This window comes from Gammaproteobacteria bacterium, assembly GCA_013817245.1.
In the GTDB taxonomy this organism is placed as follows: domain Bacteria; phylum Pseudomonadota; class Gammaproteobacteria; order HTCC5015; family HTCC5015; genus JACDDA01.
Genome location: JACDDA010000004.1, coordinates 173014 through 284449 on the forward strand (window position 1 = coordinate 173014; position 111436 = coordinate 284449).

Sequence of the window (111436 nt, forward strand, 5' to 3'; positions counted from 1 at the left end):
GTGAGTTTTTAATTTTTGCCCTAAAACTAATGCATCATCCGGTGTTACACCTAAACGATTCATGCCGGTTGTTACTTTTAACCATACGGCAGTTTTATGACTAGCGTGTGAACATACTAAATCGACTTGCCACGCTTGATACAACACTGGCCATAATGTTTGTTGCTGGCATTGTTGCCAATCACTTGCCGTTTGTATGCCCTGAAAAACACTAATGGGTTTTTGAATGCCCGCATCACGCAAAGCTTGTGCTTCATTTAAATGCGCAACGGCAAAACCATCGGCATCTGTTAATATTTTCGCAACCGCAACTAAACCATGCCCATAGGCATTGGCTTTAATAACCGTCATTATTTTTGCATGTGGCACACGTTGTTTAATCAGCGCTAAATTATGCCGCAGCGCAACACCATTAATTTCAACCCAAGCCATTCGCTGCATTGCTTATGTCACTTATTGGCGATTGTTGTAAGCTTCTGCAACAAAATTTTCGAAGCGTGTGTATTCATTTAAGAATGTTAAGCGCGTGGTACCAATGGGACCATTTCGCTGTTTACGAATTAAAATTTCGGCGGTGCCTTTATCCGGACTGTCGGGGTTATACACATCATCACGATAAATAAATACAATCAAGTCCGCATCTTGTTCGATAGCACCTGATTCTCGTAAATCAGACATCACGGGGCGTTTGTCAGGACGTTGTTCAACGCTACGATTTAACTGCGATAAAGCAATGACAGGTACATTTAATTCTTTTGCTAATGCTTTTAGCGAACGCGAAATTTCTGAAATTTCGGTGGCGCGATTTTCTTTAGTATTTGGCACTGACATTAATTGCAAGTAGTCGACCACGATTAAACTTAAACCGTTTTGTTCACGCATAATACGACGCGCGCGTGCGCGTAATTCAGTAGGTGATAAAGCAGGTGTATCATCAATAAACACCGGCGCTTCGTTTAACATAGAAATGGCAGAAGAAATACGTGGCCAGTCCATGTCATCTAAATTACCAGTGCGTAGTTTTTGTTGATTGACGCGACCTAAAGATGAAATCATCCGCATCGCCAATTGATCGCCTGACATTTCCATACTGAATACGGCAACAGCGCGTTGGGTTTTAATCGCGGCATGTTCCGCAATGTTCATTGCAAAAGCAGTTTTACCCATCGAAGGACGCGCTGCCAAAATAATTAAATCAGATGGCTGCAAACCGGTCGTCATTTTATCAAAATCAGCAAAGCCGGTTTCTAATCCCGTTACAGAGTTTGGATTATTAAATAATTTATCAATTCGGTCGACCGCTTGCTTCAGCAAACGTTTCATTCCTTGAAAACCCTGCTTACCTTTTAAACCTTGTTCAGCAATTGCAAAAATTTCTGATTCAGCTTTATCAAGAATTTGTTTAACACCTGATTCACCGGGATTATAAGCAGTCGTCGCAATGCGTTCACTGACGCCAATCAATTGCCGCAACACGGAACGATCACGCACAATATCGGCATAGGCTTGAATGTTTGCAGCGGTCGGAGTGTCGACGCTTAACGTTACTAAGTACGCAGCACCGCCCGCTTTTTCTAATTCATCTCGTTGTTGTAACCATTCGATTACTGTCACACGATCGCGCGGTTGTTCTTTTTCAACCAACGCCGCAATCGCACGAAAAATTAAACGATGATCATTACGATAAAAATCACCTTCATTAATACGATCCGCGATTTGATCCCACGCGTCTTGGCTAATCATTAAACCGCCCAATACCGCCTGCTCTGCTTCTACAGATTGCGGAGGAACTTTGAGTGATTTGTGGATGCGTTCATCCACTAAATTTGCCAAATCAACCATGAATTATTTCTGACCTTTGCGTAGGTGCCGCGTGAGCATTTCGAGGTGGCTTATTTAAACACATCGCGCTTGCCAGCGGGTTGCGTTAATTGTGCGCTAGCTGTGGATAATCTGTGAATTGTTCAGCCCCATAACAAACCAAGGGTGCCGTAGCACCCTTGATTAACATCATTAATTTCGATCAGTAGTATTTAAGACTACTCTTCGCCTTTAATAATAACTTTCAGTACCGTATCGAGATCGGTGTGCAAATGAATCGTCACATCAAAGGTACCGGTTTCACGCAAATTACCCGTAGGTAAACGTACTTCGCGCTTTTCAATATCCAAACCTGCTGCTTGCGCTGCTTCGCAGATATCCACCGTACCAATCGAACCGAACAATTTGCCTTCGCTAGCGGTTTTAGCAACAACCGTTAAACTACCCACCGCATCAATCTTCTCTTTACGCGTAGCGGCAACAGCTAACGCTTCACTGGCAGCTTTTTCTAACTCTGCACGACGCGCTTCAAACGCTGCCAAATTGGCTGCCGTGGCAGGCTTTGCTTTGCCTTTAGGAAACAAAAAGTTACGTGCATAACCGTTCTTTACACGAACCTTATCGCCCAATGCGCCAAGATTGGCGACTTTCTCAAGTAAAATAATTTCCATAAATAGCCCGTCCGCTTAGCGATGTTGATCGGAATAAGGCAATAAAGCCAAAAAGCGCGCGCGTTTAATCGCGGTAGCTAACTGACGCTGATAACGTGCATTCGTGCCAGTAATACGACTAGGCACGATCTTGCCGGTTTCGGTCACATAATTTTTCAGTGTATCGAGATCTTTATAATCAATCTCTACCACACCATCTGCGGTAAAACGGCAAAATTTACGACGGCGAAAATTGCTACTCATGCATCACCTCGATCGGCTGGTGCTTTATCTGAAGAAAAACGATCCGCTTGGGGTCTATCTGATTGCGGACGATCTGATTGGGGTCTGTCAGAAGAACCTTCTTCACGATCTTTGGTTTTCAACAACGGTGAAGGTTCGGTCGTCGCACTATCACGGCTCAATACCAAATTACGTAATACAGCATCGTTAAAACGGAAAGCATTCTTTAACTCAGTCAACGATGGCGCCGTACATTCAATATTCAGCAGAATATAGTGAGCTTTGACGATTTTATTAATGGGATAGGCCAATTGACGACGGCCCCAGTCTTCCATACGGTGCAGCTTGCCACCATCGGTTTCGATTAATGCGCGGTAACGTTCAACCATTGCCGGCACTTGTTCACTCTGGTCAGGATGGACCAGAAACACCACTTCATAATGACGCATTTTTAATGCTCCTTATGGGTTAAGAGCCTCCCCAAAAGGGTGAGGCAAGGAGTTCTTCGATAAGGTAAAGGCCAAAACCCTGCCCGAACCAAAGAGGGGCGGATTCTACCCAAAGGTGGGCAGGAATGCTAGAAAAGAACTCCTCTACTTTAATCGCCAGCTCCTATATCGCTGTTATCCACTGTAGTTTGTCTGAATCAGGGCAAATTCATCGTTTAGTACCGCCATTTACATGTAGATATACCGCAATAACGCATTGCAACGCTTTTAAAAACTTGACCCGCAAATAAAATCAAATGATAATTATTCGTATTAACAACTAAACTAAAGAGAACAGACAAATGAAAGCCCGGAAATTCATCAGCGGTATAGCTACCGCTAGTTTAATAAGTGTATGTGCACAAGCTGTTGCCCAACCGAGTAATCTAGACGCCCGCATTGAAGCTCTCGAAAAACAAGTTACCGTTCTGGCTGATCAACTCGAAAAGAAAACCGCAACGAATAATTCAACTAACGATAATATTCATCTGGGTGGTTATGGTGAAATTCATTACAATAATTATGACGATGGTATCGATAATAAAATCGATTTTCATAGATTTGTTCTCTTCGTTGGCCATGACTTTAGTGACGACATACGATTTTTTTCAGAAATCGAAATTGAACACGCTCTCGCTGGCGAAGGCAAACCGGGAGAAGTTGAATTAGAACAAGCTTATATTGAATTTGCTGTAAATAAATCTTTAAATATTAAAGGCGGTTTGTTCTTGATACCTATTGGTATTCTTAATGAAACTCATGAACCACCGACATTCTATGGCACAGAACGTAATCCTATAGAAAACAAAATAATTCCTAGTACTTGGTGGGAAGGCGGCATAGGTGCAAACGGCAATATGGGCGCTGGCTTTTCTTATGATATCGCAGTGCATTCTGGTTTAGACGGTGGCACAAACATTAGAGATGGTCGCCAAAAAGTAGCAGAAGCAACCGCTAACCAATTAGCAACTACAATGCGTATTAAATATACAGGTGTCGCTGGCCTCGAAATCGCCACTTCGCTACAAAGACAAAATGACATGACACAAAATGATACCGACATTATTGATGGCGCAACATTATTTAGTGCGCATATCGTATATCAAGGTGATAAATTAGGTGCGCGTGCACTATATGCAGACTGGGAATTTGACGGTAACTCTGCCGGATCAAAAGATGAGCAACAAGGTTTCTACATCGAGGGAAGTTATAAAATCATTAGTCAGCTTGGTGTATTTGCGCGCCAGAACATATGGAATAACAGCAGCGCTAATATATCAACAGTAAAAAATAGCACTCAAACTGATTTTGGCTTCAACTACTGGGCACACGAGAATGTTGTAGTAAAGTTAGATTTCCAACAACAAAATGTTGAAGCTGGCAACAAAGATGGCTACAACATTGGCTTAGGCTATCAATTTTAATCTTTGTCATTTCACACATAAGAGCAGAATCGTCAGTATAAAGTCCTTATACTGACGACTCGCCAACAACAAAATGAACATAGCAAAATCCCTTCTCTTGTTAGCAATATTATTACCAGCACTCGGTTTCCCCGCACATCCAGAAGAAAATAATGCTATTTCGAATTTCATTAGCAATGAGTTTTCAAGCTCTGCCATAGAAAAAGAAATATGGCTCAACAGCGAGCTTAAAAGAGATATTAAAAATATTATGCAGCACGACTATCATCAATTTAGAATTAAATATTGGAAACATCAAACACGAACAGCTTGGGTGCTAGAAGAAATAGGCAAAGAACGATTAATTACCAGTGGATTTATAATCCACAATAAGCAGATTGAAAAAACTAAGGTGCTGCAATATAGGGAAAGTCGTGGCAGCGAAATTCAACGTGATTTTTTTACACAACAGTTTATTGGCTTAACGATTAATCAAAAAAACAAGCTAGACAAACCCATCGATGGCATTAGCGGTGCGACATTGTCGGTTCGAGCGATGAAAAAAATGGCCGCACTTGCTTTATATTTACACGATCATGTCAATCAAACACCACAACATCTGTAAATTTATTTCCGCCCAAGCATTATATGCAAAGGTAAACATACCCCCGCAAGCAACCCAGCCAACCAATGCACTACACTTGCATAATCACGTAACATTTCATGACTTGCGTAATACAGCAAACAAGCTGTCACTGTTAGAATTAATAAATTTGTTAACAATAGGCTTCCAGCAATACGATTACGCCCCAGCGCCCAAGCTTGTCGCATATGTCCATTTAACAAACTACCGAATAAAAAAATAAATAGAAATGCCCATACTCCATGCCATTGCAAAACAACATATTCTAAAGGATGTGGCATCGATCCATATTCATCTTCCAAACGATCAAAATAATGAAACCATAACCACGCAATACCTGTCACCATTAAACCCAGACTTGCCAGGTACAACAAATAACGATGCCATTTTTCTAAACGGATTGTTTCTAATCGTGGCATGGCAATTGTCTTATCCATGTAAAATTCAAAATAAACTCATACATAAGCTGATATACGTACTTGAGATTATAAACAAAAAACCCGCTTCATGACTGAAGCGGGTTAATGATGAAGGGTCGAACAAAATCGTGTTATAGATTTTTAGATTCGGACGCTAAGTAAGCAGCCACACCTTCTGGATTTGCTTTCATACCTTTAGAACCTTTTTGCCAACCGGCTGGGCATACTTCGCCATGTTCTTCATGGAATTGTAATGCATCAACTACGCGTAACAATTCGTCCATATCGCGACCTAAAGGTAAGTCATTAATAACTTGATGACGCACAACGCCCTTGGTGTCGACTAAGAATGAACCACGAAATGCAACTGCGCCATTAGGTGTTTCGACATCATACGATTTTGCAATGTTATGGGTTACGTCAGCAATCATGGTGTATTTCACGGGGCCAATACCGCCTTTATCAACGGGCGTGTTGCGCCATGCGTTGTGGGTGTATTGTGAATCAATCGATACCGAAAATACTTCAACGCCACGTTTTTTGAATTCATCAACGCGATGATCTAAAGCAATTAATTCAGAAGGACACACAAAAGTGAAATCCAAAGGATAAAAAACTAATACGGCATATTTACCTTTTGTTGCTTGACGAAAATTTAATTCACCAACAATTTTGCCATCGCCTAATACCGCTGCAGCGGTAAAATCGGGGGCTTCACGTCCTACTAATACTGACATTGACTATCTCCTGAAGATTTAAAGGGGTTTAGAACAAATCTAAGTTGAAAGATTCTAACGCTAGCGCACGGATTTTACAAAGCTACGTTGACGAACGGCTTCGTATAAACATACGCCGGTGGCTACCGCCACGTTCAAACTCGACACAGTACCTGCCATCGGTAACGACACCATGAAATCACACGCTTCTTGAGTTAAACGGCGTGCACCTTTGCTTTCACCGCCTAAAATAAGGCCAATCGGTCCCGTGAGATCAGTTTCATATAAGTTACGCTCGGCCTTATCGCTAGTACCGACTAGCCATACACCTTTTTGTTTCAACATTTCTAAGGTGCGCGCCATATTACCGACTTGAATAAACGGTGTGCTTTCAGCGGCACCGCTGGCCACTTTGCGCACCGTTGCATTTAAATCAACGGCTTTATCACGCGGCGCAATTACCGCATGCACGCCAGCGCCATTCGCAACGCGTAAACAGGCACCTAAGTTATGCGGATCTTGTACACCATCAACGATCAATAACAAACATTTCTGCCCCGCTGCTTCTACTAAGGGCAACAAATCTTGTTCTTGCCAACTGCGCGCGGCCGTCGTGCACTCTGCAACCACGCCTTGATGACTTTCACCGGGCAATAAATTATCTAAAGTTGCACGATTACAACGTTGTGGTCGTACGCCCGCGGTTAATGCGAGTTTTTCAAGTTGTTGCACACGTGCATCTTTACGATTATCAACTAACCATAATTGCCGAATACTAGCGGGTTCGTATTCCAAAGCTGCGGCAACAGCATGCAAACCAAAAATATATTGTTGTTTCATTTTGTTTAACGTTTCTTACGTGGTTTCTTTTTAGAGGAAGGCGCAGGAGTTGCCGCCTTGTCGTGTTGTTTTGGTTTACCGGAACGGCCGCGCTTTTTTTTGTTTGGTTTATCACCATCAGCGGGCTGCGATTTTTTATTTTTACGCGGCGCGGCGTTTGGATCCAGCATGGCCGAATCGGCCGGTATAAAATCTATTTTGCGATCATCCAAACTCACGCGCACTACTTTTACTTTGATTACATCGCCTAAACGATAAACTTGGCCACTGTGCTCACCGACTAAACGATGACCCACTGGATCAAATTGATAATAGTCACGACTTAATGAGGTGATATGAATTAAACCTTCAATATGAATGTCATTCAGTGAAACGAATAAACCAAATGAAGTGACCGAACTAATTATTCCAACAAATGATTCACCCACTTTATCGAGCATGAATTCACATTTCAACCAATCCGTTGCATCGCGGGTGGCTTCATCTGCACGTCGTTCGGTTTTCGAACACTGTGCAGCCATATCCAGCATATCGTCTTTGCTGTAATGATATTGCGCAACCTTACCGCCACGTAAAATATGGCGAATCGCACGATGCACTAACAAATCAGGATAACGGCGAATGGGTGAAGTAAAATGCGCGTACTCTTCTAATGCTAAGCCAAAATGTCCACAATTTACTGGATTATATTCCGCTTGCGATAATGAGCGCAGCAATACGGTTTGAATTAAATGAAAATCGACACGTTCGCGAATTTTATCTAACAATAAACTATAGTCTTTAGGCTTAATATCTTCGCGCGCCGCAAACTTCAAACCCATCTCACCCAGAAACGTACTGAAGTCTTCGGTTTTCTTTAACGGCGGCGTATCGTGCACGCGGAATAAACCAGGAATTTCATGATGCTCTAAAAAGCGCGCTGCGCAGATATTTGCCGCAATCATGCATTCTTCAATGAGCTTATGTGCATCATTACGTTCAACTGCAATGATGGCGGAGATTTTGCGATTTTCACCAAATAAAATTCTAGTTTCAGTGGTTTCTAAATCAATCGCGCCGCGTTTTTTACGTTGCTTAGCAAAAACATGATAAAGCTCATAGAGCGTTTCTAAAGAATCGATAACGGTTTCAAATTGTTTGCGCACAGGAATTTTACGCAACACCAGCATATCGGCTACTTGGTTATACGTGAGTCGCGCATGTGAACGAAACACGGCTTCGCTAAATTTATAATCAACAATGCGTCCATCAATACTGATATCCATACGACAGACCATCGCCAAACGATCAACGTGGGGATTAAGCGAGCATAAACCATTCGATAAAATTTCAGGCAACATCGGAATAACACGACCGGGAAAATACACCGAGTTACCGCGATTAAAAGCTTCTTTATCTAAACCCGTATCGGGCCGTACATAATGCGCAACATCGGCAATCGCGACATACAAACGCCAACCGGTGCCATACGTTTCGCAATAGACAGCGTCATCAAAATCTTTAGCGTCTTCACCATCAATCGTGACAAATAATTTATCACGTAAATCTTCACGACCTTGTTTATCCGCGTCTGCGACTTGGTCGCTTAGCTGTTGTATTTCACTTAATACTTCAGGCGACCATTCATTCGGCAAGTCATGTGCGTACACCGCGATATCAATTTCCATCCCAGGCGCCATGTGATCGCCTAGAATTTCACGTACGCGACCTACTGGTTGACGTCGAAATGTAGGTTGTTCAGTAATATCTGCTAATACAATTTGTCCGGGCTTAGCATCGCCGACTTGATCAGCAGGAATAAAAATATCTTGTGTGATGCGTTTATTATCTGCGACCACATACGTTAAACCTGCATCCACCAAGATGCGGCCAACGATACGTTTATTAGCACGTTCAAGGACATGCACCAATGCAACTTCTAAGCGTCCGCGTTTGTTAGTGCCGGTGATGCGCACCATCGCGACGTCGCCGTGCAATAAACTTTTCATTTGACCAGGCGGAATAAATAAATCTTCTTTGGCATTGCCTAGCGCAGGATGTAAAAAACCAAACCCATCGGGATGCGCAATGACACGACCACGGATTAAATCTTTATCATCAACCGGCAAAAAACCATCGACTTTATTAGAGATCAACTGACCATCACGCACCATCGCGCGCAAGCGTCGTTCCAATGCTTCCAGCGACACGGGGTCTTCGTACTGCAACAACGTCGCAACTTGCTCAAAAGTGCAAGGCGGTTGATGCGTCTTAATTAATTCGGCTAAATGCTCTCGACTTGCGATGGGCTGGTCATAACGCGTCGCTTCACGATCAAGATGAGGGTCTAGTGCAGTGAGTACTGGGGGTTTCGTTTGTTTTTCCATAGGGGCGGCAGTCTACCCCAAAGCTGCCATCGCCAAAAGCCGAAAGCGGCTTATTCTTATATATAGTGTGGGTCTTATAGCACCTATACCTATATAAAGGCCGATGCCCACCGTCGTGGGCCACGCCTTTAATTGACAAGCCAACAGCTGGCCGGTACATTTCGCGGCCTGCACCCTCGGCCGAGGTGGCGAAATTGGTAGACGCGCTAGTTTCAGGTACTAGTGAGGTAAAACTCTTGGAGGTTCAAGTCCTCTCCTCGGCACCATCTCTGCATTTCATTGTTAACCTTATATTTCACTATCTCATTGTATTTCCTTGCATCGCTAGCGCATGGCAAGATACCGCATTACACATTATTCAAAGGCTGTATTCATGTCTTCTGGCGCCACTCATTTATTGTCCACACGACGTTTTCTGCCGCTATTTTTAACCCAAGCACTGGGCGCCTTTAACGATAATATTTTCAAACAAGCTTTAGTATTAATGCTGAGTTATGGCTTAGCCGAACGCATGGGTTTAAATCCACAAGTGATGGTCACCGCTGCGGCGGGGTTATTTATTTTGCCGTTCTTTTTATTTTCCGCCACCGCCGGACAACTGGCAGAACGTTTTGAAAAATCACAATTAATCCGTTACGTAAAACTTGCCGAGATTGGGTTATGCGTCATTGCCACTATCGGACTTTTTACAGATAACCTGTATGTGCTACTCGCCACTTTATTTTTTCTCGGTGCGCAATCGACTTTTTTTGGGCCTTTAAAATACAGCATTTTGCCAGACCATTTGCAGACCGATGAATTAGTCGCCGGCAATGGTTTAATTGAAATGGGTACATTCTTATCTATTCTTTTAGGCATTATCATTGGCGGTGTTTTTATTACGCTGCCGTATGGTGATTGGATTATTTCCGGCATCTTACTCACGGCTTCTATTTCAGGTTATTGGATTAGCTGCAAAATTCCACGCGCCACCATCGCGGCACCTGGTTTAAAAATTAGTCCGAATTTTATTGCGGCAACGTTTCAAATGCTCGCTTACACACGCAAGCATCGCACCGTATTTCTTTCTGTAATGGGCATTTCTTGGTTTTGGTTTTTAGGTATAACGTATCTTTCGCAATTCCCTAGCTTCAGTAATCATACGCTACACGCGAATGCCGATATTGCTACTTTATTTAATGTCGCTTTTTCAGTAGGCGTAGGACTTGGATCATTATTATGTCATCGCTTATTACAAGGTGATATTTCTGCTCGTTATGTACCTTTAAGTGCATTAGGCATGACCGTGTTTGGCGTAGATTTATACTTTGCGGCAAACAACATCGTGATCCCAACTGATACCGCCTTGCTTACACTCAGTCAATTTTTACAACTATCAGCGGCATGGCGCATTTTATTTGACCTGACTGCACTCTCTATTTGCGGAGGCCTTTATATCGTACCTTTATACGCCATCGTGCAGCATTATAGTGAAGCCAGCCATCGTTCACGCACTATCGCGGGCTTAAACATTATGAACGCTTTGTTCATGGTGGGTTCAGCACTATTTACGCTGATATTATTAAAAATGAATTACAGCGTAAATCATGTTTTCTTGATTATCGCTTTACTAAATACCATAGTTGCTATTTATATTTGTAAATTATTACCTGCTGATGCGCTTGCATCGCTGGCGCGTTTTATTTTACGTTTATTATTTCGAGTTGAAGTACGGGGTATCGAACATTATCGCCGCGTAAAAGATAAAGCCGTTATCGTGTTAAATCATGCCTCTTTTTTAGATGGCTTGCTCATTGCCGTATTTTTACCAGAAATGCCCACGCTAGTCATGAACACACACATCGCTAAACGCTGGTGGGCAAAACCGGCATTATATGTTGCGCGTATTTTAACCGTCGATTCAACCAGTCCGATGGCGGTTAAAACCATGGTGCGATACGTGCAAGCAGGACATAAACTCGTCATTTTCCCGGAAGGCCGCATCACCGTCACGGGCGCATTAATGAAAGTGTACGAAGGCCCTGGCACAGTTGCCTATTTTGCGGACGCGCCTTTATTACCCATTCGAATTGACGGCGCGCAATACACTATTTTTTCACGTGCGCGCAAAGTCCTGCCTACACATTGGTTTCCAAAAATTACTTTAACTATTCAAGAACCTCATTACTTTCATGTCCCTAGCGATATGCGTGGTCGCGTGCGTAGACAATTTATTGGCCGAAAACTTTATGACTTAATGGCTGATATGATTTTCAAAACAAGTCCAATTGATCAACCCTTATTTAAAAGCCTGATTCAAACCAGTAAAATTTTTAGCGCTAATACTTTAGTGCTAGAAGATGCCGCACGCGTGCCGCGCAGTTATCGGCAAGTATTTAAAAGCAGCTTTGCGTTAGGCGCGTATTTAAAAACACGCACTAGTGCTCAAGAAAATGTCGGGGTTTTATTACCCAACGCAGCTGCCACCGCCATTAGTTTTTTTGCGTTGCAAGCGATTGGCCGCACTCCCGCGATGCTTAATTTTTCTACTGGCTTGCAAAACATGCAAGCCGCTTGCGCGATGAGTAATATAAAAACTATTATCACGTCACGCCGATTTATTGAAATGGGAAAATTACAAGACACTCTCAACTCACTTGCAGAGCGACTACAAGTAATCTATTTAGAAGACATGCCCCACGCATTATCGCTACAACACAAACTAATTGGTTTATGCGGTGCGTATGCGCCCGATTTTATTTATCATTTACTGAATGATAAAATTAGCGCGGATGATGCCGCCGTTATTTTATTTACCTCCGGCTCAGAAGGTGTACCTAAAGCGGTAGTTTTGTCGCACAGAAATATTCAAGCGAATCGGTATCAGCTACTCGCACGTATTGATTTTAACCCTTCAGATCTTGTCTTTAATGCTTTGCCCTTATTCCATTCTTTTGGATTAACGGGCGGATTTTTATTGCCGGTTTTGAGCGGAATTCGTACTTTCTTTTATCCCTCGCCCCTGCACTATCGAATAGTGCCGGAGCTTGTGTATGAAACTAATGCGACCATTATGTTTGGCACTGATACTTTTTTAAGTGGTTACGCAAAACGTGCGCATCCTTATGATTTTTATAGTTTACGTTATGTTTTTGCAGGTGCAGAACGTTTAAAACCCGAAACATCACAACACTACACCGAAAAATTTGGCTTACGCATACTCGAAGGTTATGGTGCAACGGAAACAGCACCTGTGTTATGTGCAAATACCGCTATGCAATGCAAATTAGGCACAGTGGGTCGTTTTTTACCGGGCATCAATCACCGTTTAGAATCCGTGCCTGGCATTCACGAAGGCGGACGGTTATTTGTGCAGGGCCCTAATATTATGAAAGGTTATTTAAAACACGATCAACCCGGTGTATTACAAATACCCGAAAGTGGTTGGTATGATACCGGCGATATTGTAACGATAGATGATGAAGGTTATGTGCGCATTGTTGGACGCGCCAAACGTTTTGCGAAAATTGCCGGCGAAATGGTTTCGCTGAGTGCGGTAGAACAATTAATCAGTGGCGCTTGGCCTGACAAGCTACATGCCGTCATTGCTATTCCGGATCAACGTAAAGGTGAACAGCTGGTATTAATCACGAATGCCATTAATCTTGAGCGTCGTGATATAGCAGAAATTTTACGACAACAAGGTGCCGCGGAATTAATGCTGCCTCGTCATATCGTACATGTTAAACAATTGCCTATGTTGGGCACCGGTAAAATAGATTATATGAGCTTGCAAAAAGAAGTGAGCACCACCTTAAAACCGGATTAACAAGGCCTCCATTTATTCTGCGCTAGCACTCGCGGTTTTTTGACGAACAAATGCCACTTTGTCAAATTGCGGCAAACTCGCTTTCAGAAATTCGTCTATCGAAACGGAGCTTGTGGCATAGTACGCAGGCGGTTTTAACACGCGTACATAATCGGGTTCTTCTGAAAAATCCGGTTGATAAACATAAAATGCAAAAGCTAAGAAACTAATAATGCTCGCCGACAATGCCATTGACATAACAGTACGTCGACGTGCGGGAAAATTACTGGCCAAATACAAACCGCCCCATAACAACACAAACAAACCGATAATATAACCGCCAATCGCTAATACACGTTGCAATAATAAATTCGCTGAATTAAATGCGATAACTTCTACCATTTCATCAAAAAAAGTTAACAAAATCATAAAGACTAAGGCAATACTAACATGCGCTAAAAAGCGGCCATCATGGCGCAATACGCGCCCTACAAATGACCACAGCAGTCCCCATAAAGTTGCAATAAAAATAGGTAAAACCGCCGTGATTAATAATTTCTGGATATTCATGGGTTCGTACCACGTACGATATTCACCCCAAATAAAAATGCTAAACGCAAACATCATTAATAACATCACATAGGGCAAACGATTGAGACGTCGAATGTACGGCTCCCAAGAATCTAGCGGCAACGTCTCAGCCACAGGATGGCTTGTTAATAACATACGCAAGCGTACACGACCTAAAATAAATTCATCGCCTGATTGACAAACTTCTTCTTGAATCACGTCATGCTTTTGCCGTGAATAAGTACCATTCAAACTGCTGATATCACGTAAGCGCCAACCCTGTTCTGGATCGTGACTTAAAATAGCATGATGGGGTGAAACATGCGGATCAGACAAAATGATGTCGTTATCATAGGCACGCCCTATACGAATAACGCTTTGATTAAAACGATAGACTTCTAAAGCACGTTGCGAACGATTCACAACTTCAACAATTATTTCCATTGAATATTCTCCATGAATTTTTTACTGAACTTCATGGCCAAATTTTTATCGACACCCGCTAATGTGAAGTGCGCCACCAATCCTTGTTTTTTATGATTAACGGTCGCGCCAATAAATAACACATCATACAAATCATCAAAATCAGCATAGGCGCGAGTGCATAAAGAGACTCGCATTATCATTGGTTTTATTGGAGAAACAACCGCAGCCGTTTTTTTGCTGGTTTTTTTATGGGCTTTAGCTGCTTTTTCTTCTGCAATTTTTTGTGCGTCTTGTTGAGCTTCAATAGCGACATTATTGTCAACAAAAGCTTCATGACAAGAAAAATTGCTGACCTTGCCCTCTTTTACCTTATTTACAGAATTAACACTGCCAATCATACCTTCATAACGCGCATAAAATTGTGAAGAACTTAATTGATCAGTTTCTACTGAGGTAAATTCATATTCCAACCCACCAGTCGTAAAATCACGTCCTAAATAAATATATTCGTTGTGCGTGCACAGACTACGAACAGTACTAACCAACTCTTTATTATTATCAGCACCTGCTTGCGTGGATTCACCCCAGCAACGCGCAAACTTAGCCATTTCACCAATTACTTTAGCGCGCCCAACATCAATAGTCGGCCATTTTGCATCTAACAAAATATCCATGAAACGTTGCTGATTATTTTTAAGCTGTGCATGAATACGTGTTTTTAAACTATCTTGCGTTTGCGGATTGCTGCGATATTGTTTTATTAACGCATGCAGTTTATCCACGGGTACCAAAAAACCAATGCCATTACCCGATGTTGCAACATTGACTCCGAATACTTCGCCATCAGCATCCAAGGTAGGGCCACCGCTCATGCCGGGATTCATTGCGCCTGAAAACAAAATGCGTCGATAAAAACTGCGTTCGACAAATCCGCTATACGTACCGTGCACCACGGTCATACCAAGATCCCGCGGATTGCCTAAAGAATAAGCTTCAGCGCCGCGCTGTGGAATATTAGAACTTAACTCGAGATAGGTTTGTTCGGTGACATCACGTTGCACTAACGCTAAATCATTAATCACGTCGACATCAACAACGCGTAACTCGCCTGCTTTGCCGGTGTTATCAATATATTCCAAACGATATCGTTTTGGATGTTGTACCCAATCGGAAACCACATGGTAATTCGTTGCTAATAAACCATCCGCGGCGATAGCAAAACCAGAACCAACCGATGTTTTAGTACCTGAGCCTGCTTCTAATACGCGAATCTGATAAATGCGATCATTAAAGGTTTCAAATAAATTTTGCGCTTCACTATTCCCAGCGCTAGCGGATAAACAAAATCCAGCGCCTAGTATCAGTAGGCATCCTGCCACAAAACGATTAATCACTTGATGACCTTATGTTTTTGTAAAGTTAATTCAGTATCTTACGGATAGCGCTGATTCGACTCAACCGCTTCACTTAACTCTGAGCAGATTTAGGGCCAATAATCACCGCAGTACGCAATTTAGATTGGCCAAATTGACACATACGTTCAAAATCATCGCGCCGAATGGGAATGTCGAGACAGTCCAAGACGGTTTTGTGCAAATCCACATCAACTTCTGGATCGCTGAGATAAACAAAATCATCATCGGCGGCAGTCATAACCATCCAATGCGGACTTTTGCTGCGTGCTAGCTGATAAGAGCTAATTAAAACTAAGGGAACATAACCCTGGGTCAGCGCTTCCACCAATTCACTGGTGCTTAATGCACGATAATATTGCTGCACATTGGTCAGCGCCAATTCTTCTTCAAAAGCTCGATGCACATCGCGCATCACAGATTTCTTTTCTTCGTGACGCACGCCGTCTAAAAATAAGGGTTCTCTACTATTTATATACAACTGGACTTCGAAACCTCGCCGCCAAGCTGCCAGCGCTAAGCCATGCGGCCCACAACCACCATGTCCGGCGGTCATAAAAATAGTGGTAGCTTCGCGCCATAACTGTAATTCCAGCGTGCGCGTAAATAAAATGCTGGGATCAAATGCACGCATGGCCATCATCAATGCCGCTGGCCCGCAGGTAAACTCGGTGGTTTGTACATAATAAGGAACTTCGACTGAGCGTACACCGCGAAAATGACGAATGCGTTTTTCAAAACGCAAAGCGTCCGCATGATCTTCGTAATAATCTGGGTACACACCAAACTGACGATAACCTTGACGTCGATATAAACGTTGCGCCACATCATTATCAGGATGCACTTCCAAACGCACAGATAAGCAACCTTTGGCTTCGGCGCGCGCTTCCGCACCTTCCAGCAAACGATCCGCCAAACGTTGGCCGCGCATTTCTGGTGCAACGGCTAAAGAATAAATCCGCGCTAAGGAGGTGCCCGCATGTAGTAAAACTAAAATATAAGCCACCAACTCGCCATTATGTTCGGCAATTTGTAAATCAGCTTTGCCCTTAGTCAGCATCCACCGAAAACTGCGGCGACTTAAACGGTCGTAGTCAAAACAACGTTGCTCTAACAAAACTAAATTATCGACATCATCCAAACAGGCAGGTCGAATCACTAACTCAGCCAGCTGAGTGTTATTTTGTGAAACGACATTATTGCCAGCAGACATACTTACTCCTTATGCTTACCATCTTGCGGGTAGCAACCCTATTATGCCAGTTACGGCCTAGGACATATTGCCCCATTTGACACGTTGAGAGGTTTAAAGGAAAGTCACGCATGGCAAAACTTATCGTAGTAGTTGATCAAACTGAAGACTGGGAAGCTTACCATCCCAGCGAACACGTCATGACGGTGCAAGATTATCTGGCACTAGAGGCGCAGCCCTCTAGTCCTACCCTCGTCCTCAACTTATGTCGTCATTATCGCTATCTTAGCAATGGTTATTACTGCTCCTTACTGGCGGAAGCACGCGGTCATCGTGTGTTGCCCTCGGTGCGAACCATTAACGATTTACGCAATAAATCACTTTATAGTTTAGGCATTGCCGATCTTACCGAAGCGTTAAATAAAGAATTGCGACGCTCGCGTGAAACACCGGACCAATTCAGCATTAAAATTTTCTTTGGTTACACCAGTCATGATGCTTTACAAGGTTTAGCGCGCCAAGTGTTTGAAATGTTACCCGCACCGATTTTACGCGTAGAATTTGTTAGAGAAGGCGCATGGCGCATTGATGCAATTAAAGCCGACAGCATTAATGATTTAAATGCGGAAGAAGAAGATGTATTCGCTAATCGTTTAGAATTATTCAATCGCAAAATATGGCGAAAAAAACGCGCCGCACGCAGCTATCGATACGATATGGCAATTTTAACCAATCCCAAAGACACCATGCCACCTAGCTGCAATAAAGCCTTAAAAAACTTTATTCGGGCGGGTCGTAAATTAGGCTTAGATGTCGAACTGATTGAGAAAAAAGATTTTAGTACGCTCGCTGAATACGACGCTTTATTTATTCGAGAAACTACCGCCATCGATCACCATACTTATCGCTTCGCAAAAAAAGCAGAAAACGAAGGCATGATCGTGATTGATGATCCTGAATCTATCTTAAGGTGCACTAATAAAATTTATCTCGCTAACCTATTCGACACCCGTCGCGTCGCCACACCGAAAACCGCGATACTTAGCAAAGATCGTCCTAAAGATTGGGAAATCGATACCGCGCCGTTAAATTATCCAATGATTTTAAAAATTCCTGATGGCGCATTTTCGCTGGGCATGTATAAAGTGACAAATGCCGATGAACTGCGTAAGGGTTTAAAAGAGCTTTTTAAACAATCATCTTTAATTCTCGCGCAAGAATTTTATTACACTGATTACGATTGGCGCATCGGCATTATCAATGGCCAGCCCTTATTCGCTTGTCAATATTTTATGAGCAAAGGTCATTGGCAAATTTACCAACATGCGAATGATGGCAAAACGCAAGTCGGTAAATTTAAAACAATTCCGATAGAAGACGCCCCTGCCATCGTAGTGAAAACCGCTTTAAAAGCAGCTAAATTAATTGGCAATGGTTTATATGGCGTTGATTTAAAACAACGTGACGATCAAGTGGTGGTCATGGAAATTAATGACAATCCAAATATAGATGCCGGCGTGGAAGACCTTATACTAGGCGATATGTTGTACGAAAAAATTATGACTGAATTTGTGCGCCGCTTAGAATTGCGCACCCAGCAACGTCGACAAATTCAGCCGAATCTTTAAGTTCAAACAACACTATCCAACAAACTATGCCGTCAATCTGGACACACTTGCCCTTACCTAACACTTTACCTACCGTCAATCTATAGCGCTCTATCGCGTCCGCATCCGCATCCTAGGTATTGACATGTTCACCATTAAATCAAAATCCGCTGCCAAATCTATAAACGTCATTCCTGAACGGTTATTACAAGCCAGCCTACAAACATTACTCGTCTCTGCTTTTGTGTATGGGGGCGCGTTATTAGTTTTTCCAAAGCCTAATACACGAGGTTTATTATTTGTCATCACTTACATAGCAGAATATTTATTTGTCCTAGCGGGTGCATTCATGGCTTTTGTATTCATGAATAATTATGCAAACAATTACGCTTTAATTATTAGCTTAATGATGGGTGCTGGCAGTATTGTGATTTGGATTTATTTAATTTATTGCAAAAATTTATTATCAAAATATTTATTCGTCATACCCGCCATGCTGTGGTGTCTCGCGGGAGTTTATGCCAGTTATTATGGATTAGCCGGTTACAATGCGGGTATCGGTCGGTAATAAACATTATTCTCTATAGGACACGATGCACATGGATAGACGCCACTTCTTAGCTTTAACAAGAGGTTTTGCAACAGCTTGTTTTTTACCTACGCTGGTCGCATGTAATGACAAAAAATCTCCTTTGGCACAAATAGACGTTTTACAAAAACCAAACAAACTCGGTTTGCGTTTACCCGAAGATTTCACTAGTCGCATTGTAGCGCGTAGCAGCCAAGCACCTTTAAACAACAATAATTTTTTATGGCACGCGGCTCCCGATGGCGCCGGCATCTTTGCTACAGATGATGATGGTTGGATTTATGTTTCTAATAGCGAAATGCCTGACAACACCGGTGGCGTTAGCGCTTTACGTTTTAATCGACATGCAGAAATTATTGCGGCTTATCCTATTTTACAAAACACTAACCGTAATTGTGCAGGTGGCGTTACTCCTTGGGGAACCTGGTTATCGTGCGAAGAAAGTGGTGAAACAGGACGAGTGTTTGAATGCGATCCTTATGGAATACAAAATGCTATCGAACGCTCCGTATTAGGATATTTCAATCATGAAGCCGTCGCTGTTGATCCATTACGTGGCCATCTATATCTTACCGAAGACAGAACCGATGGAGGCTTATATCGATTTCGCGCCACTAATTTTCATCCAAATGGTTACCCCAATTTGAAAAATGGCATTTTAGAAATTGCCGCTAGCAATGATCACGGCGTTGAATGGTTGCTCATTAACGATCCATTAGCCATAAGCTCACCTACTCGTTATCAATATAACAATGCACTGCAATTTAATGGTGGCGAAGGAATTGTATATAACGACGAACGTATTATCTTTAGTACTAAGGGTGATAATCGTTTGTGGCAATATTTTATTCCACAACAACAATTAGGCATTCTCTACAACGCCGCCAATTACAATAACCCGATATTAACGGGTGTTGATAATTTAGCGACCACCCGCTTTAACGATATATTAGTCGCTGAAGACGCTGGCGATATGCAAATTATTGTCATCACGCAGGGTGGCGATATTAAGCCTTTAGTGCAAATCATCGATCAAGATTTATCGGAAATAACAGGATTGGCACTTAGCCCAGATGGTAGTCGTTTATATTTTAGCTCTCAAAGAGGACATACGGGTCAATCAACAGCCGGCATTACTTACGAAATACGCGGACCATTATTACGTTAATAATTAACCCAATCATTTAACGTATAAAAAAATAATCCGGATGGACAGTCAGCTTTTGCATAAGCACTTCCGCTTGCTCTGAACTCATCGCCGGCGAAAAATAAAATCCTTGACCATATTCACAACCTAGGCTTCGTAATTTGCGTAACTGTTCAGCCGTTTCTATACCTTCAGCGACCACATCTAAATTAAGGTTATGCGCCAAAGTAATAATAGTATCGACGATTTGTGACTGTGCGGGCACCGGGCCAGAGTCTAAGCGCATAACAAAAGAACGATCTATTTTTAAAGTGTCTATAGGCAAGCGATGCAAATAACTCAACGATGAATAACCGGTACCAAAATCATCCATACTGAGTTTTATTTTCATCGATTTAAATTGCGCCAAAATAGCATTTATACACTCAGCATTTTCCATAACAACAGATTCAGTAATCTCAAAATTAATAGCGGTAGGATTTATCCCTGTATCAGAAATAATGCGATCAATATGTTCAACTAAGTCAATCTGCGAAAATTGTCTAGGCGACAAATTTATACTGATAGTCCTAATCGGTACTTGTGGATATAAACGCCGCCAGCGTTGCAATTGCAAACACGCTTCTCTCATTACCCAATAACCAATCGGCACTATCATGCCAGTCTCTTCTGCTAAGGGAATAAATTCTGCGGGTGAAATAGAGCCTTTATTACCATGCCAGCGAATCAACGCTTCAAATGAAACCACGTGCCCATTTGCTAATGACACAATAGGTTGGTAATGAACTTCGAATTCGCTTTTTTCAATAGCACGGCGTAAATTGGTTTCCATTTGCAAGGTTGCCGCCGCTTTAGCATGCAATTCAGCGTCAAAAATTTCATAACGTGCGCGCCCTTCCGCTTTGGCTTTATACATTGCAGTATCTGCATCACGCAACATATCTTCAGCGCTGTGGTAATTACCCGTGCTCAATGCAATACCTATACTCGCGGTAGTGAAAACTTCTTTGTTATCTAGTGCTAATGGCGAGGATAATAAATCTTGAATTCTATCCGATATAAACGTCGCATCATCGGCGTAGGCTATTTCTTCTAGTAAAATAGAAAACTCATCTCCACCTAATCGGGCCACCGTATCGCCAGGACGAATAAATTGTTGTAAGCGTTCGCCAATCGCAATTAATAATTTATCACCATACTTATGACCCATTACATCATTGATGTTTTTAAATCGATCAAGATCAATAAACAAAACCGCAAATTGAGATTCTGGACGACGTTGAATACGCAAGATGGCATTATTGAGATGATCAATGAACAAGGTTCTATTGGCTAAACCCGTTAATGGATCGTGTAAAGCATCATGCCGACGCTGATCTTCCATCCGTTTCCAACGTGTAATATCCCGAGCTACTCCAATAAAATGCGTTAAGCGACCATCTTCTTCAAAAAATGGGATTAGCTTATCTTCTAACCAAATATAATCTTTTAAATGTTTAGGTTTAATCCGTGTTTCATGCGTGATGTGGGTAAATTCTGGCAAACGACTTACATCGCGCATTTGATGAGCGAACCACTCAATATCATGTAACCAATCTAAATCATCTGGATGCGTCATGTTTTTCCAGATAACAGAATCACCTAACATTTCCTCTGGCGCATAACCCAAGATGTCATAGACACGCGGGCTGGCATAACGCACTTTTCCAAAAGGTGATTTTTGTGTAGGCAATTCGCGAATGTAAACAAACTCGTCTATATAACCTAAGATACGTTGATAATCGCGGTCGCGTTCTTCTAATTGTTGGCGCACTGATAAATCATGCAAACTGGTCAGAATTTTGCGTTCAAACCAATCATCATCAATATGTAAGTTCAGCAGTAATATAACATTCGGCAGCTGCGCTTCATGCGGCAGTTCTGGTAATTCAGCAATGAAAAAAATAGTTTTTGTCGTGCCGTGCCCATGCAGTTTCTTTATTAATGTAACGCCACTTTCGTTTTTAATAACTTCATTAATAAAATAAAGGTGATGCCCACTCGATAAAATGCGATCCAGCGCTTCTTCGTAATTATCAACATAATCTAACTCAACCTGGCAGCTATGCATGCGGGAAAAACGTTGTTTGAAACGTGCAAACAAACCAATGTCATCACCCACCAACAAGGCTTTAATAATAATAGGATTATCGCCGAACGAATTTTCAGTCGATACCACATTGCTATTGCTAGGACTACTTACAACTAAGCGCATGAGCGCATCCCTGTCGCTATAAATTAACATCTCCACCGATCCACCGATCCCCGATCCACCTGGGGGCCGCAGCCTGGCCATTGCTACTTTGTCGGCCAAAAAATCAATTTATGAAGGTTTAGTCGGCTTTTATAAGCCGATTTTTGAAAAATTTTAGATTTATTTTAGATTTATATAGGCCTCAACGCCGGCCTCAAGAAAACTCGCTGGCGGCCGATAGTCTCAATGGGGATTGATGCAATGCGCAACAACTAAGACATTGAAGTCTTAGTGCTCGTCTGCAAGTACGATTTTTTATCGTACGCCTTCCTCGTGTGGTTTTTTTGTGAGGAATGGATGCAATGGCAAGGTTAATGACCATTTTTAGTATAGCGTTTTGTATGCTGTGCTTATCGGCTTGCCAAGATGACGGTAGTGATAATCCATCCACAACACCTGCTAGTACTCTTCCTGATCAAAGTCGCGCATTAGCGCAAACCGCTATGCAAGCGGTTTATCAAAACCAACGTACACCCAATAATTTTTATCAAGAAACCTCACCTCCGGCTGGCGTATTTATAACTATTCAACATGTACGCATGAGCGATATATCGTCTAGTACCAGTACCCACCGTGTTTGCGCTAACGATATGCCAGAAGCCGCCATTTATGCTAATCAAGCTGCATTAACGCGCAATATAACGGCGCCGGTCATTAGCGCCCAAGAAATGCCTTTTTATTTTGAATTTCTACGCGCACCCAACAGTAGCAATTGGATCTTGCAACGTGTTTTTAAATGCGGGATGTACGATGAATCAGCAGGCGAATACGAACAAACACCTTTCGATAATGCCGCGTACCAACAACTCATTGAATATTTATGGTTTTTTAGTCCAGCCAATAATTATGGTTACGCCGTAATCCAAACTAGCAACAACAGCGATGCGCAATTTTCTACTGTTAGTTTATTGCAAGTCGAGCTTCAAGCTGCCGCAGGTGCAAATGGTTGCGACCGCATAAAAATTACTAAACGCACTTACATTTTAAATTTAGCAACACGACAAATAGGTTTGGAGGTTACGGATGTTCTTTCAGTGGACGCACGATTTAATGGCCAAAGTGCCAGCCTCTGCAATGCGTAATGGCAAGGTGATGTGGAGCGGGTTAACTACGGGCACCGATTGGGGGGTGATGCAAGTTCGCAAAAAGTCTGCGATCGAGCCGGTGTCCGTAGTTTCCGCCTTACCTGGTGACACAGCGCTTATGCATAATCGTCAAAGCGCGGTAATTTCTTCTGCCGAGATTGGCGTTTTTTCTGCGGCGTCGAGTCTGCTGTTGTTTGCGCCGTTTTGTTTTTACGTGGTTTGGAAGTGGTATCTTGTAACGCAGTAGATGGCGTTATTTTATCCAGACGGGTTTTATCAATGCGCGTAGTCATGGTGTCGCTACCGATGGCGCACTACCATTAGGCTTTGCTTGAAACATAATATATTGATGCGGATCTTCCGCTGCCAACACTCGCAATACAATTCGACGATTACGCATTCGCCCTGCTTCATCAGTATTTTCTGCAATAGGTCGATACTCTCCATAACCCACTGCCGCTAAGCGATTGGGATCTATGCCTTTACTAATTAACATGCGCACCACTTGAGATGCGCGTGCGCTAGATAATTCCCAATTGGATGGATAGCGATTATTACTGATCGGCAAATTATCCGTGTAACCTTCAACATGCAATGCATTTGAAAAAGTGATTAACGCATCAGCTAATGATTTTAAAATAGGGGCTGCTTCAGCAGAAGGTTGCGCACTGCCCGTTTCAAATAGGCGATTAGCGTTAATTTCTATTTCTAACCATGCGGGTGTTTGTTTTACTTGAATCAAACCATTATCAATCCAGGGCGCGACACTGGCTTGTACACTATCTGCCATTTTTTTAATTAAAACATCTTCGGGCGGAATCGGCGGAACCACTTCTGGTACTTCAACCGCAGGTTTGCTTTGGGTTTGTTCTTGAATCGCTTTTGCAATAGTGCTTGGAATAGTTCGGTAACTTGCGTCGTTGCTGATGGAAAATCCATACATAACGACAAACAAACCAAACAATAAGGTCATAAAATCGGCATACGACACCATCCAACGATCGCGCTTACCGGATTTAGCATGCAAATGATGACGACGCTCATGCATAATTAAAATACGCCTTTAAGCGCTGTTCTATATAACGAGGATTATCACCGTCGGCAATCGCGGTGATGCTATCGAGTAATACGGTATGAATTTTTTCTTGTTGATAAATTAAATTTCGTAATTTCTGAGCGGCAGGTAAACAAATCAAATTTGCAAAACCTACGCCATATACTGTAGCAACAAACGCAGTTGCAATCCCCGCACCCAACAAATCGGGGTTATCTAAATGCTGCATAACCTGAATCAAACCCAACACCGCGCCTAATATGCCAAGCGTAGGACTGTAACCGCCCATACCCTCAAACACATCAGCAGCTTGTAAATTAGTATCAGCACGTGTTTTTAATTCCATCGTCATAACCCGGCGAATGTTTACCGCATCATGGCCATCAACTAATAACTCTAGTGCATGCTTAGTAAAAGCATCGGGTTCTTTTTGAGCTAATTTTTCTAAACCCAATACACCGTCGCGACGAACTAAATTACTCCAGTTGACTACCCGCCGCGTAACTTGGTCACCATCATATTCAGGTGGCCACAATACCCAAGGTAGTAACGTTAATGCTTGTTTTAATGCGCTTTTCGGCGTTTGCAATAACGTTGCGCCAATCGAGCCGCCTAGTACTACTATCGCGGCCGTGCTATGCCATAAAACACCTTGACCACCTTCTAACTGAAAACCAATAATAATCGCACTAAAGGCGATTAAAATACCGGCTAAACTTATAAGATCAAGTTGTTTCATAAAAATGTCAGCAGTTATTCATCATCACGTTGTAACCAATCACGCATACGGGTGCGCAAGCGAGTTAAAGCCTCGCCATGGATTTGACACACGCGTGATTCACTCACGCTTAAAATGTCACCAATTTCACGTAGATTCATTTCTTGTTCATAATATAAAGACATAACTAATGCTTCACGTTTAGGTAAACGTCGAATTTCATCCGCCAACGATTTTCTAAAACGCGTATCGGTAATTTGTTTTAAAGGATCTGCATCCGGCGAAATCGCATAATTTTGATAATAGTCATCATCATCTTCACCATTGCCGTCTAAACTAAATAATTTAGCGCCACTCGCATCCGCTAAAATACTATGATATTCATTTAATGAAATGCCCATTTCAGCGGCGACTTCATGATCTTTTGCATCACCACCTTTGCGATGCTCGACTTTTCGCATAGCTTCACTTAGCTCACGTTGCTTACGATGAACTGATCGAGGTGTCCAATCGCCGGTACGGACTTCATCTAACATGGAACCGCGAATGCGAATGCCCGCGTAAGTTTCAAAACTCGCGCCTTGAGCAGCATCATAATTTTTTACGGCTTCCATTAAACCGATCATACCGGCTTGGATCAAATCATCTATTTGTATATTTGCAGGTAGACGCCCCATCAAGTGATAGGCTATTTTTTTTACCAAAGGCGCATGCTTCTGCAGAACGTCATCGGCATTATCAACTTCAGTCTTGGCATACATAGCATACCCATTCATAACATTTGCTCCACGCATTTGCATCAATGACGTTTAATATCAGGAATTTGTCACTAAACGCTCAAAGAAAAATTCTAAATTACCTTTCGAATCCACTCTTTCCCATTGCACAACACTCGCAGCAAGTTTCATGAACGCGCTAGCGGATCTACTACGAGGATATGCATTAACCACGGTCCATTGTTTTTGCACCGCTTTACGCAAATACTCATCCTGCGGGATCATGCCGATATACTCTAAATTAATATCTAAAAAACGATTCGCGACTTTAAATAATTTTGTGTATAGCTCACTGCCTTGCGCCGAAGACTGCACCATGTTAGCGAGAATTTTAAAACGACGTACTTTGTGATCGCGATTTAACACTTTTATTAAAGCATAAGCATCGGTTATAGAAGCAGGCTCATCACAGACCACCACGACAATATCCGTAGCAGAGCGACAAAAGCTAATAACACTATTAGCAATGCCTGCCGCTGTATCAATAACTAAGGTGTCAATGCGTCCGGTTAAATCACTAAAAGCACGAATCAAACCTGCATTTTCGGCTGAATTTAATTCCGCCATTTTTTGTACTCCAGAAGATGCAGGCACAACTAAGACGCCGGAAGGACCTTCAACAATAATCTCTTGTAAGGTTTTTTCGCCTGACACTACATGCGACAAGTTATATTCAGGATGCAAACCTAACACCACATCAACATTCGCCAATCCTAAATCGGCATCCATTAACATGACCGTTTGACCACGATTAGCTAAGGCCGTCGCTAAATTAATTGATACATTCGTTTTTCCAACGCCGCCCTTGCCACTGGTAACGGCGATAACACGCACCGGGCCAGGATTATTGTCGGGTAATAAACGTGCAACATGTTCCATATGTTCAGCATTCTCCTAATATTATCGCAACGCTTAAGCGCTTTGGCGTTGCACGCTGTGCTGCATATTAGCTATCGGTTTTGCCATTACGCTGCGTGTTGTTGATGTAGGTTTTTGCTGATTGCGGCGCATAATGTCGCCGTAGCGCATAGCCAACATATTTTCGTCTAACTTCACAACTTTACGACTGGCTAATGCCACTGCTTTGCTGAGTAAGCGCGATACTTTTGCGACTTCTATATCATTCGGTACATTTTGACCGGTAGTTACATAAGAAATTGCTAAACGATGTTTACATACCACGCTAAGCACTTCGCCTAAGCTGGCTGCTTCATCTAATTTACTAATAATGCAGCCACTTAACGGGATTTTGCGATAGGCCTGAGTTAATTGATCCAACGCCGCAGATTGTGTATTAGCTGACATAACCAAATAGTTACGTACGCTAGGAAAGTGTTGAGCTAATGAAATGGTATCTTTAGCTGCGTCTATATCCCGTGGATTAATACCCGCGGTATCTATAATGACTAATTTTTTATGTCGTAAGCCACTTAATAAATCTTTTAATTCATTATCATCAGCAGCGGTTAATACTGAGACGCCAATGGCTCGACCAAAACTCATTAAGCGTTCATGTGCGCCTACGCGATAATGATCGCTACTGATTAAAGCAATATTTTTACGACCATAACGTTTCGCTGCATGCGCCGCTAATTTTGCGGCCGTGGTAGTTTTACCAACACCTGTCGGTCCTATTAACGCCACGATGCCACCTTGTTGAATGATGTCATCACCATTCACACGAATTTCAGATGCCCATAAGCCCAAAGCTTTACGCCAGGCAATGCTTTTATCCGTACACACGCCCAGTTGATTTACAATACGTTTACATTGTTCAGCATCTAGACCAATGCGTGTTAATTGGCGCAATACTGCACTTTGAATAGGACTTTGTTCCGACCACTTGCCCCAACCCATATAATCCAATTGATTAACCATCAAATTACGCAGCTGATCTATTTCTTTTTGCACGGTGCGCAGCATGGGCGCTTGCAGTTTAACGATATCGCCACTGCTAATATTTTGTTTCTGGCTCGCTTGCGCAGTTAAACTCGACAAGGTGGCGGCGTTATTTTTTTGTTGCAACATTAATTTTTTTATAGCTTCTTTAAGAACTTTATTTTCTGCATTTAACTTTTGCGATTGTTGATGTTGCTTCAAGGCAATAACTTTGGCTTTAGCCGCCAACTGTTGAGTAGCTGAGGCCTGCGTAGCCGAGAATTGAATAGCGGAAGCTTGCGTCCGTTGCGCAGTTTCTATTCTATCAACCGTATTATCCAGATTGCTGTTGAGTTTAGGAAACTGTGGTTTATAAGCACCCGTCGCATTCGATAAAATGCGAGCTTGACTTACTGGCGGTTTATTACCTAAATACGCTTCGTGCATAATCCGTTCATTATTATTAGTGGCGATCGCGGCTGAAGAATTAACCTGAGGGCGCGCATCACTTTTAATATTGGCTTGATTCATTGCCCAAGGATCGTCGAGATTAATACCAGCAACAATTTCAATACCGGTCGCGGTGCGACGATTAGCGAGAATAACCGCGTCGGGGCCTAACTCTTCTTTTACTTTACGTAAACCACTGCGAATGTCAGCGGCATGAATGCGTTTAATGTTCATTACTTTTACCTCCGTGTAACCACACGATCCTTGTTTTCAATATTTAGGCCGCTGCAATCCGATTTGCGACTTGGCCTGTTAATTCTCCGCCGATGCTAGACACCACCCGGATTTTTTTATCTTCTACCATTTCCGTATACGACAAAACATTTAATCCTGGTACTGCATGATGGAATAATTTTGCTAACCATAAACGCAATGCCGGCGGTACTAATAAAATTGCAGGTTGTCCAGAAGCTTCTTGCCGTTGCACACACTCACTTAAATTTTGATGTAAGCGCTCAGTTAATCCAGGTTCAATACCAACACCACCTTCAGGACCTTGCGTAATAGCTCTTTGCAACAATCGTTCCAAATCTGGCGCCAAGGTAATGACGGGAATTTCATCACTCATACCGGCGATTTGCTGCATAATCAAACGCCGCAATGCAACACGTACTACTGCCGTTAAGCTATCTGCATCAGAATGATTACGCGCATGTTCGGCCAAGGTTTCGGCAATCGTGCGCATATTTTTAATGGGGATACCTTCTTGCAACAAGTTTTGTAATACACGTAACACTGTCGCCATCGGTAATGCTTTAGGAATTAAATCTTCTACTAATTTAGGCGCAGTCTTCGCTAAATTTTCCATCAAGCGTTCTACTTCTTGATAGCCCATTAACTCATGAGCATGTTCTTGTAATAATTTACTTAAATGTGTAACGATTACTGTGCCCGCATCAACCACGGTATAGCCTAAGGTTTGCGCATGATCTTTTTGACCAGGATCAATCCAAAATGCTGGCATACCAAAAGAAGGATCACGCGTAGAAATACCTTCAATCGTACCAAACACATGTCCAGGATTAATCGCTAATTCTTTATCCGGATAAACATCGCCTTCGCCTTCAGGAATACCCATCAAGGTAATACGATAACGATTAGGTGATAAATCTAAGTTGTCGCGAATGTGCACTGGCTGCACCAAAAAACCTAAGTCTTGCGAAAGTTTACGACGCACGCCTTTGATACGTCCCATCAATTGACCGCCTTGCGTTTGATCGACTAATGGAATAATGCGATAACCGACTTCTAAACCGACGATATCGATGGCTTTCATATCGTCCCAACTTAAATCTACATTTTGTGCGGCGTTACTGTTATCACCTTTTATTTTTTCAGGTTCTATAATGACATCCGGTTCATCGTCTTCTTTAGGCGCCATCGTTTTGGCCATAAACGCTAAACCACCCGCACATAGTAAAAATGCAACATTGGGCATACCAGGAATTAGGCCTAACAAACCAATAATGATAGCGGTAATCCACAAAGCACGTGGATCAGTAAACATTTGTTTTATTATTTGATCACTCATGTCTTGTGAGCTAGAAACCCGCGTGACAATAATGGCAGCAGCAGTAGACAATAACAAAGAAGGTAGTTGTGCTACTAAACCATCCCCGATGGTCAACAAAGTGTAGTTATGCACAGCAACTTTAAATGCTAAATCATGTTGGCCTACACCAATCGCAATGCCACCCACGATATTAATAAATAAAATTAAAATACCGGCGATCGCATCACCACGAACAAATTTGGATGCGCCATCCATAGAGCCATAAAAATCCGCTTCGCGACTGACTTCCTCGCGGCGAATACGCGCTTCGGTTTGATTAATTAGACCGGCATTTAAATCCGCATCAATCGCCATTTGTTTGCCAGGCATTGCATCTAAAGTAAAACGTGCGGACACTTCCGACACGCGCCCGGCACCTTTGGTAACAACTACAAAGTTGATAATAACGAGAATAGCGAACACCACTAAACCGACGGCATAATTACCGCCAATTACAAATTCACCAAAAGATTCGATAACCGCGCCTGCTGATGCTGTGCCGGTGTGGCCTTCCATTAACACTACACGCGTGGACGCGATGTTCAGCGCTAAACGCAACATCGTGGCGACCAATAAAACCGTGGGGAAAGACGAAAAATCTAAAGGTCTTAAACTATAAATGCTTACCAATAACACAATTAACGATAACGCGATGTTAAAAGTAAATGATATGTCTAATAGAAATGTCGGCATCGGCACTATCATCATCGCCAAAATCATGACAACTAATAATGGTGCGCCTAATCCATTGCGCGTAAGTTCTTTGAAAAATGCCATATAACTGACGTCCTTGTTGCGCTTTATCGACTGCTCCAGCAGACGATTCTTTGACGTTGTTCCGTCACTTACACACTATGCAGTTTTGATGCCTGCATTATGCTTTTACCGTACGTTCATAAATAGGTTTAGTTAAATCATCCGGTATATCTTGAATTACAGGCTTATTCGGCCACAAACCACCTTCACGACGCACCCGTTGCAAGCGCAAGATATACGCTAATACCTGTGCTACTGCGACATATAAAGGCTTCGGAATTAATTCACCCGGATCAGTATTGTAATAAATAGCACGCGTTAAACGCGGTTCTTCATAAATGGGGATTTTGTGTTTTTGTGCAATTTCACGAATTTTAAATGCCAACTGATCAGTGCCTTTCGCTAACATAACAGGTGCCACATGTTTATCTTGATCGTATTGCAACGCAACCGCAAAGTGAGTCGGGTTCATTAAAATAACATTTGCTTTCGGGATATCGGCAAGCATGCGACGCTTCGCAATTTCACGTTGCGCTTGACGTATGCGCCCACGAATTTCAGGATTACCTTCGGTTTGCTTCATTTCATCACGCAACTCTTGACGCGTCATGCGTAATTTTCGCAAGTGATCCCATAACTGGTACGGCACATCAATCGCCGCAATCACAATTAACGCCAGTGACAAAAATACCGTGGATGAAATAATAAGTTGCATGCTATCGCCAATGACTTCACTATCATTAGCAGTTCCCATAATCACGGCTTTGTCAAAATTATTATGTAAAACAATCAAGGTAATAATCGAGAGCAAAGCAAACTTTAATAATGACTTGACTAGATCAACAACGCCATTAAGACCAAACATACGTTTAAAGCCTTGCAAAGGACTAAGCCGACTAAACTTTGGCATTAACGCATCCGTACTAAATGACCAGCCGCCTAACATCAATGGTGCGCCAATTGCCAAAACGACCATGGCTAACATAAGAGGTGAAAAAATAATCAAAGTGTTGACTAACATATCGGTAAACGTCAGCAACATGGCATTTTCATTAAAAATAGTTTCTCGCGATATTTTAAAACTGCCTTTTAATAAACTGATAAATTGCGTCGTTAAACTAGGTCCCAATGTCCATAAAATGACTGCGCCGCCGGTTACTACCATCATGGTATTTAATTCTTTGGAGCGCGCAATATTACCTTCATTACGCGCATCATCAAGGCGTTTACTCGTGGGTTCTTCTGTGCGTTCTTGACCGGATTCAGATTCTGACATTTTAGTTAGTCTTTAATAAATATTGATGCAACCAATCATAAGACTGCTCGATCAAATGTTGAAAAGCTGGTGCAAATATCGGTAGCATAAATAACATCATGACAAAACCTAACAACATCGTGAGCGGGAAACCTACTGAAAAAACATTTAATTGCGGCGCCGAACGTGTCATAAGCCCCATGCTGATATTAACGATCAACAAGGCCGTAACTAAAGGCAAGGCTATTAATAAACCGCCCAAAAATAATAATGAACCTGATTGTGCAACGTCTAAAAATAATTCGCGTGACAAACCTTGCGCTGAAATTGGCAAGTATTGAAAGCTTTCAGTTGTTAATAAAATAAGCGCCGTATGCCCATCAAATGATAAAAACAATAATATCGACATGATCACATAGAACTGACTCACCACCGGAACCTGTGCACCATTTTGCGGATCCATCATTTGTGCAAAGCCCAAGCCCATGGTCATCGCCATCAGTTCACCTGCGGCCATCACTGCATTAAATGCAATTTGTAAAATAAATCCAATAATCACGCCAATTAGAATTTGATTAATAGTCGTGATGAATCCTGCGGCAGAAAAAGGCTCAATACTAACGGGCGTTTTCATGGTGGCGACAATTAAAAACGTAATCGACAAAGCGCACATCAGCCGAATCCGCATAGGAATAAGCCTGGAACCTAAAACGGGCGCAATAGAAAAGACTGCCGAAATGCGCGTTAATACCCAAAAAAAAGTACCTAGCCATTCATTAATAAAGCGAACATCTAATGCAATGGTTTGCATTGAATAACTAACCGATTAAACCTGGAATACTTTCAATCAGCGAACGCGTGTAATTGATCAATGTTTGTAACATCCAAGAGCCGGTCAAACACAATGTCGCCATTAACACCAATACTTTGGGAATGAAACTCAAGGTCATTTCATTAATTTGAGTCGCTGCTTGCAACATACCAATCACTAAACCAACAATAAGTGCCGATAGCAATAATGGCGCACCAATTTGCAGCAGCACCCATAAAGCTTCTTTACCTATATGAATAACGACATCCGGCGTCATGTTATTGCTTCCTTTTTCTAAGTATTAATATAAAAACTATTAGCCAGCGTTCCTAAAACCAACGCCCAGCCATCAACTAAAACAAATAACATAATTTTAAAGGGCAACGAAATAATCAAGGGTGACAGCATCATCATTCCCATTGACATCAAGACACTGGCTACGACCAGATCAATAATCAAAAATGGGATAAATAATAAAAATCCAATTTGAAAAGCGGTTTTTAATTCGCTAGTAACAAAAGCCGGCAAAATAACGGAAAACGGAATATCACTCGCTTGCTCAGGACTTTTGTAACCACCGATGTTGATATATAAAGCTAAATCCGATTCACGCGTTTGCGCTAACATAAATTCACGCAATGGTATTGATCCCGCTTTTAAAGCTTCCGTTGTGCCCATCGCGCCATCCATATAAGGTTGTGCGGCGTTGGCGTAAATTTTATCGAATACTGGCGCCATAATAAAAAAAGTTAGGAATAACGCTAAACCAATTAAAATTTGATTCGAAGGTGTTTGAGTAGTACCGATGGCTTGACGCAAAATTGCTAATACAACAATGATTCGCGTGAAAGATGTCATCATTAATAAAAACGTCGGCAACAGGGTCAAGCCTGTCATAAAAATTAATGCTTGCAGCGTCAAGGTATACGTTTGTTCGCCATTACCCTGAGTTTTAACCGTAATGGTTTCTAATCCTGCAGGCGCGGCAAGCGCGCAGACCATGGGTAAAAACACTAAAGCAATACTGAGTAGGATCCGTATAAAATAAAAAACAGAAACAGTGGATTTATTCATGCGTATCCCCTGCCTTGCCTTGCTTAAGGTCTTGATACTTTTTTAGTAAAGAGGCAAAGGGACTCGTGTTTTTTTCAATCTGCGCCGCTAGGCCAAGATTGTCATCGCTCGCTTTGAGCTTGTCTAACAAATGAATGCCTGCAGCACTTACACCTAACAGTAAACGCTGATCATCGGCACGAATAATAAGAATCTTTTCTTTTGGCCCTAAACTGAGCCATTGCTCAATTTTTAAATTAGTTTGCTGCTTAACAAAGCCACCTTGCAGTTTTTTTGCGCTGATGGATAAGGCTAAAATAATAACAATGACCAAACCTAAAGCGCTGATCATTTGCAAGGCGCTGCCAGGGTTTATAGGTTCTGCCGCTACCGGCATTGCTTGCGTTAATAAAACAAGGACAAGCATGAGGTTTTTATAATTCATAATAAGCTGGTTCTATATTTATTTTAGAGGGCGCATACGTTCAGAAGGACTCACCACATCGGTTAAACGAATCCCAAACTTGTCATCAATAACGACCACTTCGCCATGCGCAACTAAGGTACCGTTAACTAATACATCCATGGGTTCGTCAACCATGCGCGCAAGTTCTATGACGGAGCCTTGATTAAGTCGCAACAATTCACGAATAGTAATTTCGGTACGCCCCAACTCCATCGACAAAGTAACTTTAATATCTTGAACCACATCTAGATTTTGAGTCATATTGGCTTTTGCTTCATTGCTGGCCATGATTTGCTTCCTTGCTTAAGTAAATAATTAACGATTTTCTGGCTTGATCCATTCCGTTAAACGCACCGCTGCGGCTTGATTAGAAACACCTATCTTGCCTTTAAACAATGCAATTTCATCGGCATACACCACCGTATCTTCTTCCATCATAAGCGAAATAAAATCGCCGGCTTTTAATGATAATAATTCGCCCAAGGTAATATCTGTTTCGGCAAAAATAGCACTGATGCCGACATGGGTTTCTTGCACGCGATCAGTTAATAAACGCACCCAACTATCATCTGATTCTGGATGTTCTTTACGCACGCCAGACGCTAACAAAGGTCGCAAGGGTTCTAATAATGAAAAAGGCAAAACAATTTGCATTTCACTGACTTCATCACCAATGGTAATTTTGAAACGCGAACGCACCATGATTTCGCTGGTATCGCCCAAGCCTTCTAATTGGCCATGACGCTCTTGATGCATATATTCAAATGTTAATTGCGCAACCGGTCTCCATGCATTTTGCAAATCTTTAAACGCACTGGTTAGCAATTTTTCTATTATGCGTGCTTCTAAGGAGGTGAATTCACGTTCACCGGTGCTAGCACGACTGCGTCCTGGGCCGCCAAAAAAACAATCAACGATCACGTACACCAATGACGCATCTAAGATAATTAAAAACGCGCCATTCAATTCTGGAATTTTTGCACGACTAATGCTGGCGTCTAATGCCACGCTATTAATAAAATCCGTGTACTTAAGCATTTCTATTTCACTGCTGGTAATTTCCGCCATGTGATGCAACAGATTAAATAAACCATTCTGAAACAGCTTGCAAAAGCGTTCATTAATCATATCAAGTGCAGGTAAACGGGCTTTCAATAAATGTGCGGGTTGATGAAAATCATATTGCAATACACGTCCACCTGCTGGCTTTCCATTTTTCTCAATCACAATTTCTTCTTCGTATGCGTTATCGGTTAACGCATCCATTTCGTCTTTGCTGAGTACATCTTTCGAAGCCATGATTATTGGATAACCAAGCGCGTGATATAAACCTCTTCGATTTGCGGTTCGCCGGTTATATTGGTCAACACTTTTTGAGTAGTCGCTAGAACATCTTTACGTAACTGTTCTTTGCCTTCGGTCGTGCGCAGCACTTCAATAACTTGTGATCCCAGTAAAATGACGAGATCGTTACGAATAGCGGGGATATGGGTTTTAAAAGCTTCGAGACTTTCTTGCTTGCTAGCCGCGACTGTAACATCGACTTGCATAAAGCGACTTTTTTTACCGTCTAAAATATTCACTACAAAACCAGGATTGACCTGTTCGTAAATTAAAGCGACAGGTTTAGCTTCGCCTTCCTCACCTTCTGCCGCGTCTTCACCTTCCTCGCCTTCTTCACCTTCGGCCGCACCATCTGCGCCGGCTTCAGTTTCAGTGGCTTCTGCGTCTTTAGCAGCGGCAGCAGCAACGGGTTTTTCATCGTGCGAATTACTGTTCATTACTAACACGGTAGACAACACCGCAATAATGACCGCCAGTAATCCAAAAACCCCCGGTAGAATAAATTTATTCACAGCGCACTCCTTTGCGTCTATTAATTGGCCTTTGATAGGGATAATGCAATCGACGTGCCACACCGGAAACGCCAATAAATAGCAAAATATGGGTCAATATATTAACAGCGCCAAAAATTTGGCTGCGAGGGAAATACGAAGAAACGAATTTAATTAAGCGTAGTAATCAATTTCGCTCATTAAATTTTTAGTAGATGTTTGGATTAGACTATTTAACTCATCCGGCTTATCAACTGCATGCTCGCCTGCACGATTATTGGCCGCCGATTTGTCGTGTTGTTGTTGCGCATGGGCATCCGCACCACCGAATTGATTCGCTTGTTGAAAATAATGTTGTTGCGACGAACTGGTCGCTTGCGCATTAGCAGCAGGCTGTGAATCTAACGGTAAAATTTGGGTATGGACCAATTGAAACCCTTGGCTTTGTAAAGCTTCGCGTAATTGTGGTAGGTATTGTTCTAATGCGGTTTGCGCCAAATTATTGGCCATGATTTGCACATTTACTTCATTATTGCGCGTCTGTATTTGAATATTTAATTGGCCTAATTCAGCAGGATGCAAATTAAATTGTGCACGCTGTTGACCGTCACGTACTAACCACGCAATTTGTTCGGGCGCAGCCGCTGGCGATAAAAGAGTAGCCGTATTCATCTGATTCGCAATATTCGTTGCAGACGTGTTATTACTGACGATATTATTGTTAAGGGGCGTCGTATTTAAAACAATAGCATTGCTAGCAGTATTGTTCGTTATGACAGATTCATCAGTGACTAGCGATGACGCGGCATTGCTAAGTGTTTGTGCATTCAGCTGTAAATCACTGACGCTATCGCTTGCTAAGGAAGACATATTTATTTCTTGCAGCGGCGTATCGATAGTGCCAGCCATATGAATAAGCGGACTTGAAACAGCGCCCGATAAATTCGCAATATTAAGACTGCCTGAAGTAACATTGGTGATACTTGCACTTGCACTTACATTCACCTCGCTAATAGTAGCGTTCCCTTGCAAACCTAAGCCTTGTTGCGATTTATAAGGTACAAGATTCCCACTCGCCACTACCGTTGCAGCATTCCTTTCAATCACGGGTGTCGCGGTTAGAGTTATTCCGGCCGGCGCCGTCATATTTACCACCGGCTGAGCTAATAAAGTCGCAGGATTTACATTAATGGCTGCATTTTGTTCGTTTATAACTTTTGCTGGATCAACATGACTAGCCGTTACATTATGTAGAGTGTCATTATTTAGATGGGTATTAGCAGCTTGCGACAAAATTGCAGTGTCAACTAGGGTGGGTATATTAATGACTGTGGATATTGCTGCGGCAGAAGGAGCTCTAAGCTGCGGTGCAGACAATGTGGATTGCGCACTATTCAGCGGCGTTGACGTTAGCAGCGAATTATTAGCCGCTGGCTTTACTGAAAAGACTATCGCCGATGTGGGTATTGGTGTTACAGGCACAAGATTAATTAATTCTGGCATCGAGGGAATGACGGCATCGGCATTGACGGAAATATCCAATAAGTCAGTCGTTGCTTCAACTGCATCTTTTTTATCTGTTTTAATTTCTTGGTTGCTTAACACTAACGACGGCACCGAATTTAATGTGAGTTCAACAATAGGTTTGATTATTTTAAGATTCACTGCGTCAACTGTTGATGCAGCATTTTTTGTTGGAAACGGCATCGCGACCTTCATCTCGTTCGGCAAATTATTGCCGCTCTGGATCGGCAATAATTCACCCCTACTAGCAGCAATGGTGGACTCAATATCCACGGGCATAAGATTTAATGCAGCACCCGTATTAAGCGCGAGGCTTGGCGCATTATTTATCAAAGATGATGGTGCATTTAAAAGTTGGTTAATATCACCGGTTAATAGCTGATTAAACAGATTAGACGTCAAATTGGAATCAGGATTAGCCGCTAAATTAGGCAATGTAGCGTCGGCGTTAGCACTGCCGCTTATTATTTGCATGATATCCATTGCCACATCCTGTGTTGATCTTACCTAGAATTAATTACATTACGGAAGGTAATTGCAAACTTCAGGCCAATGTCACTGAAATTAAAGGGGATTAAGTGGGCTTATGATATTTGATGTTTTTCTAAGAATTGCTGAATGGCACGATCATCGGATTCATTTTGCACTTGCCTATCTTCGCTTTGTTCTTCTTCTTTTTGCAACAACAACAACATTTTATGCAAGGCTTTTTGATCAATATGCGCTCTTTGCCATTCGCTGACGAGTTGATCTATTTTTTGCATTAACTGGCTAATTTGTTTATTTTGATATTCTATTGCAGCACTGACCCGATTGAGAAAAGCTCGCTGAATTTGCAATTCGGTAATCCCCATACCGCCATTTAATTGAGCCAGTGTATTTTTACGTGCAAATTCTTCGCAATAATTAACCAACTCTTTAAGCTGTGCATCCATCGCTTTCTTTTGAGTTAATAACACCGCTATTTCTTGGGCTTTTTTTTTCTCTACGGCTTCTTTGATATGGCTCGCGGTACTTAGCTGTTTAAATTTTTTCATACTGCGTACAATTAACTACTCAATGTATTTAGATCGGGCTGATCAGCAAAAACTTGCCGCAGACCTTGCAAACTTTGCGGCATGTCAATCGCTTGATGCATGTGCTGACTTAAATAGCCGGTCATATTGTTTCTTAATAAAATCGCTTGATCTAATTCAGGATCGCTGCCTTCTTGATACATGCCGATATTGATCAAATCACGATTAGCTTCATATTTTGAATACAAACGACGAAAACGAATCGCTAGTTTTTGATGTTCGCTATTTGAAATAACATGCATTAAACGACTAACAGAAGCTTCCATATCAATAGCGGGATAACGTCCACCTTCAGCAATACTGCGGGACAATACAATATGTCCATCTAAAATAGCGCGCGCCGCATCTGCGATAGGATCGCTTTTACTATCTTCTTCCGTTAATACGGTGTAAAACGCGGTGATCGAACCTTGTCCTACATCACTATTCCCTGCACGTTCAACTAACTGTGGGATTTTAGCAAATACGGACGGCGGATAACCTTTCGTCGCAGGCGGCTCACCAATCGCTAAAGCGATTTCACGTTGTGCTTGTGCAAAACGCGTTAACGAATCCATCAACAATAAAACTTGTAATCCTTGATCACGAAAATATTCTGCAATTGCGGTTGCTAACAAGGCGCCATGTACACGCAATAAAGGCGAATGATCGGCTGGTACCGCAATTACTACTGAACGCGCTAAACCTTCAGTACCTAATATTTCTTGGACAAATTCTTTTACTTCACGACCGCGTTCGCCAATGAGCCCCACCACAATAACATCAGCGCGCGTGTATTTTGTCATCATGCCGAGCAGCATACTTTTACCAACACCGCTGCCCGCAAACAAACCCATACGTTGGCCACGACCCACCGTTAACAAACCATTGATTGCGCGCACGCCTACATCTAATGCTTCGTTGATCGGTTGTCTTGATAAAGGATTAATCGGAATACCGCTCAAAGGACGATATTCATCGATTTTTAAAGGCCCGCGATTATCTAAAGGTTGCCCCGTGCCATCTAATACTCGACCTAATAATTGTTGCCCGACTGGCACATCATCGTGTTTATCGCTAGTGATCACGCGCGCACCCGGAATTAAACCGTGCATGTCACCAATCGGCATTAAAAAAGTACGGCCTTCCGCAAAGCCCACTACTTCTGCTTCAATGGAACGATTGTGCGCTGCCTCAATAAAACAACGACTACCAATCGCTGCTTGGCAACCTGTCGCTTCTAATGTCAAACCAATAATACGCGTTAGCCGTCCTTCTAAGGTCGGCGTAGGCGTTGCTAATTCATTACGACACTGAATCAGAAAACGTTGCCAATCAATATTTTTAGTCGGTGTTTGCATTTTAAAATTTATACTGACAATTGACCAACAGCGTTATTATCTTCTTCCGCAATATCGAGAAACTTTGCAGCAATTTTTGCAATGCGTACTTCCAGCGTACAATCAACACAGGCGGTATCACCAAACACTTTGCAGCCACCGCGCGTAATCGCAGCATCCGCGACAAAGTCCCAAGCAGTAGTAGCGTTTTTTTGTTGTAAATGTTCTTGGGCTTTTGCAACATCGGCAGGATTAAGATGAATATGTAAACGATTACTACCTGGAGGCACAGCATCAATCGCTTCATTAACAATGGACACAATATCTTCTGGATTTTGTTTAATTTCCGCTTTAATGACTTGTTTCGCAATAGCGATAGCTAATTGCGCTAATTCTTGTTTAACATTTTGATCAAAATCCTGCATCGGTGATTCCAATGCTTTTAAAGTATTGCGTAACCATTCTATAGATTGCTGTATTTCTAACTCAGCCGCTTGCAAACCTTCAGCATGTCCTGCTTGATAACCTTCCGTGTACGCTTGCTGTTGTAGTTTTTCCAAATCACGACTGGTCGGTAATTTTCCGCCTAACGCAGCAAGACCTTCGATGTAATCTTTTACATTTAAATCGCGCTGCGGCGCTTTCGCGGCATCCACGCCGGGCATAGACCAACGCTTCGCATCACCGAGTTTATCTTTGGTGATAACGTTAGACAAAGTCATCACCTCCGCCACCTAACATGATTTTTCCATCATCGGCGAGCTTTCGCGCAGTGGTTAAAATTTCACGCTGCGCCTCTTCGACTTCCGACAATTTGACCGGGCCACGCGATTCTAAATCGTCATGCAACATTTCAGCTGCGCGTTTTGACATATTCTTAAATACTTTATCTTGCATTTCGACACTAGAGCCTTTTAACGCCAACACTAATTTATCAGTTGAAACATCCCGCAATAAAGTTTGCATGCCGCGGTCGTCGATATCTAATAAATTTTCAAAAATAAACATTTGATCTTGAATTTTAGAACTGACTTCAGCATCAATTTCATCGAGTTGACTAACGACACTTTCGCCTAATTTACCTTTTAAACTATTAAGAATTTCCGCCGCGACCCGTGTACCGCCCACATTGGCTACTTTAGTTTCAAAGTCACCACTAAAGCGCGTATTCAGCAATGAATCTAATTCGAGTAACGCTGATGGATGAATACCATCGAGATTAGCAATGCGCATAACCACGTCACCGCGTATGTCTTCTGGCAACAAACCTAATACTGCGCCTGCTTGCTCTTTATCCAGATACACCATCACAATGGCAATAATTTGTGGATGTTCTTTTTTTATCAACTCCGCGATCATGCGCGGATCCATCCATTTTAAAGTGTCTAGTCCTTTGGTATTCGCGCCCATCGAAATGCGCGATAAGATACTGCCGGCTTTTTCTTTACCCAAGGCTCGATTCAATACTTTGCGCAAATAATCATCAGCGCCGATACTCAGCGACGATTGATTACCGACGCTTTGTGCAAACTCATCTAATACCGCGGCAATTTGTGGTTGTGTAACATTATTAAATTCGCGCATCGTCGTGCCGAGCATTTGCACTTCTTTAGGCGACATATGCTTGAGCACTTCAGCGGCTTGGTTTTCACCCAACGCCATTAGTAATAAAGCGGCGCGTTGCGCGCCATTTAGTTTGGGTAGCTCACCATCAGCCATCATCGCCAACCCAATCCTTTACTACTTTAGCAACTCGTTTGGGATCATCGGTGGCCATTGCTCGTGCCATATTTAAAATATCACCATACACATGTAAGGGTGCGGGCAATTGCGATGGATCTTGATTACGTGTTAATGCAGCTTGTGTATTACCCGCAATCGCCAAGGTACCTTTAGCGCCCGCAACATCAGCAGCGCCTGCGGGCGTTTTATTCACATAACTGCGCAATGCCGGTCGCACGATGCCGAATAAAATAAATAACACTACACCTGCACCCGCCACTTGTTTAATCGCACTCCACACCCAGGCTTGTTTCCAAATAGGCTCTTGTACGACTTTTTCAACAATTTCTTCAGATTGAAATGCACTATTAAGAACGACTACGCTATCACCTCGTGCTTCACGAAAACCAATCGCTTCTTTCACTAAATTATTAATTCGTTCAATTTCTTCAGGTGTCAGTGGTGTGCGTTGTTCTTTGCCACCTTTTTTGCTTTTGACGACATGGTCATCTACTACCACAGCCACACTTAAACGCTGTAAAGTTCCTTGAGCTTGACGCGTTCTACGAATCGTTTTATCTAATTCATAATTACGCATAGTACTGCGACTGCTATTGCCGGTAGTTTTAGTTTCATCTTCTGCTGTTTCAGGCGTTAAACTCGCACCTGCTGGCGGCGTATTCGATAACGCGCCGGGTACACCGGCTGCGCCTAAGGCATTGTTACTTTGTGTTTCTTGTACTTTTTCAGAACGAATTTTATCGTTAGCCGGCGTAAATGTTTCTAACATGGCTTCATTCGTAGTGAAATCTATTTCTGCATTAACTTCTGCTTTAACGCGACCATAACCAACAATAGGCGTTAACAATGATTCAATACGTTGCGTGTATTCACTTTCTACTTGTCGACTATAATCAAATTGACTGCGCGTTAAGCCCATATTTTCATCAGAGGTGCGTGAAGATAATAAACGTCCAAATTGATCTACGATCGTTACGCGTGACGCTTCTAAATAAGGTACGCCGGACGCAACTACATTAACAATGGCTAATATTTGCCCGTCTTCTAAGGAACGTCCAGGCTTGGTTTTTAATAAAACTGACGCCGTTGTTTGAGATTGATTACGCACAAACACACTTTGTTTCGGAATAGCTAAATGCACACGTGCTGCTTCGATATTACGCATTGAAGAAATACTGCGACTTAATTCGGTTTCTAAAGCATGTTGATAACGCGCGGTTTCAATAAATTGACTGGTGCCTAAACTACTGTCTTTGCGTAAAATTTCCAAACCTTCAGCAGAACCCTCCGTTATGCCTGCGGAAGATAATTGCATGCGCGCTTGTTGGGCTTGATCAGTTGGCACCAACACCAAACCAGATTTTTCATCAATTTGATATGGGATATTACTCGAACGCAAAGCGTCAACCATTTCAGTTGCATCTCGGCCACTCATACTATTAAACACGGGGGTATACGAAGGTTTTAATGACCACAACGCAATGCCTACACCAATCGCTAATGCCGCAGCTAAACCAAATAAGGTTCCCATATGCTGGAATACGCCAGCCATATTAATGGAGAAACCAGGTGCACGTGCTGTATATCCGCGGCTGTCAGCCATAAAACCTCACCTAAACTTGCATGTTCATGACTTCTTGATACGCTGAAATTAATTTATTTCTTACTTGATTAAGCGCTTCGAACGAAATGCGCGCTTTTTGCATTTCAATCATAACGCTGGAAAGCTCTACATTAGGATCACCACTTTCAAACGCAGTGGCTAACTCACTTGCACTTTTTTGTACGTCATTCACTTCGTTAAGCGATTGCTTCAACAAATCTGTAAAGCCCGCGCGCTCAGTAGCATCACCAATTGGCATGCTATTTTCAAAGCCATCCAAGCCACTTTGTTTGGATAATTGACGAAGTTCTTTTAATACATCACTGACATTAATTTCATTCATGTCGATGCCATCCCTATTACGCTGGAATTAAAATGCCCATTTCGCGCATTCTTGATAATTTATAACGCAAAGTGCGCGGGCTAATGCCTAATCGTTCCGCCGCTAATTTGCGACTGCCGCTGCCTGCTTGCAAAGCTTCTAAAATAACTTCGCTTTCATGTTTTTTATTCAACAAGGATAAAGATGCATCTGCGGGTTCTTGCGCATGAACCATAGCATCAGTTGACTCAACATCGCTGTCCAATTGAAAATCTAACGCTTCAATCATGTCGCCATTACATACGACTAGCGCACGCTGCACTGCATTTTCTAATTCACGAACATTACCGGGCCACGCGTATTGCATTAACTCATGTTTTGCCAAAGGACTTAATAATGGCAAATTAGAATAAGCATATCGGCGAATAAAATATTCGGCTAATGGAATAATGTCGTTTTTACGCGCGCGCAAAGGCACGGTTGTTAAAGGAAATACATTCAGCCGATAATACAAGTCTTCACGAAATGTGCCTTGCGCAACGGCTAATTTTAAATCCCGATTGGTCGTCGCTAAGACGCGCACATTTAGTTTTATTAGTTCGCGTCCGCCTAAACGCTCAACTTCACGTTCTTGCAAGACGCGTAATAATTTTGCTTGTAGATTTAAATCCATTTCTGAAATTTCATCTAACAATAATGTACCGTCTTGTGCTTGTTCAAATTTTCCCGGCGTACGCGCAATAGCGCCCGTAAAAGCCCCTTTTTCATAACCAAACAAAACCGCTTCCAGCATATTTTCAGGAATAGCCGCACAGTTAATGGCCACAAAAGCACCCGCCGCACGGGTAGAAGCGGCGTGAATATGACGTGCCAATACTTCTTTACCGGTACCACTTTCACCAGCAATCATGACGGCAATATCACTGCGCGCGACTTTTTTAGCTAACTCAAAAGTTTTTTGACTAGCCGCATCAACTGCGATTTCATTATTAGCAAAACTAGCAACAACTGTGTTTTCAGTGTATTTCGCCAACACATCTAACAAATCTGCGCTATTAAACGGCTTTACTAAATAATCATTAGCGCCTGCATGCAAGGCATTAACCGCGCGTTCTACTGTTGCATAAGCGGTCATTAATATCACGGGTATTTCTAAACCTTGTTGGCGAATTTTTTTAAGTAACTCATAACCATCCACCGGCTGCATTTGCACATCGCTGAGTATTACCGCGGGTCGGCTCTCGGCAATAGATGCTAATGCCGCGGCGCCGTTGCCTACACAATGCACCGTGTAATGCGGTTCTAAAGTATCCGCTAAGGCTTGACGTAATTCCTCATCATCTTCAACAATGAGCACGTGATTATTGTTCATATTGATTGCCTCACGTTATATTCAATTCAATCGTTTACTAGGTACCCGACGTGTCGGTGCGGGATAACTCGATAGAAAATCTTTATTGCTTTTTATTTGTGGCAAGGTAATAACAAAACATGCACCACCTTCTAAAGCACTAGCGACATTCACGCTACCTTCGTGCAACTCAATAACTGTTTTAACAATAGCCAGACCTAAACCAGTACCATTTGCACGGGTGGTAAAGAATGGTTCGAATATATGTTGTCGATGTTGATCGGCAATGCCAGGCCCGTTATCGCTGATACGTAATTCAAGCAAATTTCCAAGATGACGAGTTTGAATTTTAATATGGGTACCCGCACCACCGGCTTCGATGGCGTTGTTACAAATATTATGCAAAGCGCCCAAAAAAGCCGCAGAATTAATTTCTAAATTAACGTTACCGGCTTGGTTATCAATACTAAGAGTAATATGTTGGCGTTCGGCAATAGGCAAAAAAGTGGCTTTTAATTGCTCGAACAAACTGAGCAGATTAATATTTTGTTTGTCTGTTTGGTGGCCTTTTACAAACAACAACAAATCATTGATCGTAGCTTCCATCGTATATAAACATTGTTGAATTCGACCCGTTACACGTTTGCGTTCATGCAAACCCACATTTTCGCGCTGTAAATTGCCTACATATAAAAAAGCGGAAGCCAGTGGCGTACGCAACTGATGCGCTAATTCTCCCACCATGCGGCCCAAACCCGCTAAACGCTCTTGATGTTGCAAACTACTTTGTAGGCCGCGTGATGCAGTGATATCGCTGAGCAAGACTAAGCGCTCTGCACTACCTTCTAGGTTTTTTAAGGCTAAATTAATTAAATGGCCATTGCGTAACTTAACTTCACCGGTAGGTGATTCATCGGCTGTCATGTGGCGTTGAATAATATTTTGCCAATATTGGCCACGTAAGCGAGGTTCTAATAACTTTTCTGCTGCTACATTACAATCAGTAATAATGCCAGTTTCATCAATGACTAACACACCGCCGGGCAATGCAGAAATGAGCGTTTGTAAGCGCGTCGCTAGTTTTTCTTTAGCGTGTAATTCTTTTAAACGTTCGTCTTGAGCTTTGGATAATTGCAAGGTCAAGGTTTCAACTTTGAGTTGCAGTTCTTGATAATGACTCGTCAGTGTTGCGGATACATGATTAAACGCGTCAAAGACTTGTTCTAATTTTGCTTGTGGCGAGATGCCATCGACCGGCTTGCTCATATCCAATATCCCTATCGTGTTATTGCCTGTTTAATCCTGAGTAAGAAAGCTGGCTCCTTGCCAATATTCCTTATCATTTGCACTACATTTCGCTACATTTCTATCTTTGCAATATATGTGCCTACTGCTATTGTCAAAAAGACGACACCGCCATTTTTATTACGCTGGTTTTAAGCTGGCGCTTATGCCAAACGCTGCATACCGTATTTTCGTAACTTCTCAACCAAAGTAGTTCTACCCAAGCCTAATAACTTAGCGGCTTGCGCTACCACGCCTTCGGATTTATCTAGCGCTTGTTGCAATAAATCTTTTTCCAAATCAGCGAGAAAGTTTTTGAGATCAACGCCGTCAGCCGCTAAACGTACTTTCGCTAATAATTGTTGCGGCGTGCAATGGCTGGAAGTTATTTCATTATTTACATTTGTCGGCATATTAGGCGATATAGGGGTCGCAGTAGCCGCAGCAGTAGCGGCTTGAGGGTTACTGACGCGCCGTGGTGCAGTGAATTCTAATTGCACCGGCGGATGTAGAAAATAACCACTGGCAAAGCCATGAAATTTTTCTGGCAACATATCAGCCGTAACAATTTCACCAGGATATAAAATACATAAACGTTCAATGACATTGGATAATTCACGAATATTTCCCGGCCATTCATACGCCATCAATGCATCTAAAGCATCATCACTGAGCACAATAGCGTCACGCACATGCGATAAATCTAAGATCAAGGCATTAATTAATACCGGCAAATCTTCTTTGCGCGAACGCAAGGGCGGCATTTCGATGGGGAAAACATTTAAACGATAATATAAATCTTCACGGAACTGATTAGCCCGAATCCGTTCTTCTAAGCGACGGTGCGTTGCGGCTAAAATTCTGACGTCGGCGACTTGAGTTTTATTGCTGCCCACACGTTCAAAGGTACGCTCTTGTAACACACGCAATAACTTGACTTGCATATCTAAGCTCATGTCACCTATTTCATCTAAAAATAAGGTGCCGCTTTCTGCCATCTCAAAACGTCCCGGACGAGAATTCAACGCGCCGGTAAATGCACCCTTTTCATGACCAAACAATTCGCTTTCCATCAGCTCGGAAGGAATGGCGCCGCAATTCACTGGCACAAAGGTGTTATTACAGCGTAAGGAGTATCGATGAATTTCGCGCGCGACAATTTCTTTACCCGTGCCGGATTCACCCAGAATTAAAACGCTAGCATTGGTTTTAGCGACCTTAGCGATTAATTGACGCACACGATTAATCGCATCACTTTGGCCATCGAGCGACACTAAAGTGGCGGGAGTTTTACGGAGTTTGCTGCTACCAGCGGTAATAATAGAATTTGTGTGCGGTGGATTCGAGGAATAAACGTTACTGTCTTTTAATAAATTCGCAGATATGCTGGGATTAGTTTGCCATGCGTGAGAAATGGCTTCGTTAGCAACACCAACATAAACGGTATGATCTTCCATGATCGCCTCCAAGGCATATTGAACTTTTTATTTTCAAACCGACAATTCCTTGTCAGTAGCAGTGGAGTTAGTTTACTTAAACGTCAAACTAATGCTATCTAAAATTCAACACACATTATTTGAAATCTAAAATTTGATAGCCTTTGATCGGCTTTTTGGCGCGGTCGTCAATTGCCTGTCAAAAATTTTGTTGAGTGTATGCACCTAACATTTTTTTGGCGCGTTTATTTTGTGCGGTTTCGTTTAATAATTCTTCACGCGCTTGGCGCGCAATTTCCAACACTTGCAAATCAATGTCGGCAAGCGCTTGTAGCAAGCTAACATAATTTAATAACTCGGTAACCGGCACATTTGCAAAAAGTCGTTCGTAACGACCATGCAATTCGCGTATTTGCAAATTTAAGGTTTCCCAATCGGCTTCTTGTGCTAGCGACAACAACCGTTGATTGTCGCTAACCAGACTATCGATTTCTTTTTGTAATGTGAGCGACATATTAAAACTGCTTACGCTGATCCGTAGGTATAGAAACCCATGCTTGTCGAATGGTGTTAATAAGATCCGCTACGCTTTCCATCGCCTTTTCATCGTTATTAAGTTTTGCGTCAATAATCGTGCGTTGAATGTAGTCATATAATTCGTCTAAATTTTTCGCGATTTCTAAGCCATTATCAAAATCTAGCGAACTGCGCAAAGCATCCAAGATCGCAATAGACTTATCAATAGATGAACACTTCATGACCGTATCACGCATGCGCATACCCATGCGCGCTTTCGCCATATGCTCGGAGACGCCATTTAATAACATTTCAATTAAGTGGTGCGGATCCGCGCATTCAACACCTGCGTAGGTATTGCTTTGCCGATAAGCTTTTAGTCCTTGCTGATAAGCGCTAAAACTCATGTTACAACTCCTTGATGTGGTTATTTATTACTTAGCGGTCAGCGCAGTTAATTGTTGAGTTAAATAATTGCTAGTTGTTTGCAATTGTCCCATTAAGCTATCCAGAGCCGTAAATTTTGCATACATACGCTTTTCAGTTTGCTCTAAACGATAACTAGTTTGCTCAATACGCGAGTCTACTTGTTTGGTGCGGCTGTTTAAGGCATTCGTGCGCAAGGAAATCACGCCGTCTGATTTGACATAGCTATTAATAAAAGTATCGAGCTTTTCACCCAAGCTGCCGGCATTACTGGTATCAAAGAAGCTTTGTAAGCTTGCTAAGTTACTGCCAATTGCCGCATCGAATTTGCTGGCGTTAATTGATAATTTACCCGCATCATCAAATTCAAATCCAACTTCAAAGCCATACGTGATACTGCTACTTATATTGGCTTTATTTAAAAATACATCTTTCATGCGTGATTCTAAGGTCAGTAGCATGCCATCATTCGCCAAGGCACCTTTCCTTAAATCGCGTATTACTTTGATTGCATCGTTATAGGCTTTTACTAAGGTATCGACTTTTTTACTGATCGCCCCCGTGTTTTTACTGGTCGTAATAGTAGCAAGGCCTGCATCTTTTAAATTTAAAGTAATGCCGCTAATCACGCCATTAATAGCATTACTAGAACGCGTAATCGTAAAACCATCAACTTCCACTATCGCATTTTTCACGACATTCACTACCGATAAACTATTGGCGCCGGTGGTATAGGACAAAGCCGACAATCCATTTAAATCAAGGTTATTAGTGTCATCATCAACAACAATGGCTTCAATGGCATTATCTAAACCGCTCTGTTTAGCGGTTAAGACTAATCGCGTACCGCCATCTTCGTTAATTAAACTGGCGGTTACTGCATTATTAGCACTGGCATTATTAATAGCATCACGAATACCCGCTAAGGTATTGTTGCTATTATCGATCGTTAAATTTAGTGAAGTCGCGCCCGCATTAATCGTTAAACTGCCGGTGCCAACAACGGTGGCAGAATCTGTGTAGGTTTTTGATGCGAGACGATGCGTAGTCGCTAATTGAGTAACATTGATGGTATGCGTTTCCGCTGCTGCGGTTGCATCCGCGCTGGCGGTGACAATCGCGTTATCGGAACTGCTGGTTAAATAATTATTAAAGGCATTGGTTTCGCCCAGCGTTTGTACCGCAGTTTGAAAAGTTGCCAGACTACTTTTAAGTTTACCGAGCGAACTTACTTGAACTTGAATGTCATTTTTTTTGCTTTGCAGCGCTTGCAAGGGCTTAGCTTCCAGCTTCATGAGCTGGGTTACTAATGAATTCACGTCTATACCAGAACCTATGCCTGGAGAACTAATTCCCGTAGAACCAACCATAATGGCACCCTCAAAACAACGTCGTGCCTAAGCATCAGCAAAATCAGTGCCGTTTTAGCCTTTGGCTTCTAACAACACACCCAAAGGCTCGCCACCGTCTTCGCTTAACGATGCTTTAATAGCGCGCGCAACGGCTACGACTTGTTCGGGTGGAAATTGGCGTATTACTTTATCGGTAGCACTATCAATTACTTTGATAATCGTTTTGCCACTCGCATCATCTAAACTAAATTGCAGCTGATGTTTAGTTGCTTGAATGCTGGCATTAAATGCGTTGGTTAATTCACGCATTTCAGCAATGCCGGGGACAGGATGCTCAATATCCGTTTGGGCTGGCAATACTTCACCATCAACCGGCAAACCTTTGCCTGGTTTTGCAAACGGCGAAAAATTCGCCTCCTGCGGACGGCGAACATAATCCATTTTCGTAGAAATATCGGTACTCATATTGATATCCTCGACTATTTATATCCTCATTACGTTATTAAAAACCGAATGGAAGATGAAGCGTAACTTCATCTTCCGACGGCCTATTACTTTATTGCAACAGTGCTAACACGTTACTAGGTACTGCATTCGCTTGCGCTAAGATTGAAATACCTGCTTGTTGCAAGATCTGAGTACGCGTTAATTCAGCGGTTTCTTTTGCATAATCTGCATCTTGAATCCGTGAACGAGCGGCTGACAGATTTTCTGAAGTCACTGACAAGTTTGAAATGGTAGATTCAAAACGAACTTGCACAGAGCCTAATTCAGAACGTAAGGTATTAACTTGTTGCAAAGCAAAGTCGAGTGCGCGTAAACCTGTGGTAGCGTTAGCACGTGTCAACACATCAACACCAGCGAGTGTTTCATTCGCTTGTGATGCACCTAATGCGGTGCCACCGGTTTGCACGGCGAACGTACCTGATACAGAAAAGCTAGTGGTAGATACATCTGATGCTAAAACAATACCCGCATGAAAAGTTTCATCACCACCTAACGCTGCCGTCGCATTATCATCTAATACGATATCAGAACCGTCGCTATTGCTTAAGATAATAGCGCCAGCGCCAGAAGCCGTTGCCGTTACGTTAGTTTGGTTGGTTAATTGATTTAATGCAGTCACGGTCGCATCACGAGTAGCGGCAGCACCGATACTAACTTGCACGCCATTCAACGTAATCGTACGTGCAGCAGCATCAGCGGTGTAAGTTAATGCTTCGGTAGTAACCGATGTAGCTTTAGTAGCTTGCACACCGCTATTACCAAACACTGCATTAATCGCGGTAACCACCTCGTTAATTGTGGTGGCTGCGCTTAAGTCCACTGAGCTACCTTGTACAACCAAGTTATCCGCTGTAATAGCGGCGGCTAATGCGGTTGCATCAATAGAGCCTGATTGTGAAACGCGAGCACCTAATTGTGAGGTACGTGAATCAACGCCATCAACTGAGATAGTTTGGTTTTGATTCGCGCCCACTTGGAACACTAAGTTGCTGAGCGATCCATCCAAAATATTGTTACCGTTAAATTGGGTAGCGTTAGCAACACGGTTTACTTCAGCAATTAATTGTTGCGCTTCATTATTCAACGCTTGGCGATCGGTTGCTGAGTTGGTGTCGTTAGCAGACTGAATAGCAAGTTCACGAATTCGTTGTAACGAATCGCTTACCGTGCTTAATGCTGATTCAGCGGTTTGAGCAAAAGAAATACCGTCGTTAGCATTACGTACCGCTTGATTCAACCCGCGAATCTGAGTTGTAAAGCGTTCTGAAATAGCTAAACCAGCAGCGTCATCTTTTGCTGAGTTAATACGCAGACCAGAAGATAAACGTTGCAAAGTCGTTTGTAATGAAGACTGTGAACGATTTAAATTCCGTTGCGCAGTAAGTGATGAGATATTAGTGTTAATAATTTGCGGCATTGCAGCGTACTCCTTTTTGAGACCCTGTTTCGTCGGGTTTAACGTGATTTCTCACAACACTGACGAAGCGTTTTCTTCGTCCTTGTTAAACGTATCGGCACCACAAAAACAATCTTTAAATTTTATTTGACAAATTTTGAGTTGTAGACTTGCCCTGTTTTTATAGCGATTACGAGCCTGTCTAAGAGCGCGGCGCCGAGCGGCAGCCTGAGATATTTCTTTAATTAATTTAAAGCTTATTGGTTAATTAACCGACTTCTTTTTTCACGTTGGAATTTAACGCTTTCATAGCGCTTTCTTCTGCCGTCGTGACTTTATTGCGGCCATTACGTTTCGAGTAATACAGCGCTTTATCAGCACGTTCAATTAAAGACTCTGCGTTATCGCCTGGCCGCGCAATTTCTACGCCTATAGAAATCGTAATCTTGCCTAAGGTTTGACCCGACTCTTTGCGCTTAAACGCACTTTGTTCAATATTATTGCGAATATTTTCTGCCAAACTCACTGCACCTATCAGCGGTGTTTGCCAGAGAATAATGCTGAATTCTTCACCACCATAACGCGCCACCAAATCGCGCCCTTTCACCGATTGTTTCAGTAAACTAGCAACAAACTTTAATACTTGATCACCAATAATATGGCCGTGCGTGTCGTTAATATTTTTGAAGTGGTCAATATCAATCATCAACAAACACACATCTTCTTGTTCTGACTTATTGCGCTCAACCGCTTTGTTAATAGCTTCGTTAAACATTTTACGATTAGCCAAACCTGTCAGCGTATCTTGCGAGGCTTCTTCGCGTACCCGACTTAATTCAGAACGTAGATTATGAATTTCCATCGCGGTCGAATCTAAACGGCCATGATAATTTTGCTGAGAATACAGCACGGTTTCAGTTTCTTTCAATAAACCCGATACGATGGTTTGAATTTCACGGACATCATGCGCATCGGTTAAACAGCAACTGGAATTTTTTAAAACCGACACATAACGTTCAACATTGCCGCCCGCGTCTTTAACGAGCTGCATAATATTGCCTAATAAACGCTGAATATCGCGTTCAATAGCCGACAAACGTTCGATATCTGCGCTGGCGACATAACGTATAAATAAAATGTCGGCAAAATCATCATTCAATGGGATTTCACCGCCGCGCACTTTATCTAATTCACGCGTTAACGCAGGCGAACGTCCTAAAAAGTATTCATACCAAATGGCGTAATAAACAGGATTCATCGGCAAGTTTAATTTAGATAAAACTTGAATCACTTGCCGCGTGATTTCCGATGCCTTATGTAAGCTTTCCTTATATTCCACCGCAATCCCTGCTGTATTATGGGTGAGCCATGATTCGCTAGCGGCATTTGGCGAGCAAGCTTAAGTAAGATTTTTGAATCCTCACAGTCCGCTGGGCGCAATAGCCACTTCTGCTAGAATGCCTGCTTCACCAATAAGCATGGCATTTCACATGGCACAAAAAGCAGGCATTTTAGTCACGGGCGGCGCCGGTTATATCGGCAGCCACGTTGTTAAATTACTCGGTGAAGCAGGCGAACGTGTTATCACGCTCGACAATCTTTCGACGGGCTTTAAATCCGCCGTGTTATACGGCGATTTTGTCGAAGGCAACACGGGCGATACTGAGCTGGTTAATCAAGTTTTGCGCGATTATCAGATCGAATCGGTGCTGCATTTTGCGGCTAGCACCATCGTGCCGCAGTCCGTTGCCGATCCATTAAGTTATTATGCTAATAACACCAGCAACACGCGTAATTTATTGGCTTGTTGCCACGCCGGCAACGTCAAACATTTCATTTTTTCCTCTACCGCAGCGGTTTACGGTATTCCCAAAGAGGGTATTTGTCGCGTAACAGATCCCTTGGCCCCGATAAATCCTTACGGTACTTCAAAATTAATGTCGGAATGGGTATTGCGCGATTTAGCCGCGGTAACCGCTTTGCGTTATGTAGTGCTGCGTTATTTCAACGTCGCAGGTTCTGATCCCGATGGCCAAATCGGCCAATCCACACGCAACGCGACACTATTAACCAAAGTCGCCTGCGAAGTTGCCGTTGGCAAACGCGAACAACTATTTATCTACGGCACCGATTACGCCACCGCCGATGGCACTGGCGTTCGCGATTACATCCATGTCAGTGATTTAGCTGCCGCACACATTGATGCCCTGCATTATTTACGCAACGGCGGCGTATCTGAAACATTGAATTGTGGTTATGGCCATGGCTACAGCGTTCGCGAAGTTTTAGAAGCCGTTAACCGCGTCAATGGCAAAGCCATTAAGGTCAAAGAAGAAGCACGCCGTGCGGGTGATCCGCCAACATTAATCGCAGACGCCACGCGCATTCGTGAAGTATTAGGCTGGCAAGCACAGTTTGATAATTTGGATTTTATTGTAGAAACATCATTAGCATGGGAACGCAAACTAAAAGCCGACCTTGAATAAGGTCGGCTATAAAGCTTAATTCATAATAAAAATTATTCTTTGACCGTCATTTTATTCAACACGTTTTGTACACCTTCAACAGTGCGAGCTACTTGAATGGCTCGTTCAATTTGAGTTTTATTGTTCACGAAACCGCTTAATTGAACTTCGCCCTTACTAGTGTCCACTGTAATATCCGCGCCCTTCACTGTGTCATCACCCATTAAGGCAGTTTTCACTTTCGTGGTAATAACGCTATCGTCTATTTTATTGCCGATACTGACATTGCCGTCTTTAATTGTCATGCCATTGTCTACCCCTACAACACCTTCTACACCCCGTGTTACAGCCATGGCTTGTTCAACCTGCGACAAACTATCGACATAGCCGCTTAACATTACGACGCCTTTGCGGGTTTCAACCGCAATATCAAAGCTTTTTACATTTTCATCATTTAATAATGCGGATTTCACTTTAGTAGTAATAACAGTATCGTCAATTTTAGTGCCAACCGTTGTGGGTGTCGGCTCTGGATTTGGATCATTCTGGTTGCATGCGCCTAATATAACGATTGCGCTAAGCATTAAAGGATAAATATAGTTTTTCATAACAAGCTCCTGCGATTTATAAAATTATCAATTTAAAACATATGCTTGTTATTTTAGAGAAAAGGCCCTTCATGTCTGTGCGTTGGCATACAAAGCGAGTGTGGTTTTTATTGCTTTTTTAATGGGTTCGCCACTCATCGCGCGTTCACCCATGTATTTAATTTCTTAGAGCTTCACTGGCTCATATCTAAAAACGCTTCGGCATTTTCTTCCTATTTAAATGAGCGTTTTTATTGATAGGTACGCGTTGCCAACATTCAGACAATATATCAGAGACCTTGAACTGTGATGGCATGGCTACAGCGTCTCGGATCAATTATTGAAAGCTTATCGAGGGCAGGAATAGTAAGCAGAACATACATAATTAAAAATAAAACCAACAAGACAACGAACTTCCCCAGAAAATTTAAAATAATTTTGTTTTTCATATCTCATGTCATTTTAAAAAATCTTATAAAGAATCTTAATTATCTTAGTTTATTAATAAATAATTGAAGAATAAGTTCACTTTTCTTCTATTTCAACACTGCCATACTTCAGGATAAATATTATTTTTTATTTTTAAACGAATATTTAATATCGATAACTATTCAAATGCTCATCATATTCTACGGAACTGAAATACTACGCCACTTAAATGTTCAGATGCTGCCCATAATGTTTGTGCGGCTGCTGTATTCTGCGAAAGCGCACTTGAAACAACCTTTCCCGGCTTGCCTTTTAACTGTAAAAATCCACTGGGGCCAATATAGTCACCACCGTGGATATCTTCATGTGTACTTGCCATTACAATCGGTAACGCTGCGTATTGAGGTTTATGACCCAAGAGTTTTTCCAAATAAACACTTGCGGCGCTTGAGTAAGTCCGCTGATTAAGTTGAGTGGGCGATATCCCAGGATGCGCGGCTACGGCAATGGTGTTTGCTGAATGTGCGGCTAACTTTCGTTGCAATTCGTATATGAACATTAAATTAGCTAATTTACTTTGCGCATAGGCTTTCATTGGATTGTATTTGCGAACTTCATCAGGTGTATCGATGATTGTTTGAGCCATTTGATGAGCAATGCTAGTAACACTAACAATTCTTGAATTCGGCGTGGATAGCAATTTTTCTAGCAATAGTCCTGTTAAAGCAAAATGCCCAATATGATTTACGCCCCATTGATATTCGATGCCCTCAGCTGTTTGCAACTGCGGTGTTTTCATAACGCCTGCATTATTAATCAGAATATTGATCTGTGAATAACGCTGTTTAAATGCTGCGGCAAACTCACGTATGGACTGCAAGCTAGCTAAATCTAATGACATAACATACAGCTGCGCATTGGATTGAGTTTGTCGAATTTGATTTACTGCTTGTTCGGCTTTTTTAATATCGCGACAAGCCATCACGACGGTAGCATTTTTAGCCGCCAATAATTTTGTTACTTCAAATCCTATCCCACTGTTTGCACCGGTGATAACAACCGTCTTATTTACTAAATCTGGAATATCGCTAAGAGTCCAATTTTGCGTAGTCATCCTTCATTCCTTCACAGCAAGGTATTCACTGTAGCTTCATGATAGAAATTTATTTAACTTGAGCGGCGGCTTTTAGAGCAGCGATGTCAATCTTTGTCATCGTCATCATCGCCTCAAAAGCCTGCTTTGCCTTATCGCCATCAGAGCTAGTTGTAAGATCAAGCAGAAGTCTCGGCGTGATTTGCCAAGAAAATCCCCAGCGATCCTTACACCATCCGCAGGCACTTTCCGCACCGCCATTACTAATGATGGTATTCCAGTAACGATCAGTTTCTTCCTGATTCTCAGTAACAACCATAAAACTGACTGCTTCGTTCGGAATGAAAGTCGGTCCTCCGTTCAAGCCCACGAATTTACGGCCCAACACAGTAAACTCAACCGTTAGTTCACTACCTTCCTTACCTCCAGGAAAATCGCCAGGTGCTTTATTCACGCGCCCCACACTACTGTTAGGAAAGGTGGCGGCATAAAACTCTGCCGCTTTCTTGGCCTCGCCATGATCAAACCAAATACAAGTAATAAATTCTGTCATAAATCATCTCCTTGGATTACATAAAATTATTAATTTAAAAAATCGTGTGATTTTCTAAATAAGCATATTAACGCCTTATCCGCTACTGCAGCTTAGTTTCTACATACGTTTTAAAATTATTCAAAATGATTTGGTGAGCCCGGAGAGATTGCGAAATACGTCCTGTATTTCGCCGCTTCGCGGCCTGCGCGTCTGCGCCCAGTCCACGCGCTAGTTCCTATGCGCGTGTCGATTCCGACCAAGGTGTTAGTTGGAATAGCTAATTTTGAGGCAAAAAAAATCCATTCATTAAGAATGGATTTTTAATTTGGTGCGCCCGGAGAGATTCGAACTCCCGACCACCAAGTTCGTAGCCTGGTACTCTATCCAGCTGAGCTACGGGCGCATAACCGCTGGGTTGCAGCGGCCGCGAATTATGGTGAAATCATATCGCCGTGTCAAACCATGTCCACATTTTACTGCTCGCTTACGTAACGCGTTCGATGCCTTGTAAGTGGCGGAAACATGTTTGTTTTGCGGTCTCTACAAAGTCACGTAAATATGGTGCATCGCGCTGTTCTTCGCGCATCGCCAAATACAAAACTCGCCATAAGCCGTGTTCGCCTAGTGGTAGCGTCGCGATATAACGCTGTTGGCGTGATGCGGCTAATGCCCAATTCGGTAATACGCTGACCCCTCGGCCACTGGCAACTAATTGCAGGATCATCATGGTTAATTCAGCGGTTCGTATCGTTTGTGGTTCTACGCCTGCTGGATCTAAAAACCCACTGAAGACATCTAAACGATTGCGTTCTACGGGGTATGTAATAAGCGTGCGTTCCGCTAGATCTGCCGGTGTAGCCCACGGCTTTTGCGTCAGTGGATCTTCATTGCGTAAGGCCAGCAACGCTTCATAACTAAACAACGGTTCGTAATAAATGCCTTCAATAGGCTGAGGATCGGAGCTCAGCACTAAATCTACGTCACCGCGCAGTAATGCGGGCAGCGGCATGAAGTTAAACCCTACCGTCATGTCGAGTTCGATATCCGGCCAGTGATTGCGGTACTGATCTACGGTCGGCATTAGCCAATCAAAGCAGCTATGGCATTCAATCGCGATGTGTAAACGTCCGCTCTGCCCTTGGGCTAAACGGCTTAATTCGTATTCGGTGGCGCGAACGGCCGGCAAAATATCTTGAGCTAATTGAAATAAACGTAAGCCTGCCACGGTGAGCTTTAGCGGGCGCGTTTTGCGAATAAATAACGCTGTACCTAACCGCAGCTCCAGTTCTTTTATCTGATGCGATAACGCCGATTGAGTGAGATGCAGCCGTTCGGCTGCAGCAGAAAGATTACCTGCGCTATTAATGGCTTCTAGGGTTTTGAGATGGCGTAATTCCAGCATAAGTCACCGAGTTGAATTTAATTCATACTTTTTACAAGAAATATGAACTTGATTCAATAGTTAATTAGTGAAGAATGCCCATCTTGCTTTTCCATTCACGATTAATAACAAGGAACCGCCATGGCACACACTATTCATAATCTGGGTTTTCCCCGAATTGGCGCGCAGCGCGAATTAAAAACCGCTTTAGAAAGTTACTGGCGCGGCAGTAGCGACGCAGCCGCTTTATATGAAACCGGCAAATCCTTACGCGAACGGCATTGGCAACAGCAACAAACGGCCGGCTTACAGTTTGTGCCTACCGGCGATTTTGCTTGGTACGACCATATTGCAACGTGGGCAGCAACGCTGGGCGTCGTATCGAATCGTTATCGACAAAATGAAAAAATCACGTTGAATAGTTTGTTTTTATTAGGCCGCGGTCGTGCTCCCTCCGGACAAGATACCGCGGCCGGGGAAATGACCAAATGGTTTGATACCAACTATCACTACATCGTGCCCGAACTAAAAGCTGATTGCGTATTTAATATTGAATGGACGCAATGTTTAGATGAAACAGCGGCGGCGATTGCACAAGGTTTAAACGTTAAACCCGTTATTCCTGGGCCATTAACATTTTTATGGTTGAGTAAAGGTGAGTTTAACGGCGGCTGCGATGATGAAAAATTATTGTTATTAGATAAATTATTATTAGCGTATGAAAAAATATTGCAGCAATTTGCACTGTTTGGCGTTAGCTGGGTACAAATAGATGAACCCATTTTAGTTTTGGAGTTGCCACTATCATGGCAAACAGCGTTCGAGCGTGCGTATCATCGTTTGCAAAATAGCGCGGTGAAATTATTACTCACGACTTATTTTGGCGGATTGAATAATAATCTTATGTTGGCAACTCGTTTGCCGGTTGCAGGCTTACATATTGATTGCGTGCGCGCACCTGAGCAATTAAAACCCGTAGTCGATAATTTAGGGCCTTATAAAATTTTATCAGTCGGCATTATTGATGGCCGCAATATCTGGCGCACGAATTTAGCTCAAGCGTTTAATCTACTGCAACCGCTTAGTGAAAAATTAGGCGATCGTTTGTGGTTAGCGCCCTCTTGTTCTTTGCTACATGTCCCCGTTGATTTAGCGCAAGAAACAGAATTAGATACGCAATTGCATAGTTGGTTGAGTTTCGCTATCCAAAAATTAGATGAGTTAAATTTATTAAGCCGCGCATTAAGTGATGCGAATGTGCTCAATAGCGAAGAATGGCAATCACATAATGCTGCAATGGTAGATAGACAACTATCGTCACGCACTTACAATCACGAACTGCGTGCACGCTTAGAAAATTTACCATCCTTGCAGCATGGTCGTTCATTACCTTATTCGCAAAGAATCAAGCAGCAGCAACAAAAATGGGCACTGCCATTATTTCCTACCACCACCATTGGTTCGTTTCCACAAACGGCTGATATTCGTAAATGGCGCAAAGCCTATCGTGATGGTGATCTAGATGCAGTAAGTTATGAGCGTAATATAAAAGCCATTATCGCCGAGACCATTGCACTGCAAGAAGCCCTTGGGTTAGATGTATTGGTGCATGGCGAATCCGAACGAAATGATATGTCCGAATATTTTGGTGAACATTTAACCGGTATTGCAGTAAGTGAATTTGGTTGGGTGCAAAGTTATGGTTCGCGCTGTGTTAAACCACCTATTATTTATGGCGACATTTTGCGTCCCGCTGCTATTACAGTGGAATGGAGTCATTATGCGCAAACACAAACTCAATTGCCTGTTAAAGGTATGCTTACGGGGCCTGTCACTTTATTATGCTGGTCGTTTGTACGCGATGATCAATCACGCAAAAATACATGCCAACAATTAGCACTAGCATTGCGTGACGAAGTTGCGGATTTGCAAGCCGCCGGGATTGGCATTATACAAATTGATGAACCTGCGTTCCGTGAAGGTCAACCGTTAAACAGTCGCGACAAAGATGCGTATTATCAATGGGCCGTGAATTGTTTTCATATTACTACCGGCGTTGCTGACGACACTACACAAATTCATACGCATATGTGTTATTCGGATTTTAATGACATCATGAAACCGATTGCACAATTAGATGCCGATGTGATTACACTGGAAACCGCGCGTTCACGTTTAGAATTATTAGATGCTCAAGTGCTCGCTAATTATCCGAGTGATATAGGACCGGGCGTGTGGGACATCCACTCACCCATCGTTCCAAGCGTTGCAGAAATACAGACATTGTTAGAACGTGCCGCCCAATTAATTCCCGTAGAACGTTTGTGGGTCAATCCAGACTGTGGATTAAAAACTCGTGGCTGGCCTGAAACTTTGGAATCATTGCGCAATATGGTCACCGCTGCGCAATTGTTACGTAAACAGTATGCCGCTTAAAAACAAAGCGCCGGTTAAACCGGCGCTTTTTGGCCCATACTTCGCCCACTCCAAAAAAGTTTAGGTCTGCGACAATAAATTGATAGCTTCCTGCGCATCTGCTTTAAGTGGATGTTCCGGATAATCTTTTAACATGCTTTTTAAAGTTTGTACGCCCGCCGTTCTATCACCGGCACCGCCTTGTGCTAACGCTTTGGCAAATAATGCATTCGCACGAAACTCACTAGCGGGATAATCTTTAATGAATTTATCTAAGGCTTGCACGGCTTGTGGCAATTGACCTTGATCGACTAATTCTTGTGCCTTATTTAAATTTTCAATTTCAGTACGAAAATCTACATCGTTGGTTTTATCGCCTTTCCAATACGGTTGCAGCGCGCTATCCGTTGCTTCACTACCGCGCACACCGGCGGTGGCAATAACTTGTGATTGCGAGGAATAACCCGCATCAGCCTTGGGGCTCAAGGTGCGTAATTTGCTCCATAACTTCAACATGGCGCCATTAAACGTGCTGCTGCTTTGGGTTTGTTGAATTAAACCGGTATCGGTTGCGGCCACCGCCACTGATGCCGTCAGTGGCGACGTTAATAATACGCTCGCCATAAGAGTGGTCAGCAATATCGCGTTTGAACGTGAAAATTTATTCCGTAGCGCTAAGGTCATAATATTCTCCGAGTAATCACTTAATCTGTGAGTCAGTGTAACTAATCATTCCCAATATAAACTTGAGGTAGCTCGCATAACCTCAACTCAAAACACTTAAATACCTAATAATTTGCCAAAAGAACTGTATTCCTTGGCCACTTGTTGATTGATTTTAGTCGCTGCACGGTACTTGTCACGTGCCGCACTCATATCACCTTGGCGATAAGCGCTTAAGGCTAAATTAAGCTTAATACCCCCATCGCTAGGATCGAGCTGTTCAGCTTGGCTATACGCTTCTACGGCGCGTTCAAAATCTCCTTTTTGGTAGAAGATATTGCCGCGATTGTTATAAACCGCGCTACTGCCCGGATCACGCTCCAAAAGCTTGTCTAACGATTCGATCGCTTTATCATATAAACCATACTTCGCGTAAATAATGCCCACCTGTAAGGCCGCAGTAGAATCCTTAGGATTATTAACCACCAGCATTTCAAAAGGTCGGACCAAACGTTCTAAACTTTTTTCCAATAACATTCTACGTTCACGTTCGAGTATGGCTTTTGCGCGTTCTGCTTCAGGCAATGCTTCCACATAATCGGTTTTGGCCAACGTCACTGGCTGATAGGTCTGCCATGCTTGTTTCAAAGGAATAATAGTTAACTGTTTTTTAGCGTCGAAATTTTTAAATTTCTTGGCACCTTCCGCCCATGACTCCGCAAAACTGGTGGCGACCATGGTGGTTTCTAACGGTATCCAAACTTGATTGTTATAAATAACCAACAAATCTTCGTCAGTGCTAATCAAATCTCGATTAGCGGGCGCAACGCCGGTATTAAACATCATGAATACATGACCCGGCGCATCAAGGATGGCGGTTTCAATACCGAAATTTTCCAAGGATGCGCTAAACAACACCGACAGATCATCACAATCGCCACTTTTTAATTTCAAACTTTCGCGCGGAAATTGTACGTAATCAATTTGCTCTTCTTTAACGCTGCTAAATGGATTATTCGGATCCACAACATAACGCAGTCCATGCGCATTGAATAAACCAAACACTGTCATCGAGGTAATTAAATTATCGTTTAAAGGACCACGCGCTGGTTTGAACTCATTCACGCCGCGGCGCACAAAATCACGCAAGCTATCATCTTTAGGCGTCACGAATGATCCAACCATATTTAACTCTTTCCAAACAATTGCATTTTTACCGTACAAGGTCATTGGTTGAGTAATGCTGACGCTATCATTTTGGCCGTCACGCACAAAACTCAATTTAACTTCGACTTGCACGCCGGTGTCTTCATCAATATCGAGCACTTTATTATTCAATGCCGCTTTGAGTGATACTTCTTGAATGCTGTTAGCCGCTAATTTCTCAACGGTTACGCTAGTCGGAAAATCCATATAGCCTTTAATCGTGAACGAAACTGTTAAATTACCAAAGTCAGTCGCACTAACATTACGTAACTTTACCGTGCCGACCGATTTGTCTGCGTACTGTTTATAGGCTGCAGAAAAAATAGGTTGTAAACGCAAATCTTCTAGCGCCACTTGCGGTGCATTGCTGCTAAATTCCAATGATTTTTTCTTGCCTGCATAGGCTGCGTCTAATAAAACTTTATTTTCACTGCTAGGATTATATTTAACCGCACTTTCTAATGCTGAAATCGATTCATTAAATAAACGTCGCGCACCATATAATTTACCCAACGAAACATAAGCACGGTCATCGGTTTTATTAAGGCTACTGGCCTTTTCAAGATTTACCTTCGCTTCATCATATAAATTATTATCCAGATACAAATCGCCCAACATCAAATAGAGGCTGGCATTTTGTGGTTTTAAAATAATCGCTGATTTCAAATATTGAATTGCTTCACCTGTTTTGCCGCGTGCTCTCCCTACTTCGCCAGCTAAAACTAAAACATCGACATTTTTACCGTCTAACTTAATAGCCGCATTCGCAAAATCCGCCGCCGCATTTAATTTACCAAACCCTAAAGCCGCCTGAGTAGCCGCTACTTGAGTTTTTGCATCAGCGGGATTCAAGCGCACTGCCGCACTTAAAGCATCGTAAGCAGATTCATATTCCTTAAGCGCTAAAGACAATAAACCCAGGCGTTGTTGTGCAGCAAAAGAAGCGGGATCGGCTTCTACCGCGCTGATTAATGCTTTGCGCGCATCGCTGTCTTTTTTCATGCCTACATAAGCATCAGCTAATGCTAACCATGCACCAACGTTAGAAGGTTTTTCACGCGTCGATTTACCTAAAGCAATCACCGCTTCGCCAAATCGGCCACCGTCTAATTCTATTAAACCCAGTAAATAATTACCTTCACTTGACGTTTCTGGTTCGCCGCCTAACTTAATGGCGATATTTTTTGCTTCCGCCATTTTATTAAGCTTAACTAAACTACGCGCGATGCCGAGTTGTGCGTTTATATTGTCAGCGTTCAGCGTTAATGCTTTTTGAAATTTTTGCCGCGCTATTTCATATTGAGCTAAATCTAACAAGGTTTCACCGGCTTGCGCCCACAAAGCAGCATCGTCGGGTGCAAGCTGCAATGCACTATCAAATTGCGCTAAGCCTTTATCTTTAGCTCCCACTGCAATATAAGCTTCACCTAGTACAAAATTAATTTGCGCATTTTTAGGCGCAAGACGCAAACCCGACTCTAAACAATTAATAGCGCCAATTGCGTCACCAATTTTTAAACTCAATTTACCGCATTGCAAATAAGCATCTACATTGCCGGTCTGGCCTTTACCCTTAATTAAACCTTGAATCAACGCCATCGCTTCAGCGTAATCTTTATTGGCGTAAAGTGCGTTCGCTTGCAGATTAATGCCTTCAATACGAAATTCTGGTGTTTCTGCCAAGCGCGCAAATTCTTGCACCGCCAAACCATACCGGCCTTGCGCTTGATAAGTTAAACCTAAATAGCGATGCGACTCGGGTTGATTTGGATTTGATTGCAAATCAGCAAATAAGATTTTTTCAGCTGCTGCGAATTCACCTTTTGAATAGGCTTTATAAGCCCCTTGAAAAACATCTTCACGCGCAAAAGACAAAGGACCTTCAGTATCAAAACCACTTACTGCTGCTACTTTATAAAAAGATAAGGCCGGTTCGCCCGTTTTATGCTGTACAACTAATTCAGTATCATCTGTTTCTTTAATTAAAGAATACTCGCCATCTTTATCCTCAGCACTATAGACACGGAACTTAGCCACATAACTACCTGCTGCACGCTGCCAATTTATTTTGGCTTTTTTAACACCACCTGCTACTTCTAAACCACCCACACGCGGCGGCACTTGCAAATAGTTATACGTAATAACACCTATACGTTTTTTATCACCTACGTCAAAAATACCGACGACAGTTTTGTTTGATAAGGATACCGATAACGCCACACCTTCTTGCAAACCGTTTTTAGTTTCGCTAATGGCGCCGAATTGAAATAATTTAGTAGGCCCACTATAAACATGCACCGCCAAAGGATTGGCCGCTGTCTTCGCTAAGGCATATAAATTATTATCAGCATCAATTGCCAAATCAATAATTTCTTCGAAAGCCGCGGGCGATTTACTTTCACGCGCTTCACCAATTTCATATAAATAATCTAACTTGTTAGAGAATACGACAATTTTACCTTTACCATTATCCGCCACATAAATATTGCCGTTCATATCAACAGCCACTGCAGCGGGTTCTATTAATATTGGTTTTTCTTTATTGTAAACAGCCGGTACCGCATTTAAGAACACGCCTTTTTTAGAAAAAATAGACACGCGATGTGCGTCAGCTTCAGCTACATAAATTTTACGTTGTCGTAAATAAATATCACTAGCGCCGCCGAGCTGCCCTTCGCTGCTGCCACTTTCACCAAATTCTGTTTTTAATTGTCCGGCCAAACTAAACACTGACACTTTTGCACTATGCAATACTGCGATATCTTCTTCATCAAAAGTAGCGTGTGTCGGTTTTTTAAATTTAGTGACCAGCACTTTTGTTTCTGCGCCTTGCGCATTTAAAACGCGCACTTGATTAGTACGGGTATTCAGACACAACACCGACAAATCATTCAATAATAACCCTGAGGTACAATCCGCTACTACAAAATCAACCTTGCCCATGCTCGACAACCAAGCACGCGCCGGTGTTTCAACATTTGATTTACTGAGTTGATAAACATCTATTTTACGCAAATCATTATCAGCAACCGCCATGCGGTCATCTTTAATGGTTAAGGCTGATACTTCTTGATACTGACCGGGGCCATCGCCACGACTACCAAAACTGAAAACAACTTTACCTTGCTCCCAATCCAGCTCAACGATTTTACCCGCAGCGCTATTCACAAAAAATAAACGACCCGCTGGATCAACCGTCAAGGCGGTGATCGATAATTTATCGTCGATTAATTTTTTTAAAGCTAGAGCATCATAACGTTTTAATAATTCGCCATTATCTTTGTAAACACTGATCCGTGGCGTCGTGCCGGATTCCAATACATAGACACGTTCGAGCAAATCCACGCCTACGTGTGTAGGTTTAGACAACAACTGCGTTTTATCAGCAACTTGATCGCCAATCGAATAGAGATACACACCACTGGTACTAAAAACCGAGACACGATCATTACCTGAGTCGGCAACATAAATGCGTTGATTAACAGAATAAGCAATGCCCTGCGGCGTGCTTAACATGCCAGGCGCCGCGCCTTTTTCCCCAAAAAGATGAATCTTATTGCCGGCCTTATCGAGTAACACGATACGTCGCTCACCCGCATTAACTAAAACGCGCTGACCTTGATCAGTAATCGCTAAACCGCTGATTGCATTATTGGTAAATAATTTACCTACCCCCGCTAATGGGGTTGCCTGAATTTTGCCCGCATCTAACAACAACAGCGCGCCGGTTTTACTATCCGTCGCCCATAAACCTTTCCCATCCGCAGCAAAACTTAAATCAGTGATGAGCTGAATTTGCGGATTTTCTTTTGTGCCTTTATACGTTTCCAGCAATTCAACTTGCTGTTCAGCCAGTTCCGCCGCCTGCCCCCCCATACCGGCATTAATAACACTAGCACCCCTAAGCCGCAGGCCACGTTTATCCGTTTCATCACTAATCTCTCACTAATAGGCTAAATTAAACTGTACAAATCATAACAAACTCGCCTTACAAGAGCATGTATGTGGCTTTTGTTTTTTACCTTTGAATCATCGACAATGGCGCCCTGTCGGATGATGGGTCGAAAAGCGAGGAAGCTCAGTAATGAATGCGGTAACAACGGAAAAATGGCAGCCTTTAATCGAAAGCGTGTTAGGTGATATCGACCGCATTGTCTTAGGCAAACGTCAAGAAATTCGCCTCTCTGTCGCCTGTTTATTAGCCCAAGGGCATTTATTAATTGAAGATTTACCCGGCGTGGGTAAAACCACCTTGGCGCACACCTTGGCTAAAGTGTTGGGCTTAGACTTCCAGCGCGTGCAATTTACCGCCGACATGTTACCGGCGGATATTTTAGGCAGCAGCATTTATCATCGCGAACAAAATAAATTTTTATTCCGTGCCGGACCTATTTTTACGCAATTGGTGTTAGCAGATGAAATCAATCGCGCTACACCGCGTACTCAAAGCGCTTTATTAGAAGCCATGGAAGAACGACAAGTATCCATCGAAGGTAGAACTCGACCTTTACCATCACCGTTTTTTGTAATCGCCACGCAAAATCCGCAAAATCAAATTGGCACCTTCCCTTTACCCGAATCTCAGTTAGATCGTTTTTTAATGCGGGTGGAATTAGGTTATCTAGACGATGCTTCTGAACGGCAATTGCTTAAAGAACAAGATCGACGCGTGTTATTAGAAAACGTCAAACCAAAAATTAATGTCGAACAATTATTAAATTTACAATCTGCGGTACGTCAAGTACAGGTCAGCGATGCCTTGCTCGATTACGTGCAACGCTTATTAAATTACACGCGTCAATCAGGAAAATTTATTTACGGTCTTTCGCCGCGCGCAGGACTTGGCATTAAACACGCGGCGCAAGCATGGGCGTTATTGCAAGGTCGTGCGCATGTATTACCCGCTGACGTTCAAATGATTTTACCCAATATTGCCGCGCATCGTTTGCGCACTGCACAACAAGGCGCGATTCATAGCCGCGATATTCAAACACTGCTGATTAATCACGTCGCGGTTGAGGCCGCGCATGGCTGATAACGCTTTGCAGCAAGCCATGGCGCGTAATTTAGCACGCCGCACGCCTAGTGATGAACATCATGTTCAATTGTTATCCCGCAGTATTTATATATTACCGACGCGACATGGTTTATTGTGGGCACTGGTGTTGTTTGGCATGTTGCTATGCAGCATTAATTACAGCATTAGTTTAGGTTATGTACTTACGTTTACATTAGCCAGTGCGGCCTTAGTCGCGATGGTATTTACTTATCGTAATTTATGGCAATTGCACATTAGCGCTTTACCTGCAGCACCCGTGTTTGCAGGCGACACAGTCGCTTTTCGCATGCAGATCCAAGCTCATCATTATTTTCCTCGATTTTTTTATATCGGCGCTGATACTGATAAGCTCGACACTAACGAACAACTCGCTATCGTATTGCAAAACGCAGAACGTTATTTATGCACGCTCTCTTTTACTACAAAAAAACGTGGTTGGTTCGCGTTAGGTAAATTACGCTTACGCAGTTATTATCCATTAGGTTTATTTAATACGTGGGGCTGGGTTAATTTTAAAACGCGAATTTTAGTGTATCCAAAACCAAGAGATTTTGCTTTAAAGCCGCGCACTGCTAGCGACACTGCGGGTGATGATGAACAAGTGATTATCGGACAAGATGATTTTGCAGGTTTGCGGCGTTATCGCCCAGGCGATCATTTTTCCCAAATTGCGTGGCGCACCTTAGCAAAAGACCAAGAATTAAGCACCAAAGCTTTCCAATCACCTGCTGCGCAAGAAATATGGCTGGATTGGACAGCACTTGAAAAATTAAATCACGAAGATAAATTATCGCAACTTTGTTATTGGATTAATTATTATCAAGGAGCAGGCATTCAATACGGTTTGCGTTTACCTGAGCAACTTATTTTGCCCGCGTGCAATGACGCGCACCATCGACGTTGCTTAGAAATATTAGCGCTCTATCCTCATGTCACCTAAACAATTAGGCCAACTATCGCTATCATTTATTCAGCGCCGCGGGATTATTGTGGCGTTACTGGCCAATACCTTGCCCCATCTTACACATTTGCCGCTGTGGGCAATCGCATTTATTGTTATCACCAGTGCTTTTGTTTTTTTTACTGGCGACGAAGAAAAACCCCTCAATAAATTATTCATCTTAGCGATTGCGCTGGCAATTTTCGCTTTGCAATGGACTGAATATCGTAGCTTATGGGGACGCGATGCCGGTACGTGTTTTTTATTAATGATGCTGTATTTAAAATTATTTGAATTGCGTAATTATCGCGATGGCATGATGACGTTGGCCTTAGGTAGTTTTTTACTGATCACGCATTTTTTATTTGATCAAAGCGTACTCTCAGCGCTATATACTATTTTTGCTAGCGCGGCGGTATTACTTGCGCTAGCACAATTAAACGCTCCACATAGCGAGCAAAATATTCGCTTATCTTGGCGCGTACATAACAAGATGAGCGCGTTATTATTGTTATATGCAATACCGCTAATGTTATTGTTATTTATTGCTTTTCCGCGTATTCCCGGGCCTTTATGGGGAATGCCGGAAACATCCAACAGCAGCAAGAGTGGTTTAAGCGACACAATGAGTCCGGGTGATATCAACAATCTTGCCTTGTCAGATGATCCTGCGTTTCGCGTAAAATTTGAAAACGAAATTCCAGCACGCAATCAACTCTATTGGCGCGGCCCCGTGTTATGGGATTTTGATGGTCGTGCTTGGCGCATTGGCGAACTTTCGCCTTATCGTCCCGATCCTTTAGATCATGCAGCTCACGCAGTGCGTTACACGCTAACATTGGAACCGCATGATAGACGCTGGTTGTTTTTGTTAGACATGCCGAATCTACAACCCATTATACGTAGCACTCATTTAGATAAAACTCGCTTAAATGATGACTATCAACTTATTAGCTTGCAACCTATTGTCTCCGTCAAACAATACACCGCAGAATCTTATCTTGATTACAAAATCAATACACAGCTCACTCAACGCGACGCCGATCGAGCGCTCGCACTACCCGCTACAGGCAATCCACAAACACGCGCCTACGCACAACGTTTGCGTGCGCTGCATCCCCAAGCGAAAGATATTGTCGCAGCGGCGTTAGAAAAATTTCACGCGCAATTTTTTTATACGCTAACGCCACCCTTATTAGGCAACGACAGTATTGATGAATTTTTATTTACCACTCAAGCCGGTTTTTGCGAACACTTTGCGAGTAGTTTTGTTTTTATTATGCGCGCCGCTGGCATTCCGGCACGCGTAGTAACGGGTTATCAAGGCGGGGAATTTAATCCACTCGGAAATTATTTTTTAATAAAACAAGCAGATGCACATGCCTGGGCAGAAGTATGGTTAGATGATCGCGGCTGGATACGCGTGGATCCCACCGCAGCAGTTTCACCCGATCGAATCCAACTTAATCTCGATGCAGCGTTATCACGCGATACCAATCCACGTTATAACGCTATGTTAGAAATGAACTGGTTACGTAAAGCCAGCTTATTACTGGATAGCGGTAAAAACTATTGGAATTATTGGGTGTTAGGCTACGGCCCAGAATTACAGCAACAATTCTTTAAAGCCTTAGGCATGATGAACATTGATAGCCTGCAGTTAGGCGTTATTAGTATTATTTGCACGATGTTGATCTTACTTATTGTCGTTGGTTTGCATTTACGTAAAGCCACAACGCAAACACCTCTCGCTCGCGCCTTTGCTGCACTATTAGCAAAACTTGCAAAAGCCGGCTATGAGAAACAACGCAGCGAATGCCCCAGTGTATTTTTAATGCGCTTAGAACGCGAACATGCAGCACATGCGCAACAAGTAAAACCTTTAGTTGAATTTTATATTGAATGGACTTATGTAGAAAATGCGAATGCTGCGCAAGCTAAACAAGCAGGACAGTGCTTACAAAAAAGTGTGCGCAAATTACGGCTGCGTTAAGCAACAGAATAAGCGCGAAAACAATGGCCTTGTTGCAAACAGTAACCCAACCACTTATATAAAAACCGATTGACTTGCCACTTCTCCGGTAAATTCATTGGCGTGCTAGCCAGCGTCAATGGTTGTATTGATACATCCTTTTCACCACAAATAATTTTTTTGCGTATAAACCCCGTCACTACTTCTGCTACTTGCGCATCATGATAAATACGAATTTTTAAATCCGGTTGCACCAACACGCCTGCGGCCGTATGGAAGCGATAGGTCAAGCGCAAAATAGTCGTATAAGGCGTACGTTCAATAATCGTCAGATGCAAATCTAAACAGCCTGTGCGCACTGAGCGACTCACCATTGGCATGCCCGCCAGATCCGGCAGTAAATGCCGCAAGCGGATATAGTTTTGCTCATACAACCACATCAGATGCGCAAAACTGCGCTTTTCAGCGACATCTGTCCGTGAGTGGTGTGGGTGTGTCAGCAACATGTTCTGTCCAGCAAATAGATTCTCTACTCATCATAGGCAGTCTTTATGACACTGAGTAGTCTTGACAAAACATTTAGCGGCTAATTAGGGCCTTAATGCAGGAATTATTGTTGCGGTTAGGCGCAAATTGTTGATAATGGGCGCCTTTCAACACACATGCAGGAATCTATGTCCAAGAAAGACGATGTTATAGAAATGCCAGGTACAGTTATCGATAACTTGCCTAACACCATGTTCCGCGTAGAACTCGAAAATGGCCACATCGTAACGGCGCATATTTCTGGCAAAATGCGCAAACATTACATCCGTATCTTACGGGGCGATAAAGTGGTAGTTGAAATGACGCCTTATGATTTGACTAAAGGTCGAATTACGTTCCGCACTAAATAATATCTATCACTATTAACTGCTTACCTTCTGCAATTCACGATCCAATGATGGATTGTGAATGATTGAATTTCGTTTTAGTGAACGACTTCTTCGGTCTTTTTAGTTTCAACGGCAATATCTAACTTGTCGTTTTTAACGGTTATGCGCAACTTCCCGCCTTTGCTTAATTGACCGAATAACAATTCATCAGCAAGTGGTTTCTTAATGTGATCTTGAATCACGCGCGACATTGGTCTTGCACCCATCATAGGATCAAAACCACGCACTGCTAACCACGCACGCGCCGCTTCATCGATGTGCACGTTCACATGTTTCGCTTCCAGCTGATGCTCTAATTCAATAATGAATTTATCAACCACATTCGCAATGGTACGTTCATCCAAGGGTTGAAATTGCACAATCGCATCAAGACGATTACGGAATTCAGGCGTAAATAATTTATTCAGCGCTTGCATGCCATCAGTCGCATGACTTTGCTCAACAAAACCCATCGTACGTCGACTCATTTGTTGCGCGCCTTCATTAGTCGTCATGACTAAAATGACATTACGAAAATCAGATTTGCGGCCATTGTTATCAGTCAGTGCACCATGGTCCATCACTTGCAATAATAAATTAAAAACATCCGGATGCGCTTTTTCAATTTCATCTAACAACAATACACTGTGCGGATGTTTAACGATGGCTTCCGTTAATAAACCACCTTGATCAAAACCCACATAACCCGGTGGCGCACCAATCAAACGTGACACAGTATGCGCTTCCATATATTCCGACATATCAAAACGAATAAGCTCAACGCCCAGTTGCTTTGCTAATTGTTTAGTTACTTCCGTTTTACCTACACCAGTAGGACCTGCAAACAAAAATGAACCTACCGGTTTATCGCCATCGCGCAAACCAGAACGCGCCATTTTAATTGCAGTGACTAAGGTTTCGATGGCGGGTTTTTGGCCAAAAATCACCATGCTTAAATTATCTTCAAGCTTACGCAAAACTTCCATATCAGAAGCGGTAACATTGCGCGGCGGAATACGCGCCATTTTTGCTACAACGGCTTCAACATCACTGACATTAATTACTTTGCGTTTATTATTACCACGTTGAATACGTCGCGCTGAACCTGCTTCATCAATAACATCAATCGCTTTGTCGGGCAAAAAACGATCATTGATATAACGTGCGGATAATTCAGCCGCTGCTTGCAAGGCTGCATTGGTATAACGCACATCATGAAATTCTTCGAAGCGGGTTTTTAAGCCTTTAAGAATTTCAATGGTTTCGCCAACACTCGGCTCGACGACATCAATTTTCTGGAAGCGCCGCGACAACGCGCGATCTTTTTCAAAGATGCCTCGATATTCTTGATAAGTCGTTGAACCGATACAACGCAACTCACCTGATGCTAAGCCGGGTTTAATTAAATTAGAAGCATCCATGACACCACCCGATGCAGAACCGGCGCCGATGATGGTATGAATTTCATCAATAAAAAGAATCGCATTTTCTTCACGCTTAATTTGCGCAATCACGGCTTTTAAACGCTTTTCAAAATCACCACGGTATTTAGTGCCGGCGACTAATGCGCCTAAATCTAACGAGTAAACTATTGCGTCTAATAAAATATCGGGCACTTCGCCGTCGACGATTCGTTTTGCTAATCCTTCTGCAATCGCGGTTTTACCGACACCGGCCTCGCCTACTAATAAAGGATTATTTTTACGACGACGACACAAAATTTGTACCGTGCGCTCGATTTCTGCGTCACGTCCAATCAGAGGATCAATTTTACCTTGCGCAGCAAGTTCGTTTAAATTACTAGCAAAAGCATCTAACGGTTTTTTAGCGGGTTTGTCACCGGTAGGCGTGTCTTCGCTGGCTTCAGCAGAGGCATCTTCATCCTCGTTCTGACTAATGTCAGGCAAACCATGAGAAATATAATTCACTACATCTAAGCGCGTTAAGTCATATTTACTTAATAAATAAACCGCATGTGATTCTTGTTCACCAAAAATCGCTACCAATACATTGGCACCACTCACTTCTTTTTTACCGGAAGATTGCACATGAAATACAGCGCGTTGTAAAACACGTTGAAAACCTAAGGTGGGCTGAGTTTCACGATGATCGTTTTCGTGTAACAAAGGAGTATTTTGTTCGATATAAATCGATAATTCTTGGCGCAGCTGATCAGTTTCAATGCTGCAAGCTCGCATGATGTCTAGCACCACGGTATTTTCCAGCAGCACTAATAGAAGATGTTCAACTGTCATGAATTCATGACGACGTTCACGAGCAACTTTAAATGCGCGATTCAAAGAGGTTTCCAAATCTTTGCTTAACATACACCAAGCACCTTATGAAATGTTGCTATCGCAAACGTTAGAGTAATCAGTTAAGCACTTTCCTCCATTACACACAAGAGCGGGTGTTCATGCTGGCGTGCGTAATCATTAACTTGTACCACTTTGGTTTCCGCAATATCACGAGTATAGACACCGCAAACGCCTTTGCCTTGCGTGTGGACTTGCAACATGATCTGCGTAGCTTTTTCCCGACCAAACGCGAAAAACACTTCGAGGATTTCGACCACAAACTCCATGGGAGTATAGTCATCATTCAACAGCATCACTTTATACAGCGGCGGACGCCGGAGTTCCGGTTTGTCCGCCTCTGCAATGTGCTCAGCCTCTTGTCGCCGACGTGTTTTCTGACTCATAGTTTAAATACCAGGTTGCCCTAGCAAAAAATCGAGTTAGTCCATGTGCTTGATGATAGCGTCACCAAATTGTGAGCAGCTAACTTCTTTAGCACCTTCCATCAAACGAGCAAAGTCATACGTGACGGTTTTAGCTTGAATCGCGCCATCAACACCTTTGATAATCAGATCAGCGGCTTCTTTCCAACCCAAATGACGCAACATCATTTCAGCAGAAAGAATCAATGAACCAGGATTCACTTTGTCTTGACCCGCATACTTAGGTGCCGTGCCATGGGTTGCTTCAAAAATCGCAATGCTGTCACTGGAATTTGCACCAGGTGCAATACCAATACCGCCTACTTGCGCAGCTAATGCATCCGAAATGTAGTCTCCATTCAAATTCAAGGTTGCGATCACGGAATATTCTTCTGGACGTAACAAAATTTGTTGCAAGAACGCATCGGCAATTGCATCTTTTACCACAATAGTTTTACCGCTTTTAGGATTCTTAAAGGACATCCACGGACCGCCGTCTAATAATTGTGCGCCAAATTTTTCAACCGCAACTTTGTAACCCCAGTCTTTAAAAGCACCTTCGGTAAATTTCATGATATTGCCTTTGTGCACGATCGTCAGTGACGGCAAATCATTATCAACAACGTATTGCAGTGCTTTAGTAACCAAACGCGTAGTGCCTTCCTCAGACACTGGCTTAATACCAATCCCGCAGTTATCCGGGAAACGGATTTTTTTCACGCCCATTTCTTTTTGCAAGAAGGCAATCACTTTTTTGGCTTCAGCAGAGTCCGCTTTCCATTCAATGCCTGCATAAATGTCTTCCGAATTTTCACGGAAAATGACCATGTCAGTTTTATGCGGTTCACGTACCGGGCTCGGCACACCTTTAAACCAACGTATTGGACGCAAACAAACGTATAAATCCAATTCTTGACGCAGTGCTACGTTCAAAGAACGAATGCCACCACCCACCGGTGTGGTTAACGGACCTTTGATACCCACTACAAATTCTTTAAAAGCTTTTAAGGTTTCTTCAGGCAACCAGGTTTCACCACCATAAGTCGCGACTGATTTTTCACCTGCATACACTTCCATCCAAGCAATCGATTTTTTGCCGCCATAGGCTTTCTTCACAGCAGCATCCACGACTTTTTTCATGGGCGGAGTGATGTCGACACCGGTACCGTCACCTTCGATGTACGGAATAATCGGACGATCAGGAACATCCAAAGAAAAATCGCTGTTTACTTTAATTTTGTCGCCATCAGTGGGGACTTTGATTTTGTCGTACGCCATGCGTTTACTAGCTCCTTACAAGGGCAAAATATCTACAGAGGAAATGAGAGGTTACCTTACTATTATACGTGCACTGCTCGCACATGCGTACTGCCACCACCGCTTAAATCAACCCAATTAATCATTAACTTAGTTAATCATCGCTGCACTGACATTCAATTTTCCTAATGCTATAGTGCCGCGAGCTTGGTTTGGAGCACTACACGGGGATAATTCCATGAGCTTAAGTCAAAATCGACTCAAGCAATTACGCGCCTTTGTACATGCAGCCCAAAGCGGCAGCATTTCCAAAGCCGGCGAAAGATTGGATTTGTCCCAGCCGTCAATATCATTACAAATCAAAGGCTTAGAAGAAGAACTTAAAGTAATTCTCTTTGAGCGGCGCGGCCCGAGAATCAATATCACCCCTGCCGGCAAAATCCTTTTTGAAATGGCAGTGCCTTTAGTAGAAGGTATGGATCGTTTAGCCGAAGCTTTTGCTGCGCGTTTAGGCGATGTAGAAACTGGCACACTGGACATCGCCGCCGGTGAGGCCACTATCCTCTACATTCTGCCGCCCTTTGTCGAAGAATTTAATCGGCAATATCCCAACATTGAACTGCGCTTACGCAACGTCACAGGCCGTAATGGCATGGCCTTATTGCGACGTGATGAAGCCGATTTTGCCGTGGGCTCGATGATCGAACGTGTTGATGATATGAGTTACTTCCCTATTGTTTCTTATGATCCCGTATTGATCACACCCCTCGATCATCCTTTGGCGAACCAAACCAATATCACCTTACAAGACATTAGTCCGTATGGCCTCATTTTACCGCCTCGTCATTTAAGCACCTGGCGCATGGTCAAACTAGTTTTTCAACAACACAACGTGCCTTATCAAGTAGCACTTGAAGCGGGCGGTTGGGAAGTAATAAAAAAATACGTTGAGCTCGGCATGGGAATTTCCATTGTTACGGATATTTGTTTAACTGGACAAGAAAAATTAGCCGTCATTCCATTACATCAATATTTTCCAAAACGTTCTTATGGTGTCGTGTTGCGACGCGGCAAATTTGTTTCAGCACAAGCTCGACGTTTTTTGGAAACCATGGATCCGGATATCCTGCGCAAAATTAACGAAGCCAACACCCAAGAAATTTCTAATGAGATACCTCATGAGTGAAGACACTATCTGGAAACCCCACGTCACCGTTGCGTGCGTCATTGAACAAGATGGCCGCTATTTAGTGGTGGAAGAATACGTGAATGATGAACCCATGCTCAATCAACCCGCAGGACATGTAGAGGAAGGCGAAAATCCTTTGCAAGCGGCAATCCGTGAAACCTTAGAAGAAACGGGTTGGGATATTGAATTAATGTCACTGTTAGGCATTTACCGCTGGGTACATCCGGATAAACAAGAAACTTTTTTTCGCTTCACTTTTATTGCGCGCGCTTTGCAACAACGACTGAATGCTAGGCTCGATCACGGTATTATCGGGCCGTTGTGGCTCACCGAAGATGAAATTCAGGCACGTCATGCACAATTACGCAGCCCTATGATTTTGCAAAGCATTCGTGAATATAAAAGTGGAATCTCTTATCCGCTTAGCGTTTTGCGTGATATGGCTTAAATGCACACGCCCTTTATCATGGTCGGTATGTCGGGTGGCGTAGACTCTGCGGTTACTGCCGCCTTATTAATCGAACAAGGCTATCGTGTCGAAGGCTTGTTCATGAAAAATTGGGAAGAAAGCGACGATGTTGCATATTGTAGCGCGCAACAAGATATGGAAGACGCTGAACAAGTTTGCCAAGAGCTAGACATTCCTTTGCATAAAATTAATTTCTCACGTCAATATTGGGATCGTGTGTTCAAATATTTTCTTGCAGAATACAGCGCAGGCCGCACGCCCAATCCCGATATCATGTGCAATAAAGAAATTAAATTCGATGCTTTTTTAAATTACGCACTGCGCCTTGGCGCCGATAAAATTGCTACTGGACATTACGCCCGTATTCTAAAAACATCTGACGGTCGGCATCAATTATTAAAAGGTTTAGACACTGATAAAGATCAAAGTTATTTTCTGCACCGTTTAGGTGAACATGAATTATCTTATTCACTGTTTCCCTTAGGCGAGATGAAAAAAACGGATGTTCGGCAACGTGCCGTCAAAGCTGGATTTGATAATCATGCAAAAAAAGATAGCACGGGTATTTGTTTTATTGGTGAACGCCGTTTTCGGGATTTCTTAGCGCAATATCTACCCGCACAAAAAGGTCCGATTAAAACATTAGACGGCACCCTCATCGGCGAACACATGGGCGCCATGTATTACACTCAAGGGCAACGCCAAGGTTTAGGCATAGGCGGCGTCCGCGCAAATGATGACACTGCATGGTATGTGGCCGATAAAGATGTAACCAGCAACACACTGTATGTAGTGCCCGGCAATGAACATCCCGCCTTATTTAAACAGCGCTTAACAGCAAGCCAATGTCATTGGGTACAACCATTAACCAGTACGGAATTTTCTGCACAAGCGAAAATTCGTTATCGTCAAAATGACCAAGCTTGCCACGTTACTGTACATGACGATACCCACGTCACCGTGCATTTTGCCGACGCGCAACGCGCGGTTTCCCCAGGACAATCATTAGTGTTGTATGATGGCGATTATTGCTTAGGCGGCGGTGTTATTGATACCGCCGAACATTGAACCGAATCTATGAACGATAAAAAATACCAACATCAAGTACTCGCACTGGCTGGCCTTTACCAAGCCTGCGATGAAGTCCGTCGTGTTGCTTATTCCGGCAAAGTGCGTGCGCCTATTTTAACCACGGCTGTCGACAGTATTTTTGCTTTAGACGCGGAAAAATTTGATGATATATATGGTGGCCACTGGCCGTTAAAATCTGGTTTTAAATTATTACATCAACAATTAGATCAAGAACAAACAGCAACTGAAACACTAGAAATATTACCTTACATTAATGTGCTGCAAGTTTTATCCAAACGGTTGCTCAGTTCCAACACAACGTGGGAAGGTTTACGCAAAGATCTAGAAACTATAAAAAATCGTTTAACGACTACAGAAGCAACTCATCCTGATATTATTGCGGCGCTTGCAGACAGTTATCAAAAATGGATCAGTCCGCTAGGGCCGCGTGTATTAGTAAATGGCGAACGCGCCTATTTATCAAAACCTGAAAACACCCATTTAATACGTTGTTTATTGCTAGCGGCATTACGATCTGCCGTATTATGGCGCCAAAGCGGTGGCAACCGTCTCGCCTTTGTGCTATATCGAAAACAGTACATAGAAACATTAGCAACTTTTATTGACACTACACAAGCGCATTAAACTATGCAGGAAGATAGATTTCACATTGTATTTCAAGGCAAGCTTCTCGAGGGTCACAGCCCAGCAAACGTGAAGCCTAAATTAGCTGCATTATTTAAAATGAATGATGCACAAGTAGAGAATTTATTTTCCGGAAAACCCGTCGTCATCAAAAAAAATGCGGATGGTGCAACCGCTGAAAAATTTAAAGCCGCCTTAAGCAAAGCTGGCGCTGACTGCAAACTAGTCCCTGCACAAAATACAGAAACACCCTCTGCTACACCCGCAAATAATATTGTCGCTACTGCTGCACCACGAGCCGACACTAAAAAAAACACCCCTGATATGGAAGGAGTTGCGCTTAGCGACCCACATCAAACGATGGTGAACTTAAGAATACCTGACGATTTGTCGCATTTAAGCATGAGCAATGCCGGCGAAGTGCTGGTTGAAAATGCTGCAGAAATTATTTACGAAGCACCCGATTTATCGAAATTAAGCTTAACCAATAATGATGGTTATTTAACCACACCCACTACTACACCAGAACCTAAAATAGATACTACGGGCTTATCTCTGAAGCCTGCCGAATAATATCTGCTTCATAATGTATTTAGAACTTCAGTTTTAATGCAGTCCCGCATCTCGCGCCAAACCAAACGGCGTTAAATCTTGACGCAAGTCGTGTCTTATATCATAGCCTATCGATTTACTGGCGTAATCTAACAACTGCCGAATCAAAATAGGATTTTTTAAATAAATATCTTCATCAAAATATTTAAACGAACTCACGCCATCGTTTAATAACAAATCTCGATCCACCGACGCCATCATTAAATAAATTGCCATTTTGGCATCCTGTCCTCCGCCTTTACGCGAATGAACCAAATTAATCAATTCACGCAATTGAAATTGCGCAATTTTATTAGTCGTTATATCCAAGGTTTTTTCTATAGCTTGCGCCACAATATTAAAATTTGAATTTCCTGTACGATCAGCCTGCTGATCTACATTTACATTTTTTTCTACATGTTCGCCACTAACATTAATACTGGCCTCAACATTGGCATCAACACTTCGACGCGCTTGATTATTGAAATTTTTGCCTGTTTTTTCTTTTATAAAATTCGGTAAAGACACCGCACCCACTGGACAAATGACTCCCATTAAACGCAAAGACTCGATGTGATAAACGACTAGATCAGCGTTTAACGAGAGCGTTTCGCTAATATCTGCCACGCTACGCTTACCATTAATTTGCCAAAGAATATTCCAAGCCACTGTTTCAAGCATAAGCTGCTTTACACGTTCTCGCGCTTCTCGCAGCAATCTAAAACGCATATCTAAAATGCCTTCCAGCGTAAACACGGGAGACTGATTAAGATTTTTTGATTTTTTTATATTTTCAGGAACAGAAAAAGACTTTTCCGCTACATCTTGTAAAATCACATCATCAAACTCAAGATCATCAACCTGCTCAATCACAATGACAGAGTCACGCATACTAAAATCCCTTTTAAAAATTAATTAGCATTAATACCAATAACAATATCGACTGTCGTTCCTTGCCATTTAACCGGTAAGATCAACGATGTAAATCTTTCTTTAATAAAGTGCCGGCCGTTACAAGCAATAATTTTTGGTACTGAAACTTTGAAACGCTCACCAAAACTTTGTCTGGCATTGCTGGAAATAGTGCTGGCTAATTCACCCATAATATCTTGGATCATAAAACTATCAATATCGGTTTCGCCCATCGCTTTTAATAATTTAGTTATATCATCGCGAGTACTAGTGGCATACACATAACCATGGGCTACACCCGATATCTCAATTAAACCCGCCACATGTTTCAGTGGTGGATCACCTAATTCGATTTGAGGCTCATCAATATTAGCCAGAATGCCGGTATTTTTCGCAAAAAATTCTAGAGAAGCATTTGCAAACACTGACAACTCTTGTTCATTTATCATAAAAAAAACTCATTACCGCAAAAAAATTATCAAAGCCTTTTTGTCTGCGACAATCTAAAGGCACTACAAGCGCAATAGCGCCTGGCGAATTAACAACACAAAATTCATCTTCTTTTAACATTCTATTTCAGATAATTCTTGTAGCGCTTCATATAATTCATCGTCATTAAAGGGTTTGCATAAAAATCCCGCAGCGCCACGTTTAATTGACTCTATCGCTGTCGCTTTATCTGCTAATGCAGAAATAACTAACACGCGTACCTCAGGCTCAATTTCTAATAATTGGCGTAAACACTCTAAGCCATCCATTTCAGGCATAGTGATATCCAATGTCACCATTTCAGGACGTAAGCGCGTAAATGCACGAACTGCTTCAGCGCCATTTGAGGCAGAAGCTACAATCTCAACACCGCGCGAACTCATGCCGCGCTGAATTTTGTTGCGCATCACTAAAGAATCATCCACCACCATCATTTTCATTTAAGCAACCTTCGCCAGATCATCGAGAGGAAATTTTATGTTGAATTGGCAACCCTTCCCTGGTGCATGTCGTAAAACAATAGAACCGCCCACTTCCGCTACTCGTTGTTTAATAATATCCATGCCGACGCCACGACCTGATGCTACATCCACGGAATCTGCCGTTGAAAAACCGGATTCAAATATTACATTTAACCATTTTGAGTCAGTCGCTTTATCACTGCTCTCCAACAAACCGAGTTCATTCGCTTTTTGTCTAATGCTGTCTAAATTAATACCTTTGCCATCATCTTGCACACACAACTCATAGCCATCATGACTCATCGTGGTTTTGAGTTTTATTCGACCAATTTCTGATTTTGCAAAAGCTCGTCTTTCATGGGGCAGCTCAATGCCATGCGCAACCGCATTACGCAACAATTGCACCGTAATGTCGGCTGCTATCGCGCGGTATTTTTCAGGAAATTGGTCAATATCAAATTCACCACCGATCAACTCAATTTGCTTACCGGTTTTTTCACACATACGCAGAGTCATTTTTTGCATAGCACGAACAATCGCGTGTTTATTTTCGGCAGCTCCGCCAAATTCTGTTTGTAATTGTATTAGTTTTCCCAGCAATTCCATTGTATCGCGCAATACATTGGCGAGCTCATCTAACTGAATGGCGATATTGATAAAGTCTTCGCCACTAATAGATTCGGATTTTTGATTGAGACATAACAACGCTTCTTCAAACATATGGGCTTGTTCAACGAACAAACCCAAATCTAATAAGGCGGCATTGCCTTTAATGGTGTGAACAATTCTAAAAATTGGATCAATAATTGATTTTTTTTCAGATAAATTCTCGGAGCTTTTCAGTAATGCATTGATTTCAGACAGCTGATTGCTGGTGGCGTCGACGAATTGCTTTAACATAGAAGGCCCAACATGGATCAAACCGAACATTAATTCCATTTGGCGTTTAGATTTTTCAGAAGACGCTTCTAACTTTTCTTCTAATGCTATCTTTATAGTCACATCACTGACTGTCACTAACAAAGATTTAATGCTCTTACCTTCATAAACACGCGAAAATTTAAAATCTAGATATTTCTTATGGCTAACGCCACCCACCTCTTTGGTCATTTCTATTTGTTCGACGGGGTTATGACTGGTCAGCATTTTTTCCTTAACGGAACGTTTAAACATTAAATCCACATAATCGGACAACATATTAAACGTTTTTTGATCAAGTTGCGGCCGCATAATATCAATGAACCGTCGACCTGCAATATCTTCTTCCATTAATATTTTTTTCAAAGATGCTGAATGCTGAGTACCCACAATTCCTTTTTCATCCATTACAAAAAGCCCATCATTGACATAACCTAAAATTTCATCAGACTCTCGCTTGGCGCGTATGACTTCAAAAGCATAGGTTTCAACCTTTGCCGCATAATCGCGCACTTCGTCTTCCGATTTTTGCATATTCCGAATAACGCGAAAATTAATAAAAAAGAAATTTAAAACAGCTAACACTAAACCCGTCAACTGCGTATTCTTCATGGCAGTGGTTTTTGCTTCAGCTTGTTTATCTAGCGAATTAGCGAGTGATTGGCCAGCCATCATAAATTGTGGTGCAGCTAAACTTAACTGTTTATGCGCTTTAGCAACCACCGCAACATCTTTACCATTAACGAAATAGACTTCTTCCAGCAACAATGCTAAGGGTGGCCAGCTCTGCGCCATCGGTTGAATCAACAGCTTCGTTTTATTATCCAGCGGCTGCAATTTAATAGGCTGTAAATTCATCCCTGGGGTCCAACCTCCTTGCAGCATGGCCGTTTGCGTATCAGAAAAAATACCTTGTACCATTTGCAATTCTTGAATCACTGGAGACGTATTACCATTACGCTCGCTTAAAGCATGGAGTTGCCCTACTAAACGGCTTAAATTATCAACCAATACACTTTGGCGATTCGCTAAATTGGCGACTTGAGCTAACTGACTGCGCTCTATAGAGAGCTGCATATTGATAATCATGACCGCAATATCGATCACTACAAAAGCCGCAATCGCTGAAATAATAAGGCGATAACGACTCAAAATTGCGAACCATTTTGATTTAGAAAATGTGAATGGATTTTGCAGCGTCACCAGGGTCTCCTTACCCAAGGTCAAAAAAATGCCCAACCATCCTCAGTACAGATCGTTGGCATATGCTGCATAGCGGCAAGTTGCGCTATTTGTTGAGGGCTTTTTAAGAATCTATTACTACATGTCCAAGATGAGCGTCATGGTCTTTAAACCAAAGCAATGGGGGCTTATTCGCGTGCGGCAGTATAAATACCAACATCTTGTTTTAAGTCATGGCGAATATCATATCCCACTACGCGACTCGCTTGATGCAGCAGCTCTTTGACTAATAAGGGATTTTGTATATAAATATCTTCATCAAAATAACGGAATGAAGTCAGCCCTTCTTGCAACAATAACTCACGATTGATAGAGGCCATCATCAAATAAACCGACATCTTGGCATCATGCCCGCTGCCTTTACGCGCATAAACTGCACGAATTAACTCCTGCAATTGAAAACCCCGAGGGGCATTTCCCGACAAAATTTCTACTTCTACGGTTCGCTCATCTAATGGTCGTGAATCCGCAATAGCAACAGGCGCACTGACGGCAGGTTTCGGCGTGTCGTTTTTATCTTCGATTATTGGTTTTACTAAAACGGGTTTAGGAATTGCGGGTGTTGATTTGCTAGAAGATGGTTCAACTGCCGCATTAACAGACGGAACGTTATCCGCTTTTTTGCCTTTTGTTTTAATAAACGTAGGCAGAGAAATAGAATCAACCGGGCACACCAAACCCAACAAACGTAAAGATTCAATTTGATAAACAACTTCAAGCAGCGGCGCTTTTAAAATCTCTGCAATTTGAGTAGCTGTATTTTTACCATTCACATTCCACAAGATGCTCCACGCTTCTTGCTCTAACATTAAATCTTTAACTTTTTCTTTAGCGCCACGTACTAAACGAAATACCCGCGCCGACACTTTTTGGATGACCAAACGTGTTAGCTCTTCTGATTCGCTAGATTGCGGCGAGCTTATAACGCTATTGTTATTGGGTTTAGAAAAGAAACGATTATTATCAGCGGCGGAAAATGCACCAAATTCAATGTCTAATTCCACTACTTCGTCTTGCCAATCATCCATTTCGATAATATCGAAATCACTACTCAATATGTTGTTCATGCGACATCTCCTGATGATCTAACTCCACGCCAATCACTACTTCAAATACCGCGCTACGCCACCGAATTGGTAACACCAATACAGTTAATGATGTTTCCATAACCTTTCTTCCACCCGGAACCAAAATCTTGGGAACTGACACTTTAAATTTATCGCCGAATTTGTGACGAGCATTACTAGAAATAATGCTTGCCAACTCACCGACAATATCTTGAATCATAAAACCATCGACTTCTTTTTCACCCATTGCATTCAGCAAATGAGTAATGTCTTCCCGTTTTGCAGTGGTATACACAAAACCTTTAGCAACGCCTGAAATTTCAATCAAACCCACTACATCACGAATAGGCGGATCAATTAACTCTATTCGTGGTTCATCCATAGATGCCGCTATGCCAGTGTTTTTATAAAAAAACTCTAACGCGGATTCTACAAAAACCGAAAGCTCTTGTTCATTAATCATAGACTGCTCATTACTCACGATTATTGAAGAACAATAATCAACGATGCACGGCCAGCATTACTCCAGCTCAAAGGCACAACAAAAGCAGATGCTTTTGCGGGCACACGCACAACCCCTTCATTACTTGTAATAACAGCCGGCACTGAAATTACAAAATTTTGACCATATACTTTGCGTACGTTGCCGGAAATAGTATTCGTTACTTCACCCACCATATCGCTCATCACATGCGGATCGGTACTTTCTTCACCCACACTTTGCAAGATAGATTTCAAAATACCGGCTTCAGCAGTGAAGTAAACATTGCCTTTACGCGCACCACTAATGCCAATAATGCCGGTGTAATCAAATATATCCGGATCACCATCTAATAAATAAGGCGCGGATACTTCCGGCACTTCAACACCTACGTGCCTGAAATAATTAACGCAGCCATCAATAAACACTCTTACTTCATCTTCTTTGACCATGACTACCCCAGCAATTCTTCCAGGGCTTCGGCAAGCTCCTGATCATTAAAAGGCTTACATAAAAATCCTGAAGCGCCGCGCTTCAATGCTTCTAAAGCAGTCGCTTTATCGGCCAGTGCAGAAATAACTAAGATTTTTGCTGCAGGTGAAATTCTTAAAATGGATTCAACGCATTCCAAGCCATCCATTTCTGGCATCGTAATATCCATCGTCACCAGATTAGGTTTATGCAACACAAACATATCAATGGCTTGCTGACCATTCGCCGCATGCCCAACCACTTCCACGCCCGCTTGCGCAATAGATCGCTGAATCTTATTACGCATCACCAACGAGTCATCTACGATCAAAATTTTCACAACAATATCCTCATCATCAAATTAATGCGGCAAACTAATTTTAAATTCACAGCCTTTGCCTTTGACAAAACGCATTTGCATGCGGCCGCCCAAGGCGCGCACTCGCTCGCGCACAATACCCATGCCCACACCACGACCGGCTGCTTCGGTAGCTTCGCCCGACGTTGTAAAACCAGAGGTAAAAATCAATGAGGCCAATTCCGCGCTGCTCATACGTTCTATTTCATTCTGCGGATGTTTGCCTAACTCACGCGCACGATTCCGAATTTTTTCTAAATCTAAACCACGACCATCATCACGCACTCTAAATTCAATGCCATGCTCGCCTAATTCCGTATAAACATGCACCGTACCGATTTCTGGTTTATTGCGAGATAATCGTTCAGTTGGTTTTTCAATACCGTGTGCAATCGCATTGCGAACTAACTGCGTCAACACATCTGAAACGGTTTGATAATGCTGCGGTTTGATGCTGTCAAATTGCGCGCCTTCAAATGCAATACGCGCTTTAACACCCACTTCTTCGGCAAATTTATTTGCCATACGGGCAATCGATTCAACGAATATTTTATCGGAAGGTTTAGATGTCGTATTACCAAATGCATCTTGTAAACGACTAAGCTGCTCTAACAACTCTATTGAATCATTTAATGACTGACCTAATTCATCAAGACGTAGCGTTACGCCAATAAAATCTTCACCGGCAACCACGTCTTTTTCGCGCAATCTACTTAACTCGTCTTCAAATCGATGCGCCATTTCAACATACAAAGCCAATTCCAGAACGCTGGCATTGCCTTTTAAAGTGTGCATTTCACGGAAAATAGGTTCAACGGTGGCTTTATAATCGCGACTTTGTTCCGCTTTTTTCAACAAACCATTGATGGTCACAATATGTATCTGCGCAGAATCAATAAATTCTTTTAACATCTGCGGGCCCACATGAATCAAACCAAACAACATATCCATTTGCTTGCGGGTTTTTTCTTGTGATGCAATTAATTGTTTTTCAAGCTGAACTTTAGACGTTGCATCAGAAACCGATACTAACAAACCTTTAATTTCACCGTGTTCAACAATGCGACTAAAACTAAATGCTAAATATTTTGTTACAAAATCTTTATTCGGTGTTTCAAAATGAAACTCGACACAGTCCAACGGATTATGTGATTTAACCATTTTTTCTTTTAAAGACGCTTTAAACATTAAGGCAATATAATCTTCTAACATGCCAAAGGTTTTATCATCGAGATAAGGCCGAATCATGCGCTTAAAATTACGCCCTGCGATTCGGTCGGTCATGAGGATTTTATTTAAGGAAGCAGAATGTTGAGCGCCAATTTCACCTTCGGCGCTAATTACAAATAAACCATCGCCTACTGTTTCTAAAATCTGATCGGCTTCTTTTTTAGCATTCACTACTTCATTCGCATAATCTTGAACTCGATCGGCATAATCACGAACTTCTCGATCGGCTTTACGTAAATTGCGAATGACATAAATATTGATAAACAAAAAGTTTAACGCTGCCAATACCAAACCAATCATTTGCGTGTTACGCATTTGCATGGTTTTCATTTCAGTACGCTGCGTTAACATATTACCCAAACCCGCCCCCATACCACCAAAGGCAGGTGATAGTTCGCGTACTTTTGCTAAGGCAGGATCCACTAATTCCAGAGTCGGGACGTCAGCCGCCAAAATCGCTTCAATGTCGTGTTTTAAAGGCTGCCACATCTGCTCCATCTGACCTAACAATGCCTGACCTTTTGGATTTTCAATTTTAGGCACATAGACTGGTTTTAAATCTGAGCCCATGGTTTGACCACCTTTTTTGAAAGCCATTAAAGAACCTTCAAATACATCGTGGGTTAATTTCAAACCATCTAAACCTACGTTAGGATCCCCCCCGCTCGCTAATGCAACTTGCATCTGTTGCAGAATTTGTTTCATATGCTCAGTCAACATACCTTGTCGACCACCTAAACTAACACTCTGCGCTAACTGTGAGCGTTCTTTTGCATGCTGTACATTGATCACCATTACGACGATATCAATCACCAGAAAAGCAAATACAGACAAAATAATAATGCGGTATTTTTTAAATTCAGAGAAAAAATTACTGATTGATGCTTGACTCACGCCAACATCCTCCGTGCTTGCAGAAATAATCGGATACAGAACGGAATAAATATCAGAGATAGTGATTGCAGAAAACAATCACACGGCAACTGAGCGGACTCGTTCTTGTTATTTTTACTATTTGTCATCACTAGCCTGTACAACACTTTGGGGTGAATAGTCACCTACATCCTCAGGCATTACTTCCATGATGCGCAAATCCGTCAGCGCAAAGATCCTTAGTTCGTCGATGATTCTATAAACCTAAAGGCACAGCTGCAATCTAATCTAAGCGAAAGTTTTGTTGCTGGTCTTTGATTTTTAACCACTTGTCTATATCAAAACAAATCGTGAATTATCATTCATTAAAAGCGCTGTATATTAAACAATCATCATAGCTTTATTAAACTGCGCAAAAAAAGCCCGCCGATTAAGGCGGGCTTTTTAAATAACATCACTTAAATCTTAAGCAGCTTTTTGTTTAGCGTTAATGATTTGACGTAACACGTACTGCAAAATACCACCATTGATGTAGTACTCCCACTCTTTTGGAGTATCGATACGCACATCCACTTTGAAGGTTTTTTTACTACCATCTTTAGCGGTCGCAACAACAGTTAATTCTTTAGCGCCTTGTAACAAACCTTGGAAGTCAAAAGTTTCTTCGCCACTCAATTTTAAGCTTTCATGTGTATCGCCCGCTTTAAACTGCAAAGGCAAAATACCCATACCCACCAAATTGGAACGATGAATACGTTCAAAGCTTTCAACGATAACCGCGCGAATGCCTAACAATAACGAACCTTTAGCAGCCCAATCACGCGAAGAACCTGTGCCATATTCTTTACCAGCCAATACGACTAATGGAATATTTTGTTCTGCGTATTTAACCGACGCATCATAAATACTCATCACTTCGCCAGCGGGTTGATACGAGGTAATGCCACCTTCAGTACCAGGCGCCATTTGATTGCGCAAACGCACATTCGCAAACGTACCACGCACCATCACTTCATGATTACCCCGACGTGAGCCATAAGAATTGAAATCAACTTTAGCCACACCATTCGCCATCAAATATTTACCGGCAGGTGAATCTGCTTTAATCGAACCCGCAGGTGAAATATGATCGGTGGTCACAGAGTCACCCAGTTTTGCCAAACAGCGCGCACCATTAACTTGTTTAATGCCGGGCGGCGTCATGGTCATGCCATCAAAATAAGGCGCTTTTTTAATATAAGTGGAATTATTATCCCAACGATATTGCGCACCTTCTGGCGTTTCAATTTTTTGCCAACGCTTATCGCCTTTGAATACGTCTTGATAATTTTTCGCAAACATTTCACGCGTAATCGTTTTGTTCACTAAGGCGCTAATGTCCGCAGTGCTCGGCCAAATATCGCGCAAGTAAACATCTTTACCATTTTTATCTTGGCCTAACGGATCTTTATAAGGATCTATATCAGCACGACCGGCAATCGCATACGCCACCACTAACGGCGGTGATGCTAAGAAGTTCATTTTAATATCTTGATGAATACGACCTTCAAAATTGCGGTTACCCGATAACACAGAGGTTACGATCAATTTATTATCTTGAATCGCTTTACCGATTTCATCAGGCAAAGGACCTGAGTTACCAATGCACGTGGTGCAACCATAACCCACAATATTAAAACCTAATTTATTTAAGTAAGTTAATAAACCGGCTTTTTCTAAATAATCCGATACCACTAAAGAGCCCGGCCCTAAAGATGTTTTTACCCAACTTTTAACGACTAAACCTTTTTCAACGGCATTTTTCGCTAATAAACCCGCTGCCATAATAACGCTAGGATTAGACGTATTAGTACAACTGGTGATCGCCGCGATAACAACCGCGCCATCTTTTAATTCAAAGGTTTCGCCTTTATACGTTACGCTAGCTTTATCAACACCTTGTTTGCGTTCGGCTTGCATACCAATCAACGCCGTTTTAATTGCGGTGCCCGCTTCATCTAAACGAATGCGATCTTGCGGACGTTTTGGACCCGCTAAGCTAGGTACTACGGTATTCATATCAAGCGATAACGTTTCGCTGTAAGTAGCTTCTTGACCTGCAATACGCCATAAACCTTGATGTTTTGCATACGCTTCAACAATCGCAATATTTTCTTCCGAGCGATTTGATAAACGTAAATAGTTTAATGTTTCTTCATCGATAGGAAAGATACCGCAGGTTGCGCCATATTCGGGCGCCATATTCGCAATCGTTGCACGATCGGCTAACGGCAAGTACGCCAAACCATCACCATAAAATTCTACGAACTTACCCACGACGCCGTGTTTACGTAAAATTTGAGTAACGGTTAAAACTAAATCCGTTGCAGTTGCGCCTTCCGGTAAACGACCGATTAATTTGAAACCGACTACTTCAGGAATCAACATGGTAATCGGTTGACCTAACATTGCCGCTTCCGCTTCAATGCCGCCTACGCCCCAGCCTAATACACCCACACCATTAATCATGGTCGTATGTGAATCCGTACCTACAACCGTATCAGGATACGCTTGTAATACGCCGTCTTTTAATTCGCCAAAAATAACGCGCGCTAAATTTTCTAAATTAACTTGATGCACAATACCGGTGTTAGGCGGAACCACACGGAAGTTTTCAAATGCTTTTTGACCCCAACGCAAAAACGAATAACGTTCGGTGTTACGTTGATATTCAATAACTGAATTTAAATCTAATGCATCGCTGCTACCATAATGGTCAACTTGCACCGAATGATCGATAACTAACTCAGCAGGTGATAAAGGATTAATTTCTTCTGGATCACCGCCTAACAATTTCATCGCATCGCGCATCGCGCCTAAATCAACCACTGCGGGTACGCCGGTAAAATCTTGCATCACCACTCGCGCCGGTGTGAAAGCAATTTCTTTATCGGGTACTGCTTTCGGATCCCAATTAATCAAACCATCAACGTCATGCTTAGTCGTATTCACGCCGTCTTCAAAACGCAGCAAATTTTCTAGCAGAATTTTTAATGAGAACGGTAATTTAGCGACCTTGTCGCCTAAACCCGCTAATGAATAGATTTGATATTTTTTGCCGTTTACTTCCAGCGTTTGGCGTGCGTTGAAACTGTTACTCATTCAGCAACCCTTTCGTTAATGTTGATTAAAGCGTGTACTTGCGGAGGCGGTATGTGTAAAAGACCAACAACACAACCACCGCCGAAAAAGAGGCGCGCATTATAACCTAGGCTTAGGATAATTACTGCCCCTACAGCGGTCGGCCACACATACTATATTAATAGAGGGGCGCTCCAGTCACTACAGGGACCGAGCACCACGCGCCAGGCCAATGGGATCTAACAAACGGCGCAACTGCTCCGCATCTAACGTATCGACCATTTCTAAGGCCACATCGAAAATGGGACGGCCTTCTTGATAAGCGCGCTTGGCAATTTGCGCAGCACGCTCATAGCCGATCTCATCGTTAAGTGCGGTTACCAATATCGGATTTTGTGCCAGCGTCTGCTGCAAACGTTCGGTATTAATAGTGAAGCCCGCAATCGCTTTATCGGTCAAGCTGCGAGCGGCACGACTTAACAAATCAATACTGTTTAACAAATTATGCGCGATCAGCGGCAACATCACATTCAGCTGAAAATTACCGGACTGCCCCGCAATCGTCAGGGTCACATGCTGCCCCATCACTTGCGCCGCCGCCATCGCAACGACTTCGGGAATCACCGGGTTCACCTTGCCGGGCATAATGCTGCTGCCCGGCTGCAAGGCCGGCAAGCTAATTTCACCTAAACCAGCTAATGGCCCACTGTTCATCCAGCGTAAATCGTTGGCGATTTTCATCAGGCTAACCGCCAAGGTATTCAAATGCCCACTCATTTCTACCGCGGTATCTTGTGCACTCATTTGTTCAAAAGGATGGCTACTCGCAACAAAGGCCTGGCCGGTTAAATGACTTAATTGCGCAGCGACCTCCGCGCCAAAAGCCGCGCTCGCGTTCACCCCCGTTCCCACCGCCGTGCCGCCTTGCGGCAAAATCCGCAGCCTTGCTAGACCTTCTTCAAGGCGCTGACTATTACTACGGATTTGCCCCGCCCATGCGCCCAACTCTTGACCCAAGGTAATCGGCAACGCATCCATTAAATGCGTGCGGCCGGTTTTCACCACCGATTTTAATTCCTCAGCCCGCCGTTCAATAGTTTCGGTCAAATGCGCTAATGCGGGCAGCAATTGCTCCTGAATCTGTAAGGCCGCTGCCACATGAATAGCGCTGGGAATGACATCGTTAGAGCTTTGGCTCATATTCACGTGATCATTAGGATGCACCGCTGCACCCAAGGCGCGGCTCGCCAAGGTCGCAATCACTTCATTCGCATTCATATTAGTACTGGTGCCGGAACCGGTTTGAAACACACTAATGGGAAATTGCTCGTCATAGTCACCGGCGGCTACCGCTTGCGCCGCATGCGCGATCGCCGTCGCCATCGCACTATTTAAACGCCCCGCGGCTTGATGACTTAAAGCACACGCTTGCTTAATCAAACCCAATGCCCGAATAAATGCACGCGGCAATCGGATATCGCTAATATCAAAATTATTCAGCGCGCGCTGCGTTTGCGCACCATATAAAGCATCGGCCGGGACGACCACATCACCCATGCTGTCTTTTTCAATACGTTGCTTAGTCATAATGGATCTCTACTTTTAAGGGAAACACTAACAGCGCTCATGCAAACAAACACCCATGTTATACTGCCAGCTCCTTTTCCAAACTGTTTTGTGCTCATGGATCTCACAACTTTAACAGCTTTATCCCCTATCGACGGTCGCTACGCTAGCAAATGCGACACGCTACGTCCTATATTTAGCGAATACGGACTCATGCGCCATCGTTTACTCGTAGAAATCCGTTGGCTGCAAGCACTGGCCGCGCACGAAGGTATTCGCGAAGTACCGCCGTTATCCAACGCAGCACAACAACATTTAGAACAACTGCTTAGTAATTTTAATCTCGACGGCGCAGCTGAGATCAAAAACATTGAACGCACGACCAATCACGATGTGAAAGCGATTGAGTACTACATTAAAAACAACATCGCCGCGCACAAAGAACTCAATGCCATTAACGAATTTGTGCACTTCGCCTGCACTTCCGAAGATATTAACAATTTATCGTACGGTGTTATGTTAAAAACCGCACGTGACGAAGTTTTAGTCCCTGAACTTAACGCTATCATTCAACACTTACGCAACTTAGCGCATCAATGGGCCGATGTGCCGATGTTGTCACGTACTCACGGCCAAACCGCATCACCCACCACAGTGGGCAAAGAATTAGCCAATGTAGTGCATCGTTTACAACGTCAAGTAAAACAAATTCAAGCGATTGAAATCAGCGGCAAAATTAACGGCGCAGTGGGCAACTTCAACGCGCATCAAGTCGCTTATCCCAATGTCGATTGGCCTGCTTTCGCTAAACAATTTGTAGAAGCCTTAGGCTTGCATTGGAATCCTTACACCATTCAAATCGAACCACATGATTGCATCGCTGAATTATTTCACGCAGTCGCACGCACCAATACTATTTTAATAGATACCAGTCGTGACATTTGGGGTTACATCTCACTGGGTTATTTCAAACAAAAAGTTATCGCAGGTGAAGTGGGTTCATCCACCATGCCGCACAAAGTAAATCCCATTGATTTTGAAAATGCAGAAGGTAATCTCGGGCTTGCCAATAGTTTGTTTGAACACATGGCGGCAAAATTACCCATCTCACGTTGGCAACGCGATTTAACCGACTCAACCGTATTGCGCAACTTAGGCGTAGGCTTAGGCCACAGCGTAATTGCCTATAGTTCATTTACTAAAGGTTTAACAAAACTCGAACTTAATGAAGCGCGTTTACAAGAAGATTTAAACAATGCGTGGGAAATTTTAGCCGAACCCATCCAAACCGTCATGCGTCGTTATGGTGTTGAACAAGCTTATGAAAAATTAAAAACCCTTACGCGCGGCCAAAGCATGAACGCTGCATCCATTCAGGAATTTATTAACACGCTCGCCATTCCCGATGACGCGAAACAAGCCTTGCGCGAATTACGTCCACAAACCTACATCGGCAACGCTGCTGATATGGCACGCGCCATCTAATCAACGAATAAAATATAATGAGCGACAAACTCGACATCGATCTTAGCGCAGAAATGCTCATCAATTATGAGCTAGGCAAAAGCGATGAAAACTTTACGCTAGGCACCGCCAGTGACAACACCTTATTAGCCAGCACCTTAGTTACCCAAGCACGGCAAAGTTTAGTTTTGTTAACACGCGAACTCGATCCAAAAATCTACGATACCCAAGCATTTATTGAAGCCGTTAAATCTTTAGCGCTGCGCGGTCGTCGCAGCGAAATTCGTATCCTCGCGCACTATCCTGTAAAAGCGATGCGACGCGGTCATCGTTTATTGCATCTACAAAAACGCTTATCGAGTTTTATTTCAGTCAAAAAAATCCACAAAGACTACAGCGAATACAACGAAGCCTTTTTAGTTGCCGATCAACAAGGCTACATCCATCGCCAAGACGCTAGCCGTTTTGATGGCATCGCTAATTTCTACGCGCCAATTCGCTGCCGCGAATTATTAAAAACCTTTGATGATATCTGGGACAAGAGTGAACCTGATCCAGAATTATGGCAATTAAAAATTTAACGCCCACAACTAACTAATACCAAATTCTGTCAACACATCTCTTTTCACAAACCAGCTTTTAATCAAGCGCATTAAAAATCGGCGCGGCGTCATCCAGGTGATTTCACGGCCAGATTTTTGGTTATTAATCATCTGATCCACCAACCATGGCACATTAGTTTCTACGCGCTCACCCAACAAATTAATAATCGAGATAAATTCTTTAAACTCCGCTGCCGACATTTGTTTTTGTCCTTGCCGCGTTTCACGCAATAAACCTTCGGTAATGGTGACGCCAGGATGCAACATGCTTATTTTAACTGGTGTATTAAGCGCTTCTTGTACTAAACAACGAGCAAAATATTGTAAACCACATTTTGAAGTTGCATAACCCAACATCCGTGGATGCAAACGCTTATCTGCACCAGCACCTAATGTAATATAAATATGCCCATGACCTTGTTTCAACATCGCTTCATAAGCGACTTTACTACCTAACATACTGCCCATTAAATTAATTTGTATTACCGTTTCTAACTGCGCCCACGATAAACGTTCTATCGCAATCGGCGAATGACCAAACGCAGCGTTATTAATCCAAATATCAACAGCACCAAAAGCCTCTGTTGCTGTATGCCATAAACGTAAATAATCCGCTTCCTTATTCACATCGCACACACAAGCTAAAACGCGGCCTGATTGCAAAGCCTGACATTCCTCAACAACCGTTTGCAGAGATTCTGTATCACGCCCGGTAATCACTACATCATAGGAACGTTTTAAAAACTCCATGGCATAAGCTTTACCTATGCCTTTAGTACCACCCGTTATGACTACACAAGCCATATGCCTATCCTTTTTTGTTTTATTAATTAGTGATCAGATAACAACTATGAATTCTTTTTTTAGATGGCCATATATTAATGAAACGCGATAACTTGTCTATCCTTGACTGATAGATGTTTGAATTGACTTCTGCTAAATTGGCTGCACACAAACACAGGAGAACAGGCATGGCTCATATCGCACCGATTCCACGCGAACAATTACCACAGTTCGAAGAGATGTTTAAAAAAATGGAAGCCATGGTTGGCTTCGTACCGAATAGTTTAAAAACCATGGCGCATCGTCCTGATATCGTGCATGGTTATTTAGCACTCGCCAATGCGATTATGATGAACGGCACGGTACCTACTCGTTTAAAGCGCATGGCCGCACTAGTGTCATCTAGCGCATCGGGTTGCGTGTATTGCCAAGCACATATGGTAATTTTTGGCGCAGTACTCGATGCATCACCAGAAGACCTCGCTGATATTTGGCAGTTTGAATTTAATAATAAATTCCCACCCGCCGAAGTTGCGGTATTGCGTTTAGCGCGTGATGCAGGTCAAGTGCCAAATGCCGTTACCAAAGAACATTTTGACGAACTCAGGCAACATTTTTCAGAACCAGAAATTGTTGAACTAGTGGGTGCAATCGCTTTATTTGGTTATTTAAATCGCTGGAACGATACGATGGCAACAGACTTAGAAGCAGAACCACTCGCCATGGCGAACAAACATTTAGGGCCTCGTGGCTGGACTGCTGGCAAACATGCAGGGAAATAATTTTTATATTCGTTGATGCGCATGAACCGCATATAAAATCTATATGCGGTGCTCATCGTTAAAAAAACACCACGCCTACTTGTTAATTTCACTTTCTGGCTGGTCTTTATTGGCAGAAGAAATATTTTCAGGCATATGCATCGTTGTCGTAGAAAATGCAATTTCTGCTTTTCCTGCTTTTATAATATTCGCGACTTTTAACAACACGTCTTGGCGCACGCGCCAAAAATCTTTCATTGCGATTGCAGGTGTAAAGCAATACACCACCACATCTAAAGACGAAGCGGAAAATTGTGTCAGATTGACAGCTAAAGGTTGCTCTTGATCAATATCGGCATGCGCTTTCAACATAGCTTCAATTTTTTCTGCAATGACTTCTATCACTGCAATATCTTTATAACGCAAACCCAATATTTGCTCTATGCGTCGATGACTCATGCGCGTAACATTTTCTACTGTAATGCTCGTAAACATAGCGTTCGGCACATACAACAAGCGCCGATCTAAGGTTCTAATGCGCGTCACACGCCAGCCTATTTCTTCTACCGTGCCTTCGATTTCGCGCTCCGTAGAACGTATCCAATCTCCCACCGCAAAGGGTCGATCTAAATAAATCATGAAGCCGCCAAAAAAATTGGCTAATAAATCTTTTGCAGCAAAACCCAGTGCAATACCGCCTACACCACCAAACGCCAATACCCCCGCGATACTAAAACCAAGATTTTGTACTATCACCAAAACCCCGATAATAACGACCATCATGCGCGCTAATTTGCCTAGTGCTTGCATCGTCGTCAGATCCACGCTGACACTTTGTTGGATATAACCCTGTTCAACCTGCCGAATAAAACGTAACACAAACCAAATAAAACAAAAAATCACAACCGCTGTCCGTAATTGCCGCCAATGATCGCCAGCGTTATCCCACAGAGCCACATGTAAATTAGCGATAATCAATTGCGCAACAATCCAAATCGACAAAAACCAAATCAACACGCGCAATGGCAAACGCAATGCCGTAATCAACGCATCATCCCAAATATTTACCGAGGTTAAGGCTTGACGCTGCAAACGATCCAGCAACAAACGTCCTGCAAAACTCACCACAAGAGTGACTAACAGAATCAGCACCACTTGCGTGATCCAATAATTTAAAATGGCGGTTTCCATAAAACGATGCATATTGCAACTCTCAGCGTGCGTTCAAAACATAGTGCGCAGTGTCGCGCAAGCTAAGCGTGATTTCAAGCAAACTGAAAAATGATCTTGTGCTTTTGGCTAGAACAAAAGCCAATTGATAACGACCTAAGAATAGTTAGACCTTTTTGACTTCAGCAGTTATTGGCAATCGAATTATGAATTCTGTGCCTTTCCCTATCTCACTTTTAACGTTCAAATCACCACCATGCCTATTAACAATACAATTGCGCGCCATTGACAAACCTTGACCCGTTCCTTTACCCACTACTTTAGTTGTAAAAAACGGATCAAATATTTTTTTCATAATCGCTTCAGGCATGCCAGGGCCATTATCCGCGATTCTAATCTCGATATCAGCACCTATCTTTTGCGTGCTAATAGTAATCTCCCCGGAAATATCTTTGCCTGACAAGGTATCGCCAATGGCATGCGCCGCGTTAACAATAATATTGAGCACAGTTTGATTAATTTCTCCGATATAACAAGAAACCATAGGCAAATTTTCATCTAAATGGGTAACAATTTCGGCAACGTCTCGCCATTCACTTCTCGATACGGTAATAGTATTTTCTATCGATTTATTAATATCGGAAAGCTCTTTTTCTCCAGACCCTGGATGTGAGAATGCTTTCATGGCGCTCACTATTTTACTAATGCGCTGCACACCCTCTTTAGATTGAGCCAATGCCACCGGCAACTCTTCTTGCAAATAACCAAGATCTATTTCTTTTATAATATTATTGACGCTAGCCACCTCGTCAATAAACAGATCTTTACTTTGAATTATTTTTGTTAATTCTATCGATGCCATAATAAGTTTGTCGTAATTATCAAAACTACTTTTTAGAAACTCTATGTTATCGCCCACAAACTGCGCGGGCGTGTTAATTTCATGCGCGATCCCAGCCGCTAATTGCCCTATAGATTCTAATTTTTGTGATTGCTGCAACTCCTTAGCCATTTTTTCTTTTTCTTCGGCAAAAATTTTACCTTCGGTAATATCAAACATCACCCCTCTCAATATCAAAGGCGTCTTATCTTTGGTGACTACGGTGACTCGATTACGAACCCATATTTCCTTGCCTGCGGCCGTTAACATTCTGCAAGCGTAATCATAATTACGCAATGCTTGCGTTTCTTCCGCATTTTTTGTAATCACAGTCACGTAATCATCTGGATGAATAAGACTTTTAAAGAATTTTTTGTCTTCTAGCCACCGTTCTCTAGGATAACCAAACATTTTTTCTGCTTGCCCGCTGACATAGGTAAAAATATTAGAATGCGGGTGCGCTTCCCATAGCAGTCCATCCACCGAGTTAATTAGCATTTGTATTTTTTTCTGCGACTCAGATAATTCCTGCGTACGTTCTTCAACCAAGTGGTTAATTTTTATTTCACGTCGTTTTAATGTAATTAAATAAATCGCCAACGCATAAGAAGAACCCGCGATTAGAAAAAACGACATGAACGATTCAGCCGTGCCTGCTTCGAAAAAATCCGAAGAATTAGGTGAATATAAAACAGATATCATATGGCCTTGAATATCAATACTACCTGGCAAAAAAACCGCATGGGGATTATCTTGAGAGATAGGATCAATTATTTTTTTATTATTTTTTGCTGAAAAATAATGTAGCTGCTGATAATGACGTGGGCTTGGGCTGTCATACAACACCACATCCATCCAATCTGGCACCACCGATTGCAATACTTCGTCGACGGTCGCACTGAAACCAAATTCCGCTACAAAATAATTATGGTTAGCACCGTACATTTCTGCATTTTCTGATGTCACTTTCATAGGAGCAGCTAAATAGTAGGTTGATTTTTTTCTACTCTCCGTTGTTAATAAAGCGACGGCTGATGATACATCTTGAGAAAGCTTGGTCTGTAATTCAGCATCTTTTACCAGACGTTTCTGAGTCGTGTCTTGGGTGTAATAGTAAGCATCACCCATATCAATGTAACCGGCTTCACTCTGCTGAAGATAAGCCACTTGTTTCAGATGCGCGTCAAATTGCAATATATCTTGCAGATAACTTTTAAATCTATCGGGTTCTGCCGTATCTGCATAGTGACTAACGTAATTAGCTAAACCGTTCACTTCTTTAACATTCATAGCAAAAGCATCTTGCATGCGCAGCGTATACGTTGAAATCATATTTTCCAGCTGAATAGTGGCGCGTTCCTGTTTAGCCTGATTAACAAACGACTGGAATCTAATTCCGCCATAGGTGCCGCCCGCAATCACCGCCGCGATAATCAAAATATCTTTGGCTACTTTCCCATATTGCAATAGTGTCATGAAGTCGATACCCGCCTTGTGTAAGCAATTAACGACTCGGCGGCCGGTATCTTGAATAGATTATCTAAAGTCTTGAGCGATTTTGCCGAAACCCTCTGTACAAACTGTCAACCACCTTGGATTTACAAATGTTAGGGAAATACAAAATAGCATGGATGCTTTGCCTGACTGCCTTATCCATCAATACGGCACAGGCAGTGGACGTCGTGGAACCGTATACATTAGTCGCTGGGCACGAAAGTTTACGCGTCTGGTTGTTATCCGACCTGCCTATTCAACCAGAAGCTAACGCCTCCACCGCTGCGCGGATTTCGTTAGGCAAACAACTATTTTTTGATCCGCGCCTAAGTGGTGATAAAAACATGGCGTGCGCCAGTTGTCACAATCCTTTATTGGGATGGGCCGATGGTTTAGCCACGGGTAAAGGTTTTCAAAGCCAAACCCTGCCGCGAGCAACGCCCACCATTATCAATACCTCTTACAATTTTTTACAAATGTGGGATGGTCGCAAACCAGATTTAGAAGAACAAGCGCTAGGGCCTCTTACCTCTGCCAATGAAATGCGTGCAGATTTAGACACAATAGTGATTTGGCTTAAACAAAATAACGGCTACAAAAAAGCATTTGCTGAAGCGTATCCAGATGAAGCCATTTCAGCGATAACACTCGCCAAAGCAATAGCGACTTATGAGCGCACTATCATCAGCAATAATTCTGCTTTTGATCGCTGGATAAAAGGTGACCCACAAGCAATGACAGCACAACAAATTAAAGGATTTAAATTATTTTTAGACCCCAATAAAGGTAATTGCGTAGTCTGTCACCAACCCGGTAATTTTGTAGATGATGGCTTTCATAATATCGGCCTTGAATCTAGCACCAACGGTGACCTCGGTCGCTTTGCGCAAAAAGCAGTTAAGAGCATGAGAGGTTCTTTCAAAACGCCGACCTTACGTGACATTGAATTAACAGCACCTTACTTTCATAACGGCTCTGCTAAAACACTACTCGATGTGATTAACCATTATGCCAAAGGCGGCATACATCACGATAATCTTTCGCCTAATATGAAAGCATTAACGCTCACTCAATCTGAAAAACAGTCGCTAGTCGAATTTATGAAAGCATTAACAACGCCGCATGAACCGTTGACCCTACCTACACTACCCTTAAATTGAAACATTCAAATTTAAAATCGAGAACATTATGAATCGCAAATCTGTAATTAACATACTGTTAGCAAGCGCGCTCATTTTCCCCTGTCATTTGTTCGCCGCGGAATATGAAGTAGCACAAAAAAACAAAGAATTTAGTACGCAAACGCTGCAAATAAAAGCCGGCGATACCGTGAAATTTTCTAATGAAGACCCCTTCTTTCATAACATTTTTAGCTTATCAGAAGACAAAACCTTTGATTTAGGTTCGTACCCAAAAGGTCAATCACGCGAGGTTATTTTCGATAAAGAAGGCATTATTGAAGTCGAGTGCGCCATTCACCCTAGCATGCGCATGAAAATTGAGGTTAAAAAATAATGAATAAAAAAATATTAGCTAAGAAAACGTTGAGCGCTATTTTATTAGTGATAGCTTGTAACTTAGCACAAGCGGCTGATAAAAATGAAAGAGCCTCAGTAACACCTACCACTGCAATAGGCGCAACCGTATTCCAAGAACGCTGCGTCTTATGCCACAGTAACAACGGTATGGGCGAAGGACATATGACCTTGCTGATTAAAGATTACCCTTCTACTAATTTGCTCACTGCTAAATACGGCAAAAAAGAATCCGATATTCGCAAGAGCATTCTTTATGGTGGAGCTAAAGGTGAGATGAATTCCTTATCTCCACCCTGGTCAGATGAGCTTTCGTGGATAGAAATTGAATCTGTTGTGTTATTTGTGAAACTGCTGCATACCAATCACGAACAAGCAATGGCACTCTTGCAAGATCATCATTCCAATCAACCCGTCAGCAAAAAACAAGGACGCATTATTTTTGCTGCGCGTTGCTCAATTTGTCATGGCCAATACGGCGAAGGTGACGGCAAAATGCGACGCATCATTAAAAGTCCGCCGCCTTATAATCTTACTCAAAGCGGGTTACCGGACAAAAACTTAAAAGATATTATTACCAATGGCGGAGAAGCAGTAGGCCGCTCACCCCAAATGCCACCGTGGGGAAAAGAATTAACAGAATCAGAAATTCTATCGGTGATTGCTCATATCAAAACATTGCGCGAGCATTAAAAAAGCCATAAATGTTTTCAGGGTGCTTCATAATTTCTTGAAGCATCCTAGACATCGGCGCAATGCGCGCACTCACAACAAAACATATCCGCAAGATAGAAATGTCTACTCACATGCCGGATATTATTTTTCGAAAAAGAAACTTAAAAATTTAAAGGAGATAAAATCCCTACAGAACACAGCGAAAACTCCTCTCTTCTTATTGAATCACCACAGCCACCCAAGCGTCTTCTAAACCGCTCCAAAATCCATTTAAAACCCCTTTAAAATCTATAAACTTTTAATGTTTATATCGCAATTTATGACGAATTAGACTATATTTTAAACATTAATTCGCCAAGTATGACGATATATCTCATGAACATTGAAAACACGTTAAATGACCCATCCATCCTGCTGGAAATAGGCCAACGCCTAGCTCAACAACGCTTAAGCATGGGGCTCACTCAAGCAGAGTTGGCTGAACAAGCCGGCATCGCCAAGCGCACACTGGAGCGCATCGAAGCCGGTGAATCTGCGCAAATGCTCACGCTCATTCGCCTATTTCGCGTCTTAGGTTTATTACCCGCTTTAAATAGCATGCTGCCCGCGCATGAAACGCGACCGATGGAATTATTAGCCGCTTCGCGCCAAGCGGAAACAGGCAAAGCCACTGCTAAACGTGCGCACAAAAAAGTTAATCAAGCCAAATCCGAATGGCACTGGAATGACCAGGATGATGCCTCATGAACACCGTCGCTGAAGTAAAACTATGGGGACGCACCATCGGCGCGATTGCGCTGAACGATGACTCAGACATTGCGAGTTTTGAATACGATCGCGCATTTGCACAAAGTGATATTCAAATTGCGCCACTGACAATGCCATTATCCAATCGCGTGTATCGTTTTCCTGAATTAGCGCGCAATACTTTTTATGGACTGCCAGGTTTATTAGCCGACTCACTGCCCGACAAATTTGGTAATGCATTAATTAATGCGTGGCTCGCAACCCAAGGTCGACGCGCAGACAGTTTTAATGCAATTGAACGTTTGTGTTACACCGGCGATCGCGGCATGGGCGCATTGGAATATGCACCGGCAACAGGCCCCACTGCCAATAGCGTACAGCAATTGCAAGTTGATCAACTCGTGCAACTGGCATCCGACATACTTTCGCAACGTGATACTTTGCATGCTGAATTAAATGAACAACATAGCAGCGCCGCGTTAAAACATATTTTTCAAGTCGGCACTTCCGCAGGCGGTGCACGCGCTAAAGCCGTGATTGCATGGAACCCTGCTACTAACGAAGTGCGCTCCGGACAAATTGAGGCTGGCAATGGTTTTCAACACTGGCTATTAAAATTTGATGGCGTCAGCAACAACAAAGACAAAGAACTCGAAGATCCAAAAGGCTATGGCTTGATTGAATACGCCTACTATAAAATGGCGTTAGATGCCGGCATCACCATGAACGAATGTCGTTTATTAACCGAACATAACCGTCATCACTTCATGACCAAACGTTTTGATCGTTTAGACAACGGCGCAAAACTGCATATGCAATCATTGTGCGCGCTAGCGCATTACGATTTTAATATGGCAGGCGCATACTCTTACGAACAAGCTTTTATGGTCATGCGCCAACTGCGCTTACCCATGCAAGACATCGAACAATTATTTCGCCGCATGACATTTAACATCATAGCCCGCAACCAAGACGATCACGTTAAAAACATCGCCTTCTTAATGGACAAACAAGGCACTTGGCGATTATCCCCCGCTTTTGATATCACCTACGCCTACCAACCCAACGGCTTATGGACATCACAACATCAAATGATGCTCAATGGTAAACGCGATGGTTTTACGTTTGAAGATTTTAAAAGCTGCGCAAAAACAGTAGGCCTAAAAAAAGGTCGTGCGGAAAGTATTATCAAAGAAGTTATTGAAGTTGTTAAACACTGGACAGATTATGCAGATGAGGTAGGAGTTAATAAACAACAGCGGGATATAATCAATAGCACATTGCGCTTATCATTAGAAAATTGATTTTGGAAATGCTCGTTAAAGCGGGGTAAGCTCAGTCTGACCCCTTGATTCACGACTATACGAATAACCGTGCTGACGCAATTCAGCATGAATGCGCGGATAACCATAAGTTTCGTGGCTCGCATGATGAATCGTCTCAATCTTTTCTAAGAGATTACGCGTTTCTTGACTGCGAGGACTTTCTAATCGGTGCAACCATTCGTAATAGCCGCTATTAGAAACATCCAAGGTACGACACAATAAACGCACAGGGTAAGCGTGATGGTGTTGTTTGATAAATGCGTACTTCACTTGTGTTCCTTGGCAAAGTAAATGGCGGCTTTTTTTAAAATTTCATTTTCTTGTTTTAAGCGTTCATTTTCTCGCTTAAGTAACGTGAGCTCTGCTGCGTCAGGCGCTTGTTTGCCTTTGCCAGGAAAGGCATGGACTGTTTTGTCAGTGAGTTCTTTTTTCCATTTGTAAATCTGATTCACGCGAATATCTAATTCCCGCGCTATTTGCGTGACAGCTTTATCCGATGATTCGGCTAAACGCACCGCTTCCGCTTTGAATTCGGCACTGAATTGACGGTATTTTTTCGGCATTGCAACACTCCTCAAGTGGGTTAATATAACCTCTTTCGAAGTGCTCGTTAAAGCGGGGTAAGTTCATTTCGACCCCTTGATTTTCGTCAAAGCAAAACAAGTTCTATATAAACGCTTTCGAAGTGCTCGTTAAAGCGGGGTAAGTTCACTCTGCCCCCTTGGTTCCAAAACGGGGAAAGTTCAGTCTGCCCACCCCCTTGATTCTCATTATTTTCTTTTTTTCTCGAAACGAATTGCTTGCTTATATTGATTAATAAATTCAGATGAATCTGGATATTGATCCATACGCTTGTACTTATAATAAGCACATAAGGTTATCGCCGATAAGATATTTTTATTTTTTTCCTCACTTATTACTGAGTCTTCATGCGCACTATAAAAATTATCAAAAAACTTATATAACCTAGAATCGTCTATTGACAACCAATAATGAGCCAAAAAAAATGTCAGGTACACATGCACAAACTCTAATTTCTCCTCCTTAATACTACACTCACTCCCTTCAGAAATATTGCCTAATATCTCAGAGACATACTCCTGAGGGAGCATTGCATCTAACTCATGCCACGCATCAGAAAAATCATAAGGAACATAAATTTTATCATTTTTAATTGTTGGTGAAACAGTTAAAAAATATTTCTCTTTATTCCACTGCGGATTATTTTTACTTATGTGTATTGTTCCAGCCCATCCTGGCGACAATGCGACATCATGAAAATTATATTTTTTATAGTCGTCCCCTAGTGCTGCACATGAAAATATCAACAACCCGTTTAAAAATAATGTTTTTTTGTTAATTATTATGGGAAACAATTTGTACACAACGATCTCCCAGGGTGATTTGAATAACCGCTCCAACTAGATTCCAGCCTCATAGAGGCAGGCTCATAAATTTTTATTTGAATTTTAGGGGTCAGAGCCCATAAAAATAATAAACACTGATACGAGTGCCTTTAATGCAGGGCTTGCCGTTACGCTTACCGGGTACGATTTCGATGTGTTCTTGGTAATTCATTATATTTCCTTAAGTAAGATTAAGGTCATTTGAGCATAGCAGATCTTATACGATTTCGTCTCAACCATAAACGCATGAACTGACAAAATATACCTAAGGGACAAACAAGGCACTTGGCGATTATCCCCCCGCTTTTGATATCACCTACGCCTACCAACCCAACGGCTTATGGACATCACAACATCAAATGACGCTCAATGGTAAACGCGATGGTTTTACGTTTGAAGATTTTAAAACCTGCGCAAAAACCGCTAGCCTTAAAAAAGGTCGTGCGGAAACTATTATCAACGACGTCACAAACATCGTTAAACACTGGTCAGATTATGCAGATGAAGCCGGGGTAAACAAACCCCAACGCGATGCGATCAATGCCACACTGCGATTAAACATACGTTAAAGCACACTGTCGTCAGCATTGCTCGAACATTAAACCGCGCGCAATAAGGGGAAGTTAAATTCAGGAGATTAAATGCGTTGGCTCTCAACATGAGAGCCAACTATATAAAACGACATAACGGCTATAAGTAACTCATGAACACCGTATTAAAATTTATACCCAGCATTTACCCAAAACATAGGATTAGTATCAGTGCTATCAGACTCAGGCACTCCACCAGTGACGCGCCATGCAGCAACACCATTCACATACCATTTTTTCTGATCATAACGTAGACCTAGACCAGTTGCTGAAATAGCACGATAATTATCAGTGCTCAGCCATGGATCGGCATTAATTTTCACATCACCTGCGTCATAAAACAAATAAGGCGTAAACGAATGAAATGCATAACGTAATTCAACTTGTGCTAACCAACCACTATCACCAAAGGCTTCACCTGATGGATATGCGCGCACCTGATCAGCGCCTCCCAAACCAAATCCTTCGGAAGAATCTAAATTATCTGGACTCCACTGCGCACTCACATGGGTGTAAACGCTGACAGAATCACACACGCTTTGCAGACGCGCAACATCAAGATTAATTTTTTGGAAGCTACCATCACTTTTTGCTGTAAGCTCATCGACAGCAAGCAAATTGTCATCTAAATCAAGTGATCCGTATGTCCAACTTACCGCGCCATAAGTAATGCCACCTTTAAAAAAATGATCACGCACATCAAACTGAACTATTAACGGCATCACATCACTGGATTTATCCTGAGTTGAATTAGTAGCGCCATATTCATCTTCTAAATTTTTATGCTGGTATGTAGCAAGTCCAGTAATATTTGCGCGTTGCGATCTTATGAATGGATAACTAAGACCTGCACTCACTGTCTGCACAAAACCCGATGCGTCAAGACTTTCAAATTCTTTGGCTAATTGATAGTCAGTATTTGAATATCCTAACGATGCCCGTAAACCTGATCCATTTACCGGTAATCCATACGCTAACGCGCCCATCCACATATCTTCACTGGTATACAGGGTACTTAATGTGAATTGATCACCAAACAATGCGGTGCTGTTTAAATACAAATCCAATTTCACCCGATTTCTACCCGTATATCGATTGCCATGATTATCAATACTCACAGAACCACCCGAGCGTTTGTCATGCTTGATATCAACATTTAAATCTCCCGTACCAACCTGCTGACCAGGTCGCATAAAAGGTACTATTTTGCTACCAGGCTGATCATCTAGAATCAATACAGCGCGTTCTAAAGGCTTGCTTTCAATAACATCACCCGTTTTAAGATCAGATAAAAAACGCTGCGCGCTATTACTCAATTTATCATCTCCGCTAACACGTACTTCACCGAAATGTCCTTCAATGATGGCAATCACTAATTTTCCATCAGCCATATTCTGCACGGGCAAATATGCTCTTGCAAAAGCATAGCCATGCGCACGATAGTATTCCGTTATTTTGTTTGTTAGCAAACGCATATCAGCTAGATCATAATTCTTGTTAACCACCTCCCCCAAAACAGCTAAGAGATTTGTTTCGCTGTATAAAGTATTGCCACTAAAAACAATCGACTTTACATTCACCTGCACGCCACCCGCAGAAGATTCTTTCTGTGCGGACGTATCCATTTCAATTTTTATATTTTTTGCAGGCAACGTAGGTTTAGGCTCCAACTCGCGTGCGGTTTGACCTGCATCAGGCGCTATTTGCGATAGCGCCGAGACAGGAAAAAGACTTATTGCAAAAAGCGTATACAGACTATTTTTTGTTTTCATTTTATCTCTTCCTTGAAAAATTCATCCATTAAAATATTAAGTTACTGTTGTGCTGGCATTTTTATGCCGCCATCAACAACAAACACCTGCATAAATCCATTTTTATCACGCTCATTTTCATCATTAATCGAAAATTCACTGCTGCTATCATCACTAGTATTATCATTTTCACTACTACCAACATCATTAGCATCAATTTCAACAACAGCTAAATCGCCAACACTGAATGCTTGATTAGTGTTTTCAGAAAAATCACTTGGATTAAAAATATTGTTAACAGTATGTAAAGGGTTAAAAACATGTCCAGCAATTGACTGCACTTGTCCTATAGCAGCATCGCGCTGAATAGAGCTCGGAGGTAATGTCACAGCAGGCGCTGGCACATAGGGAACGGTACCGGCAGATGCAGCCACTTGACTCACAATGTCATTAATATTAGCCACAGGGCCTGCTGCATAATACCAGGTCATACTATTGCTTTGGCCCACCGCTAAATCTGTCATTCTTATAAATAATGCGTAAGACCCATCGTCTTGATCTATAGATATAGGGGAAGTACGAGGATCAAGCTCTGTTGCATTAGTAAAATCACAGCAATCATCAATTGAAGAATCAGCGCCCGCAGAAGTTGAATAAAACAATACGGCGGCACCCGTTACACCATCATCATTTTCCGTAATCAACAATGCTTTCGCTTGAGTATCTTCTATTGTAATCGGCGTAAAACCTGAAGCCGTCAAATTCCCTTTGAATTTAGTTGGACTATCATTCTGCGCGATATAATCATCTCGCGTGCCTACCCATAAGCGTACATTAGATACGGTTGCTGAACCCACATTAGTAATGCTAGTGTCAGTTTTAACGAAAGACGCGGTTTGACCTAAAGTATATTTGTTACTAATTTTTACTGAATCACCAGAATCAAAATCAACGGTAACACTGGACACAATAGATCCAAAACCTTCTTTATAACCTGATATTTCTAAAACCTGATTTGATATTTTACTGGCAAGATCATTATTCGTATTATGTAACTCTCCATTGCGATTCCAGCTTGAAGTGCCATCGCCACCCAAACCTACTTCCAAATCTAATGGATAGTTAGAATAGGTTAATTTGAACCAGCCAGTACGATCAACGCTGTCTTCATAATAGAATGGTTGCTTTAACTGACCCAATGTATCAATTGAAGCTTGTGCTCCATCTCCAAAACGCAATAAATTATTATTAAATACTAAATTTGTTATTGCGGCAGCAGAACCTTTCTTCCAGGTGAAATTACTGGCTGATGGGATATAAACCTTTGTGCCATTGGCGATGGTATAAGTGCTACCACTACCATCAGCACTACCTTGTCCATACTCTAAAGCTAAAGCCCCTGTGCCTGTTGCTGTTAAATCCGCATTAATATTAATATTATTGTGAGCTGTTAGTGTGAGCATATTAGATGACCACGCTATTGGTGCATTAATTGTAATATTACCTACATCGCTGCCTGTGCCGGCAGTGGCAATACTCACATCAGTACCACCACTTAATGTACTAGCAATAGTATTCGCTGCGATACAATTAGTACCCGTACAACTACTCGCACTGATCGTAATATCAGTCGGATCAATTAACCACGTGCCCGATTTACCATTCATTGCCGCCGCAGTGACATGCACCGTATTAGCAACACTCACATTTGCAGCGCTTGTTTCAATAAAACCACCATCACCATTTACAGCGCTTGCATCTAAAGTACCATTAACTATGACGCGATCATTATCAAAATCACCTAATAATAAAATCTGACCTTTTTCGCCAGTAGCTAATGTTTTAGCTTCTATAACGCCAGTATTATTGATAACCGTGCTAACCAAATTACCGGCTGCTTTAGCAGTTAATAACACCGTTCCACCATCCGCTTGAATAGCACCACCTTGTTCAATCAATGCGCGCACTGCTGCTTTTTCAACGATTAATTTAACAGCTCCATTCAAATCTAAAGTCACTTTACTGCCAGCGCCCAGCAATACATTGCCGCCTGTAGCATTTAAATTGCCGGTATTACTAATTTTTGCCGCAATTAAAGCAATGGTGCCGCCATTCGCAGCAGTAATATTACCTTGGTTAATAACGGCCTTACTACTGCCGCCATTAAAACGATAATGCCCAGATAAAAAATCATCAGTGCTAATATTTAACGCTGAAGCAACAATGCCACCCACATTCACCTGAGCACTGGGTGTAAACAATACGCCATTAGGATTGATTAAAAACACCTGGCCATTGGCATTCAACGCACCTTGAATAACTGAAACATCACTACCCAATACATGATTTAATGCCACTGCACTAGTAGAAGGCTGATTAAATGTAACGCTGCTATTACTACCAATAGAAAATGTCTGCCAATCAATAACCGCTTGATTACTTGATTGCGTCACCGTCATATCATTGCCGGTTTGACTAATCACCGCACTGCCCGTCGTCACAATACCATCCGTAGGCAAAACATCGGCATAACTTTGCAGCGTCAGCAACGTCAACGAAGCTGAAATTGCTAATTTAAAACAAAAGTTTTGGTGTTTTTTAGCTTGTCTCGAAAGAGATAGCTCGATCATTGATGGTAAAAAAGCACGCACCGTAGTTAAAACGACTTTAGAAAAGCCGTATATCCATCCTTGGGTTTTCATTGTTATGCCTCTAGCTGGTTTATAGAAATATCAAACTGCTCAATACAGCGGCCAAATTGGTCTTTCCTTGACGCAATTTTGAAAGATATTTAACAAAAAAATGACATACTGCTCGCCGGCCTAGAGCAAGAGCCATACAACACAGCAATAAATAAGCCAATAGGTTTAATGAAATAAATAAGGGGACGCTACCCTTTTATTTCGCATGTTATTCATTATCAGATACTCGCTTAGGTCGCCCTTGTGGCTTAAAGCTTAGCGCACGTCCTGCCAGTCTTTCCAGTTTACGAATAAAGGTTTCAGAACCACAAGGCAATCCTTTGTCCACGTGATGCCTTAATTGTGTCATTTCTTCTGTATTGTCGCCTTCCGCCAACCATGCCGACCAATCACCTATTCCATTAAACTGTTTTTGCCAACCTACTTGGCGCGTGATCACAGGATCATCCACTAATCTGCAATGGCCTGCTGCGCTCGACCAACGATATTTTTCTGCTTTACGTGATAGTTTGGCGCGGACGGGATTACGTTCAACATAACGTATAGC

General features: G+C 42.5%; 102 protein-coding genes and 2 tRNA genes (1 of these 104 cut by a window edge). 28 read left to right on the forward strand and 76 right to left on the reverse strand.

Going from position 1 to position 111436, the window contains the following annotated elements:
* From alr to rpsF, 5 genes are all read right to left on the reverse strand, one after another.
* Positions 1 to 441: the beginning of an alanine racemase gene (alr, locus tag H0W44_06650; GenBank protein ID MBA3582115.1), read on the reverse strand. The gene continues 636 nt to the left of window position 1, outside the view; only the first 441 of its 1077 coding nucleotides appear in the window; the start codon lies at positions 439 to 441; its stop codon lies off the left edge, out of view.
* Between the two features lie 12 nt (positions 442 to 453).
* Positions 454 to 1809, reverse strand: coding sequence for a replicative DNA helicase (gene dnaB / locus H0W44_06655; protein MBA3582116.1), 1356 nt, complete (start codon positions 1807 to 1809; stop codon positions 454 to 456).
* Between the two features lie 230 nt (positions 1810 to 2039).
* Entirely contained in the window at positions 2040 to 2492 is a 453-nt protein-coding gene (gene rplI, locus H0W44_06660) for a 50S ribosomal protein L9 (protein MBA3582117.1), read from the reverse strand.
* A 15-nt stretch (positions 2493 to 2507) separates the two neighbouring features.
* On the reverse strand, positions 2508 to 2735 hold the full coding sequence (gene rpsR, locus H0W44_06665; protein ID MBA3582118.1) for a 30S ribosomal protein S18: 228 nt from the start codon (positions 2733 to 2735) through the stop codon (positions 2508 to 2510).
* The gene (rpsF, locus tag H0W44_06670) at positions 2732 to 3163 is read right to left on the reverse strand and encodes a 30S ribosomal protein S6 (GenBank protein ID MBA3582119.1); all 432 of its coding nucleotides are present in this window, start codon (positions 3161 to 3163) and stop codon (positions 2732 to 2734) included. The genes rpsR and rpsF overlap by 4 nt, the downstream gene beginning before the upstream one ends.
* A gap of 359 nt (positions 3164 to 3522) precedes the next feature.
* Here rpsF and H0W44_06675 point away from each other — a divergent pair, with 359 nt between their 5' ends.
* Both H0W44_06675 and H0W44_06680 read left to right on the forward strand, forming a co-directional pair.
* Positions 3523 to 4626, forward strand: a complete 1104-nt coding sequence (locus H0W44_06675) for a porin (GenBank protein ID MBA3582120.1) — start codon at positions 3523 to 3525, stop codon at positions 4624 to 4626.
* 73 nt (positions 4627 to 4699) lie between these two features.
* Positions 4700 to 5230 carry an FMN-binding protein gene (locus tag H0W44_06680; GenBank protein ID MBA3582121.1) on the forward strand — a complete coding sequence of 177 codons (531 nt, stop codon included), beginning with the start codon at positions 4700 to 4702 and terminating at the stop codon, positions 5228 to 5230.
* Between the two features lie 2 nt (positions 5231 to 5232).
* Here the strand turns inward: H0W44_06680 and H0W44_06685 are convergent, their stop codons facing one another.
* From H0W44_06685 to rnr, 4 genes are all read right to left on the reverse strand, one after another.
* Positions 5233 to 5685: a hypothetical protein gene (locus tag H0W44_06685; GenBank protein ID MBA3582122.1), complete on the reverse strand. Its 453-nt coding sequence runs from the start codon at positions 5683 to 5685 to the stop codon at positions 5233 to 5235.
* A 113-nt stretch (positions 5686 to 5798) separates the two neighbouring features.
* Positions 5799 to 6404, reverse strand: coding sequence for a peroxiredoxin C (locus H0W44_06690; protein MBA3582123.1), 606 nt, complete (start codon positions 6402 to 6404; stop codon positions 5799 to 5801).
* 60 nt (positions 6405 to 6464) lie between these two features.
* A complete protein-coding gene (rlmB, locus tag H0W44_06695) occupies positions 6465 to 7223 on the reverse strand; it encodes a 23S rRNA (guanosine(2251)-2'-O)-methyltransferase RlmB (protein MBA3582124.1) in 759 nt (252 codons plus the stop codon).
* A gap of 5 nt (positions 7224 to 7228) precedes the next feature.
* A complete protein-coding gene (rnr, locus tag H0W44_06700; GenBank protein ID MBA3582125.1) occupies positions 7229 to 9589 on the reverse strand; it encodes a ribonuclease R in 2361 nt (786 codons plus the stop codon).
* Between the two features lie 179 nt (positions 9590 to 9768).
* On the opposite strand from rnr, the gene H0W44_06705 reads away from it, so the two are divergent.
* Positions 9769 to 9855, forward strand: a tRNA-Leu gene (locus H0W44_06705).
* 107 nt (positions 9856 to 9962) lie between these two features.
* Positions 9963 to 13397, forward strand: coding sequence for an acyl-[ACP]--phospholipid O-acyltransferase (locus H0W44_06710; protein MBA3582126.1), 3435 nt, complete (start codon positions 9963 to 9965; stop codon positions 13395 to 13397).
* A 12-nt stretch (positions 13398 to 13409) separates the two neighbouring features.
* On the opposite strand, the gene H0W44_06715 is transcribed toward H0W44_06710, so the two are convergent.
* The 3 genes from H0W44_06715 to H0W44_06725 all read right to left on the reverse strand — a co-directional run bounded on the left by H0W44_06715 (position 13410) and on the right by H0W44_06725 (position 16997).
* Complete coding sequence (locus H0W44_06715; GenBank protein MBA3582127.1) at positions 13410 to 14390, reverse strand: FHA domain-containing protein; 981 nt, start codon at positions 14388 to 14390, stop codon at positions 13410 to 13412.
* The gene (locus tag H0W44_06720; GenBank protein ID MBA3582128.1) at positions 14381 to 15766 is read right to left on the reverse strand and encodes a trypsin-like peptidase domain-containing protein; all 1386 of its coding nucleotides are present in this window, start codon (positions 15764 to 15766) and stop codon (positions 14381 to 14383) included. Before H0W44_06720 ends, H0W44_06715 begins: the two co-directional genes overlap by 10 nt.
* A gap of 73 nt (positions 15767 to 15839) precedes the next feature.
* Positions 15840 to 16997, reverse strand: a complete 1158-nt coding sequence (locus tag H0W44_06725) for a GNAT family N-acetyltransferase/peptidase C39 family protein (protein ID MBA3582129.1) — start codon at positions 16995 to 16997, stop codon at positions 15840 to 15842.
* 110 nt (positions 16998 to 17107) lie between these two features.
* Between H0W44_06725 and H0W44_06730 the strand changes: the two genes are divergently transcribed.
* The 3 genes from H0W44_06730 to H0W44_06740 all read left to right on the forward strand — a co-directional run bounded on the left by H0W44_06730 (position 17108) and on the right by H0W44_06740 (position 20340).
* On the forward strand, positions 17108 to 18604 hold the full coding sequence (locus tag H0W44_06730) for a RimK family protein (protein ID MBA3582130.1): 1497 nt from the start codon (positions 17108 to 17110) through the stop codon (positions 18602 to 18604).
* Between the two features lie 124 nt (positions 18605 to 18728).
* Complete coding sequence (locus H0W44_06735) at positions 18729 to 19151, forward strand: hypothetical protein (GenBank protein ID MBA3582131.1); 423 nt, start codon at positions 18729 to 18731, stop codon at positions 19149 to 19151.
* A 31-nt stretch (positions 19152 to 19182) separates the two neighbouring features.
* Positions 19183 to 20340: a DUF839 domain-containing protein gene (locus H0W44_06740; protein MBA3582132.1), complete on the forward strand. Its 1158-nt coding sequence runs from the start codon at positions 19183 to 19185 to the stop codon at positions 20338 to 20340.
* A gap of 16 nt (positions 20341 to 20356) precedes the next feature.
* Here H0W44_06740 and H0W44_06745 read toward each other — a convergent pair whose 3' ends face one another.
* Positions 20357 to 22573 (reverse strand): EAL domain-containing protein, encoded by a 2217-nt coding sequence (locus H0W44_06745; GenBank protein ID MBA3582133.1) that lies wholly within the window; start codon positions 22571 to 22573, stop codon positions 20357 to 20359.
* Positions 22574 to 22926: 353 nt separating this feature from the next.
* Here H0W44_06745 and H0W44_06750 point away from each other — a divergent pair, with 353 nt between their 5' ends.
* A complete protein-coding gene (locus H0W44_06750; GenBank protein MBA3582134.1) occupies positions 22927 to 23694 on the forward strand; it encodes a hypothetical protein in 768 nt (255 codons plus the stop codon).
* Between the two features lie 119 nt (positions 23695 to 23813).
* On the opposite strand, the gene H0W44_06755 is transcribed toward H0W44_06750, so the two are convergent.
* The 31 genes from H0W44_06755 to H0W44_06905 all read right to left on the reverse strand — a co-directional run bounded on the left by H0W44_06755 (position 23814) and on the right by H0W44_06905 (position 53555).
* Entirely contained in the window at positions 23814 to 23990 is a 177-nt protein-coding gene (locus tag H0W44_06755; GenBank protein ID MBA3582135.1) for a hypothetical protein, read from the reverse strand.
* Positions 23987 to 24745 (reverse strand): OmpA family protein, encoded by a 759-nt coding sequence (locus tag H0W44_06760; protein ID MBA3582136.1) that lies wholly within the window; start codon positions 24743 to 24745, stop codon positions 23987 to 23989. Before H0W44_06760 ends, H0W44_06755 begins: the two co-directional genes overlap by 4 nt.
* The gene (locus tag H0W44_06765) at positions 24738 to 25490 is read right to left on the reverse strand and encodes a flagellar motor protein (GenBank protein ID MBA3582137.1); all 753 of its coding nucleotides are present in this window, start codon (positions 25488 to 25490) and stop codon (positions 24738 to 24740) included. Before H0W44_06765 ends, H0W44_06760 begins: the two co-directional genes overlap by 8 nt.
* A 14-nt stretch (positions 25491 to 25504) precedes the next feature.
* Positions 25505 to 26245, reverse strand: a complete 741-nt coding sequence (locus tag H0W44_06770) for an RNA polymerase sigma factor FliA (GenBank protein MBA3582138.1) — start codon at positions 26243 to 26245, stop codon at positions 25505 to 25507.
* Between the two features lie 39 nt (positions 26246 to 26284).
* Entirely contained in the window at positions 26285 to 27124 is an 840-nt protein-coding gene (locus H0W44_06775; protein ID MBA3582139.1) for a MinD/ParA family protein, read from the reverse strand.
* A 33-nt stretch (positions 27125 to 27157) separates the two neighbouring features.
* The gene (gene flhF / locus H0W44_06780; GenBank protein ID MBA3582140.1) at positions 27158 to 28807 is read right to left on the reverse strand and encodes a flagellar biosynthesis protein FlhF; all 1650 of its coding nucleotides are present in this window, start codon (positions 28805 to 28807) and stop codon (positions 27158 to 27160) included.
* 43 nt (positions 28808 to 28850) lie between these two features.
* On the reverse strand, positions 28851 to 30962 hold the full coding sequence (gene flhA, locus H0W44_06785) for a flagellar biosynthesis protein FlhA (protein ID MBA3582141.1): 2112 nt from the start codon (positions 30960 to 30962) through the stop codon (positions 28851 to 28853).
* Positions 30963 to 31059: 97 nt separating this feature from the next.
* Complete coding sequence (gene flhB / locus H0W44_06790) at positions 31060 to 32217, reverse strand: flagellar biosynthesis protein FlhB (protein MBA3582142.1); 1158 nt, start codon at positions 32215 to 32217, stop codon at positions 31060 to 31062.
* A 1-nt stretch (position 32218) separates the two neighbouring features.
* Positions 32219 to 33007: a flagellar biosynthetic protein FliR gene (fliR, locus tag H0W44_06795; GenBank protein MBA3582143.1), complete on the reverse strand. Its 789-nt coding sequence runs from the start codon at positions 33005 to 33007 to the stop codon at positions 32219 to 32221.
* A gap of 7 nt (positions 33008 to 33014) precedes the next feature.
* Positions 33015 to 33284 carry a flagellar biosynthesis protein FliQ gene (gene fliQ / locus H0W44_06800; protein MBA3582144.1) on the reverse strand — a complete coding sequence of 90 codons (270 nt, stop codon included), beginning with the start codon at positions 33282 to 33284 and terminating at the stop codon, positions 33015 to 33017.
* 17 nt (positions 33285 to 33301) lie between these two features.
* On the reverse strand, positions 33302 to 34009 hold the full coding sequence (gene fliP / locus H0W44_06805) for a flagellar type III secretion system pore protein FliP (protein MBA3582145.1): 708 nt from the start codon (positions 34007 to 34009) through the stop codon (positions 33302 to 33304).
* A gap of 64 nt (positions 34010 to 34073) precedes the next feature.
* Positions 34074 to 34505, reverse strand: a complete 432-nt coding sequence (locus H0W44_06810) for a flagellar biosynthetic protein FliO (GenBank protein ID MBA3582146.1) — start codon at positions 34503 to 34505, stop codon at positions 34074 to 34076.
* An 18-nt stretch (positions 34506 to 34523) separates the two neighbouring features.
* On the reverse strand, positions 34524 to 34814 hold the full coding sequence (gene fliN / locus H0W44_06815) for a flagellar motor switch protein FliN (GenBank protein MBA3582147.1): 291 nt from the start codon (positions 34812 to 34814) through the stop codon (positions 34524 to 34526).
* Between the two features lie 27 nt (positions 34815 to 34841).
* On the reverse strand, positions 34842 to 35825 hold the full coding sequence (fliM, locus tag H0W44_06820) for a flagellar motor switch protein FliM (protein ID MBA3582148.1): 984 nt from the start codon (positions 35823 to 35825) through the stop codon (positions 34842 to 34844).
* A gap of 2 nt (positions 35826 to 35827) precedes the next feature.
* The gene (locus H0W44_06825; protein ID MBA3582149.1) at positions 35828 to 36382 is read right to left on the reverse strand and encodes a flagellar basal body-associated FliL family protein; all 555 of its coding nucleotides are present in this window, start codon (positions 36380 to 36382) and stop codon (positions 35828 to 35830) included.
* Between the two features lie 153 nt (positions 36383 to 36535).
* Entirely contained in the window at positions 36536 to 38368 is a 1833-nt protein-coding gene (locus tag H0W44_06830) for a flagellar hook-length control protein FliK (GenBank protein ID MBA3582150.1), read from the reverse strand.
* A 101-nt stretch (positions 38369 to 38469) separates the two neighbouring features.
* Positions 38470 to 38922 (reverse strand): flagellar FliJ family protein, encoded by a 453-nt coding sequence (locus H0W44_06835; GenBank protein ID MBA3582151.1) that lies wholly within the window; start codon positions 38920 to 38922, stop codon positions 38470 to 38472.
* 11 nt (positions 38923 to 38933) lie between these two features.
* Entirely contained in the window at positions 38934 to 40301 is a 1368-nt protein-coding gene (fliI, locus tag H0W44_06840) for a flagellar protein export ATPase FliI (GenBank protein MBA3582152.1), read from the reverse strand.
* Between the two features lie 8 nt (positions 40302 to 40309).
* Positions 40310 to 41002, reverse strand: a complete 693-nt coding sequence (locus H0W44_06845) for a flagellar assembly protein FliH (protein ID MBA3582153.1) — start codon at positions 41000 to 41002, stop codon at positions 40310 to 40312.
* Positions 40989 to 41999, reverse strand: a complete 1011-nt coding sequence (gene fliG, locus H0W44_06850) for a flagellar motor switch protein FliG (protein MBA3582154.1) — start codon at positions 41997 to 41999, stop codon at positions 40989 to 40991. The genes H0W44_06845 and fliG overlap by 14 nt, the downstream gene beginning before the upstream one ends.
* Entirely contained in the window at positions 41992 to 43626 is a 1635-nt protein-coding gene (fliF, locus tag H0W44_06855) for a flagellar M-ring protein FliF (GenBank protein MBA3582155.1), read from the reverse strand. The genes fliG and fliF overlap by 8 nt, the downstream gene beginning before the upstream one ends.
* A gap of 10 nt (positions 43627 to 43636) precedes the next feature.
* Positions 43637 to 43969 carry a flagellar hook-basal body complex protein FliE gene (fliE, locus tag H0W44_06860; protein ID MBA3582156.1) on the reverse strand — a complete coding sequence of 111 codons (333 nt, stop codon included), beginning with the start codon at positions 43967 to 43969 and terminating at the stop codon, positions 43637 to 43639.
* Positions 43970 to 43985: 16 nt separating this feature from the next.
* Entirely contained in the window at positions 43986 to 45320 is a 1335-nt protein-coding gene (locus H0W44_06865) for a sigma-54-dependent Fis family transcriptional regulator (GenBank protein MBA3582157.1), read from the reverse strand.
* A gap of 21 nt (positions 45321 to 45341) precedes the next feature.
* A complete protein-coding gene (locus tag H0W44_06870; GenBank protein MBA3582158.1) occupies positions 45342 to 46565 on the reverse strand; it encodes a PAS domain-containing sensor histidine kinase in 1224 nt (407 codons plus the stop codon).
* 182 nt (positions 46566 to 46747) lie between these two features.
* On the reverse strand, positions 46748 to 48040 hold the full coding sequence (locus H0W44_06875) for a sigma-54-dependent Fis family transcriptional regulator (GenBank protein ID MBA3582159.1): 1293 nt from the start codon (positions 48038 to 48040) through the stop codon (positions 46748 to 46750).
* A gap of 178 nt (positions 48041 to 48218) precedes the next feature.
* A complete protein-coding gene (locus tag H0W44_06880) occupies positions 48219 to 48533 on the reverse strand; it encodes a hypothetical protein (protein ID MBA3582160.1) in 315 nt (104 codons plus the stop codon).
* A gap of 1 nt (position 48534) precedes the next feature.
* Positions 48535 to 48942 (reverse strand): flagellar export chaperone FliS, encoded by a 408-nt coding sequence (gene fliS, locus H0W44_06885; GenBank protein ID MBA3582161.1) that lies wholly within the window; start codon positions 48940 to 48942, stop codon positions 48535 to 48537.
* 27 nt (positions 48943 to 48969) lie between these two features.
* The gene (fliD, locus tag H0W44_06890; protein MBA3582162.1) at positions 48970 to 50331 is read right to left on the reverse strand and encodes a flagellar filament capping protein FliD; all 1362 of its coding nucleotides are present in this window, start codon (positions 50329 to 50331) and stop codon (positions 48970 to 48972) included.
* Between the two features lie 54 nt (positions 50332 to 50385).
* Complete coding sequence (locus H0W44_06895) at positions 50386 to 50622, reverse strand: flagellar protein FlaG (protein MBA3582163.1); 237 nt, start codon at positions 50620 to 50622, stop codon at positions 50386 to 50388.
* Between the two features lie 247 nt (positions 50623 to 50869).
* A complete protein-coding gene (locus H0W44_06900; GenBank protein ID MBA3582164.1) occupies positions 50870 to 52237 on the reverse strand; it encodes a flagellin in 1368 nt (455 codons plus the stop codon).
* 247 nt (positions 52238 to 52484) lie between these two features.
* Positions 52485 to 53555, reverse strand: coding sequence for a GGDEF domain-containing protein (locus tag H0W44_06905; GenBank protein ID MBA3582165.1), 1071 nt, complete (start codon positions 53553 to 53555; stop codon positions 52485 to 52487).
* A gap of 151 nt (positions 53556 to 53706) precedes the next feature.
* On the opposite strand from H0W44_06905, the gene galE reads away from it, so the two are divergent.
* Positions 53707 to 54702, forward strand: a complete 996-nt coding sequence (gene galE / locus H0W44_06910) for a UDP-glucose 4-epimerase GalE (protein MBA3582166.1) — start codon at positions 53707 to 53709, stop codon at positions 54700 to 54702.
* A 32-nt stretch (positions 54703 to 54734) separates the two neighbouring features.
* On the opposite strand, the gene H0W44_06915 is transcribed toward galE, so the two are convergent.
* From H0W44_06915 to H0W44_06935, 5 genes are all read right to left on the reverse strand, one after another.
* The gene (locus H0W44_06915; protein MBA3582167.1) at positions 54735 to 55289 is read right to left on the reverse strand and encodes a BON domain-containing protein; all 555 of its coding nucleotides are present in this window, start codon (positions 55287 to 55289) and stop codon (positions 54735 to 54737) included.
* Positions 55290 to 55890: 601 nt separating this feature from the next.
* Positions 55891 to 56811 carry an SDR family NAD(P)-dependent oxidoreductase gene (locus tag H0W44_06920; GenBank protein MBA3582168.1) on the reverse strand — a complete coding sequence of 307 codons (921 nt, stop codon included), beginning with the start codon at positions 56809 to 56811 and terminating at the stop codon, positions 55891 to 55893.
* 49 nt (positions 56812 to 56860) lie between these two features.
* Entirely contained in the window at positions 56861 to 57343 is a 483-nt protein-coding gene (locus H0W44_06925) for a VOC family protein (protein ID MBA3582169.1), read from the reverse strand.
* Between the two features lie 308 nt (positions 57344 to 57651).
* Positions 57652 to 57728, reverse strand: a tRNA-Arg gene (locus H0W44_06930).
* 81 nt (positions 57729 to 57809) lie between these two features.
* Positions 57810 to 58727 (reverse strand): LysR family transcriptional regulator, encoded by a 918-nt coding sequence (locus H0W44_06935; GenBank protein ID MBA3582170.1) that lies wholly within the window; start codon positions 58725 to 58727, stop codon positions 57810 to 57812.
* A 120-nt stretch (positions 58728 to 58847) separates the two neighbouring features.
* On the opposite strand from H0W44_06935, the gene metE reads away from it, so the two are divergent.
* Complete coding sequence (gene metE, locus H0W44_06940; GenBank protein MBA3582171.1) at positions 58848 to 61142, forward strand: 5-methyltetrahydropteroyltriglutamate--homocysteine S-methyltransferase; 2295 nt, start codon at positions 58848 to 58850, stop codon at positions 61140 to 61142.
* A gap of 60 nt (positions 61143 to 61202) precedes the next feature.
* On the opposite strand, the gene H0W44_06945 is transcribed toward metE, so the two are convergent.
* Entirely contained in the window at positions 61203 to 61805 is a 603-nt protein-coding gene (locus tag H0W44_06945; protein MBA3582172.1) for a tetratricopeptide repeat protein, read from the reverse strand.
* A gap of 96 nt (positions 61806 to 61901) precedes the next feature.
* On the reverse strand, positions 61902 to 66866 hold the full coding sequence (locus H0W44_06950) for a tetratricopeptide repeat protein (GenBank protein ID MBA3582173.1): 4965 nt from the start codon (positions 66864 to 66866) through the stop codon (positions 61902 to 61904).
* A gap of 208 nt (positions 66867 to 67074) precedes the next feature.
* On the opposite strand from H0W44_06950, the gene H0W44_06955 reads away from it, so the two are divergent.
* The 3 genes from H0W44_06955 to H0W44_06965 are packed head-to-tail and all read left to right on the forward strand — an operon-like array spanning position 67075 to position 70982.
* Positions 67075 to 68025, forward strand: coding sequence for an AAA family ATPase (locus H0W44_06955; GenBank protein MBA3582174.1), 951 nt, complete (start codon positions 67075 to 67077; stop codon positions 68023 to 68025).
* Positions 68018 to 68989: a DUF58 domain-containing protein gene (locus H0W44_06960; GenBank protein ID MBA3582175.1), complete on the forward strand. Its 972-nt coding sequence runs from the start codon at positions 68018 to 68020 to the stop codon at positions 68987 to 68989. The genes H0W44_06955 and H0W44_06960 overlap by 8 nt, the downstream gene beginning before the upstream one ends.
* Complete coding sequence (locus H0W44_06965) at positions 68979 to 70982, forward strand: DUF3488 domain-containing transglutaminase family protein (protein ID MBA3582176.1); 2004 nt, start codon at positions 68979 to 68981, stop codon at positions 70980 to 70982. The genes H0W44_06960 and H0W44_06965 overlap by 11 nt, the downstream gene beginning before the upstream one ends.
* Here the strand turns inward: H0W44_06965 and H0W44_06970 are convergent.
* A complete protein-coding gene (locus H0W44_06970; protein MBA3582177.1) occupies positions 70979 to 71401 on the reverse strand; it encodes a DUF1249 domain-containing protein in 423 nt (140 codons plus the stop codon). The genes H0W44_06965 and H0W44_06970 overlap by 4 nt on opposite strands.
* A 234-nt stretch (positions 71402 to 71635) precedes the next feature.
* Here H0W44_06970 and infA point away from each other — a divergent pair, with 234 nt between their 5' ends.
* Positions 71636 to 71857, forward strand: a complete 222-nt coding sequence (gene infA / locus H0W44_06975; protein MBA3582178.1) for a translation initiation factor IF-1 — start codon at positions 71636 to 71638, stop codon at positions 71855 to 71857.
* 74 nt (positions 71858 to 71931) lie between these two features.
* On the opposite strand, the gene clpA is transcribed toward infA, so the two are convergent.
* Genes clpA through icd form a run of 3 tightly spaced genes read right to left on the reverse strand, consistent with a single transcriptional unit; the run spans position 71932 to position 75872 of the window.
* Positions 71932 to 74202, reverse strand: coding sequence for an ATP-dependent Clp protease ATP-binding subunit ClpA (clpA, locus tag H0W44_06980; GenBank protein ID MBA3582179.1), 2271 nt, complete (start codon positions 74200 to 74202; stop codon positions 71932 to 71934).
* 50 nt (positions 74203 to 74252) lie between these two features.
* Positions 74253 to 74576, reverse strand: coding sequence for an ATP-dependent Clp protease adapter ClpS (gene clpS / locus H0W44_06985; GenBank protein MBA3582180.1), 324 nt, complete (start codon positions 74574 to 74576; stop codon positions 74253 to 74255).
* A gap of 36 nt (positions 74577 to 74612) precedes the next feature.
* Positions 74613 to 75872, reverse strand: coding sequence for an NADP-dependent isocitrate dehydrogenase (gene icd, locus H0W44_06990; protein ID MBA3582181.1), 1260 nt, complete (start codon positions 75870 to 75872; stop codon positions 74613 to 74615).
* 217 nt (positions 75873 to 76089) lie between these two features.
* Between icd and H0W44_06995 the strand changes: the two genes are divergently transcribed.
* The 5 genes from H0W44_06995 to H0W44_07015 all read left to right on the forward strand — a co-directional run bounded on the left by H0W44_06995 (position 76090) and on the right by H0W44_07015 (position 79798).
* A complete protein-coding gene (locus tag H0W44_06995; GenBank protein ID MBA3582182.1) occupies positions 76090 to 77037 on the forward strand; it encodes a LysR family transcriptional regulator in 948 nt (315 codons plus the stop codon).
* Positions 77030 to 77488 carry an NUDIX hydrolase gene (locus H0W44_07000; protein MBA3582183.1) on the forward strand — a complete coding sequence of 153 codons (459 nt, stop codon included), beginning with the start codon at positions 77030 to 77032 and terminating at the stop codon, positions 77486 to 77488. The genes H0W44_06995 and H0W44_07000 overlap by 8 nt, the downstream gene beginning before the upstream one ends.
* Positions 77489 to 77515: 27 nt before the next feature.
* Entirely contained in the window at positions 77516 to 78577 is a 1062-nt protein-coding gene (gene mnmA / locus H0W44_07005) for a tRNA 2-thiouridine(34) synthase MnmA (GenBank protein MBA3582184.1), read from the forward strand.
* Positions 78578 to 78586: 9 nt separating this feature from the next.
* A complete protein-coding gene (gene hflD, locus H0W44_07010; GenBank protein ID MBA3582185.1) occupies positions 78587 to 79225 on the forward strand; it encodes a high frequency lysogenization protein HflD in 639 nt (212 codons plus the stop codon).
* Positions 79226 to 79324: 99 nt separating this feature from the next.
* A complete protein-coding gene (locus H0W44_07015) occupies positions 79325 to 79798 on the forward strand; it encodes a hypothetical protein (protein MBA3582186.1) in 474 nt (157 codons plus the stop codon).
* A gap of 33 nt (positions 79799 to 79831) precedes the next feature.
* On the opposite strand, the gene H0W44_07020 is transcribed toward H0W44_07015, so the two are convergent.
* From H0W44_07020 to H0W44_07070, 11 genes are all read right to left on the reverse strand, one after another.
* Entirely contained in the window at positions 79832 to 80707 is an 876-nt protein-coding gene (locus H0W44_07020; GenBank protein ID MBA3582187.1) for a hypothetical protein, read from the reverse strand.
* Between the two features lie 20 nt (positions 80708 to 80727).
* Complete coding sequence (locus tag H0W44_07025; GenBank protein MBA3582188.1) at positions 80728 to 81177, reverse strand: chemotaxis protein CheX; 450 nt, start codon at positions 81175 to 81177, stop codon at positions 80728 to 80730.
* Positions 81178 to 81291: 114 nt separating this feature from the next.
* Positions 81292 to 81657: a response regulator gene (locus tag H0W44_07030; GenBank protein MBA3582189.1), complete on the reverse strand. Its 366-nt coding sequence runs from the start codon at positions 81655 to 81657 to the stop codon at positions 81292 to 81294.
* A complete protein-coding gene (locus H0W44_07035; GenBank protein ID MBA3582190.1) occupies positions 81658 to 83799 on the reverse strand; it encodes an Hpt domain-containing protein in 2142 nt (713 codons plus the stop codon).
* A gap of 167 nt (positions 83800 to 83966) precedes the next feature.
* On the reverse strand, positions 83967 to 84905 hold the full coding sequence (locus tag H0W44_07040; GenBank protein MBA3582191.1) for a hypothetical protein: 939 nt from the start codon (positions 84903 to 84905) through the stop codon (positions 83967 to 83969).
* Entirely contained in the window at positions 84886 to 85368 is a 483-nt protein-coding gene (locus tag H0W44_07045) for a chemotaxis protein CheX (GenBank protein ID MBA3582192.1), read from the reverse strand. The genes H0W44_07040 and H0W44_07045 overlap by 20 nt, the downstream gene beginning before the upstream one ends.
* Before the next feature lie 20 nt (positions 85369 to 85388).
* Complete coding sequence (locus H0W44_07050; protein ID MBA3582193.1) at positions 85389 to 85838, reverse strand: chemotaxis protein CheX; 450 nt, start codon at positions 85836 to 85838, stop codon at positions 85389 to 85391.
* Between the two features lie 2 nt (positions 85839 to 85840).
* Positions 85841 to 86203, reverse strand: coding sequence for a response regulator (locus H0W44_07055; GenBank protein ID MBA3582194.1), 363 nt, complete (start codon positions 86201 to 86203; stop codon positions 85841 to 85843).
* Between the two features lie 15 nt (positions 86204 to 86218).
* Positions 86219 to 88339 carry an Hpt domain-containing protein gene (locus tag H0W44_07060; protein MBA3582195.1) on the reverse strand — a complete coding sequence of 707 codons (2121 nt, stop codon included), beginning with the start codon at positions 88337 to 88339 and terminating at the stop codon, positions 86219 to 86221.
* Between the two features lie 444 nt (positions 88340 to 88783).
* Positions 88784 to 91459 (reverse strand): aconitate hydratase AcnA, encoded by a 2676-nt coding sequence (gene acnA, locus H0W44_07065; GenBank protein MBA3582196.1) that lies wholly within the window; start codon positions 91457 to 91459, stop codon positions 88784 to 88786.
* Between the two features lie 180 nt (positions 91460 to 91639).
* Positions 91640 to 93025 (reverse strand): class II fumarate hydratase, encoded by a 1386-nt coding sequence (locus H0W44_07070; protein ID MBA3582197.1) that lies wholly within the window; start codon positions 93023 to 93025, stop codon positions 91640 to 91642.
* 96 nt (positions 93026 to 93121) lie between these two features.
* Here H0W44_07070 and purB point away from each other — a divergent pair, with 96 nt between their 5' ends.
* Together purB and H0W44_07080 are read left to right on the forward strand one after the other, a co-directional pair.
* The gene (gene purB, locus H0W44_07075; GenBank protein MBA3582198.1) at positions 93122 to 94489 is read left to right on the forward strand and encodes an adenylosuccinate lyase; all 1368 of its coding nucleotides are present in this window, start codon (positions 93122 to 93124) and stop codon (positions 94487 to 94489) included.
* A gap of 17 nt (positions 94490 to 94506) precedes the next feature.
* Positions 94507 to 95049 carry a hypothetical protein gene (locus H0W44_07080; protein MBA3582199.1) on the forward strand — a complete coding sequence of 181 codons (543 nt, stop codon included), beginning with the start codon at positions 94507 to 94509 and terminating at the stop codon, positions 95047 to 95049.
* Between the two features lie 9 nt (positions 95050 to 95058).
* On the opposite strand, the gene H0W44_07085 is transcribed toward H0W44_07080, so the two are convergent.
* Positions 95059 to 95874 carry an SDR family oxidoreductase gene (locus tag H0W44_07085; protein MBA3582200.1) on the reverse strand — a complete coding sequence of 272 codons (816 nt, stop codon included), beginning with the start codon at positions 95872 to 95874 and terminating at the stop codon, positions 95059 to 95061.
* Positions 95875 to 96041: 167 nt separating this feature from the next.
* On the opposite strand from H0W44_07085, the gene H0W44_07090 reads away from it, so the two are divergent.
* On the forward strand, positions 96042 to 96635 hold the full coding sequence (locus H0W44_07090) for a carboxymuconolactone decarboxylase family protein (protein MBA3582201.1): 594 nt from the start codon (positions 96042 to 96044) through the stop codon (positions 96633 to 96635).
* Between the two features lie 75 nt (positions 96636 to 96710).
* Here the strand turns inward: H0W44_07090 and H0W44_07095 are convergent, their stop codons facing one another.
* Together H0W44_07095 and H0W44_07100 are read right to left on the reverse strand one after the other, a co-directional pair.
* Entirely contained in the window at positions 96711 to 97817 is a 1107-nt protein-coding gene (locus H0W44_07095) for a mechanosensitive ion channel family protein (protein ID MBA3582202.1), read from the reverse strand.
* Positions 97818 to 97950: 133 nt separating this feature from the next.
* On the reverse strand, positions 97951 to 100140 hold the full coding sequence (locus H0W44_07100; GenBank protein MBA3582203.1) for a PAS domain-containing protein: 2190 nt from the start codon (positions 100138 to 100140) through the stop codon (positions 97951 to 97953).
* 155 nt (positions 100141 to 100295) lie between these two features.
* On the opposite strand from H0W44_07100, the gene H0W44_07105 reads away from it, so the two are divergent.
* The 5 genes from H0W44_07105 (at position 100296) to H0W44_07125 (ending at position 104419) form a co-directional block, all read left to right on the forward strand.
* Positions 100296 to 101318, forward strand: coding sequence for a tryptophan tryptophylquinone biosynthesis enzyme MauG (locus H0W44_07105; protein ID MBA3582204.1), 1023 nt, complete (start codon positions 100296 to 100298; stop codon positions 101316 to 101318).
* 28 nt (positions 101319 to 101346) lie between these two features.
* Positions 101347 to 101673, forward strand: coding sequence for a methylamine utilization protein (locus H0W44_07110; GenBank protein ID MBA3582205.1), 327 nt, complete (start codon positions 101347 to 101349; stop codon positions 101671 to 101673).
* The gene (locus H0W44_07115; protein ID MBA3582206.1) at positions 101673 to 102386 is read left to right on the forward strand and encodes a c-type cytochrome; all 714 of its coding nucleotides are present in this window, start codon (positions 101673 to 101675) and stop codon (positions 102384 to 102386) included. Before H0W44_07110 ends, H0W44_07115 begins: the two co-directional genes overlap by 1 nt.
* Before the next feature lie 357 nt (positions 102387 to 102743).
* On the forward strand, positions 102744 to 103115 hold the full coding sequence (locus tag H0W44_07120; GenBank protein ID MBA3582207.1) for a helix-turn-helix domain-containing protein: 372 nt from the start codon (positions 102744 to 102746) through the stop codon (positions 103113 to 103115).
* The gene (locus H0W44_07125; GenBank protein MBA3582208.1) at positions 103112 to 104419 is read left to right on the forward strand and encodes a type II toxin-antitoxin system HipA family toxin; all 1308 of its coding nucleotides are present in this window, start codon (positions 103112 to 103114) and stop codon (positions 104417 to 104419) included. Before H0W44_07120 ends, H0W44_07125 begins: the two co-directional genes overlap by 4 nt.
* Positions 104420 to 104434: 15 nt before the next feature.
* On the opposite strand, the gene H0W44_07130 is transcribed toward H0W44_07125, so the two are convergent.
* The 4 genes from H0W44_07130 to H0W44_07145 form a co-directional block, all read right to left on the reverse strand.
* Positions 104435 to 104710: a transposase gene (locus H0W44_07130; protein ID MBA3582209.1), complete on the reverse strand. Its 276-nt coding sequence runs from the start codon at positions 104708 to 104710 to the stop codon at positions 104435 to 104437.
* Positions 104707 to 105003, reverse strand: a complete 297-nt coding sequence (locus H0W44_07135) for a transposase (protein ID MBA3582210.1) — start codon at positions 105001 to 105003, stop codon at positions 104707 to 104709. Before H0W44_07135 ends, H0W44_07130 begins: the two co-directional genes overlap by 4 nt.
* Positions 105004 to 105210: 207 nt before the next feature.
* Positions 105211 to 105825, reverse strand: a complete 615-nt coding sequence (locus H0W44_07140; GenBank protein MBA3582211.1) for a hypothetical protein — start codon at positions 105823 to 105825, stop codon at positions 105211 to 105213.
* Positions 105826 to 105916: 91 nt separating this feature from the next.
* Positions 105917 to 106018, reverse strand: coding sequence for a DUF433 domain-containing protein (locus H0W44_07145; protein MBA3582212.1), 102 nt, complete (start codon positions 106016 to 106018; stop codon positions 105917 to 105919).
* A 187-nt stretch (positions 106019 to 106205) separates the two neighbouring features.
* Between H0W44_07145 and H0W44_07150 the strand changes: the two genes are divergently transcribed.
* On the forward strand, positions 106206 to 106415 hold the full coding sequence (locus tag H0W44_07150) for a hypothetical protein (protein MBA3582213.1): 210 nt from the start codon (positions 106206 to 106208) through the stop codon (positions 106413 to 106415).
* A gap of 146 nt (positions 106416 to 106561) precedes the next feature.
* Here the strand turns inward: H0W44_07150 and H0W44_07155 are convergent, their stop codons facing one another.
* The 3 genes from H0W44_07155 to H0W44_07165 form a co-directional block, all read right to left on the reverse strand.
* Positions 106562 to 108208: a ShlB/FhaC/HecB family hemolysin secretion/activation protein gene (locus H0W44_07155; GenBank protein MBA3582214.1), complete on the reverse strand. Its 1647-nt coding sequence runs from the start codon at positions 108206 to 108208 to the stop codon at positions 106562 to 106564.
* A 41-nt stretch (positions 108209 to 108249) separates the two neighbouring features.
* Positions 108250 to 110817: a filamentous hemagglutinin N-terminal domain-containing protein gene (locus H0W44_07160; GenBank protein MBA3582215.1), complete on the reverse strand. Its 2568-nt coding sequence runs from the start codon at positions 110815 to 110817 to the stop codon at positions 108250 to 108252.
* 280 nt (positions 110818 to 111097) lie between these two features.
* Positions 111098 to 111436: transposase (locus tag H0W44_07165; GenBank protein ID MBA3582216.1), on the reverse strand; the 339-nt coding region annotated here is incomplete at its 5' end.

Bases quoted from the DNA above. Each gene is read 5' to 3' on its own strand.
- H0W44_07085 (MBA3582200.1), bottom strand. From the start codon at position 95,874: ATGGCTTGTGTAGTCATAACGGGTGGTACTAAAGGCATAGGTAAAGCT.
- H0W44_06875 (MBA3582159.1), bottom strand. From the start codon at position 48,040: ATGGAAGATCATACCGTTTATGTTGGTGTTGCTAACGAAGCCATTTCT.
- fliM (MBA3582148.1), bottom strand. From the start codon at position 35,825: ATGGCTTCGAAAGATGTACTCAGCAAAGACGAAATGGATGCGTTAACC.
- icd (MBA3582181.1), bottom strand. From the start codon at position 75,872: ATGGCGTACGACAAAATCAAAGTCCCCACTGATGGCGACAAAATTAAA.
- H0W44_07110 (MBA3582205.1), top strand. From the start codon at position 101,347: ATGAATCGCAAATCTGTAATTAACATACTGTTAGCAAGCGCGCTCATT.
- H0W44_07160 (MBA3582215.1), bottom strand. From the start codon at position 110,817: ATGATCGAGCTATCTCTTTCGAGACAAGCTAAAAAACACCAAAACTTT.
- H0W44_06925 (MBA3582169.1), bottom strand. From the start codon at position 57,343: ATGACAGAATTTATTACTTGTATTTGGTTTGATCATGGCGAGGCCAAG.
- rnr (MBA3582125.1), bottom strand. From the start codon at position 9,589: ATGGAAAAACAAACGAAACCCCCAGTACTCACTGCACTAGACCCTCAT.
- H0W44_06880 (MBA3582160.1), bottom strand. From the start codon at position 48,533: ATGTCGCTCACATTACAAAAAGAAATCGATAGTCTGGTTAGCGACAAT.
- H0W44_07020 (MBA3582187.1), bottom strand. From the start codon at position 80,707: ATGCGTGACTCTGTCATTGTGATTGAGCAGGTTGATGATCTTGAGTTT.
- H0W44_06830 (MBA3582150.1), bottom strand. From the start codon at position 38,368: ATGGATATCATGCAAATAATAAGCGGCAGTGCTAACGCCGACGCTACA.
- H0W44_07045 (MBA3582192.1), bottom strand. From the start codon at position 85,368: ATGATTAATGAACAAGAGCTTTCGGTTTTTGTAGAATCCGCGTTAGAG.
- H0W44_06960 (MBA3582175.1), top strand. From the start codon at position 68,018: ATGGCTGATAACGCTTTGCAGCAAGCCATGGCGCGTAATTTAGCACGC.
- H0W44_07080 (MBA3582199.1), top strand. From the start codon at position 94,507: ATGAGCGACAAACTCGACATCGATCTTAGCGCAGAAATGCTCATCAAT.
- mnmA (MBA3582184.1), top strand. From the start codon at position 77,516: ATGTCGGGTGGCGTAGACTCTGCGGTTACTGCCGCCTTATTAATCGAA.
- H0W44_06945 (MBA3582172.1), bottom strand. From the start codon at position 61,805: ATGACCTTAGCGCTACGGAATAAATTTTCACGTTCAAACGCGATATTG.
- infA (MBA3582178.1), top strand. From the start codon at position 71,636: ATGTCCAAGAAAGACGATGTTATAGAAATGCCAGGTACAGTTATCGAT.
- flhF (MBA3582140.1), bottom strand. From the start codon at position 28,807: ATGAACATTAAACGCATTCATGCCGCTGACATTCGCAGTGGTTTACGT.
- purB (MBA3582198.1), top strand. From the start codon at position 93,122: ATGGATCTCACAACTTTAACAGCTTTATCCCCTATCGACGGTCGCTAC.
- clpA (MBA3582179.1), bottom strand. From the start codon at position 74,202: ATGTTAAGCAAAGATTTGGAAACCTCTTTGAATCGCGCATTTAAAGTT.
- H0W44_06745 (MBA3582133.1), bottom strand. From the start codon at position 22,573: ATGCGCTTAGTTGTAAGTAGTCCTAGCAATAGCAATGTGGTATCGACT.
- H0W44_06895 (MBA3582163.1), bottom strand. From the start codon at position 50,622: ATGCGTGAATTAACCAACGCATTTAATGCCAGCATTCAAGCAACTAAA.
- H0W44_07150 (MBA3582213.1), top strand. From the start codon at position 106,206: ATGACGCTCAATGGTAAACGCGATGGTTTTACGTTTGAAGATTTTAAA.
- H0W44_06965 (MBA3582176.1), top strand. From the start codon at position 68,979: ATGTCACCTAAACAATTAGGCCAACTATCGCTATCATTTATTCAGCGC.
- H0W44_06690 (MBA3582123.1), bottom strand. From the start codon at position 6,404: ATGTCAGTATTAGTAGGACGTGAAGCCCCCGATTTTACCGCTGCAGCG.
- H0W44_06715 (MBA3582127.1), bottom strand. From the start codon at position 14,390: ATGGAAATAATTGTTGAAGTTGTGAATCGTTCGCAACGTGCTTTAGAA.
- H0W44_06915 (MBA3582167.1), bottom strand. From the start codon at position 55,289: ATGAAAAACTATATTTATCCTTTAATGCTTAGCGCAATCGTTATATTA.
- H0W44_06760 (MBA3582136.1), bottom strand. From the start codon at position 24,745: ATGCATGAGCGTCGTCATCATTTGCATGCTAAATCCGGTAAGCGCGAT.
- fliN (MBA3582147.1), bottom strand. From the start codon at position 34,814: ATGGCCAGCAATGAAGCAAAAGCCAATATGACTCAAAATCTAGATGTG.
- H0W44_06750 (MBA3582134.1), top strand. From the start codon at position 22,927: ATGACCATTTTTAGTATAGCGTTTTGTATGCTGTGCTTATCGGCTTGC.
- H0W44_07155 (MBA3582214.1), bottom strand. From the start codon at position 108,208: ATGAAAACAAAAAATAGTCTGTATACGCTTTTTGCAATAAGTCTTTTT.
- fliS (MBA3582161.1), bottom strand. From the start codon at position 48,942: ATGAGTTTTAGCGCTTATCAGCAAGGACTAAAAGCTTATCGGCAAAGC.
- fliG (MBA3582154.1), bottom strand. From the start codon at position 41,999: ATGGCTGATGGTGAGCTACCCAAACTAAATGGCGCGCAACGCGCCGCT.
- H0W44_07090 (MBA3582201.1), top strand. From the start codon at position 96,042: ATGGCTCATATCGCACCGATTCCACGCGAACAATTACCACAGTTCGAA.
- galE (MBA3582166.1), top strand. From the start codon at position 53,707: ATGGCACAAAAAGCAGGCATTTTAGTCACGGGCGGCGCCGGTTATATC.
- clpS (MBA3582180.1), bottom strand. From the start codon at position 74,576: ATGAGTCAGAAAACACGTCGGCGACAAGAGGCTGAGCACATTGCAGAG.
- fliQ (MBA3582144.1), bottom strand. From the start codon at position 33,284: ATGACGCCGGATGTCGTTATTCATATAGGTAAAGAAGCTTTATGGGTG.
- fliP (MBA3582145.1), bottom strand. From the start codon at position 34,009: ATGGTCTGCGCGCTTGCCGCGCCTGCAGGATTAGAAACCATTACGGTT.
- H0W44_07015 (MBA3582186.1), top strand. From the start codon at position 79,325: ATGAATGATGCACAAGTAGAGAATTTATTTTCCGGAAAACCCGTCGTC.
- H0W44_07030 (MBA3582189.1), bottom strand. From the start codon at position 81,657: ATGAAAATGATGGTGGTGGATGATTCTTTAGTGATGCGCAACAAAATT.
- H0W44_06835 (MBA3582151.1), bottom strand. From the start codon at position 38,922: ATGAAAAAATTTAAACAGCTAAGTACCGCGAGCCATATCAAAGAAGCC.
- H0W44_06920 (MBA3582168.1), bottom strand. From the start codon at position 56,811: ATGACTACGCAAAATTGGACTCTTAGCGATATTCCAGATTTAGTAAAT.
- H0W44_06755 (MBA3582135.1), bottom strand. From the start codon at position 23,990: ATGACTACGCGCATTGATAAAACCCGTCTGGATAAAATAACGCCATCT.
- H0W44_07040 (MBA3582191.1), bottom strand. From the start codon at position 84,905: ATGAACAACATATTGAGTAGTGATTTCGATATTATCGAAATGGATGAT.
- H0W44_06810 (MBA3582146.1), bottom strand. From the start codon at position 34,505: ATGAATTATAAAAACCTCATGCTTGTCCTTGTTTTATTAACGCAAGCA.
- metE (MBA3582171.1), top strand. From the start codon at position 58,848: ATGGCACACACTATTCATAATCTGGGTTTTCCCCGAATTGGCGCGCAG.
- rpsR (MBA3582118.1), bottom strand. From the start codon at position 2,735: ATGAGTAGCAATTTTCGCCGTCGTAAATTTTGCCGTTTTACCGCAGAT.
- H0W44_06995 (MBA3582182.1), top strand. From the start codon at position 76,090: ATGAGCTTAAGTCAAAATCGACTCAAGCAATTACGCGCCTTTGTACAT.
- H0W44_06950 (MBA3582173.1), bottom strand. From the start codon at position 66,866: ATGGGGGGGCAGGCGGCGGAACTGGCTGAACAGCAAGTTGAATTGCTG.
- H0W44_06680 (MBA3582121.1), top strand. From the start codon at position 4,700: ATGAACATAGCAAAATCCCTTCTCTTGTTAGCAATATTATTACCAGCA.
- fliI (MBA3582152.1), bottom strand. From the start codon at position 40,301: ATGCAAACACCGACTAAAAATATTGATTGGCAACGTTTTCTGATTCAG.
- fliR (MBA3582143.1), bottom strand. From the start codon at position 33,007: ATGCAAACCATTGCATTAGATGTTCGCTTTATTAATGAATGGCTAGGT.
- fliD (MBA3582162.1), bottom strand. From the start codon at position 50,331: ATGGTTGGTTCTACGGGAATTAGTTCTCCAGGCATAGGTTCTGGTATA.
- fliF (MBA3582155.1), bottom strand. From the start codon at position 43,626: ATGGCTGACAGCCGCGGATATACAGCACGTGCACCTGGTTTCTCCATT.
- H0W44_07145 (MBA3582212.1), bottom strand. From the start codon at position 106,018: ATGAATTACCAAGAACACATCGAAATCGTACCCGGTAAGCGTAACGGC.
- H0W44_07135 (MBA3582210.1), bottom strand. From the start codon at position 105,003: ATGCCGAAAAAATACCGTCAATTCAGTGCCGAATTCAAAGCGGAAGCG.
- H0W44_06935 (MBA3582170.1), bottom strand. From the start codon at position 58,727: ATGCTGGAATTACGCCATCTCAAAACCCTAGAAGCCATTAATAGCGCA.
- H0W44_06765 (MBA3582137.1), bottom strand. From the start codon at position 25,490: ATGAAACAACTTGATCTTATAAGTTTAGCCGGTATTTTAATCGCCTTT.
- H0W44_06900 (MBA3582164.1), bottom strand. From the start codon at position 52,237: ATGCCGCAAATTATTAACACTAATATCTCATCACTTACTGCGCAACGG.
- H0W44_06735 (MBA3582131.1), top strand. From the start codon at position 18,729: ATGTTCACCATTAAATCAAAATCCGCTGCCAAATCTATAAACGTCATT.
- H0W44_06865 (MBA3582157.1), bottom strand. From the start codon at position 45,320: ATGAACAATAATCACGTGCTCATTGTTGAAGATGATGAGGAATTACGT.
- H0W44_07025 (MBA3582188.1), bottom strand. From the start codon at position 81,177: ATGATAAATGAACAAGAGTTGTCAGTGTTTGCAAATGCTTCTCTAGAA.
- H0W44_06740 (MBA3582132.1), top strand. From the start codon at position 19,183: ATGGATAGACGCCACTTCTTAGCTTTAACAAGAGGTTTTGCAACAGCT.
- H0W44_07050 (MBA3582193.1), bottom strand. From the start codon at position 85,838: ATGGTCAAAGAAGATGAAGTAAGAGTGTTTATTGATGGCTGCGTTAAT.
- H0W44_06870 (MBA3582158.1), bottom strand. From the start codon at position 46,565: ATGAGCAAGCCGGTCGATGGCATCTCGCCACAAGCAAAATTAGAACAA.
- H0W44_06685 (MBA3582122.1), bottom strand. From the start codon at position 5,685: ATGGATAAGACAATTGCCATGCCACGATTAGAAACAATCCGTTTAGAA.
- H0W44_06710 (MBA3582126.1), top strand. From the start codon at position 9,963: ATGTCTTCTGGCGCCACTCATTTATTGTCCACACGACGTTTTCTGCCG.
- H0W44_06845 (MBA3582153.1), bottom strand. From the start codon at position 41,002: ATGACTTTGTCTAACGTTATCACCAAAGATAAACTCGGTGATGCGAAG.
- flhA (MBA3582141.1), bottom strand. From the start codon at position 30,962: ATGGCATTTTTCAAAGAACTTACGCGCAATGGATTAGGCGCACCATTA.
- H0W44_06970 (MBA3582177.1), bottom strand. From the start codon at position 71,401: ATGTGGTTGTATGAGCAAAACTATATCCGCTTGCGGCATTTACTGCCG.
- rlmB (MBA3582124.1), bottom strand. From the start codon at position 7,223: ATGAAACAACAATATATTTTTGGTTTGCATGCTGTTGCCGCAGCTTTG.
- H0W44_07095 (MBA3582202.1), bottom strand. From the start codon at position 97,817: ATGCATCGTTTTATGGAAACCGCCATTTTAAATTATTGGATCACGCAA.
- rplI (MBA3582117.1), bottom strand. From the start codon at position 2,492: ATGGAAATTATTTTACTTGAGAAAGTCGCCAATCTTGGCGCATTGGGC.
- acnA (MBA3582196.1), bottom strand. From the start codon at position 91,459: ATGAGTAACAGTTTCAACGCACGCCAAACGCTGGAAGTAAACGGCAAA.
- H0W44_06770 (MBA3582138.1), bottom strand. From the start codon at position 26,245: ATGAATGGGTATGCTATGTATGCCAAGACTGAAGTTGATAATGCCGAT.
- H0W44_07105 (MBA3582204.1), top strand. From the start codon at position 100,296: ATGCTTTGCCTGACTGCCTTATCCATCAATACGGCACAGGCAGTGGAC.
- fliE (MBA3582156.1), bottom strand. From the start codon at position 43,969: ATGAATGAAATTAATGTCAGTGATGTATTAAAAGAACTTCGTCAATTA.
- H0W44_07000 (MBA3582183.1), top strand. From the start codon at position 77,030: ATGAGTGAAGACACTATCTGGAAACCCCACGTCACCGTTGCGTGCGTC.
- hflD (MBA3582185.1), top strand. From the start codon at position 78,587: ATGAACGATAAAAAATACCAACATCAAGTACTCGCACTGGCTGGCCTT.
- H0W44_06725 (MBA3582129.1), bottom strand. From the start codon at position 16,997: ATGTCTGCTGGCAATAATGTCGTTTCACAAAATAACACTCAGCTGGCT.
- H0W44_06775 (MBA3582139.1), bottom strand. From the start codon at position 27,124: ATGGAACATGTTGCACGTTTATTACCCGACAATAATCCTGGCCCGGTG.
- H0W44_07120 (MBA3582207.1), top strand. From the start codon at position 102,744: ATGAACATTGAAAACACGTTAAATGACCCATCCATCCTGCTGGAAATA.
- H0W44_07125 (MBA3582208.1), top strand. From the start codon at position 103,112: ATGAACACCGTCGCTGAAGTAAAACTATGGGGACGCACCATCGGCGCG.
- H0W44_06730 (MBA3582130.1), top strand. From the start codon at position 17,108: ATGGCAAAACTTATCGTAGTAGTTGATCAAACTGAAGACTGGGAAGCT.
- H0W44_07115 (MBA3582206.1), top strand. From the start codon at position 101,673: ATGAATAAAAAAATATTAGCTAAGAAAACGTTGAGCGCTATTTTATTA.
- rpsF (MBA3582119.1), bottom strand. From the start codon at position 3,163: ATGCGTCATTATGAAGTGGTGTTTCTGGTCCATCCTGACCAGAGTGAA.
- H0W44_07070 (MBA3582197.1), bottom strand. From the start codon at position 93,025: ATGACTAAGCAACGTATTGAAAAAGACAGCATGGGTGATGTGGTCGTC.
- flhB (MBA3582142.1), bottom strand. From the start codon at position 32,217: ATGTCAGAATCTGAATCCGGTCAAGAACGCACAGAAGAACCCACGAGT.
- H0W44_07100 (MBA3582203.1), bottom strand. From the start codon at position 100,140: ATGACACTATTGCAATATGGGAAAGTAGCCAAAGATATTTTGATTATC.
- H0W44_06955 (MBA3582174.1), top strand. From the start codon at position 67,075: ATGAATGCGGTAACAACGGAAAAATGGCAGCCTTTAATCGAAAGCGTG.